This is a genomic window from Fructilactobacillus sp. X8R1C1 (assembly GCF_059900945.1).
In genome coordinates this window covers 57,672-160,843 of sequence record NZ_JBWXVH010000006.1, presented here as the reverse complement: position 1 = coordinate 160,843, position 103,172 = coordinate 57,672, and the positions used below count along the sequence as shown (strand labels likewise).

General features: G+C 41.8%; 93 protein-coding genes, 1 riboswitch and 2 other annotated features (1 of these 96 only partly in view). Of the genes, 53 read left to right on the top strand and 40 right to left on the bottom strand.

Annotated features, from left to right (window positions below; genetic code table 11):
- Positions 1–66: 66 nt before the first annotated feature.
- Positions 67–4,794: an LPXTG cell wall anchor domain-containing protein gene (locus AC6UD1_RS06955; protein WP_500707690.1), complete on the top strand. Its 4,728-nt coding sequence runs from the start codon at positions 67–69 to the stop codon at positions 4,792–4,794.
- A gap of 150 nt (positions 4,795–4,944) precedes the next feature.
- Here the strand turns inward: AC6UD1_RS06955 and AC6UD1_RS06950 are convergent, their stop codons facing one another.
- Positions 4,945–5,490: a folate family ECF transporter S component gene (locus AC6UD1_RS06950; protein WP_500696001.1), complete on the bottom strand. Its 546-nt coding sequence runs from the start codon at positions 5,488–5,490 to the stop codon at positions 4,945–4,947.
- 47 nt (positions 5,491–5,537) lie between these two features.
- Positions 5,538–5,635: riboswitch (THF riboswitch) on the bottom strand.
- A 553-nt stretch (positions 5,636–6,188) separates the two neighbouring features.
- Positions 6,189–6,785: a hypothetical protein gene (locus AC6UD1_RS06945; RefSeq protein ID WP_500694593.1), complete on the bottom strand. Its 597-nt coding sequence runs from the start codon at positions 6,783–6,785 to the stop codon at positions 6,189–6,191.
- A gap of 276 nt (positions 6,786–7,061) precedes the next feature.
- On the opposite strand from AC6UD1_RS06945, the gene AC6UD1_RS06940 reads away from it, so the two are divergent.
- The 6 genes from AC6UD1_RS06940 (at position 7,062) to AC6UD1_RS06915 (ending at position 11,164) form a co-directional block, all read left to right on the top strand.
- Positions 7,062–7,985 carry a prenyltransferase gene (locus AC6UD1_RS06940; protein WP_500707689.1) on the top strand — a complete coding sequence of 308 codons (924 nt, stop codon included), beginning with the start codon at positions 7,062–7,064 and terminating at the stop codon, positions 7,983–7,985.
- Positions 7,986–8,174: 189 nt separating this feature from the next.
- A complete protein-coding gene (locus AC6UD1_RS06935; protein WP_500707688.1) occupies positions 8,175–8,690 on the top strand; it encodes a sigma-70 family RNA polymerase sigma factor in 516 nt (171 codons plus the stop codon).
- Positions 8,691–8,758: 68 nt separating this feature from the next.
- Positions 8,759–8,962 carry a DUF1659 domain-containing protein gene (locus tag AC6UD1_RS06930; protein ID WP_500694590.1) on the top strand — a complete coding sequence of 68 codons (204 nt, stop codon included), beginning with the start codon at positions 8,759–8,761 and terminating at the stop codon, positions 8,960–8,962.
- 15 nt (positions 8,963–8,977) lie between these two features.
- Positions 8,978–9,217, top strand: coding sequence for a DUF2922 domain-containing protein (locus AC6UD1_RS06925; RefSeq protein WP_500696311.1), 240 nt, complete (start codon positions 8,978–8,980; stop codon positions 9,215–9,217).
- 97 nt (positions 9,218–9,314) lie between these two features.
- Positions 9,315–10,463: a glycerate kinase gene (locus AC6UD1_RS06920; protein WP_500707686.1), complete on the top strand. Its 1,149-nt coding sequence runs from the start codon at positions 9,315–9,317 to the stop codon at positions 10,461–10,463.
- A gap of 71 nt (positions 10,464–10,534) precedes the next feature.
- Complete coding sequence (locus AC6UD1_RS06915; RefSeq protein ID WP_500707685.1) at positions 10,535–11,164, top strand: class A sortase; 630 nt, start codon at positions 10,535–10,537, stop codon at positions 11,162–11,164.
- 71 nt (positions 11,165–11,235) lie between these two features.
- Here AC6UD1_RS06915 and AC6UD1_RS06910 read toward each other — a convergent pair whose 3' ends face one another.
- Positions 11,236–11,769 carry a hypothetical protein gene (locus AC6UD1_RS06910; RefSeq protein WP_500694586.1) on the bottom strand — a complete coding sequence of 178 codons (534 nt, stop codon included), beginning with the start codon at positions 11,767–11,769 and terminating at the stop codon, positions 11,236–11,238.
- A 659-nt stretch (positions 11,770–12,428) separates the two neighbouring features.
- Between AC6UD1_RS06910 and AC6UD1_RS06905 the strand changes: the two genes are divergently transcribed.
- The 3 genes from AC6UD1_RS06905 (at position 12,429) to AC6UD1_RS06895 (ending at position 21,112) form a co-directional block, all read left to right on the top strand.
- The gene (locus AC6UD1_RS06905; RefSeq protein ID WP_500707684.1) at positions 12,429–13,220 is read left to right on the top strand and encodes a KxYKxGKxW signal peptide domain-containing protein; all 792 of its coding nucleotides are present in this window, start codon (positions 12,429–12,431) and stop codon (positions 13,218–13,220) included.
- Between the two features lie 336 nt (positions 13,221–13,556).
- Complete coding sequence (locus AC6UD1_RS06900) at positions 13,557–17,582, top strand: mucin-binding protein (protein WP_500707683.1); 4,026 nt, start codon at positions 13,557–13,559, stop codon at positions 17,580–17,582.
- A 572-nt stretch (positions 17,583–18,154) separates the two neighbouring features.
- Entirely contained in the window at positions 18,155–21,112 is a 2,958-nt protein-coding gene (locus AC6UD1_RS06895; protein WP_500707682.1) for a KxYKxGKxW signal peptide domain-containing protein, read from the top strand.
- Positions 21,113–21,212: 100 nt separating this feature from the next.
- Here the strand turns inward: AC6UD1_RS06895 and AC6UD1_RS06890 are convergent, their stop codons facing one another.
- Both AC6UD1_RS06890 and AC6UD1_RS06885 read right to left on the bottom strand, forming a co-directional pair.
- Positions 21,213–21,902, bottom strand: coding sequence for a hypothetical protein (locus tag AC6UD1_RS06890; protein WP_500707680.1), 690 nt, complete (start codon positions 21,900–21,902; stop codon positions 21,213–21,215).
- A complete protein-coding gene (locus AC6UD1_RS06885; protein ID WP_500707677.1) occupies positions 21,895–22,524 on the bottom strand; it encodes a hypothetical protein in 630 nt (209 codons plus the stop codon). Before AC6UD1_RS06885 ends, AC6UD1_RS06890 begins: the two co-directional genes overlap by 8 nt.
- Before the next feature lie 178 nt (positions 22,525–22,702).
- On the opposite strand from AC6UD1_RS06885, the gene AC6UD1_RS06880 reads away from it, so the two are divergent.
- On the top strand, positions 22,703–23,209 hold the full coding sequence (locus AC6UD1_RS06880; protein WP_500695500.1) for a type 1 glutamine amidotransferase domain-containing protein: 507 nt from the start codon (positions 22,703–22,705) through the stop codon (positions 23,207–23,209).
- A gap of 54 nt (positions 23,210–23,263) precedes the next feature.
- Here the strand turns inward: AC6UD1_RS06880 and pyrC are convergent, their stop codons facing one another.
- Positions 23,264–24,538: a dihydroorotase gene (pyrC, locus tag AC6UD1_RS06875; protein ID WP_500707676.1), complete on the bottom strand. Its 1,275-nt coding sequence runs from the start codon at positions 24,536–24,538 to the stop codon at positions 23,264–23,266.
- Positions 24,535–25,485 (bottom strand): aspartate carbamoyltransferase catalytic subunit, encoded by a 951-nt coding sequence (locus tag AC6UD1_RS06870; protein ID WP_500707675.1) that lies wholly within the window; start codon positions 25,483–25,485, stop codon positions 24,535–24,537. The genes pyrC and AC6UD1_RS06870 overlap by 4 nt, the downstream gene beginning before the upstream one ends.
- 378 nt (positions 25,486–25,863) lie before the next feature.
- On the opposite strand from AC6UD1_RS06870, the gene AC6UD1_RS06865 reads away from it, so the two are divergent.
- Positions 25,864–26,805, top strand: a complete 942-nt coding sequence (locus AC6UD1_RS06865; RefSeq protein WP_500707674.1) for a dihydroorotate oxidase — start codon at positions 25,864–25,866, stop codon at positions 26,803–26,805.
- A gap of 87 nt (positions 26,806–26,892) precedes the next feature.
- Here the strand turns inward: AC6UD1_RS06865 and AC6UD1_RS06860 are convergent, their stop codons facing one another.
- Positions 26,893–27,015 carry a hypothetical protein gene (locus AC6UD1_RS06860; RefSeq protein WP_500693256.1) on the bottom strand — a complete coding sequence of 41 codons (123 nt, stop codon included), beginning with the start codon at positions 27,013–27,015 and terminating at the stop codon, positions 26,893–26,895.
- 10 nt (positions 27,016–27,025) lie between these two features.
- A complete protein-coding gene (locus AC6UD1_RS06855) occupies positions 27,026–27,601 on the bottom strand; it encodes a hypothetical protein (protein ID WP_500693257.1) in 576 nt (191 codons plus the stop codon).
- Positions 27,602–27,723: 122 nt separating this feature from the next.
- On the opposite strand from AC6UD1_RS06855, the gene AC6UD1_RS06850 reads away from it, so the two are divergent.
- A complete protein-coding gene (locus tag AC6UD1_RS06850) occupies positions 27,724–28,572 on the top strand; it encodes a hypothetical protein (protein WP_500707672.1) in 849 nt (282 codons plus the stop codon).
- A 62-nt stretch (positions 28,573–28,634) separates the two neighbouring features.
- Here AC6UD1_RS06850 and AC6UD1_RS06845 read toward each other — a convergent pair whose 3' ends face one another.
- The gene (locus tag AC6UD1_RS06845) at positions 28,635–28,787 is read right to left on the bottom strand and encodes a hypothetical protein (RefSeq protein ID WP_500698854.1); all 153 of its coding nucleotides are present in this window, start codon (positions 28,785–28,787) and stop codon (positions 28,635–28,637) included.
- Between the two features lie 27 nt (positions 28,788–28,814).
- Positions 28,815–29,342: a DUF308 domain-containing protein gene (locus AC6UD1_RS06840; RefSeq protein ID WP_500695492.1), complete on the bottom strand. Its 528-nt coding sequence runs from the start codon at positions 29,340–29,342 to the stop codon at positions 28,815–28,817.
- A gap of 247 nt (positions 29,343–29,589) precedes the next feature.
- Between AC6UD1_RS06840 and AC6UD1_RS06835 the strand changes: the two genes are divergently transcribed.
- Genes AC6UD1_RS06835 through AC6UD1_RS06820 form a run of 4 tightly spaced genes read left to right on the top strand, consistent with a single transcriptional unit; the run spans position 29,590 to position 32,412 of the window.
- Positions 29,590–29,967 carry a helix-turn-helix transcriptional regulator gene (locus AC6UD1_RS06835; RefSeq protein ID WP_500698855.1) on the top strand — a complete coding sequence of 126 codons (378 nt, stop codon included), beginning with the start codon at positions 29,590–29,592 and terminating at the stop codon, positions 29,965–29,967.
- Positions 29,968–29,987: 20 nt separating this feature from the next.
- Positions 29,988–30,863: an ABC transporter ATP-binding protein gene (locus AC6UD1_RS06830; RefSeq protein ID WP_500707671.1), complete on the top strand. Its 876-nt coding sequence runs from the start codon at positions 29,988–29,990 to the stop codon at positions 30,861–30,863.
- A gap of 1 nt (position 30,864) precedes the next feature.
- A complete protein-coding gene (locus AC6UD1_RS06825; protein WP_500707670.1) occupies positions 30,865–31,623 on the top strand; it encodes an ABC transporter permease in 759 nt (252 codons plus the stop codon).
- Positions 31,624–31,641: 18 nt separating this feature from the next.
- The gene (locus tag AC6UD1_RS06820; RefSeq protein ID WP_500707669.1) at positions 31,642–32,412 is read left to right on the top strand and encodes an ABC transporter permease; all 771 of its coding nucleotides are present in this window, start codon (positions 31,642–31,644) and stop codon (positions 32,410–32,412) included.
- A gap of 82 nt (positions 32,413–32,494) precedes the next feature.
- Here the strand turns inward: AC6UD1_RS06820 and AC6UD1_RS06815 are convergent, their stop codons facing one another.
- On the bottom strand, positions 32,495–33,136 hold the full coding sequence (locus tag AC6UD1_RS06815; protein WP_500707668.1) for an NAD(P)H-binding protein: 642 nt from the start codon (positions 33,134–33,136) through the stop codon (positions 32,495–32,497).
- Positions 33,137–33,153: 17 nt separating this feature from the next.
- A complete protein-coding gene (locus tag AC6UD1_RS06810; RefSeq protein WP_500707667.1) occupies positions 33,154–34,353 on the bottom strand; it encodes an MFS transporter in 1,200 nt (399 codons plus the stop codon).
- Positions 34,354–34,580: 227 nt separating this feature from the next.
- On the opposite strand from AC6UD1_RS06810, the gene AC6UD1_RS06805 reads away from it, so the two are divergent.
- Positions 34,581–35,816 carry an aminopeptidase gene (locus AC6UD1_RS06805; protein ID WP_500707666.1) on the top strand — a complete coding sequence of 412 codons (1,236 nt, stop codon included), beginning with the start codon at positions 34,581–34,583 and terminating at the stop codon, positions 35,814–35,816.
- Complete coding sequence (locus tag AC6UD1_RS06800; RefSeq protein WP_500707665.1) at positions 35,816–36,697, top strand: glycosyltransferase family 8 protein; 882 nt, start codon at positions 35,816–35,818, stop codon at positions 36,695–36,697. Before AC6UD1_RS06805 ends, AC6UD1_RS06800 begins: the two co-directional genes overlap by 1 nt.
- A 69-nt stretch (positions 36,698–36,766) precedes the next feature.
- Here AC6UD1_RS06800 and AC6UD1_RS06795 read toward each other — a convergent pair whose 3' ends face one another.
- On the bottom strand, positions 36,767–37,687 hold the full coding sequence (locus tag AC6UD1_RS06795) for a prenyltransferase (protein WP_500707664.1): 921 nt from the start codon (positions 37,685–37,687) through the stop codon (positions 36,767–36,769).
- Positions 37,688–37,710: 23 nt separating this feature from the next.
- Positions 37,711–38,625, bottom strand: a complete 915-nt coding sequence (locus tag AC6UD1_RS06790; protein WP_500707663.1) for a prenyltransferase — start codon at positions 38,623–38,625, stop codon at positions 37,711–37,713.
- Positions 38,626–38,730: 105 nt separating this feature from the next.
- On the opposite strand from AC6UD1_RS06790, the gene AC6UD1_RS06785 reads away from it, so the two are divergent.
- Entirely contained in the window at positions 38,731–39,708 is a 978-nt protein-coding gene (locus AC6UD1_RS06785) for a polyprenyl synthetase family protein (protein WP_500707662.1), read from the top strand.
- Between the two features lie 8 nt (positions 39,709–39,716).
- Here AC6UD1_RS06785 and cydC read toward each other — a convergent pair whose 3' ends face one another.
- The 5 genes from cydC to AC6UD1_RS06760 are packed head-to-tail and all read right to left on the bottom strand — an operon-like array spanning position 39,717 to position 46,878.
- A complete protein-coding gene (gene cydC, locus AC6UD1_RS06780) occupies positions 39,717–41,456 on the bottom strand; it encodes a thiol reductant ABC exporter subunit CydC (RefSeq protein WP_500707661.1) in 1,740 nt (579 codons plus the stop codon).
- Entirely contained in the window at positions 41,449–43,191 is a 1,743-nt protein-coding gene (cydD, locus tag AC6UD1_RS06775) for a thiol reductant ABC exporter subunit CydD (RefSeq protein ID WP_500707660.1), read from the bottom strand. Before cydD ends, cydC begins: the two co-directional genes overlap by 8 nt.
- A 20-nt stretch (positions 43,192–43,211) precedes the next feature.
- Complete coding sequence (cydB, locus tag AC6UD1_RS06770) at positions 43,212–44,237, bottom strand: cytochrome d ubiquinol oxidase subunit II (protein WP_500693274.1); 1,026 nt, start codon at positions 44,235–44,237, stop codon at positions 43,212–43,214.
- A complete protein-coding gene (locus AC6UD1_RS06765) occupies positions 44,234–45,673 on the bottom strand; it encodes a cytochrome ubiquinol oxidase subunit I (RefSeq protein WP_500707659.1) in 1,440 nt (479 codons plus the stop codon). Before AC6UD1_RS06765 ends, cydB begins: the two co-directional genes overlap by 4 nt.
- 26 nt (positions 45,674–45,699) lie before the next feature.
- The gene (locus AC6UD1_RS06760; protein WP_500707658.1) at positions 45,700–46,878 is read right to left on the bottom strand and encodes an NAD(P)/FAD-dependent oxidoreductase; all 1,179 of its coding nucleotides are present in this window, start codon (positions 46,876–46,878) and stop codon (positions 45,700–45,702) included.
- Positions 46,879–47,139: 261 nt separating this feature from the next.
- On the opposite strand from AC6UD1_RS06760, the gene hdcA reads away from it, so the two are divergent.
- Complete coding sequence (gene hdcA / locus AC6UD1_RS06755) at positions 47,140–48,075, top strand: histidine decarboxylase, pyruvoyl type (protein ID WP_500707657.1); 936 nt, start codon at positions 47,140–47,142, stop codon at positions 48,073–48,075.
- Positions 48,076–48,083: 8 nt separating this feature from the next.
- Here hdcA and AC6UD1_RS06750 read toward each other — a convergent pair whose 3' ends face one another.
- Positions 48,084–48,752: an MmcQ protein gene (locus AC6UD1_RS06750; protein WP_500707656.1), complete on the bottom strand. Its 669-nt coding sequence runs from the start codon at positions 48,750–48,752 to the stop codon at positions 48,084–48,086.
- A gap of 111 nt (positions 48,753–48,863) precedes the next feature.
- Between AC6UD1_RS06750 and hdcB the strand changes: the two genes are divergently transcribed.
- The 3 genes from hdcB (at position 48,864) to AC6UD1_RS06735 (ending at position 51,269) form a co-directional block, all read left to right on the top strand.
- A complete protein-coding gene (gene hdcB, locus AC6UD1_RS06745; RefSeq protein WP_500707655.1) occupies positions 48,864–49,385 on the top strand; it encodes a histidine decarboxylase maturation protein HdcB in 522 nt (173 codons plus the stop codon).
- Between the two features lie 12 nt (positions 49,386–49,397).
- Positions 49,398–49,943, top strand: a complete 546-nt coding sequence (locus AC6UD1_RS06740; RefSeq protein ID WP_500707654.1) for a GNAT family N-acetyltransferase — start codon at positions 49,398–49,400, stop codon at positions 49,941–49,943.
- A gap of 141 nt (positions 49,944–50,084) precedes the next feature.
- Positions 50,085–51,269, top strand: a complete 1,185-nt coding sequence (locus tag AC6UD1_RS06735) for an aminotransferase-like domain-containing protein (RefSeq protein WP_500707653.1) — start codon at positions 50,085–50,087, stop codon at positions 51,267–51,269.
- 43 nt (positions 51,270–51,312) lie between these two features.
- On the opposite strand, the gene AC6UD1_RS06730 is transcribed toward AC6UD1_RS06735, so the two are convergent.
- Positions 51,313–53,361 (bottom strand): LTA synthase family protein, encoded by a 2,049-nt coding sequence (locus AC6UD1_RS06730; RefSeq protein WP_500707652.1) that lies wholly within the window; start codon positions 53,359–53,361, stop codon positions 51,313–51,315.
- 134 nt (positions 53,362–53,495) lie between these two features.
- Positions 53,496–54,443, bottom strand: a complete 948-nt coding sequence (locus AC6UD1_RS06725) for an NAD(P)H-dependent flavin oxidoreductase (RefSeq protein ID WP_500707651.1) — start codon at positions 54,441–54,443, stop codon at positions 53,496–53,498.
- Positions 54,444–54,668: 225 nt separating this feature from the next.
- On the opposite strand from AC6UD1_RS06725, the gene AC6UD1_RS06720 reads away from it, so the two are divergent.
- Positions 54,669–55,580: an alpha/beta hydrolase gene (locus tag AC6UD1_RS06720; RefSeq protein ID WP_500707650.1), complete on the top strand. Its 912-nt coding sequence runs from the start codon at positions 54,669–54,671 to the stop codon at positions 55,578–55,580.
- Between the two features lie 878 nt (positions 55,581–56,458).
- On the opposite strand, the gene AC6UD1_RS06715 is transcribed toward AC6UD1_RS06720, so the two are convergent.
- From AC6UD1_RS06715 to AC6UD1_RS06700, 4 genes are all read right to left on the bottom strand, one after another.
- Positions 56,459–57,457, bottom strand: a complete 999-nt coding sequence (locus AC6UD1_RS06715; RefSeq protein ID WP_500693285.1) for a LacI family DNA-binding transcriptional regulator — start codon at positions 57,455–57,457, stop codon at positions 56,459–56,461.
- 1,129 nt (positions 57,458–58,586) lie between these two features.
- A complete protein-coding gene (locus tag AC6UD1_RS06710) occupies positions 58,587–60,461 on the bottom strand; it encodes an acyltransferase family protein (protein ID WP_500707649.1) in 1,875 nt (624 codons plus the stop codon).
- A gap of 115 nt (positions 60,462–60,576) precedes the next feature.
- Positions 60,577–61,359 carry a hypothetical protein gene (locus AC6UD1_RS06705; RefSeq protein WP_500707648.1) on the bottom strand — a complete coding sequence of 261 codons (783 nt, stop codon included), beginning with the start codon at positions 61,357–61,359 and terminating at the stop codon, positions 60,577–60,579.
- A 144-nt stretch (positions 61,360–61,503) separates the two neighbouring features.
- Positions 61,504–61,818, bottom strand: a complete 315-nt coding sequence (locus AC6UD1_RS06700) for a TetR/AcrR family transcriptional regulator C-terminal domain-containing protein (protein ID WP_500706157.1) — start codon at positions 61,816–61,818, stop codon at positions 61,504–61,506.
- 658 nt (positions 61,819–62,476) lie between these two features.
- Here AC6UD1_RS06700 and AC6UD1_RS06695 point away from each other — a divergent pair.
- The 6 genes from AC6UD1_RS06695 to AC6UD1_RS06670 all read left to right on the top strand — a co-directional run bounded on the left by AC6UD1_RS06695 (position 62,477) and on the right by AC6UD1_RS06670 (position 66,542).
- Complete coding sequence (locus AC6UD1_RS06695) at positions 62,477–63,739, top strand: LysM peptidoglycan-binding domain-containing protein (protein ID WP_500707647.1); 1,263 nt, start codon at positions 62,477–62,479, stop codon at positions 63,737–63,739.
- 68 nt (positions 63,740–63,807) lie between these two features.
- Entirely contained in the window at positions 63,808–64,365 is a 558-nt protein-coding gene (locus AC6UD1_RS06690) for a hypothetical protein (protein ID WP_500707646.1), read from the top strand.
- Complete coding sequence (locus AC6UD1_RS06685) at positions 64,355–64,708, top strand: hypothetical protein (RefSeq protein ID WP_500707645.1); 354 nt, start codon at positions 64,355–64,357, stop codon at positions 64,706–64,708. Before AC6UD1_RS06690 ends, AC6UD1_RS06685 begins: the two co-directional genes overlap by 11 nt.
- Positions 64,701–65,159: a zinc-ribbon domain-containing protein gene (locus AC6UD1_RS06680; protein ID WP_500707644.1), complete on the top strand. Its 459-nt coding sequence runs from the start codon at positions 64,701–64,703 to the stop codon at positions 65,157–65,159. Before AC6UD1_RS06685 ends, AC6UD1_RS06680 begins: the two co-directional genes overlap by 8 nt.
- Positions 65,149–65,772, top strand: coding sequence for a hypothetical protein (locus AC6UD1_RS06675; protein WP_500707643.1), 624 nt, complete (start codon positions 65,149–65,151; stop codon positions 65,770–65,772). Before AC6UD1_RS06680 ends, AC6UD1_RS06675 begins: the two co-directional genes overlap by 11 nt.
- 11 nt (positions 65,773–65,783) lie before the next feature.
- Entirely contained in the window at positions 65,784–66,542 is a 759-nt protein-coding gene (locus tag AC6UD1_RS06670) for a hypothetical protein (RefSeq protein ID WP_500698894.1), read from the top strand.
- A 52-nt stretch (positions 66,543–66,594) separates the two neighbouring features.
- Here the strand turns inward: AC6UD1_RS06670 and guaA are convergent, their stop codons facing one another.
- Entirely contained in the window at positions 66,595–68,154 is a 1,560-nt protein-coding gene (gene guaA, locus AC6UD1_RS06665; RefSeq protein ID WP_500707642.1) for a glutamine-hydrolyzing GMP synthase, read from the bottom strand.
- 10 nt (positions 68,155–68,164) lie between these two features.
- Positions 68,165–69,307 carry an IMP dehydrogenase gene (gene guaB / locus AC6UD1_RS06660; RefSeq protein ID WP_500693290.1) on the bottom strand — a complete coding sequence of 381 codons (1,143 nt, stop codon included), beginning with the start codon at positions 69,305–69,307 and terminating at the stop codon, positions 68,165–68,167.
- 234 nt (positions 69,308–69,541) lie between these two features.
- Between guaB and hisS the strand changes: the two genes are divergently transcribed.
- From hisS to AC6UD1_RS06645, 3 genes are all read left to right on the top strand, one after another.
- On the top strand, positions 69,542–70,732 hold the full coding sequence (hisS, locus tag AC6UD1_RS06655; RefSeq protein WP_500696356.1) for a histidine--tRNA ligase: 1,191 nt from the start codon (positions 69,542–69,544) through the stop codon (positions 70,730–70,732).
- Between the two features lie 64 nt (positions 70,733–70,796).
- Positions 70,797–72,257 carry an amino acid permease gene (locus tag AC6UD1_RS06650; RefSeq protein WP_500707641.1) on the top strand — a complete coding sequence of 487 codons (1,461 nt, stop codon included), beginning with the start codon at positions 70,797–70,799 and terminating at the stop codon, positions 72,255–72,257.
- A gap of 170 nt (positions 72,258–72,427) precedes the next feature.
- Complete coding sequence (locus AC6UD1_RS06645) at positions 72,428–73,081, top strand: VTT domain-containing protein (protein WP_500707640.1); 654 nt, start codon at positions 72,428–72,430, stop codon at positions 73,079–73,081.
- 28 nt (positions 73,082–73,109) lie between these two features.
- Here AC6UD1_RS06645 and xylB read toward each other — a convergent pair whose 3' ends face one another.
- Positions 73,110–74,606, bottom strand: coding sequence for a xylulokinase (xylB, locus tag AC6UD1_RS06640; protein WP_500707698.1), 1,497 nt, complete (start codon positions 74,604–74,606; stop codon positions 73,110–73,112).
- Positions 74,607–74,775: 169 nt separating this feature from the next.
- Between xylB and AC6UD1_RS06635 the strand changes: the two genes are divergently transcribed.
- Positions 74,776–76,095 carry an AbiH family protein gene (locus AC6UD1_RS06635; protein ID WP_500707639.1) on the top strand — a complete coding sequence of 440 codons (1,320 nt, stop codon included), beginning with the start codon at positions 74,776–74,778 and terminating at the stop codon, positions 76,093–76,095.
- 43 nt (positions 76,096–76,138) lie between these two features.
- Here AC6UD1_RS06635 and AC6UD1_RS06630 read toward each other — a convergent pair whose 3' ends face one another.
- Positions 76,139–77,695: a ClC family H(+)/Cl(-) exchange transporter gene (locus AC6UD1_RS06630; RefSeq protein ID WP_500707697.1), complete on the bottom strand. Its 1,557-nt coding sequence runs from the start codon at positions 77,693–77,695 to the stop codon at positions 76,139–76,141.
- Positions 77,696–77,798: 103 nt separating this feature from the next.
- On the opposite strand from AC6UD1_RS06630, the gene AC6UD1_RS06625 reads away from it, so the two are divergent.
- The 3 genes from AC6UD1_RS06625 (at position 77,799) to AC6UD1_RS06615 (ending at position 79,634) form a co-directional block, all read left to right on the top strand.
- On the top strand, positions 77,799–78,269 hold the full coding sequence (locus tag AC6UD1_RS06625; RefSeq protein WP_500707638.1) for a hypothetical protein: 471 nt from the start codon (positions 77,799–77,801) through the stop codon (positions 78,267–78,269).
- 199 nt (positions 78,270–78,468) lie between these two features.
- Positions 78,469–79,386, top strand: coding sequence for an alpha/beta hydrolase (locus tag AC6UD1_RS06620; RefSeq protein WP_500707637.1), 918 nt, complete (start codon positions 78,469–78,471; stop codon positions 79,384–79,386).
- A 107-nt stretch (positions 79,387–79,493) separates the two neighbouring features.
- Positions 79,494–79,634 carry a hypothetical protein gene (locus tag AC6UD1_RS06615; protein ID WP_500696363.1) on the top strand — a complete coding sequence of 47 codons (141 nt, stop codon included), beginning with the start codon at positions 79,494–79,496 and terminating at the stop codon, positions 79,632–79,634.
- Positions 79,635–79,684: 50 nt separating this feature from the next.
- On the opposite strand, the gene AC6UD1_RS06610 is transcribed toward AC6UD1_RS06615, so the two are convergent.
- Positions 79,685–80,470 (bottom strand): glucose 1-dehydrogenase, encoded by a 786-nt coding sequence (locus AC6UD1_RS06610; protein ID WP_500707695.1) that lies wholly within the window; start codon positions 80,468–80,470, stop codon positions 79,685–79,687.
- A gap of 226 nt (positions 80,471–80,696) precedes the next feature.
- Here AC6UD1_RS06610 and AC6UD1_RS06605 point away from each other — a divergent pair, with 226 nt between their 5' ends.
- Positions 80,697–81,047 carry an iron-sulfur cluster biosynthesis family protein gene (locus AC6UD1_RS06605; protein ID WP_500693299.1) on the top strand — a complete coding sequence of 117 codons (351 nt, stop codon included), beginning with the start codon at positions 80,697–80,699 and terminating at the stop codon, positions 81,045–81,047.
- Positions 81,048–81,143: 96 nt separating this feature from the next.
- Here AC6UD1_RS06605 and AC6UD1_RS06600 read toward each other — a convergent pair whose 3' ends face one another.
- Positions 81,144–82,769 carry a 6-pyruvoyl-tetrahydropterin synthase-related protein gene (locus AC6UD1_RS06600; protein WP_500707636.1) on the bottom strand — a complete coding sequence of 542 codons (1,626 nt, stop codon included), beginning with the start codon at positions 82,767–82,769 and terminating at the stop codon, positions 81,144–81,146.
- Between the two features lie 168 nt (positions 82,770–82,937).
- Positions 82,938–83,171 (top strand) — a binding site (T-box leader).
- 47 nt (positions 83,172–83,218) lie between these two features.
- Between AC6UD1_RS06600 and AC6UD1_RS06595 the strand changes: the two genes are divergently transcribed.
- The 12 genes from AC6UD1_RS06595 (at position 83,219) to AC6UD1_RS06540 (ending at position 93,919) form a co-directional block, all read left to right on the top strand.
- Positions 83,219–84,061, top strand: coding sequence for a MetQ/NlpA family ABC transporter substrate-binding protein (locus tag AC6UD1_RS06595; protein ID WP_500707635.1), 843 nt, complete (start codon positions 83,219–83,221; stop codon positions 84,059–84,061).
- 99 nt (positions 84,062–84,160) lie between these two features.
- On the top strand, positions 84,161–85,141 hold the full coding sequence (locus tag AC6UD1_RS06590) for a LacI family DNA-binding transcriptional regulator (protein WP_500707634.1): 981 nt from the start codon (positions 84,161–84,163) through the stop codon (positions 85,139–85,141).
- A gap of 166 nt (positions 85,142–85,307) precedes the next feature.
- A complete protein-coding gene (locus tag AC6UD1_RS06585) occupies positions 85,308–86,054 on the top strand; it encodes a sugar phosphate isomerase/epimerase family protein (protein WP_500707633.1) in 747 nt (248 codons plus the stop codon).
- A complete protein-coding gene (locus AC6UD1_RS06580; RefSeq protein WP_500707694.1) occupies positions 86,055–87,341 on the top strand; it encodes a Na+/H+ antiporter NhaC family protein in 1,287 nt (428 codons plus the stop codon).
- Between the two features lie 23 nt (positions 87,342–87,364).
- Positions 87,365–88,330, top strand: coding sequence for a sugar kinase (locus AC6UD1_RS06575; RefSeq protein WP_500707632.1), 966 nt, complete (start codon positions 87,365–87,367; stop codon positions 88,328–88,330).
- 19 nt (positions 88,331–88,349) lie between these two features.
- A complete protein-coding gene (locus AC6UD1_RS06570) occupies positions 88,350–89,285 on the top strand; it encodes a phosphoglycerate dehydrogenase (protein WP_500707631.1) in 936 nt (311 codons plus the stop codon).
- 132 nt (positions 89,286–89,417) lie between these two features.
- On the top strand, positions 89,418–90,821 hold the full coding sequence (locus AC6UD1_RS06565; protein ID WP_500707630.1) for an APC family permease: 1,404 nt from the start codon (positions 89,418–89,420) through the stop codon (positions 90,819–90,821).
- Positions 90,822–90,928: 107 nt separating this feature from the next.
- Entirely contained in the window at positions 90,929–91,075 is a 147-nt protein-coding gene (locus AC6UD1_RS06560) for a hypothetical protein (RefSeq protein WP_500707629.1), read from the top strand.
- Positions 91,076–91,114: 39 nt separating this feature from the next.
- A complete protein-coding gene (locus AC6UD1_RS06555) occupies positions 91,115–91,768 on the top strand; it encodes a glycosyltransferase family 8 protein (RefSeq protein WP_500707628.1) in 654 nt (217 codons plus the stop codon).
- Positions 91,769–91,949: 181 nt separating this feature from the next.
- Positions 91,950–92,723 (top strand): (S)-acetoin forming diacetyl reductase, encoded by a 774-nt coding sequence (locus tag AC6UD1_RS06550; RefSeq protein ID WP_500707627.1) that lies wholly within the window; start codon positions 91,950–91,952, stop codon positions 92,721–92,723.
- Between the two features lie 61 nt (positions 92,724–92,784).
- On the top strand, positions 92,785–93,234 hold the full coding sequence (locus AC6UD1_RS06545; protein WP_500707626.1) for a zinc-ribbon domain-containing protein: 450 nt from the start codon (positions 92,785–92,787) through the stop codon (positions 93,232–93,234).
- Positions 93,235–93,286: 52 nt separating this feature from the next.
- Positions 93,287–93,919, top strand: a complete 633-nt coding sequence (locus AC6UD1_RS06540; RefSeq protein WP_500707625.1) for a DUF805 domain-containing protein — start codon at positions 93,287–93,289, stop codon at positions 93,917–93,919.
- A 48-nt stretch (positions 93,920–93,967) separates the two neighbouring features.
- Here the strand turns inward: AC6UD1_RS06540 and AC6UD1_RS06535 are convergent, their stop codons facing one another.
- The 7 genes from AC6UD1_RS06535 to AC6UD1_RS06505 form a co-directional block, all read right to left on the bottom strand.
- Entirely contained in the window at positions 93,968–94,627 is a 660-nt protein-coding gene (locus AC6UD1_RS06535) for a zinc ribbon domain-containing protein (RefSeq protein WP_500707624.1), read from the bottom strand.
- 17 nt (positions 94,628–94,644) lie between these two features.
- Positions 94,645–95,037 carry a zinc-ribbon domain-containing protein gene (locus AC6UD1_RS06530; RefSeq protein WP_500707623.1) on the bottom strand — a complete coding sequence of 131 codons (393 nt, stop codon included), beginning with the start codon at positions 95,035–95,037 and terminating at the stop codon, positions 94,645–94,647.
- Between the two features lie 144 nt (positions 95,038–95,181).
- The gene (locus tag AC6UD1_RS06525) at positions 95,182–96,096 is read right to left on the bottom strand and encodes an ABC transporter ATP-binding protein (protein ID WP_500696373.1); all 915 of its coding nucleotides are present in this window, start codon (positions 96,094–96,096) and stop codon (positions 95,182–95,184) included.
- Positions 96,089–97,138: an ABC transporter ATP-binding protein gene (locus tag AC6UD1_RS06520; protein ID WP_500695433.1), complete on the bottom strand. Its 1,050-nt coding sequence runs from the start codon at positions 97,136–97,138 to the stop codon at positions 96,089–96,091. Before AC6UD1_RS06520 ends, AC6UD1_RS06525 begins: the two co-directional genes overlap by 8 nt.
- A gap of 14 nt (positions 97,139–97,152) precedes the next feature.
- Positions 97,153–98,181, bottom strand: a complete 1,029-nt coding sequence (locus tag AC6UD1_RS06515) for an ABC transporter permease (protein ID WP_500693317.1) — start codon at positions 98,179–98,181, stop codon at positions 97,153–97,155.
- The gene (gene opp3b, locus AC6UD1_RS06510) at positions 98,181–99,113 is read right to left on the bottom strand and encodes an oligopeptide ABC transporter permease (protein ID WP_500707622.1); all 933 of its coding nucleotides are present in this window, start codon (positions 99,111–99,113) and stop codon (positions 98,181–98,183) included. The genes AC6UD1_RS06515 and opp3b overlap by 1 nt, the downstream gene beginning before the upstream one ends.
- Before the next feature lie 16 nt (positions 99,114–99,129).
- Positions 99,130–100,770 (bottom strand): peptide ABC transporter substrate-binding protein, encoded by a 1,641-nt coding sequence (locus tag AC6UD1_RS06505; protein ID WP_500707693.1) that lies wholly within the window; start codon positions 100,768–100,770, stop codon positions 99,130–99,132.
- 366 nt (positions 100,771–101,136) lie between these two features.
- Between AC6UD1_RS06505 and AC6UD1_RS06500 the strand changes: the two genes are divergently transcribed.
- Positions 101,137–102,486, top strand: a complete 1,350-nt coding sequence (locus AC6UD1_RS06500; RefSeq protein ID WP_500707621.1) for a C1 family peptidase — start codon at positions 101,137–101,139, stop codon at positions 102,484–102,486.
- 57 nt (positions 102,487–102,543) lie between these two features.
- Positions 102,544–102,800, top strand: a binding site (T-box leader).
- 74 nt (positions 102,801–102,874) lie between these two features.
- Positions 102,875–103,172, top strand: the beginning of a protein-coding gene (locus AC6UD1_RS06495; RefSeq protein WP_500696375.1) for a MetQ/NlpA family ABC transporter substrate-binding protein. 542 nt of this gene lie beyond the right edge of the window; 298 of the gene's 840 nt are visible here — the first part of the coding sequence; it begins with the start codon at positions 102,875–102,877; the stop codon falls past the right edge of the window.

Sequence of the window (103,172 nt, the reverse complement as noted above, 5' to 3'; positions counted from 1 at the left end):
TTAAGCGAATCTACTAGCAAGAGTGGCAGTACTTCATTAAGCGGTAGCGAATCAAATAGCACTTCAATGAGCGAAAGTAACTCCACCAAGAGCGATTCATTAAGTACAAGCGACAGCCAGAGCACTTCTACAAGCAAGAGTGGCAGCACTTCATTAAGTGACAGTGAATCAACTAGTACTTCAGTGAGTGAAAGCGACTCAACCAAGAGTGATTCCGTAAGTACTAGCGATAGCTTGAGTAACTCGACAAGCAAGAGTAACTCTGTTTCATTAAGTGGCAGTGAGTCAACTAGCACCTCAATGAGCGAAAGCGATTCAACCAAGAGTGACTCATTAAGCACGAGTGAAAGCTTAAGTAACTCGACAAGTAAGAGTGATTCTGTTTCGTTGAGTGGTAGCGAATCAAATAGCACTTCAATGAGTGAAAGTAATTCAACCAAGAGTGACTCACTGAGTACCAGTGATAGCCTGAGAAACTCCATGAGTACTAGTGCATCACTAAGCACTAGCGACAGTTTGAGCGACTCTACTAGTCAGAGTGGTAGTACTTCGCTGAGTGGCAGTCAGAGTATCTCCACAAGCAACAGCGATAGTGCTTCGTTGAGTACAAGTGATAGTCAAAGCATTTCCACAAGCAATAGTAACAGTGCTTCTGTAAGTACGAGTGACAGTCAGAGTATCTCTACAAGCAATAGTGATAGTGCATCATTGAGTACTAGCGACAGTCAAAGCGTTTCGACAAGCAATAGTAACAGCACTTCATTAAGTGACAGTGGATCAACTAGCACCTCAATTAGTGAAAGTAACTCAACCAAGAGTGAATCAGTAAGTACCAGTGATAGTTTAAGTCAATCTACTAGCGATAAAAATTCAATTAGCGATAGTGATTCCGTAAGTACTAGTGATAGCTTGAGTGACTCAACTAGTAAGAGTAACAGCACTTCATTAAGTGGCAGTGAGTCAACTAGCACCTCAATTAGTGAAAGCAACTCGACTAAGAGCGATTCACTAAGTACTAGTGATAGTTCCTCAGTAAGTGGTAGTACTTCTACCAGTGATAGCCTGAGAAACTCTATGAGTGGTAGTGCCTCATTGAGTACCAGTGGCAGTCAAAGCGTTTCAACAAGTAACAGTGATAGTGCTTCATTGAGTACTAGTGACAGCCAAAACATTTCCACTAGCAATAGCGACAGTGCTTCTGTAAGTACTAGTGACAGCCAAAGCGTTTCAACAAGTAACAGTGATAGTGCTTCTGTAAGTACTAGTGACAGCCAAAGCATCTCCACTAGCAATAGTGGCAGTGCATCATTGAGTACTAGTGATAGCCAGAGTATCTCTACTAGCAATAGTAATAGCGCATCTGTAAGTACAAGTGACAGTCAGAGCGTTTCAACTAGCAACAGTGGTAGTGCATCATTGAGTACAAGCGACAGTCAAAGTACTTCTACTAGCAATAGTTCCTCAGTAAGTGGTAGTGAATCAACCAGTGATAGCCTGAGAAACTCGATGAGTACAAGCGCTTCGTTGAGTGGTAGTGAATCCACTAGTACTTCGATGAGTAACAGTACTGCAAATAGTATTAGCGATAGTGCCTCTGTAAGTACTAGCAATAGTCAAAGTGTTTCAACTAGTGACAGCAACAGCACATCATTGAGTACCAGTGATAGCCAAAGCGTCTCCACTAGCAACAGTGGTAGTGCATCGTTAAGTACTAGTGATAGTCAAAGTATCTCTACTAGCAATAGTGGCAGTGCCTCATTGAGTACAAGCGACAGTCAAAGCATCTCCACTAGCAACAGTGATAGTGCATCGTTGAGTACAAGTGACAGTCAAAGCATCTCTACTAGCAACAGTGGTAGTGCATCATTAAGTACTAGTGGAAGTCAAAATATCTCTACTAGCAACAGCGCCAGCGCATCATTGAGTACTAGCAATAGTCAAAGTATCTCCACTAGCAATAGTCAAAGCGTTTCAACTAGTGATAGCGATAGCGCATCATTAAGTACCAGTGACAGTCAAAGCATTTCCACTAGCGACAGCAACAGCGCATCATTGAGTACCAGTGATAGCCAAAGCGTCTCCGCAAGCGACAGCAACAGCGCATCATTGAGTACCAGTGATAGTCAGAGTATTTCAATTAGCGATAGCGCCAGCACATCATTGAGTACAAGTGACAGTCAAAGTATCTCCACGAGCAACAGTGATAGTGCTTCTGTAAGTACTAGTGATAGTCAGAGTATTTCCACGAGCGATAGCGATAGCGCATCTGTAAGTACTAGTGACAGTCAGAGTATTTCCACGAGCGATAGCGCCAGCACATCATTGAGTACCAGCAATAGTCAAAGTATCTCCACAAGCAATAGTGGGAGTGCCTCATTAAGTACTAGCAATAGTCAAAGCGTCTCAACTAGTGATAGCGCCAGCGCATCGTTGAGTACTAGTGATAGCCAAAGTATTTCAACTAGCAACAGTACCAGTGCTTCGTTGAGCACTAGTGATAGCTTAAGTACTTCTACAAGTGATAGTATCAGTGCTTCATTGAGTACGAGTGACAGTCAAAGCGTTTCAACTAGCGACAGCAACAGCGCATCATTAAGTACCAGTGAAAGCCAAAGTATCTCAACTAGCAATAGCAATAGCGCATCATTGAGTACCAGTGATAGTCAGAGTATTTCCACAAGTAACAGTACTAGCTCTTTATTGAGTACGAGTGACAGTCAGAGTATCTCCACTAGCAATAGTGGTAGTGCTTCATTGAGTACTAGCGACAGCCAGAGCATCTCAACAAGTAACAGTGGTAGTTCATCATTAAGTACAAGCGACAGTCAAAGTATTTCAACAAGCAACAGTACCAGTGCATCATTGAGTACTAGTGGTAGTCAGAGCGTTTCAACAAGTAACAGTGATAGCGCATCATTGAGTACTAGTGATAGTCAGAGTACTTCAACAAGCAATAGTGATAGTGCTTCTGTAAGTACGAGTGACAGTCAAAGCGTTTCTACCAGTAACAGTACTAGCGCTTCATTGAGTACGAGTGACAGTCAGAGTATTTCCACAAGCAATAGTGATAGTGCATCATTGAGTACTAGTGATAGTCAAAGCATTTCAACTAGCAACAGTGATAGTGCTTCTGTAAGTACTAGCGACAGTGAATCAATTAGTACCAGTAACAGTTCCTCAGTAAGTGGTAGTGAATCTACCAGTGATAGCCTGAGAAACTCGATGAGTACAAGCGCTTCGTTGAGTATGAGTGATAGCTTAAGTAACTCTATTAGCAAGAGTAACTCTACTTCATTGAGTGACAGTGAATCTACTAGCACGTCAATGAGCAACAGTACTTCAAATAGTATTAGCGACAGCGCTTCAGTAAGTACTAGTGATAGTCAGAGTACTTCAACAAGCAATAGTGATAGTGCTTCGACAAGTACGAGCGATAGTCAAAGTATCTCTACAAGCAATAGTGATAGTGCTTCGACAAGTACGAGCGATAGTCAAAGCATTTCTACAAGCAATAGTGATAGTGCTTCGACAAGTACGAGTGACAGTCAAAGTATTTCAACAAGCAATAGTGATAGTGCTTCTGTAAGTACAAGTGACAGTCAGAGTATTTCCACTAGCAATAGTACTAGTGCCTCATTGAGTACAAGCGACAGTCAAAGTACTTCTACTAGTGATAGTTCCTCAGTAAGTGGCAGTGAATCTACCAGTGATAGCCTGAGAAACTCCATGAGTACAAGTGGATCAACTAGCGACAGCCTATCTACTAGTGCCAGTGGCTCAACAAGTACTTCAATGAGCACAAATCATTCCGAAAGTACCAGCGCCAGTGCTTCAATGAGCGGTAGTCAATCGACGAGCGATAGCCTATCAACTAGTGCCAGCGGCTCAACTAGTACTTCAATGAGCACAAATCATTCTGAAAGTACCAGCGCCAGTGCCTCAATGAGCGGTAGTCAATCGACGAGCGATAGCCTATCAACCAGTGCAAGTGGTTCAACTAGTACCTCAATGAGCGACAACCATTCTGAAAGTACCAGCGCCAGCGCATCAATGAGCGGCAGTCAATCCACCAGTGATAGCTTATCAACCAGTGCAAGTGGTTCAACTAGTACCTCAATGAGCGACAACCATTCTACAAGTACGAGTGCTAGTTCTTCGGTAAGTGGCAGTGCTTCCACAAGTGGTAGCTTAAGCAATTCCACAAGTGTAAGTGGCTCAACCAGTACTAGTGATAGTATTTCTACTAGTGCAAGTGACTCACTAAGTACCAGCACGAGTGGTTCAATCAGTACTTCAATGAATGACAATCATTCCGCAAGTACGAGTGCCAGTGCTTCATTGAGTAGCAGTCAATCCACCAGCGATAGCTTATCGACAAGCGCTAGTGGCTCGATGAGCACTTCAATGAGTACAAATCATTCGGCAAGCACGAGTGCCAGTGAATCAACTAGCACTTCGATGAGTGATGTCAACTCGGCAAGTACCAGTGCAAGTTCCTCATTAAGTGGTTCTCAATCGACGAGCGATAGTCTGTCTATAAACACTAACGGTTCAACCAGCACTTCGATGAGTGACAACCATTCAACGAATACCTCAGAAGACAACGGTAATGCTACTAATAATCACGGTAACAAGGGTGAAAATACTGCGAAGAAGAATAATAAAGCAGACAAATTACCTCAAACCGGACAAAGTAACAATGACCTAGTAACTGCTGCAGGTGTCATTGAACTCGCAATGGTTGGACTTTGGGGAATTCTTAACGGACTTAAGAGACGCAAGAAGAACCAATAAGCAATTTAACTAGATGTTAAAACCATAAAAAGGGTTTTAGTATCTGTTAACATTAAGCGATCAAATTCGAAATGAATTTGGTCGCTTTTTGTGTATGTCGTAAGACTAAAAAGGGTCCTTGAAGTTTTTAACTTCAAGGACCCTTTTTAATTATTTACTTTTGAAAACGTTTGGTTTCATATGCTGAATGACTCTGTTATTCATTAACACGTACAGGATTACGATTTGAATCGGGGTTGCGATGATGTTTTTGACAATCCGGATTGGCAGGTAATAGAAAAACGACGTGTTGGACATGATTGAGATCCAGAGGGTGTTGAAAAAGACGTTAATCACTAACGTGACAATTACCATCGTGATCGTCAAGCGCACCCAACCAATTTTTTGGTGGTGATAAAAAGCAAAACTATATATCAGGGCGGCTAACACGGCGGTAAAAGTGTAACCAATGAAAAAGCCGTACCCATTAATAAATGATTGCAGAATATCTAAAATCACTGCCGAGATGGAGGCCCAGAACGGGCCAAACCACCATGCGATAAATACAGCGGCAATAAAGCCAAATCCAATCTCCAGATAACTAGTCTGAAACTGAATCTTACCTAAAACAATCTTGATGGCCATCAAGACCGCTAGATAGGTTAATCCCTTGGTGCTTAGGGGGAGCATCCCCCAATGTTCTAATTCTTTCTTCATACTGACATCTCCTTAGTGGAGCTGCCACCAAAATTGGCATAAATTAAAGTGGCGAATGCGGACCAAGCACCGCAAACTGTTAGTTTTTCGTTCAGCGTTCACATTCCGTTCCGCCGACACTTAACGCGCAAGGTCCTACTCCTAAATTTTTAGAACATTCTAAGTATACTCCTTTTAAGATAATTGTTTTGTTAAATATGGTCAGTCTGGGAATCGAACCCAGATTAACGAAGCCATCGCTGACCTACCATGACTAAGGTAAGAGAAAAAATAAGAAAATTGGTTTGATTAATAAGTAAGTATTAATCAAAGGTCCCTTTCTGATTAGTTCTCTTTGGAATTAACTACCTATGTATGATTTCTATTTATAAAAGCCCCGCCAGAGGAATGTACAAATCATATATATTAAAGATCGTAATTAAACTTTTAAAATTTAAACATAATAAGTAGTTAAGTGCAGAGGGAAGAATCGAACTCCCGTTGTTAAAAGTTACCAGACTCCGCAATAATTTACTCATCTAAGATACTAACAGGAACCAATTATTAATTGAGATCATATGTAAAAATAATACATTATTTTAAAAGAAAATTAAACGTATTTTTAGTTCATAATGAGGTACTATGAACCGTAAGAAAAAGACCAGTGCCCGTCTGTGGGCGCTAGTCTCTGGAAATTAAATTGTGATTACAAAATTAAATTATTGAAAACTGATGATTTTAAAATCGTCGTCATCGGCAAAAATTTCAAAGTTAAAGACCTGACCTAAGTCGTAGTGTTCGACGTGATAGGCAACGTTGTCGTCAATGGCGTTTTCAAGTTTGGAAAGATTAAGCGCGGAGATAAAACTGAGCGCATACTCTACTAACATGATTGGGTTGTCGATTAGGTCGTGGAACTGGCTCTCGTCGTCTGAGACCGTGGTGATGTTTCCTGAAAACTCGTCACCGATGGTGTTGACTCCGTTGTAGCACTTCTGTTTGAAGAATTGGTTGCGGATAAATCCTAGTCGGTTGGCCTCATCACGGTCTTTGACTTGGTCGGTTTGGACCTGAAAGTTATCATCTGTTTTGTTTAGTTGACTGTGATTTGGCACAAAGTCCCAAATTGAGCGTTTGTCTTTGAAGTTTGGGGTGACGTTGTATGGATTTAAGCGGATGATTTCATGATCGTTAAGTTCGCATACTGGAAGCGATGAGTACAGGCTTTCTTTTTGTTGCTTCTTGATATAGGCATCCTGATACATCAAGACGAGATCGATCACGTACTGGGCGTCTCTTAGCTCGTTTAGTTTCATGGTATTCCTCCTTTCTGTGCCCCTCAATATAGCAGGATTAGAGCGTGAAAGTCTAATATGTTGTTTATAAATTAACATGAAGTGGAGCTGAAATGTTTTATGTAAATATGATGATAAAGTGCTATTATAATAGTATTTATTAGAAAAGATGATTTGGCAAAGCAAAAGCTATTTTTATTAAATAGTTAATATTTGTTACTAAATTCACTATGTTACATCTTTTCTTAACCAATTAATTTTTGCGGGATTCTTTAACGAATCCAGCCGGAGGTTAAAATGAATATTCATAAATTAATTGCCCTAACGGAACCGAGTTCACTTGTGTCAACCGTGATTCCCTTTTTATTGGGATTAATGTTTGTCAGCTATGATTACGGGGAAGTCGACGTTTTTAATTCTATTATTTTGTTACTAGCGTGTCTTTTAATCCAGCTGATGGCCAACTCGTTGGATAATCTGGCTGATTATAACTCCGCCCTTAAGACTTCGAAAAAGGCAGCCAGGAAGTTTCGGGAGCAGACCAATTCACTAGGGGTCAACAAGATTTCATTTAAGGCGGCAGTGATTACGACCATGATCTTTGCGTTTCTAACTGCCATCTTGGGCATTTATTTGCTCATTGCGACCACGATGTGGTTACTAGTGATTGGTGTAATTGGCTTTATTATTAGTTATTTGTATGCTAGCGGACCACTGCCAATCTCTCACACGCCCTTTGGTGAAATGGCATGTTCGCTAACGATGGGAGTGGGGATTACTTACACCGTCATCATGGTAAACGTGCCGGTAGTACAATTTAGTTGGCAACTGTTTTTAAATGGCCTTTTGGTGTCCACGCTCGCTCTGTTTCCACTCGCTAGTATCATGCTTGCCAATAACCTCTGTGACGTAAAAGAAGACATCCAGTTAAACCGTCATACCCTAGCGTCTTTCATCGGGAAAAAGTGGTCGTTAGTGGTTTTTACTGGCAATTATGTTGTGACTTACATCATGGTAATTGTAACCGTCTGGTTGCGGCTACTTCCGGTTAGTACGTTACTGGTATTGTTCACGATTCCAGTAATTTATCAGCATGTGCGTAAATTTATCCATGTTCAGGACAAAAAACGGACGTTCATTCTTTCCGTAAAGAGTAGTTTTGCGATTTTACTAGCGCTGATTTTGGCAGCACTGTGCCAGTTATTAATAGCTCTTTTTTAAATTAATCTCTATAAGGTGGAAAATGGATTCCACCTTTAAATTTGATGTCTTGGCGTTAGCCTCGCTAGCATCTTTTTTTTGCGGCAAAATTCCGCCATTTATCGGGATGGTGCTGATTCTTTTTCCACCTTATGCTAGTTCCTGATACAAAGGCCTTTGGATCAAACTACTTTAGGGAGATTCAATTTTATGAATAACGAGCAAACGGCATTTCGATTTTTAATGGAAGATGACCACGAGGTTGTGATTTTTGGCGTACTGAAACGTTTAGGAATCAAACCATTTCACGATCAATATCAGGACCTGGTATCAGAGGGACGCCTGGCATTTGTGAGTGCGTATCAACGCTATCTGGGTGATCCGACCGACGAAAAAAGTCGGTTAAACTTTATCTATCAGGGAGTTTACTGGCACATCTTGGATTTATTAAAGAAGGAAACCAGGCAGGCTTCCAGAATTGACGTTGAAAATAGTACCGACCTGGATGTTATTTCCGATGGCGGCGAAGATGTCGAAACGCGCATCATGTTTGAAGAAGTCTTGAACCGATTGAACGAAAGGGAGCGCCAGCTGGTAATACGACGGTATCGCGGCCAGTCGATGACGGCAATTGCGAAAGAACTTCACGTTTCACGGAAGACCCTCTACCAGTGGCGCAGGCACATTATCAAAAAAGTCAATCTAGGTAACACATTGACTAGTTGATTCGTTTCTAGTAGGTGTAAGGGGTTGGCCAACTGCCTTAACAAAATAAACTGAAGAGGATGGAAAAAATGAAAAGAAATTGGATGAAGACTAGCGCAACATACACACTTGCAGGAGAGGGTCATGCTGACGCCAAACACACCTTTAACAACCTGGTGCAGAACGTTTCAGAGGACCAAATCAAGCAGTTCGGTGTGATTTTAGCGGAATTATCCGGTGACTCATTTAAGAAGGCAACGTTGAGTTCCACTGATACTTTGGATGCTGAATAATTTAGGAGGATGAACATGAGAAATTTAGAATTAGTTTTTAAGTCAGATCAAAACAAGGTCAAGACCATTAAGTTGAGTTACGCTTCAAGTACTCTAGGTGAAGAAGTGGTCAAGAACGCCATGGACCGCATCGCCAAACTCGAGATGTTTCAAAAGGACGGCGTGAACTTGTACAACACACCGGTTTGTGCTCGTTACGTGGAAATTAAGAAATATCCGATCTACCAGGCACCGGTGGTCCCAGCTACCAAGTAAATTATGAGCTCAGAAAAGCGCTTCATTGTATATGAAGTGCTTTTTTTGTGCGTTATAATCGGTTTAATGGATGAACAAGTTCGAAAGGAGGAAGAGCATGAGTTTACGGTTTGTTTTAGCGCCAGATTCATTTAAGGACAGTATGTCAGCCAAACAAGTGGCAGGCGCAATGGCGGCGGGCATCATCAACGTTGATCCGTCGGCCCACATTGATAAAGTTCCAATGGCTGACGGTGGCGAAGGGACCGTTGACACGCTGGTTGATGCCACTCATGGAAGGAAGATTGACGTCACGGTTGATGGTCCGATTCCTGGTCAGAAGGTGGATTCATTCTTTGGAATACTCGGTGACGGCAAGACCGCGGTCATCGAGATGGCGAAGGCCAGTGGACTGGAGTTAATTCCTGAAAACCGTCGTAATCCGATGGTCACAACCACGCTTGGGACTGGTGAGTTGATTAGAGCTGCCTTGGATTTTGGCGCCCAAAAAATCATCATCGGAATCGGTGGCAGTGCGACTGTTGACGGTGGAGCCGGGATGGCAACGGCCCTTGGAGTCAAGTTCATGGACGAAAACGGAAAGGTCATTATTCCAAACGGATCCTCAATCGGTCGCATCTCCGACATTTCGGTGGCGGGACTCGATCATCGGATCGCCGAGACCGAATTCGTGGTTGCTTCGGACGTAACTAACCCACTGGTTGGAAAGAACGGAGCGGCGCCGGTGTTTGGTCCGCAAAAAGGTGCCAATTCCAGTCAGGTCGTGCAACTGGATAATAATTTAAGAAGTTATGCGCACGTGATTAACGATAAATTAGGGATGGACGTTACAAGCGTTCCTGGCAGCGGTGCCGCTGGTGGTGTTGGTGCCGGACTGATGGTCTTTTTAAAGGCCAAGTTGCGTCCCGGCATTGAGATTGTGGAACAGACGGTCGGACTAGAAGAAAAGATTAAGCATGCCGACTGCGTTTTCACTGGTGAGGGCAGTATTGACGCTCAGACCAAGTTCGGTAAGGTGCCCTTTGGAGTCGCCAAGTTGGCCAAGAAATATCATAAACCGGTCTTCGTTGAGACGGGTCACATCGGTGAAGGAATTAGTGACCTGTACGATGCTGGAGTGTCGTCGGTGATTGACATCTTAGGCGGAGTGGCGTCAATGGAAGAGGCCCTTAAAAGGGGACCCGAAAACATCGAACGTACCACCGAGAATATTATAAGAATTATCAAAGCCAGTTCGAAACTTTAGATTTTAAATAGAAATAAGGTAGAATAAGCGTATGTAGTAGTGGAGTACGTTTACGAAATGGCGGTAGGAAAATGAAAAAATTTTTTTGGAACCTTCTAATTGTGGCCCTGGTCGTTGTCGGACTTGGTCTGGTCTTTAATTCTCAGATTACTTCATGGTGGGTTGGATACCAAGGCGGACAGAAGGCTAACAGTATCACCAAGCAGGAGGCTAAGCGTGGTAATCAACGTAAGGGCGATTATGATTTTAGTAACGTGAAGGCGGTCGACGAGAACGCCATTATGAAGAGTCAAAAGGCCAAACAGTCGCCCGCAATTGGCCGCATCAAGATTCCAGACTTAAACATTGATTTACCCATCTTTAAGGGGCTAAACGACGATGATCTAACGATTGGAGCCGGAACGATGAAGATGGACGAAAAGATGGGGGAGAAAAACTACGTCCTGGCGGGTCATCACATGAAGGACCCAAACGTGTTGTTTTCGCCGCTATCAAAAGCAAAGGTCGGACAGAAAATCTACCTTTCCAATCCTAGTAAGAAGTATACCTACAAGGTTACCAGTAAAAAGATTGTCTCTGAAGATGACATCTCGGTGATTAATGATAATGGCAACCAAAAAGAAATCACGCTAGTCACGTGTGCTTCTGGGAATCCGGGTGAAACCAAACGGTTGATTGTGTCCGGTAAATTAATTAAATAGTTCAAAATAAAATACCGTGTCGTTATTAATCTAATAACGACACGGTATTTTTGTGTCGTGAGTTGATAATATCAGTTGTCTTGAAAGTACTCGCGAAGTTTCTTTTCAAAAGATTGGGGTGCCTCTGGGACTGGACTGGTAATCCACATCTCCAAAATAAAGAAAAAGGCCTGAGCCTGCAGATTCATAATCATATTTTTGGGAATCTTTTGCTTAACGTGAAAGTTGGGTGAGTTGTTCATAATGTTACTTTTATACTTTTTCAGTAAAAAAGCCATGAAAATCCCCTTGAGGCTTGGTTTGAGTAGGACACGAATCTGATCGCGATACTTATACACAAGCTCCGGTAGGCAATTAATCAAATTATTGACGTAGGTGTCGTCTGGATCGCTTTCCTTATTAAACTCTTCATCAATTTGATTGCATAATGTGGTTTGAATGTAAGTGATTAAATCATCAATGCTTTCGAAATTATTATAAAAGGACTTTCTTGATACGCCAGCCGAGTCTGTTAGTGATTTCACGTTGATATCAAAGATGCTTTTGTGACTAGCTTGAATTAGAAATTCGTTTGCGATTAAGTCCTTGGTTACATTGGTTGCCATATTTTTCTCCAGAATTTTGATATAAATCATTCTAAGAGAGTTACTCACTAGCGAGAGTTGTTCTAACTCTTTTGGATAATTAAGGCTTTTTACACATTAAGCGACCATTGAATGTGAATTATATTATAGTGATTACAATATGATGTCCTTTATAGTTCTCCTGCATGAGTACCAATGTAAGCCTTGTAGATCAGTTTTTTTACGCATCACAAGAAACCATTTCGATCTTTTTAAATGATTCCTGATAATAAATTAATTTTGGAGTGTTTTCACATGCCTATTCTGACAGCGTTTAGCTGGTTATCTGATCTACTAGTTACGTTGGTGCTAGTTGTGGTTTGGATGACACAAAAATACCTATGTACTTTTTAACTTACTTCATAGAATGAAAGCGAGTTACATTACAGTTTCTAAATATATAGTATTAATGTTACAAAAATATTACATTTTTTGGTGATTATTTACACATAATGAGTAGTATGTGGGACCAAATCCGGGATATTCGACCAAATAAAAGCCTATCGTGACGTTGTTTTACACACATTGTGTAAAATACAATTGTGTTCAATTCAATTTCAGTTTGTGCAATAATTACTTCAGGCTTAGTTAGCTGGTAAGTATAGATTAATTTGAAATTAGAAGGGCAGGTTTTTATTTATATGTTTAATCGTGATAGCAAAACACATTATAAGATGTATAAAGCTGGTAAACGATGGCTGTTCAGTGCCATTACAGTCACGATGTTTTCAGCCGGGATTTCAGGCGGAATCCTTATGTCTAACCAACATAATGTGAAAGCGGATGTTACTAACAACACTCAGATGAATTCACAAAATAGTGATTCGTCTGATAAACAAGTTGTAGCACCGCAAAATCAGACTACCAATGATACGGCAGCTGATCAGAACGTCACCAAGAGCGATGACACGGCAAACGCACAAGCTGCCAGTGCTCAGGACACTACCAAAAATGATGACGCTTCAGCTAAGCAGTCCGACTCATCACAAAATCAGACAACTGATCAAAGTGCGACTAAGAGTGATGATGCGGCTAGTCAAAAAGCCGATTCAACCAATTCTGATCAAAACATAGCAAAAAACAATGACACCACATCAGATAAGCAGGCTGACGCTGATGCCACTAAAAATGACAACGATACAAGTCAAAAGGCCGATTCAGCAAAAGACCAAGCAACTAACAAACAGACTGACCAAGACGCCACTAAGAGTGACGATGCTTCAAACCAGAAGAATGATTCCGAACAGAACCAGGCTTCTGACAAGAAAGCTCCAGCAGCTAAGCCAGCTAAAAAGTCTGAAAAGAAGACAACGTTACCACAAACTGGTCAAAGTTCTGATAACTTCTTAAGCATTATCGGAACCATGCTTCTGTCACTTCTCAGTTTCTTTGGGTTAGGAAAATGGTTTAAAGACAAAAAAGAAACCAAGTAAGTAAGTTTGTGATTTAAAAAATATGCGAGATTAATAAGTTTAAAGGCTAACATCCATTTTGGGTGTTAGCCTTTTTTTATAGATTTTTAATAATTAAAAAATTCAGCAATTTATTAAGAAATGAATAAATTGCTGAAAACGTGTTGGCACTAGCTTAGTGAGATTTAGATTTAAAAATTCACAACTTGAATTACCTAATTAATTGATAAGTTTGATAAACAGGATGATTGAGTTATCGTATTTTTTGTGTATAATAAGTTTCCGTAATAATGAATAATAAGTATAGTTTGTGATTTATTATTTTGTAACCGCCAGGGTACTAAGGAGTGTTTATTTATGTTTAGGGATTCAAAGAAACGTTTTAAGATGTATAAGTCTGGGAAACGTTGGATGGTTGCTGCCCTTGTCACCACTTTCACAATTGGTGGAATGACGCTTGGGGCAAGTGCTGACACCACTGCCACTCAGGCCAATGCAGGAGTCGTTCCGTCTGAACAAAAAGCAGATCAGACGAGTGCGACGACACAACCGGGGACCACATCATCTAATCAAAATGATGCAAACCCAAGTAGTTCAGACCAAGCTGTCAGTGCAACAGATGGTCAGATAAAGGATAACCAGAGCCAAACAGCTGATTCGCAAAAGCAGGCGGATCAACCAACTCAACCAGCGACTGATTCACAAACTCAGGCGCAAAATGACCAGTCAAAACAGGATGATAGTAAACAAGAATCACAATCATCCACGAATAATTATAATCAAGCAACTCAGGACCAAAAAACTGAGCAATCATCACAAAATAGTAAAACTGATCAATCAAAGACTGACCAGTCCAGTGATGTAAAGAAGCAGGATGATAATCAATCAAGCGCTACTTCTGATAATCAAAATCAGACTCAGGATTCATCAAACCAAAATGATGCAACAGCTAAATCTGATTCACAAACTGATCAGACAAAAACTGATGACCAGAATAATCAAGGAATTGATACCCAAACCAAACCGGATGATACTAAGCAGGCTAAAAACGATGACGCCAAAAAGTCTAATCAGCCTAATCCTGATGTTGTAAGAAGTAATCAACAAATGAACGCTGATACTACTAGTGACAGTAGTACTTTACCAAATGGTATCGATATTACTAGTAATCCAGTTCCTGCCAACACTAACTTTAATCAATTTGGAACCATGTCAGTGAGAAATGACATTTCGGTGACTGACGCGGATGCTACGATCAATGCTGGTGACAGAATTGTCTTTAACATCGCCAATAGTACTGATCCTGGTAGTGATGACTTAATGAAGCAAGTTATCAATTGGAATAATATTTCAATGACCGGTGGTTCAGAATATGGCCACTTAGACATTGATGCCGCAAATGGTCGAGCTTACTATATCTTTGATAAGACCATTGAATTCACAACCGGTTCATTCTCATTTACTTTAAACATTCCGTTTCAAGCAAATACAAAAGTTAGTCTAGCTGGAGTTTATTTCACTTCAGAGTTTCAACATGGTAATTCAACTTATCTATTAAATACTTTTTATTATGGGTACACACCTGATAGCAACCAACCATCACCTGACCGAGTTCAAGCTCCTAACTTAGGATCTGGATTGGGAGGAGATGGTTACGCAGGTGTTGGTCCAAATTATGAGGGACCAAACGCCAACAACCCAATCTCAGGTACTTATTGGGATTCTGTATATGATCCAGCCAAGGGTGACAAACCTAGTTTCGCTAATGTGCTTTATCCTAATGCTAATCCAGACCAGGCCTTAAATAATTTAACTGGTAGAACCTGGACCGTTGAGATTCAAGGAAATGGTGCTTCATTTGATATGAGTGGACTGCGTTTTGGAATTCCAGAAGCTGGAACTCCATATACACCTAAGTGGGCTGGTCAATATGCTGGTCAGTGGATTACATTAGACCAGTTGAGACAGGTTTTGCCAGGTGTACAAGTTCGGATGGAACAGATCAATGCGAATGACGCTAAGTTATACATTACTTTCCCAGATGGAGTAACCATTCAATACTTACAGTTTACTGGTAATGTCATTGCTCCTGATCTTGGTGGAAAATATTCAGTTAATTTTGGATATTACGACGATCAAGGAACCTCATTAGATCCGCAAGGTAATCCAATAAATAAGAGTATTACCAAGTATTTCACTTACCAAAACAATGACCAACAGGGATTCTTCCCATCCATCACGGCCAGTGATAAGTCATTAAATGCTGACACCTTCAACATTGACAACTTAGACAGCTACTTGTTAGATGGTGTAAGTTCAAATGATGTTCAAGACGGGACCAGTGATAAAGTTGAAATCTCCGATGATGCCGCTTTAAGAGAAGCCATTGCTAACAAGCAAGCTGGCGTTTATAACGTGACCTATAAGACAACCAATTCGAAGGGATTGACGAGTTATAAGACGGTGAGTGTCACAGTCGTTCTTAGTCAAGTAGTTACAGACTCAACCACTGGAACGTTTACCATTCATTACGTTGATCAAAATGGTAATACCCTCCAACCAGATAAGGTCATCACCGCGCACTTCACCCGGACTGGTCAAAGAGATCCATTGACAAATAAGGTTATTAGCTGGGATAAGTGGACAAGTACCGATAACACTTATGACATTCCATCACCAAGTGTTCCTAACAGAACTCCTAGTCAGGATTCAGTCAGTGGAATCATCAATCCTGACGAAAATGGTTCAACAAAAGTGATTTACACTGATAATACTGAAGATTTAAAGGATGAAGCCAATGGGCAAGTAACCATTAACTATGTTGATCAAAATGGCAATCAGGTTGCCCCATCGAAGACAGTTGTTGCCCACTTTACTCGGACTGGAACTAAGGATTTGGTAACTGGTAAAGTTACTTGGAACGATTGGATAAGTACTGACAACACTTACGACGTGACATCGCCAAATGTTCCTAACAGAACTCCTAGTCAGAAATCAGTCAGCGGAACGATTAACCCAAATGATAACAGTGAAATAAATATTACTTATGCTGACGACACTACGGAAGTAAGTGAGCAAGCTACTGGTCAAACAACCATCAATTACATTGACAAAACTGGTGGCAACCAAGTGGCACCATCAAAGGTTATTACTGGTCATTTCACCCGGACTGGGACTAAGAATTTAGTAACGAATGATGTTACTTGGAATGATTGGACGAGTGATGATGCTCATTACAATGTTGATTCACCTAAGGTTTACAACATGGTACCCGATAAATATCAAGTTATTGGAAACGTTGTTCGTGGGGAAAATAATACAATTAATGTTTACTACACCCATGACACGGCTTCAGTAACTGGTAATGCAATTGGTCAAAGAACCATTCACTATGTTGATCAAAATGGTAACCAAGTGGCACCTTCAAAGACTATTTCCGTTAACTTCACTCGAAATGGGACGAAGGACTTTGCAACGGGTGAACTTACCTGGGGACCATGGATGAGCGATGGCAGTGATACTTACAACGTTGCCTCACCAGAAATTGCTAACATGACTCCTGATAAGGACTCAGTTAGCGGAACTATTACTCCAAATGAGTATGATTCAGTAAATGTTGTTTACACGCATAACACTGAAGCAGTATCAGATCATACAACTGGTCAGGTTACCATTCACTATGTTGATAAGGATGGTAACCAAGTAGCACCATCAAAGACGATTACGGCTCACTTCACTCGAACTGGAACCAAAGATTTGGCAACGGGTGAAGTCACATGGAACGATTGGACGAGTGATGACAATACTTATAGTGTTAAATCACCAAGTGTTGCTGACATGACTCCCGATCAAGCGGTCGTCAATGGAACCATCGGTCCAGATGAGATGGGAACAGAAAAAGTTATCTATTCTCAAGAACAGACAGGTGAAACTAACCCAACACCAAATCATCCGGAGGACCACAATGGTGGAAACCCAACGGAACCAGAGAATCCAACTAATGGAAACAATGGTGAAAGTGGGAACAACGTTGAACCAAACACACCAAACAACAATGGTGGAAATGGTATAATGACACCAAATGATCACAATGGCAATGCGGTTCCTGAAAGTAATGGAAGTTCAAGTAAGAATAACTCGAATTCTTCAGAAACAACCACACCGAAATCTTCTACTTCAGAAAATAATCCCCATGTTAAGTCACAAAAACATGAGACTAATGAAGCTAAGGAAAATGCAACCAACACTAATAAGAAGGGTGAGTTGCCACAAACTGGTCAAGAAGATAACAGTTTCCTAAGTGTCATTGGAATTATGTTACTTTCAATTCTTGGTATCTTTGGATTAGGGAAATGGTTTAAAGATAAAAAAGAAACCAAATAAGCTTTAAATTGAATGGTCGACATCTATGAAATGGATGTTGACCATTTTTTTGTGGCTAATTTATGGAAAGCTATTTAACAAAAGCCGGGTTTAATCAAACTTTTAAAATTAATTTGGTGCGGGAATAAAAAAATTTTTGCAAATATTTTTGTGAATTTTACTCCCACAAAATCGGTCAAAAAAAGAATTGACAGTAGATAAATTGTGAACGATTGGATAAGACTCGTGTTATTTTAATCAATTAATGAAATAAGAAACGTTTTTTGGCAAGATTAGCTATAATTACTGGCAAATCAATGATAAATTGACTAATCATTCGTAAGAGGAAATTTAAATATCGGAAATTCGATAAAAATTACGGGTTGCTAGATTTCGTACGCTATTTTTACGTAGTAATTATTATTTTATAACCCCTCTCTGCTAGTACGTTTTACAAACATTGTGAAGCATATTAAAAGGTTGATTGCTGACATCGTCGTGTTTACAATGTCAATTGTGAATATATAAACAGCAGTTTTACTATATATTCTGATAATTCACAAGATGTATTTTAGAACGAGAGGGGAAACCTTATGCAGAACAATACCAAGAAACATTACAAGATGTATAAAGCCGGAAAGCGGTGGATGGTCGCAGCCATTGTGACCGTCGCTACCGTCGGAGGATTGACGGTTGGCGCAAGCGCCGATACTAACGGTCAATCTAATAATAATAATCATAATATACAAATTATTAAAAAAGCAGCGTCCAATCAACCAGTAAAGGGTGACCTAGTCACGACGTCTGCTAAATCGCAACCAGAAAATCAAAGTAAGTCGAATCCAGCCGTAACTCAAACGCAGGATAATGCGGCTCAAGCTAATACTAATCAGACCACTGGGACAGCTCCAATGGTCAGTGCTCAACCAGGACAAACTGATTCATCTAAACCGACGACTAACACTGCGCAGGTGGACCAATCGTCATCAAAGAATGGTAACGGTCAAACCGAAAGAGCAGCTCAAACAAATTCACAACCGACTAACAACCAAGCCACTGCTAGTCAGAACAATGCGCAAAGCAAAAATCAATCGACTCAACCAGAGCCAAATAACGGCCAACAAAACGCAACTGACCAAAAGACTGCCCCAGCACCCGCTAATCAAGCTAGTCAAAAAACTGATAATCAAGGTGCCAATTTTAATAAACAAGTAGTTGCGCCAGAAAAGCAGACACCGAAAACCACTAATAACGTTCAGACTAACCAACCAGCGGTAATTAATCAGCAAGCAAAACAGGTTAAAGATGACATTCAAGCTGATCATATAATTTCTAATTCGATTGCGGTTAAAGTCGGTGATCCAGTTCCTGATGATCCAAGTTCGTATGGAATTATTGCAACTGATGATCAGGGTAATCCTCTAAAAGTTACGTCTATTGATATTTCAGGAGTTAATAATCAGGTGCCCGGACGTTACTACGTCCCATTTACTCTTTCTGATGGCACGACTTCTCAAACATTTGTAGATATTGTTAGTTTTACAGCCAAAAATATTTCCATTTTTACAGGTAATCCTACTAATATCGATTTAGGAGATCCTGATAGTTATGATGCTCAAATGACGAATGGCACTATTCCATTTGCAGTTTATGGAGTTAATTATAATAGTGTTAACCTTAATAAACCTGGAAAATATGCAGTTGTAATCTACGGTCCTCTTGATACTTTATCAGGTCCAACCTTGATTGCTTATGTAACCGTTGTTCCCATTCCCGCTGATGCGGTTACCGGTCACGATATCAGCATTCGAATTGGGCAAGCCGTTCCAGACGACGCTAAATCCTATGGTGCGACCGCTCTGAACCCAGATGGCAGTCCGGCAACAATTACTGGGATTGACACTTCCAAAGTCAATAACACTAAGGCGGGAGATTATCCGGTTGTCATCAGTGCGTCAAACGGTTTAACCAAGACGGTTTACGTTCACGTGCTCTTTAACCACACTAGTTTGAGTGCGCATAACCTGACCATCTACACTGGCGACCAGGTTTCAACTGACCCAGCTGCGTATGACGCTAAGGCAACCGATTATGATGGTAATCCGGCTAAAATCACTAAGATTGATGTGTCGAAGGTAAATAATCACGTCCCTGGAGTATATCCAGTTTGGATTCACGCTGACAATGGTGAGACACTAGGTGTCACCGTCACGGTCGTTAAGAGTCGGATTAGCATTGCCGCTCATGGAACCAGCATCAGAATTGGGAGACAGGTTCCAACGTGGCCAAGTGCATACGGTGCTAAAGCAACCTACAAAAACGGTAAGCCCGCTAAGATTACCAAGATTGACGTTTCAAAGGTTAATAACCAAATCCCTGGTGATTATCCAGTCACCATCACTTCAGATAATGGCGAAAGTATCACTGTCACGGTTACTGTTTTAAAGAATCACACGCGCTTAAGTGCTAACAACATCAAGATTTACGTTGGTCAAAAAGTTCCAACCGACCCGGCAGCTTACGATGCTCAAGCAACTGATTACGACGGCAATCCAGCCCAGATCACAAACATTGACGTATCCAAAGTAAACAATGAGGTTCCTGGCGTTTATCCGGTAACGATTACCGCCAACAATGGTGAAAAACTGGGTGTCACGGTTACAGTGCTCCCTGACGAAGCAACTTTAGTTGGACACGGATTGACCATTTACGTTGGCGACCAGGTCCCAACTGACCCACAAGCTTATGGTGCCAGTTCCACTAACACGGACGGTACAGAAGCAAGTATCACTAACGTCGACACTTCCAAGGTTAATAATAAGGTGCCGGGTCAATATCCAGTCACCATTACTTCATCAAATGGCAAGAAACTAGTAGTAACGGTGACCGTCTTAGCGGATAAGACGAGTCTTGAAGGTCACGGAATTACCATTCACGTTGGTGATCTAGTTCCTACCAATGCCGCTGCCTACGGTGCTAGAGCAACTAATGCTGATGGTACAGAAGCAACGATCACAAGCATTGACACTTCCAAAGTAAATAATGAAGTTCCTGGTCAATACAAGGTCATCATCACCGCCTCAAACGGGGACACATTGGTTGTTACTGTCACGGTTTTGGCTAAGAATGTACCAACTCCGAACCACCCAAGCAATAATGGTGGCAACGGCACTAACCCGATTACACCAAGTCATAACGGTGGCAACGGTAATGGTGGCAGTTCGGTAACTCCAAACCAACCAAGTGGCAACTCTGTCATGCCCGGTCAACCAACTAACAATGGTGGCTCTACAGCAACTCCAAATAATGGCAGTCAGACCGGTACACCAGAAGCTTCAACAAAGCAGAACGGTAGTCTGGTAGTTGAACCGCAAATTACGCAAGCCATTCACCAGGCTTTCAATTCTTCAGAAAAGAATGCTAAGCAGAATTCCAAGAACTTGCCACAAACTGGTGAGAACGACTCGTTAATTCTCGAGTTAATCGGTCTTGGCTTTATTGCTTCAGCAATGGCTTTGGCACTTCATGATTTAAAACATCGGGTCAAATAACTCGGTATCATGGTTAAATACGAGAAGTTTGAAAAATTTGTTTAATTAAGTTAAATTAGTTCAAAAAAATAGCCTTCAGGAAATTTCCTGAAGGCTATTTTCATTGGTCCCACTTCGTCACTAATGAGTGGCCCACGGTCACGATTGGTTGATAGCTCAGCACTTGATTGGTCTTGGTGTTGTATAGCACGTCACCCAGCTTGTCGACGTTATCACCGCCGTTTTGGTTGTACTTGGTTGCGTACGTGACGATGACGCGAATCTTTTTAATCGTTTCGGGACTGTTGGGATTGTCGTACATCTGTAGCCCGACCATTTTACTCTTGATGCCCATGCTTTTGACCTTATCCTTGGTCTGCTTGTTTCCTTGTTTGCCAAAGACCTTTTGGTTGCTAGCGTAGTTTGGTCCGATGAGTCCAGCGTCTTTTAGGACTTGAGGACGTGCTAGGAATTGGTCGTCATTATCGTAGGTGTAGAAAATCTGGAAGAATTCGTTTAGGTTCTTGTAGGTCGTGTCGGCCATGTGTTGGTTTTGCAGAATACTGCCGACCTTTTGATTATCGGTGTTTAAAAGGCGATTCTTATAACGCTTGTTTAGGGAGTTAAACCGTTGGTTGTACGTTTTCTGCTCAGCAGAAAGGGTGGCCCGATTGGTTTTAACCTGGGTGTTAATGGTGTCATTATGAATCATCAGGGTGAAGATAGCGAGGAGCAAGACGACAATGATTACGAACATGATTGCTAGAACACTGACGTTTTTATTGAGGTGAAATTTGTTGTTTTTAGCCATTGATTTCTTGACCTCCTAACGCCACGAACGTGCTGGTCCATGAAGTCCCAACGAGGGTCGTCTTTCGTTTCTTAACGTTGTAGTTAACGACGTAATTCAAGACGTTTGGCTTCTTATTATTCCTTGAGGCAAAGGTAATGGTGATCATCGAGTTGTAGGATTGAGACTGGCTGTCGTAACGAGCGTTGTTGACGGAGACGTCCTCAATCTTTTGGTTTAGGTATTTTTTATTGTGTCCCTTGGTACTTAGAACCGTTTTAGTAAAGGCTGGATCGAAACGATCCTTTTTAAACTGCTTACTAACGGCTTGACGCTGTTTGCTTGATTTGGCCATGTATGCCATCTTCATGGCCTTTTGGTAGACCTGGTCGTTATTTTTCTGAATGGATGTGATGTCGACTCCGGTCTGGTGCTGCTTTTGAACTTTTTGCGTGGTCTTTTTGGCGTTTAACGTATTGGTTTCCTGCCGGGTTGTCCTAATCTTAGTCATAAGTTGTTGGTTTTTAGCCTTGGCGTGATGAGTTGAGACTAACAGGCATCCCATAAGGATCACTAAGACGAAGATGATGCAGGATGCGACCGTCACGCAAACTAGGTTGACGTCATGTTTGGACTTGTTCATAAAATACCCTCGAATTCTGGAAAATGTAGTTACGTTAATTATAGCGGCTTTCCGTGAGAAGTGTAAATCAAATTTCCGTTAAGTTTCATTGGTTCTAAAATTGTGATAAATTGTTAAGCAAAATATTTTCCCTGAAATTTCATTCCATGTAAAATTATAGGTAAGGAAGTGATAAGAAATGGCTAAAGTAGCTGTACTTGTAACTAATGACGTTGAAGATGTTGAATTGACTTCACCAGTCGAAGCATTGAAAAAAGCTGGTCACGATATTACGATCATCGATAAGAAGGCTGGCGAAGAGATCACTGGTAAACACGGACACAAGACCAAGGTTGACGCTGGAATTGCCGATGTTATGCCGGAAAGCTTTGATGCTTTGCTAGTTCCCGGTGGCTTTTCACCAGATCAACTGCGGGGTGACCCACGGTTTGTTAAATTTGCGAGAAGTTTCTTGTTAGCTGACAAGCCAACGTTTGCGATCTGCCATGGTCCCCAATTGTTCATGCAGACGGGACTGGTTAAAGGTCGCACGATGACCGCTTATAAGACGGTTCAAACTGATATTTACTACGCTGGTGCCATTGTGAAAGATGAACCGGTTGTAAAGGATCATCACTTGATTACGAGTCGAACTCCGGATGATTTGGATCAGTTCAACGCTGCCATTGTTGAAGACTTAATTTAAACTAGCAATAGTAAAAATGCTTTACGTATTTAATTACGTAAAGCATTTTTTTAATTATGAGTGATAAACGATTTGGCCGTTAACAAAGGTCATGAGGTTTTGTGCATCGACTTGCTTGCCAATAAACGGCGAATTAATTCCCTTTGATTTCATGTTTTTGGTTGTAATTTGATGCGGCGCATTTAGATTCCAGACTGAGAAATTGGCGTGATTACCAACCTTGATTTGGTTTTCTTTTGAGAGATTGAAGGAGGCGGTTGGCTTGCTACTCATCCATTCCATCAATTGACTGAGAGTGACTCGCCCAGTTTCAACCAGTCTGGTGTACAGCAGTGGAAAGGCTGTTTCGATGCCGGTGATCCCGAAAGCCGCATCGTTAAAAGAATTCCCCTTGTCAGAGACGGTGTGTGGAGCGTGGTCGGTCGCAATCATGTCGATGGTGCCGTCCAATAATCCATCTAGTAACGCTTGCCGGTCTTTTTTGGTTCTCAGTGGCGGATTCATCTTGTACATGGGGTCGTCACTGGTAATCATGGAATCGTCTAATAACAGGTGATGCGGGGAAACCTCAGCGGTGACGTGCACGCCATCCGCTTTAGCCCGTCGAATCAGTTCCACGCTGCGCGCCGTTGAGACGTGACAGACGTGGTAATGAACACCGCTCATCCGTGCTAGTTCGAGGTCGCGAGCTAGTTGGCTGGTTTCCGTCACTTCAGGAATACCCGTTAGGCCTAGTTTTTTAGCTGTTAATCCTTCATTAATGACGCCGCCGTTCATTAACGAGCGGTCTTCGACGTGGGCGGCCAGAGGCAATCCAGTTTGAGCGATCTTTTTCATGGCCTCGTACATGGTCTGGGCGCTCTGAATCCCAATCCCATCGTTACTGAAGGCTACGGCTCCAGCCTGTTTCATTGCGGCGAAGTTTACGAGTTGGTCACTACGTTCGTTGTAGGTCACGGGGGCGAACTGTTTCACGTTGACAACGCCCTGTTGCAGGTTATGTTCAATCATCGTCTTTAGTTTATCCGGAGTGTTGGGGACGGGTGTGACGTTTGGCATGGCACAAACGGTCGTGTAACCACCGTGAGCGGACGCTTCACTACCGGTTTTGACAGTTTCTTTATCCGTTTGACCGGGGTCTCTGAAATGAACGTGGACATCCACCAAACCGGGTAGCACCACCTTATTCTTGGCGTCAATGACCCTGTCGGCCTGCGTCGGCTCAATTTGAGGTTTAATTTGTTTAATAACACCATCATCTAACAGTAAATCACACCGTTTGAGCGCTTGATTTTGAAAAAGTTGCCCGTTTTGAATTAAAATTTTCATCGTTCGTCAATTCCCTCAATATCTGCTTTATTCACAATGCCCTTATTAACGAGGACGTCGGTCAAAATGGCCATGCGCATGTACATCCCGTTCGTCATCTGTTTAAAGATTCGGGACTTGTCGGCTTCGACGAGATCAGAATCAATCTCAATCCCACGGTTGACGGGAGCGGGGTGCATGATGATGGCGTTATCCCTCATCGTTTGGTAGCGCTCCTTAGTTAAGCCAAATTGTTCGTGGTAACTTTCAGCGTCAAAGTCCGCCAGTTCTTTTCCGAGGCGTTCTTTTTGCACCCTGAGTAACATCACAATGTCAGAGTTGTGGGCCAGTTCGTCAACGGTTAAATGTTTACCGTACTCCTCAAATTTCGGGTCGTACCACTGGTCGGGACCCGCAAACGACACGTGCGCTCCGAGTTTAGTTAAAAGTTCCATGTTGGAACGGGCCACTCGGGAGTGGTTTAAGTCGCCAATGATCCCGACGTTTAAATCCTTGAAGGTGCCAAATTCCTGGTAGATGGTCATCATGTCAAGAAGTGATTGGGATGGGTGCTGGCCACTTCCGTCACCACCGTTGACCACACTAATTTTCAGGTTGTCGTCCAGTAGTTGTCGGTAGTACTCGTTTTCGGGATGCCGAATGACTGCGATGTCAACGCCAATCGCCTGAAGCGTTTTGATGGTGTCGGAGAGGGTCTCACCCTTGGTGACTGAACTAGTGTTGGCGTTAAACTGAAGGACCTGGATTCCGAGTCTGCGTTCCGCCATCTCAAAGCTGGTGTGCGTTCTGGTACTGTTTTCAAAGAAGAGGTTCATTGCGTAGGTGGGGCGGTTTAGGTGCACCGACTTGCCCTCTTTGAAGAGTTGCGCCAATTTAATCTTATGTAAAACTTGTTTCTCGTCCATGTCAGAGACCGTCACTAAGTCATGCTTGTATGAATATGCCATTTGATCCTCCTAGATTTTCACTTGGTTGAATTGCATAAATAAAGGGCCTACTACAAATTAACGTAGTACGCCCACTTTTTGACATGACCAGTTAACTTTTCAATCTCTCTGGATTGAATTAAAGTAGTCTCAATTTATTTGATAAATACTCTAACTAAATTGACGCCGAAAGTCAATTATTTTTAGTTAGGTTTTCTCAGTTGACAATTATAGGTGGGGGTCGTTATGATAATGATAATCAATCTTTAATTGGTTCAGAGAATCCAAAAGATTATTCATCCTAATTAAACTAATCGCGGTCGCAACTATGACAAATGGGAACTTCTCTGAATGCCCACTAGTAGTTGTGACTTTTTATATACCAAAGGAGTTATTACAATGGATCACATTTCAATTGCAGCACAGATCGGTAACGAGACGTTTGCCCATCCCTTTTTAAATGCCGCTGGAGTCTTTGACGAAACCGCCGAAGAGATGAATCAAATCTTGAACTCAGAGGCGGGAGGGGTAACGACTAAGAGTGCCACGTTAGAGCCACGTGAGGGAAATCCCAAGCCGCGCTATGCTGAAACAGAATTTGGCAGTATCAATTCCATGGGACTGCCAAACAAGGGACTGACATACTATCTTGATTACATTGAACAGAATCAGATTAACAAACCAGTCGATTTATCGATCTCGGGAACCTCCCTTGGTGACAACATCACGGCTCTAAGAAAAATTCAAGACAGTAGCTTTACCGGTCTCTGTGAACTCAACTTGTCGTGTCCGAATGTGATTGGCAAGCCCCAGATTGGTTACGACTTTGCGGCCGTTCACGCGGCCATGGAAGCCATTTTTAGTTTTTACACCAAGCCACTGGGTCTTAAACTACCACCGTATTTTGACTTACAACAATACGACGCCATAAGTAAGATTTTAAACCAGTACCCTTTGACCTACATCAACACCATTAACAGTGTTGGTAACGGCTTAATTGTGGACGCTGACACCGAATCAGCAGTCATTTCCCCCAAGGGTGGTTTTGGCGGCATCGGTGGTTCATACGTCAAGCCCGTGGCACTGGCAAACGTACGAGCCTTCAGAAAGCGTTTGAAGCCAGAAATCAAGATTATCGGAACTGGTGGCGTTAGCACCGGAAAGGATGCCTTTGAGTTAATCCTGTGCGGTGCTGATGTGGTTGAGGTCGGAACGGCCCTTTCAAAGGAAGGTCCTGAAATCTTTTCACGTTTGGATTCTGAACTGACAGATATCATGCTTCACAAGGGCTACCATCAGTTGTCTGATTTTCGGGGGAAACTCAAGGAGCGGCAGGACTAGTTTGGTCCTAGAATGATTTTAAATACTGTTATTAACGAAAGGGTGACCACACGATCGAATTGCGTGATCACCTTTTTAGTTTGAACCTTAAACTGCGTTTGAAATTTCACCAATTGGACCGGGAATTAACAGTACTAACGCCATGCAGACGAGTAGTACGATTACAAGTACAACAGCGATGGCAATAATAATCTTAGTTGACTTGGACATAAATCTCCTCCTAATCATTTTTGATTAGATCAGTCAAAAAGATGAGCTCCCATGAATTGAAACACACAATCTCGATCTTTTTGAGTTTGATCTTGTGTTCCTCATTTAAAATGGGGTCAAACGGATCGTCAACGGCTCGTGAAATCAGTGAGAAATTGGACGGTTCTCGATTTTTCATGTAGCCGATGCGGTCTTTTTTCTGGTTCTTCTTGTTAATTGTGACGACTTCAAAATTCACTTCACTCCGTGACAGATAATCAAGGACCTCCTGAAGTGGATTTTTAAAAGGAAGGTCTTCAATTGTTTTAATTTGTGGTGTATCCTTAAGCCCATATTCAGTCGCAAGGGTCCGATACTCGATCATCTGTTTTAAGTACGGAGTTCCCGTGTTAAAAACCGGAACTTCTTTCGTCAGATCGATTAATTCGTAGTTATCAAGACGACCTTCGAGGTCAATGGTCCTCATCAGCGCATACTTGTCGTTATGTTTTAAAATGTAACCAACGTCGAATTTGTTTTTCCGTTCATTTTCAAAGTATTCCACCATCGTGGTGGGATTGAGTTCATCAATATCAATGTCTTCCATTTTATTCACCTCCTGGGCTCAATTTCATCATACCCAAACGCTCACGATAGTACAAACATTTAGAAAATTGAGTTTAATTGGGTGTAAAATAGATACCAGAAGAACTAATAAAGGGGAATTTCATGTTAAAAAAACTTGTCAAGACGCGTCAATTCAAAACGTTATCGCTGGAGTTCGTGGCGTATGCTTTCGTCATTTTAGACTTACTTTATTATGAAGCTTTTCACCTGTCGGCTGAGATTGGTCTAATCTTCATTTTTATGGCGGTTCCAATGGCTTTCTTTGAGTCAAAGGGGAAGGGTTATCAGTGGTCGTGGCTCGCGGCTTCGACCTTGATTTGTGGAGCAGCCGCTTCGGTGATGAATCGACCGTACTTTGTGTTAGCCGTGCTGTTCTTCACTGCCGTCTACGCCTTCATGATTTATCACCCGATTAGTCTGTATCCTAAGTTTTGGATGATGTTGATCTACTGGATGGTGTTCATCTTGGGATGCGACATCATCACGTGGACGGGACGCAAGATTAACATTGTGACCGAGAGTCATAAGCAACTTTTGAGCGCTAATCTTGAAATTATTGGAATTACCCTGTTAGTGATGGTGATTTTGACGGGAATCGGCTACTTCTTGATTCATGGACAATTAGAACCTTTGCTCATTAAAAACAGCATCATGTTCTGGATTAACGTGGTGTTGAGCGTTCTGTTGGTCATTCAGTCGGCGGTCGTGGTTTTCTGGCTGAAATTTGGACCGTTTCACCTTCACCTTGGTCCGCATTCCGTCATTGGTGGTTTCACAATGGTCGGCGGTAGTTTGATTGCCCTGCTAATTTACATCGAACTGGTCTTTATTATCATTAATTCGATTTGGTCAAGTCATACAATGGGCAAGTGGCAGGTCTTAAGTAGCTTCGTTTACTTGGACCTAGTGCTCGTGTTTATCATGCTGCTTTTGGGAAACTCATTAATTTAAATAAAATTGACAAAATAAAATGACCTCACGTATTTGAGTACGTGAGGCCATTTTTGGTTTGCTTAACCTTTGAGATACCAATCAATTAGTGATTGGTCATCTGAATCGGGATCGATAATAATTTGACCCATATCATTAGTTTTAGTTTTTTGAGCCAGATTTTTATTCAACAGATTATTCCAAAAATGTTGGATTTTTTTATCATTATTTTCCATATGAATCCCTTTTAATTAATACCTAATTTAAAATGCCATTACCAATAACTTAATTCCTTCAACGATGAAGTAGATGCCGATGAAGATAATAACAACGGCGTTTGAAAGGTATGGGGTAAACAAAAGGATAATTCCAATGATAATTCCGATGATACCAGCCGTTACGATTAACCAGTAGTAACGTTTGGCTGACTTCTGTTGTGCTTTGGTTGCCGAGTAGATACTTAGACCAGAGTCAACGATGAACCAGATCGCAAAGGCGATGGCGATGAGGTAGAAGCCAAATGAACGGCTGAATAACAGGATCAGACCAATGATGATATCGATAATTCCATTGATGATAATCAAGTATCCCGAAACATCAAAGTTCTTTTGCAGTTGATGATGAAGCACCAAGTGATACAGGCCAATGCAGAGTGCCACGATTCCTAAAATAACGGCTAGTGCCTGCAGTGTGGCAAATGGTTTGATGAAGACAAAGAGTCCAGCGGCAACAAAGATAATTCCCGCAATTAGGGCCCATCCATCAAAACCTTTTTCTTTTTCATTAAACATATAAAACGCTCCCTTTATTTAAAGCTATTACGTGGTCAATTATAACGTAGTTTGTGGGGAATGGTGAAAATAAAAAACTGATAAGTGCACGTGGATAGTGTGTGGTTTGGGAACAGTTATGCACCTAACTATGCAAACATTAATTAACATAATTCCACTTTAGAAGTGCTATTCCTTATAAAGGAGTGCTTTATTATTCTTCTGTCTACGGTATATTTAAATTAATAAAACTTAAAGGAGTACATAAATGAAAATTATTTTTGCTCAGCAATTACAAAAATTACGAAAAGAAAAGGGAATTTCTCAAGAAGAGTTGGCAAATGATTTGTACGTGACCCGTCAAACAGTTTCGAAATGGGAACTTGGCGAAACTACTCCAAATTTAAATACAATTGAGAAAATTGCCAAAATTTTTCAAATTCCGGTAGAGGTGTTGTTATTTGGAGATAAACCAGATAATAATTCATCTAATCAAAATGGATACGATTCTCCTCAAAACGTTAACGAAAGATATCATCCGATTAATAATGTGTGGGAATTCTTAGCTAGATATTGGTGGATTGTTTTAATTTTGATTTTAGTAACTGGATTTGTGTTTACTGTCGCAGAAATGTTCCATAGTTAGGTTTATAGAGAGGAATTGGTATGCTTTCAGTAAAAGATATTAGTGTTTCTTTTGGAAAAAATCATGTTTTGAAAAATGTTTCGTTTGAAGTTAAATCTGGTGAAATTGTAGGTTTAATCGGTCCCAATGGAGCTGGTAAAAGTACGATTATGAAAACAATTTTAGGTCTTCTAAAGTTTAAAGGATCAGTTTCTTTAAATGGTCAAAGTGTCACCACCACTAACCATATTGCACTGAAAAAAGTGGGAGCGTTGGTTGAAAATCCAGCTATTTATCCATTTTTAACAGGGCTGGAGAACCTTAAATTATATAGTAAAGATTCAACGGATATGCATCATATTGTTTCGTTATTAGAGATGGATTCATACATTGACCAAAGATCTAAAAATTATTCTATTGGAATGAAACAAAAATTGGGGATTTCAATTGCTTTATTAAATAAACCTGATTTAGTTATTTTGGATGAGCCAATGAACGGTTTAGACATTGAAGCTACCATTGGCGTTAGAAAGATCATTAGGGAATATGCCCAAAATGGTACTGCCTTTTTAATTTCTAGTCATATCTTATCAGAATTACAAAAAGTCATGACGGATATTTTAATTTTAAAAAATGGCAAAATAATTTTAAGTAAGTCATTGCAAGAAATTTTTGAAACTAATGATCAAAAATACCGATTAATTACACGAAATATGAATAAGACAAAAGATATCTTAAAGAAATTCAAAATTGATTTTATTGATGAGAATGATTTTTATGTAATTAATCGAAACAATTTGGATAAAATTCAAGAAATTTTGGCTGATAATAGTATTTATCTTGAAGAGTTGACCCCTGATAATGGTAATTTGGAAAAAATTGTAGTCCAAATTCTGGAGAAAGAAGGGGTTCAATAGAATGATTGCCAGTTTACGACATGAATTTTATAAATTCATTCACCAAAGGTTACCTTTATATGGAATTGCGGTTTTGTTTGTTTTAATGCTTTACAGTGCCATAACGAGAAATAATGACAATTTAGTGGTTACGCAAGGTTTCGGTATGGGGCAATGGTCCATCGTGATTTTAATTGCGGTTGCGTCTGATTTTATTGCCATTGAATACCGTAACCATACTATTAGTACTCTGTTTTATAAAACTTCTAATAAATTCAAGATTTATTTATCTAAGTTTATGATTGTGATGTTTTATGGAATAACTTTATTAGGACTTGGTTCCTTGTTAACTTTGATATTTACGTTCTTTTTAGCTAATCAAGAATTTTCCTGGTTTTCGCTTGTTAATGATCAACATACTGTTTTAATTTCCCTCTTATTGAATGTCGTTGGTTATCTATTGTATATGATTTTTGTGATTGCACTTGCTTTTCTTCTTATTGTTTTAACTCAAAATGAATCGTTTGTAATTGCGATGGGATTATTAATCGTGTTTTTAGGATCGAATATCTCAACCGCCATCATGAAAAGCATTCCGACTTCAGTCAATTTTATAAAATGGAATCCGTTGAATATGATTTATGTAATTAATCAATTATCTAATAAAAAGTACTTTCTATTTTCAAATTTAAGTAATGTTCAACTAATAATAGGCACACTTATTTATGGACTAGGATTTTTCGTTGTTGGATATTTTATTTTTAAGCATCGACGGATTTAAATTGGAGGGGATCTAGTTATGATACGTTGTTTACATCAGGAACTTTATAAAAGTATTCATCGAAAAATTGTTTATATTGCACCATTTTTAATTCCCGTTTATATGCTCATTGTTAAGATGGCTTCTGGTAATCAACAAAATAATTTGTTAGCTATGACAAATGACGATTCTAATCAGATTATTCCTTTAGTGTTAATCATAGTTTGTTCGACACTTTTTACGATGGAATATCAGAATAATGCGATTTTAACGATCCTTTATAAAGCTCCGCAAAAAGCTGACGTTTATTTTGCTAAAGTACTGATTGCATGTAGTTATGCGATAATATTACATTTATTTTCAATAATTTGCTTTTTTATTTTCCAGTTAGTTCCGTTTACTTCTTTGTCGATAAATTGGTTAGATTTATATCAATATCACAGTCCGTTAATTATAAATATGATTATTTTTAATTTAGTGGATTTGGTTGCATCTTTATTGATAATTAGTTTGGTATTTATTGCATCGTGCATTATTAATTCAAATGCGGTAGTTATTACAACTAATATTCTCATCGTTTTGATTGGTCAATTCGTCTCAGGCAATTTAGTAGATAAAAGTAATTCATTTTCTAATATATTAAAATGGAATCCCTTTAATATGCTGAACTTGACTAATCAATACTATAACTACGGAACTTATCATTTAACAACTCTTTTGAGCAATGGTCAATTAGTGATTGGAACATTGGGATGGTCACTCACATTTTTAGTGTTAGGGTACATAATTTTTCAGAGAAAAAGTTTTTGATTAATATTTTTTATAAATAACGAAAAATACCTTTAGATTGGATTGATAAAATCTATCTAAAGGTATTTATATTGTTTAACTTTTAATAAAATGAAGGCTTTGAGAGGTCTTCTGAGCCTGGTTCAACCACGCCAATGTCTTCACGTTGGTATTTACTTGGGTCTTCAATGATGCTGACAATTAACTTGGCAATGGCTTCCCGGGTGACTTGCGCACCCTTAAACGGTTTACCAGCGGGGATAACTTCGTATTTTTCGTTGTTCTTGTCGTTATAAAGCCAGGTCATCTTCAAATAGGTGTAGTCAATGTCGGAATCAAGTAGTTCCTTATAGGCTTTCTTGGGATTAGCGTAGGTACTGCCAATCATCTCGTTGTTCCACTTTTTAAATGGTCCAACGACCGTATCGTCAACGTCCAATAGACCAGCCACGATTAAACGTTTAACGTCTGCCTGGTCCATGGTCTTAATAACGGAACTCATTGCCTTAGCGTGTGGGACATCCGAAAAGACGATGTCTTGACCTTTCATGACGTCTTTCAGGATTTCATCATCATTGATGTCGCCGTCAACGACAGTTTCTCGTTTGGGGTCACTGACAGTTAGACGACTTTTAGCGTTACGAGCTAATAAGGTCATGTCAACGTCGGTGTCCTTTAGTAATTTTTGAATTACGATGCTAGGAATTTGTCCCGCGGCACCTAAGATTAGTACTTTTTTTGTCATATGCAATTCCTCCGTTTCTATTCATCACTTTTCACGCCCTTAGTGTGACGCATTTCGTAACTAACTACAAATGTTATGAACGCCGAAAACAGCAAAATAATTGCGACAATCGTGTAGGGATAGTGCGGGTTAATGTCCATTAGAACCCCGGAAAAGATGGGTCCGATGATGTTACCAACACTGGTTAGTGACATGTTTAAGCCGTTGATTAATCCCTGATTATTCTTGCCAAAACGAGTCAGCAGTGTTGTAATGGCAGGTCTTAACACGTCAAAAGCACAGAAGACCACTAGGGTGGCAATGATGACTTCGATTTTGCTGTGAGCAAACAGAATCCAGACGATACAGATGGAACTGAGGATGAAACAGTCACGGATGAGACCAAGTTCACCGCGCATTCGGACCAAGCGGTCGAAGAAGACGACCTGAAGGACGAGAGAAATCATCCCGTTGATGATTAGTACGACGGCAATGTTATCAAGGGTAAAGTGAAAGACCTGGTTCACATAGATCGTGTAGATGCTTTCAAATCCTTGCAGGCCAAATGATGAGATTAAAATCATGGCGAAGAGGGCAATCATGGCCCCGTTTAAGATGGACTTCAGGCCCTTTTCGGTGATGTGGACTTCCTCCATGACGGGATTTTTTTGATTGGTCTGTTTGATGTGCTTGGGAAGTCCTACGACAAAGAAGATGACGGCGATGATGCCAAGGACGCCCGCAAACCAGAACGGCATCTTGTACCCAAACTTGGCGAGTGCACCACCAATCCCGGGACCGATGATTAAGCCACCACTAAAAGCGGCTGAGAGCAGGCCAATGACCTTGGCCCGTTGTTCTGAAGACGACAGGTCAGCGGCCATTGCCATGGACGTTGGCACCACCATGGCGGCTGAAATTCCACCAATTAGTCGGGAAATATCGAATAACAGCAGCGTGTTAGAGGCCGCAAACATCATTTCCGAGACGGAATAAAGGATTAGACCTCCAGCCAGAATTGGTGCTCGTCCAATCTTGTCTGAAATCCGGCCCACAAACGGCGATCCGATGAACTGAGCTAAGGCGTATAGTGAAGTCATGGTTCCCATCTGAGCGGTGGTTAGATGATATTCGTTTTTAATGAAGGGTTCGACTGGAATTACCAGACTCATCCCTAAACAAATGATAAAGTTCGCAATAATCAGGATGAAAATTGCTCGTTTGGCAGCTTTTGACACGTCGATCCCTCCCGTTTCGTTAAGTAATATCATCCATTTTAGCACGGTATCACGCGCTTGCTCCAGTCCCTTTCTGAGAAATTGTGAAGTCAGATAAGTTGAAAAGCCGTGGCTTCGGACTTACATTCCGTAAGTTAAATTTTGATTGCAAAGCGTTACACTTATTAATTGTAATTGAAAATAAAAATCAATAGAATGGATGCAACGAGAGAAGAAGGGATGATTACATGAAGAAGGAAGAATTAGATCGTAATTTAAAAAAGTATGCGGAATTGATTGTCAAGGTCGGAGTAAACGTCCAACCGGGCCAGACGGTCGTTCTGTATATCTCTGATCATCACCAGGACTTGGCCCACATGATTGTGAAGGAAGCCTATAAAGCTGGGGCCGCCGATGTGATGGTTAAGTGGGACGATACCTTTGTGTCCCAACAATTTTTAGAACATGCCAGTGACGACCGGTTGGAAAACATTCCCCAATACATGATTGATGAGGCCAACTACATCGTTGATAAACATGCCGCTCGAATCTCAGTTTTGTCGGAGGACCCGGCTGCTTTTGCCCAAATTGATCCCAAACGAGTGGCCAAGAACACGGCGGCCATGGGAAAGGCCACGAACGCGGTCCGGGTTGCTACGCAGAATAACGACTTAACCTGGACGGTCGTAGGTGCCGCTGACACAGCCTGGGCGAAACAGGTTTTCCCTGACTTACCGGATGACGAAGCCGTTGACAAGTTGTGGCGCGAGATTTTCAAAACGGCTCGAGTTGATAACGACGACCCCATTCAGGCTTGGAAGGACCACAAAGACCAACTCCAAGAAAAAGCAGCTTGGTTAAATGAGGAACAGTTTGACACGTTGCAGTACCATTCCCCACGAACTGACATGGAGGTCGGATTGCCCAAGCACCACGTCTGGGTCGGGGCTGGCAGTACCAGTGTTGATGGCATTAAGTTCATGCCCAACATGCCAACCGAAGAGGTCTTCACGGCTCCTGACAAACGCCGTATTAACGGTCACGTCACTTCAACGAAACCGTTAAGCTATTCTGGCACTGTGATTGAAGACATGGAGTTCACTTTTAAGGACGGACAGGTTGTAAAGGCTACTGCCAAGAAGGGGCAAAAGACACTTGACCACCTCCTTGCCACTGATCCAGGAGTTCGTTCGCTCGGCGAAGTTTCACTAGTGCCAGATCCTAGTCCAATTTCACAATCAGGCATCATTTTCTACAACACCCTGTACGACGAAAATGCCAGTGATCACATGGCCCTGGGTGCTGCTTATCCATTCAGTGTTGTTGGTGGGACCGAGATGAGTCCGGAAGAACAAGACCAGGCTGGCTTAAATAGCAGTCAAGAACACGTTGATTTCATGATGGGTTCTGACGACATGAACATTGACGGCGTTAAAGCTGATGGGACGGTCGTTCCCGTCTTTCGTAACGGAGACTGGGCCTAGTGAAAAAACCAACTGAAGTAGCTCATCCGCTCACGGTTGCGTCCACCACTGACAACAACATGGCACTGCCGCTGGCGATTAATTACACTTCCATCCTTTTAAACAATCCTGACGCGGACTTTGAGTTTTTTGTCGTCAATGATCATTTAAGTCCCCAAAATCAGAACTTAATTGCCACGCTCCCGAAGCTTTTTATAAACTGTCTAACGGTGAAATTTTTAAAACCCCACGAGGACCGTTACCAGAAGGCCAACACGGATGCTCCGAACAGCATCATCAAACGCAATACTTACTACCGCATTGATATTCCAGAAGAAATTGACCGTCCCAGGATTCTCTATCTTGACGCTGATATGATTTGTGTGGGAAACATTGATGAACTTTATCACGTTGATTTAAATGGGAAAGTAATTGGGGCCGTTGAAAATGCGGGGTACTTGGACCGCTTGCGTGAGATGGGGGTCAGTGAGAAAACTGGTCATTACTTTAACGCCGGCTTGTTACTAATTGATACCAAGAAATGGCGTAGCGCTGGTATTTCACAAAAAGCACGCGGACTTGCGAATGACCATCCGGAAATGTTGCGGTTTCAGGACCAGGATGCCTTAAATGCCATTTTTAACGGTGATTGGCAGTCGTTACCCTCCAAGTACAACGTGCAAAGTAACCTTATTAAGGGCAAGTACCGCAAAAGTGAGACGACGGACGGTCAGCGTTCTCAAGTAGCGGCGTTGGATCATCCCGTCATTGTGCACTACACAAACTTCGATAAGCCGTGGATTGTCAAGGTGGATCATCTGCATCCCTTGAGAAGTCTGTATGATGAGTACCAAAATAAATTACTGGATCAACTAGCGTGGTACGTTAGTAATCATCATTAGTTTTAGATCTAAAAAGCACTTCAGAAAATTCTGAAGTGCTTTTAGTTTATTTAAAGAAATGCTTTTGGTTTATTTAAATAGGTAGATGATAATGGTACCAATCATGTAGGTCAAAATGTATAACATAACGATCAGGGAAGTGTTTTTAACGATGACGTTATAAATTTCTCCCTTGTTTTGATTGAAGTTGAACACTTTGACTTTGGTCCAAACGTAAGGATAAATTAGAATGGTCAGTAGGGCAAAGTAAGGAACGATGCCGACTGCCAAAGAAAGAATCGGAATTACGATGATTGAGAGCCAGTAGACCAAGTCAAACACCTTAATGGCGTTCTTTTTCCCGATGTAGTCGACTAACGTATGACGGTTATTTCCAATGTCTTGTTCGAGGTCACACGTGTCGTTTGCGAGTTGGATGATAAAGAAGAGGATAAACGGTAATAGTGTCACCAAAAAGGCGTCCAGCACACTCATAAGGGTGAAGTTCCATCGGTGGATGCTCCCCATGTACATGTAAATCAGCGGAACAAAGAACGGAATTAACGTGGCGACCGCTAACTCACAGAATGGGGTGGCGTCTAAGGGCTTTGGTCCTGCCGAGTACGCCAGTCCCAATAGAAAACCAATTACACCGATCACTAAGGTAGGCCATCCGGTAAAGTAACTCAGGATCAAACCGGCGATGATAATAAAAGCCGCAAAACCGTATAACCAGTGGCGAATCATCGTGAGACTCAGATGATTACTCCCGATGGTGCTCGTACTGTGCTTGTAGTCCGTCTTGTCGGTGGCGTGTTCGTAGTCTTCGAGGTTATTCTGCATGTTTAAAAAGAGATGCAGGGCGATGACAATCACGAAGGCACAGATGGCGTACAGCCAGTTAAACGAGCCGTAGTAATAATAAGAAAAACTAGCCGCAAGGATGAGCCAGGTCACGTCCAGCGGTGTTGTGTAAATCTCAGTTAGTTGATAAAAATACTTCCAGGTCATGATTTACCTCCAGTGTAAATGAATTAAAGAAAGATTTTGATGATGGTTCCGATCATGTAAGTAATGATATACAACCCCATTAACATTGTCACCCCACCAACGATTTGATGATAGACTTCTTGCTTGTTCTGGTTGGTTTGAAAAACTTTAACTTTCTTCCAGGCCAGCGGATAAGCCAAAATAATTAAATTTGAAATGATTGGGACGTATCCAAAGAAGGATAAAATTGGTATGATTAAGATTGTCAACCAGAAAACAATTGTAAATAATTTAATTGCGTCTGATGGTCCGATGTAATACACCAGGGTGTAACGGTGATTTCCGATGTCTTCTCTTAGGTCACAGGTATTGTTAGCGAGTTGGGTGATGTAGGCAAGCACAAACAGGAACATGGTGACCAAGAAGACGTCAACGATACTGTCCCAGGAGAAGCGAAAGCGATTAATGCTTCCTAGATAGACGTAAACCAGCGGGTCAAAAAACATGATTAGCATTCCGGTTGCGAGTTCACAAAATGGGGTGGAGTCCACTGGTCTTGGACCCGCCGAGTAGGCTAATCCGAGGCCAAAGCCGATGATGCCAATGATTAACGTGGGCCATCCAGTCAAGTATGCGAGCGTGAGTCCAAGGACGGCGACAATTATCCCCATTATTACGACCCATTTCCAGATCATCCGGGTACTTAGGTGGTACTTACCAATGATACTGGTGGCGTGTTTGTAGTCGGTCACGTCGGTTGCGTGTTCGTAGTCTTCCAGGTTGTTATGTAGGTTTAAAAACAGATGCATCAAGAACACGATGAAGAAGGCCCAGGTGGCATACAGCCAGTTAAAGGAACCGTAAAAGTAGTACGAAAAGCTGGCACAGAACAGTAGGATTAAGACGTCGACTGGGGTGGTGTACATCTCGGTTAGTTGATAAAAGTATTTCCACTTCATTGTTTTGCCTCCGAAAGTCATTGTTAATGTTATTATTATTAAGGATAATGCTGTTATTATAGTACCATGAAAATATCGTAAGGTTACCATAAAAAAGGAAAAGACATGAAAACAACCATTTGGAATAAATTTCCTGAAATTGAATCTGAACTGGTTCAAGTTCAATCACTCATAAGTAAAGAGATTCAGGTTCCTGAGGCCGAGTTTAAACGGGGAATCGAAGAACTAATTAACGGAAATGGCAAGATGCTAAGGGCGGCGCTCCTGTTAATCGCGGGTAACTTTGGCACAGAAGCAGTTGAGCGAGAGAAACTCCTCCAGGCCGCCGCTTCAATTGAGGTCATTCATTTGGCTTCTTTGGTCCACGATGACGTCATTGACCAATCGGACCTAAGACGGGGAGAAGATACGTTAAACGCTCAATTTGGCCAGCGCGAAGCGATCTACTTGGGTGATTACCTGTTCACGAAATACTTTGAAATGCTTTTGGACTATGCCCCGAGTTTTGATAATTTGCGTTACAACGTTGAAAGCATGAAGGACGTCCTATTTGGCGAGTTGGCCCAAGACGAAAGTAAGTATGATTTAGACCGAAGTGAACAGGACTACTTTGATTCGATTCAGGGAAAGACGGCGGAGCTTTTCAAAGTGGCAATGGGGGAGGGTGCCATCCTTTCAATGGCTGACAATAACACCGTCCAGATTGCTGAGCAGATTGGTTTGAACTTTGGGATGGCATTTCAGATTCGAGACGACCTCCTAGACTTTGAGCCAGACGTTGAAACCGAAAAGCCCACCCTGCACGATGCCAGTGAGGGCGTGTATACCTTGCCCGTCATTGAAACTTTCGAGACCGCTGACGGTCCGAAGTTAAAAAAAATCCTAAAAAAAGACCAGCTTAAAAAAACTGATCTAAAAGAAATTGCTAAAATTGTGAGTGACAGTGGCGGAATGCAAGCGGCACGTCAGATTTATACTCAGTACTTAGACGACGCTTTTGACCTAATTGCGCAGTTACCACAATCTGAGAGTACCGCTGTCCTTAAAACCATCATTTCGGAATTGTTTCAGTATTCTAAATAACCGAATAATTACTTACCAACGTCCATTGCGTACAGTCTACGATAACGGGCGTTATTTTTATACAATGCTTGCGGGTTTCCTTCCATCTTGATGACACCGTTTTCAAGGAAGATGACCTCATTCATTTCGTCTAAGCCCTGAAGGTGATGGGTAACCCAAATCATGGTTTTGTCTTTTAGAACCCTACTGATGGTGTTAATCAGATTATTTTCGGTAATCGGATCCAGTCCCACCGTGGGTTCATCGAGTAGGACAATTGGATTGTCCTGCAAGAGGATGCGGGCGAGCGCAATTCGTTGCCGTTGTCCGCCAGAGAATCTGATTCCGTTTTCCTTGACGTTCGTTTCATAGCCGTCTGGTAGTGATTCAATGTAATCGGACAATCCTACGGCTTTGATGGCTTTTTTGACGTCTTCGTCAGTAGCGGTTTCGTTTCCGATTCGGACGTTGTTTAAAACCGACGTGTCAAATAGAAACGGACTCTGATCCAGCACACTGAACCACTTGTAACTGTCAGACTCAAACTTGTAGGCATCGATGTTGTTGATTAAGACGTGTCCAGTAGTTGGCGTAAGTGCTCCGGTTAAAAGCTGCAAGAGGGTCGTCTTTCCAACTCCGCTGGGTCCGATGATTGCTAACTTGTGGTGTTTATCAATCTTAAACGAGACGTCTTTGATGATGTCACTTGGATCATCTTGGTAGTGAAAAGTCACGTGATCGAGTTTAATGGAATTAAAGTCAGATGGGGCGGGCAGCTTTTTGTCTGAGACGTAAGGTTTCCTCTCTTCGTCTGAAAGTTGATTCAAGTGGACCACCGAATCACTGTACATTGGCCACTCTTCTAAGGCTTGAGAGACCGGGACGAAGGCGTCCATAAGCGGGAAGATTCCCATGACGAAGGCGGCCGCGTAGTTAACGAGTTCCTGTGACCCCTTGAAGTACAGGTTAGACCAAAGCAGGGTCCCGATGATGACGATGGCGAAGACTACTTTAATGAGAAATTCACGATTCCACTCAAATAAGTGGGTCTGATCGTTAGATTTGGCAATCTTCGGGTCGTTTTTTCTGACGTGATTAAGAAAGCCCTTTTCTCGACCGGAAATCATCCAGTCCGCGATTCCAAGGGTTGAATCCGTCAGATTTTCATAAGACTGGTGGAGAAGCGACTTCTGGTATTCCTTAGAAGCCCCCCGCATGGCCTCAGAGGCAAGTGGAACAAAGAACAAGATGATGGTAAACGCAACGAACATGAAGATGGCGTAGGGCCAACTAATGATGCCTAAGGCCACAATGATGATGATACCCGTGATGTAGGCCACAAGGGTTGGAAATATGGTTCTCAGGTACAGGTTTTCAAGGTGGTCAATGTCGTCGGCTAGGACACCCAGTAAATCACCGGTCTGAAATTTCTCACTCAAAAAAAGGGCGGATGATTCCAGGGTAGTGTAGAGCCGTTTTCGAAGGGCAGACGTTACCTTTAAGACCCAGTTATGACTGTTTAGTCGCTCTAAGTACTTAAAGACCGGTCGGCCAATTCCGAAAGCCCGCGTTAAGATGACCGGGACGTAAACGATCAGGATGTTGTAGGGATGAGTGGCCGAACGACTAATTAAGTAGCCGGCAACGAACATCAATCCAATCCCACACCCAAAGGTCAAGACGCCGAGAAAGAAGACCCAGAATAACAGGACCTTGTACTTGGTCAGGTACGGTTTAATCCACGTATCGTTTTTAAGTAGTTTACGCATTGTTTCCACCTCGAATCTCACTAATCAATTGCTTGTAGGCTCCGTTTTGGTTGGATAATTCAGTTTGAGTTCCCTGTTCAACGATTTTGCCGTCTTCCATGACTAGAATGTAGTCCATTTCGTTCATCCAATGAAGTCTGTGGGTCGCAAAGATGACGAGGTGGTCTTTGAAGATCGGAACCATGGTTTGTTTCAGTTGATATTCGGTTTCAATGTCCAAATGGGCGGTTGGTTCATCTAACAGGAGAATGGTTCGCTCGGTATCAAGCAAGGTTCGAGCCAGGGCAATCCGTTGGGCCTGACCACCACTAATTCCCCTTCCACCTTCACCAATCTTGGTGTTCGCCTTATCTGGGAGACTGGCAACAAACTTGGATAGTCCCGCTTTTTCGATGGCCGAGTTAATGGCGTAAGCCTTAGCATCGGGTTTATAAAAGGCGACGTTTTGGGCAATGCTTCCGGCAAAGATGTATGGATCCTGGGGGATGTAACTGATGTGCTTCTGCCATTCTGATTGAGCGAGACTGTCAATTGCTTGACCGTCAACGTTGAATGGGAGATGACCGTTTTCGTTGGTTGGAGACAGCCAGCCTCCAAGGAGGTTTAAAAGCGTGGACTTCCCTGAACCAGACCGACCCACGATTCCGATGTTAACGAATCCGTTCAGATTGAAATTGGCATCAGCGATATTGTCCTCCTTTTGGTCGTAACTGAAGTTTAAGTCACTGACCTTTAAGGTACTGTCCTTAGTCCAGTTGTGAAAGTTGGTTAGTTTAATTTTGCTGGTTGGACTTGGTAAATCCAGAATCTTGTTAATGTCAATCAGGGCATTTTTGCCGTCCAAAGTGGCATGGTAGTCATTTCCGTAATCTCTGACCGGTAGGAAGTAGTCCGGGCAGAGAATTAGGATGATTAGGGCTGGAAGCAAGGTCACCGTTCCATTAATTAATTTCACACCTAATAAGACGGCCACGATGGCAATTGACATGGTCGTAAAGAAGTCGAGGGCAAACGTCGATAGTAAAGCGACTCTTAACACGCTCATCGTGCTCTTTCGGTAATTTTCACTAACCCGATAGATGTTATCTCCGTAGGATTTACTGAGGCCAAAGAGTTTGAGGGTCTTAAGTCCCCGCATGCTGTCGATGAAGTTATTGGACATCTCTTTAAAGCCAGAATACTGTCGGTCAGATTTAGCCTGAGCGGCGAGTCCTAGAATAATCATGAACAAGATGATTACCGGAAAGACCAGTAGCATCACGACCGCTGAGAGCCAGTTAACGAAGAAACAGTACAAAAGGATGATCCATGGAATGATCGCCAGGTTAATGGTCTTCTGCAAGATGAGGTTAAGGTAGTTTTCGACCTTATCAATCCCTTCAAGTGCTAGGGTTACCATGTGACCTGATCCGATGTTTGAGACCATGGCGGGTCCTAGTTCGAATTCTTTTTGTAGGAGTTGTTCTTTTAACTGACTACTAGCCTGACTGGCAAATTTATCGGTAATTTGATTTTCAATTCTTGTGATCAGGTATCTTAATGCGAAAGCAACAAAAAAAGATAGCACAGGTATGGTTAACGCTGCTATCTTTTTTTGTTCCCAAGTAAGCACCATTGCCTGTGAGAGAAAAAGGGCTTCTAGAATGATAGCGACCGATTGAACGACTGCTAGAATACTTAGCTTGGCAATTAATTTTTTGACCCCAGGAATTGATAGAAGTTGTTTATCAAACATGTTTTATCAATCCTTAATTTTTAATATCCAGAATTGGCATCTTCCATATCTTTAAGCGAAATGCGATGCCATTGTGAGACGTAACTCCAGGTAAAGTAGATCGCGATGAGCGGTAGGAGGATACATGCCACGATGGTCATTACAACTAACGTATATGGTGATGAAGAAGCGTTTGCGATTGAAATCGTGTGAACTGGATCATTGGCACCCAATACGTTAGGGAATAAACCAATAAAGATCAGGATTACTAGTAAGGCGAGGGTACTGGTACTTGCAAGATAAGCTTGTACTTCATGACCAGAGCCACTAGCAATTTGACCCCAAATAGTTGTAGCAACGATTAATGCTAATACTACTACAGTTGAGACCAAATGTGTCTCGAAAAAGTTGGTTTGGAAATATAAGGCAATCACAACTAGAATTTCCACTGGGTATGCCAACCAGTACAGGTTGGATGCCATTGCTGAGGCGTGGTATCGAATTAAGCCCGCCGTGTGCAAGGAAATGTAGTGAAGGCCTTGGTAGAGACATAATGCAGTTACCGTGATTCCACCAAGGATTGAAAGTGGGTTAACAACGTCGAAGAAGGTGACGTAGATGTTACCCTGACCATCCATTGGCAAACTTTGAATCATGTCGGTAAAGAGCATTCCGAACAGGAAGGGGATGAAGACACTTCCGAAGAAGTTGGCCCACATCCATCGGTTTCGGCCCTTTTTGGTCTCTGCGTTTTCGGAGAATTCAAACGAGACACCCCGAAAAATTAGAGCCACCAGGATAAAGAACAGCAGGAGATAGAATCCGGAGAACAACGAGGCGTACCACATTGGCATCGCCGCAAACATTGAACCACCAGCGGCAACCAAGAAGACTTCGTTTCCACTCCAGTGGGGTCCAATCGTTCGAAGTACCAAAGCTGCTTCGTCGTAATTACTAGCCAGAAGTCTTGTTGACATTCCGGCCCCAAAATCAGCTCCATCGAGAATTAAGAACAGTGCAAACAGTAATCCGATTAAGAAATACCATAAAAGTTGTAATAAACTCATTTCTCAAAAGCCTCCTTTGAAAATGGATCTTCGGTATCGTAGCTCTCGTGATCGCCGACACCTTCAGGCCCCTTGTAAAGTGATTTTCGTGCGTAAATAAACATGAAGACACCCAAAGTGGCAAATAAGAAGAAGTAAATAATAATGGTAAAGAGCACGGAAGCCGCCGTCGTACTTGGCGAAACCGCTTTGGCAATTGGCAGTAATCCGTAGACAACCCATGGGTCACGACCTCTTTCAGTAACCAGCCAACCACAGGTGTTAATAATGAACGGTCCAAATGTTCCAACCGTCAGCAGTAGCGTCAACCACCACTGCTTCCCAATCGTATTCTTCTTTTTCCTTGAGAACCACAGTCCACAGATGGCTAAGAAAGCTAGTGTCATTGCACCAAATACCATGATTCTAAATGAGTAGAACAAGGTGTTTACTGGTGGGTAGTAGTTCATATCTTTGCCAAAATGACTATTCCACTTCTTGTGGAGCTTAGCGTTGGTTTCATTCATACCGGTAACTGATCCACTTAGCTTGTGGTAGGTCAAGATGTCCATCATGTATGGAATCTCAATCTTGAAACTAGCACGGTGTTCGTTAGTATGAGCGAATTCAACGGCCGTCCAAGCAGCTGGACTTTTAACGTTTTCAAATTCACCTTCAGCGGCGGCAAATTTCATTGGTTGTTGATGGCTTAAGTAAAGCATCTGTTGGTCTCCACTAAGGAAACTACCGCAGACAGCAATCAAACCAACGACTAAACCAATTCGCATTGATTTTCTGAAGAAGTCAGGCCACTTCTTTCTAAAGATCATCCAAGCCGATGCACCAGCGACGATGAAGCCACCGGTAACACAGGCTCCGAAGATCACGTGGGGAAATTCGTACCAGAGTTGTTGGTTGGTCAGAATGGCGCTAAAACTAGTCATTAAAGCGTGACCGGTCTTAGGGTCAATCCGGTAACCAACTGGATGTTGCATAAAACTGTTGGCTGATAGAATCCAAAGTGCTGAAATGGCTGACCCAAAGAAGACCAACCAAATCATCAGGGCGTGCCAAGCAGGTTTTAATTTGTCCCAGGTGAACATCCAAACCCCGATAAACGTTGATTCCAAGAAGAAGGCTAACAGAGCTTCGATGGCTAACGGCGCCCCGAAGATGTCACCCATAAATCTTGAGTAATCAGACCAGTTCATCCCGAACTGGAATTCTTGAATCAAACCAGTTACAACTCCGACCGCGAAACTAAGTAAGAAAATCTTACCCCAAAATCTCGTCATCGTCTTATAGACTGGTTTTTTGGTCACCGCATAGAAGGTTTCCATGATTGCAACGATCAATGCCAATCCAATTGACATTGGGACGAAGAAGAAATGGAAAATCGTGGTTTCAGCGAACTGAATCCGCGCTAGCGGCAAAACACTTAAACCTAAATTAAGCATTGTGAATAGTTCCTCCTTAAATCAATTTAACTTTCTAACATGGTCCGAATGTTTCCGAGTTCAAGTCCGTTCTTCTTAAAGATCATGTTCTTAAAGATTGGGACAATCCATCCCTTTAACTTAAAGGTCATGCCGAACATGTAAATTTCGGCAATTCCACTGTATGGGCCAAGTGAACAAACGGTTCCCATTGATTTGTAGTCGAACTTAATGGCGGGTTTACCATTTAGTTTGTTTAAGAAATCATTGACAGCAACGTCCGCTTCGTAGATGGAAATCTGACCAGTCGTTGGAAACATCCGACCGGACTTGTCATCTTTAACGGCTGAGACGTCACCAATGATGTACTGGTTAGGAAAGTCGTCTAAGCTCATGTTCGTGTTAACGGCGACCCGGTTTCGTTTTTCGTTTGGATACTGTGAATCGGGAATAACGTCAGATCCCTTTACTCCAGCGGTCCAGAAGACTAAGTGAGATGGGATGAATTTATCATCTTTACCATAGTAAGCACCATCTTCCGTAATCTTTGACACCGTGTCACCCATGATGAACTTAACGCCCTTCTTTTCAAGGAAGTGTTGCGCGTAGTCACCGAGTTTTTTGTTAAACATTGGCAAAAAGCCCGGAGCGATACAGGTAATTTTGAACTCTTCTTTTTTGAAACCATACTTTTTGGCCCATTTTGGCACCATGTGCACGAGATCCCCTAAAAGTTCGATGCCAGTAAAACCACCGCCGACCACCACGATGTTCAAGAGCTTAGCATCCTTAAACTCATCGTAGGCATCCAAGGTGGTTTGAATCTTCTTGTAGTCAGCGACTGAGTTATCAATGTCACTGATCTGAAGCCCAAACTCGTCTGCACCCGGGGTGCCAAACGTTTCGGGTTCAAATCCAAGCGCATTGAACAGGTAGTCGTAACTTAAATCACCGTTGTTTTTCGTTTGGACCGTGTTATCTTTACCATTTACTTTAATAACTTCATCCTCTATGAAATGAATCTTAGGATTGATCATGTCGGTAATTCTAAACATGAGTCGTTCTGGTGCTTCATCTCCTGATGCGACCTTGTAGAGGCCAGTCGAGTCATAATGATAAGCATTTTTATTAACCAAGGTAATGTCTAGATTGGCCTTACTCTTAGCTAAAAGCTTGCAAGCCCTTAATCCAGCGAATCCACCGCCTAGTATTAAGACTTTTTTCATTATTAGGATCTCCTTTCAATACACACCTATTATTGTGTAAATCTTAACATTATTTTAACGCTAATGCTGACATTGTGTCACTCTTTTTATGAGGAAATTTTAATAAAATATTTATTGATTGATAAGAAAGAGAGATAAAATCGTTTTAGTACCGTCATTTAGGCATTAATAAGTGATGTTCCTTGCAAGTGATTTTGAGTTAGGCGATTATGAACGTAGTCTCAAAAGCAAAGTAAATTTTCCGCTTATAGGAGGCAAAAAATGGCTAAAATTGACAAAATTTTAAATCAAGAGGGGATTGACCGCATTGCGATTAGTCCCTATCAAAAATATTCACGGGGTTACATGGAGCCAGGAAATCTCGGAACTGGCTATGTTACTGGCCTAAAAGTTGACGCCGGGACCCGCGAAAAGACGAACGATGGCGTCTTGGATGGAATCGTGTCTTACGACCGAGCCGAGTGTAAGAACGCCTACATTGGCCAGATTAACATGATGACGGCGTCCAGCTTTACGGGCGTTCAGGGCCACATTCTGGGATATGATCTCCTGAGAAATCCAGAAGTCGATCGGGCACAACCGTTGTTTAAGGTGACCCAGTGGGATGGTTCGAAACTACCAATTTACGATGGGAAACCACTGCAGGATTCGCTGGTAGAATTCTTTGGAACGGCTGACAATCGTCGGCACTATCCAGCTCCGGGGAGTTTCATTATTTGTGCTAACAAGGGCGTGACTGCCGAACGACCAATTGAAGACCGACCGCTAAAACCGGGTGAAAGTTACGGCGTTTGGTCCGCCATTGCCATTTCAATTGCGAAGGATCCCGTTCATAATTCCTCCATGTTCATTGAGGATGCTGGAACCTGGAATACGCCCAACGAGGACGATCTCGGCGAATTCTTGGCCAGAAGAAGAGAGGCCATCGCGCGCTCGATTGCCCAGTGTGGTCAAGATGCGGGCACTTCGTTTGCCAGTTCGTGGATTGGCTTTGCCCACGTCATGATGAAACCGGGTGAGATTGGCAACGCGATTACCGTTGGACCCTACTTTTCGATTCCAGTTGATGCGGTTCCTGGCGGTTCGATTTTGACTCCAGACGTTGACATGAACATCATGGAGAACCTGAGTTTACCAAAATGGCTTGAAAAGATGAATTACCAGTCAATTGTGGAAGACCAAAATATTCAGTATTAATGTTGCGGTTATTTGAGAATCCGACTTAAAGATTGAGGAACGTGGCGCGGACCTCTGACGGCTTTGACACCGTGCTTTTTTAGGACGGCCACGTTAAATTCATTGGGATTAAATCTGCTAAGTAAATGAAGTAACATAACGTAGTGCATGGTGATGTTTTCATCGTGGTAGTAGTGCGGTTGATTCACCTTGATGGCCACACATTTATACGTGATGGCGGCAACTGGTGCCGTCACGTAGATGTAAACTAAATCATCAACATGAATGTGAGTGGTTTGTTTCCACATGATGGTGCCGTTTTTGGCGAAGTCTTTTTCTAAGTCAAAGTATTTCGGATTGGCTGGGATGAGCCACTTTGTTTCCGTGTTGTCTGGAACGTAGTTGAAACATTGCTGCGCAATGTTTTTCAAGATGGCAGTGTATCTCTGCTTGATGGTGCTGGCAAAGCCACCCGCTGGGTTGTCAACCCGAAAGTTAGTGTATTCGGCGTGGTAATCATCGTCGATTACTTTGCCACTTACTTCGCCATTTTGCTTAACGGTAATGGTGACCGAAAAGTTGATTTGTGGGATGTTAGTAGAGTATTTAAAGCGATTATTTTCATGTTTAAAACCAAAATTAATCAGTTTGGCAAAATCAGGTTTCAGGTTAGTAAAAATTTGTTCTTCGATGCTCATTACTGACTCCTTAACATTCTTTTTAATGGAACTGGTTTTATTGTACCCAAAATATGAGTGAAGAAACGTTATAACATAATTACAACTAACTAAGAGGAAAGGTGAAGCAAAATGCATGCCAAGTTAGGTAAATTTCATGGGCTACCAAAAGTGATTGGGGCTGAGTTCGATCAATATTTAAGTAACCATTTACCCAAGGAAAAAGTAAGGGAATTGTTGGTTAACGCGATTGGCCGACAAAGAACGGTGCTGATGATCACCAAAAACGAACTACTTGTTTTTCATGATGAAGGCGGTGATGATTCCGTCATCCACTATCCCCAAAACGAGATTGACTCAATGACCTTTGTGCGCGGTGTTCCACACGGTGCCATCAAGTTTCAGGTTAATGGTCAGCAATTTAATTATCAAAACATTGTTTATGGTCGGGTTTATGACTTTACTCAGTCAGTGTTAAAACGCCAATTAACGGATGCTAAGTACGATAACACCGTTCGTGGTGAAAATAATTACATTACGAATGCCGATCATGGTGCAGAGGTTGATCGACTACGATTAGCCATGCAAAAGGGAAAAATGAGTCGCTATGAATACGATGATATGAATGGTTCGGTTTCAAAAGCCGGAAAGTAGGGAAGTGATGAAATGAGGACGGAACGTGTTGACAGTGAGATTGAGTTGCGTCTTCCTGACCATCCAGAAGACGCAAAATTGGTCTATCAGTTAGTAAAAGACTCACGTACAACCCTTTCAAAGTGGTTGCCATGGGCGGATGCGATGCAATCAGTTGCACATGAGCAGCAATTTTTACACCAAACTTTAACTCATTATCGGTTAGGAAAGTCAGTTAACTTATTAATTATTTATCAGGATCAAATTGCTGGGATGATCAGTTTTAATTCGTTTGATCATGACCAAAAAAGCACGGAGATTGGCTATTGGCTGGGTAACCAATTTACCGAGAAGGGAATCGTTTACCGGGCGCTTAACTTCATGATTGGCTTAGGTTTTCGTGATTATCAGTTGAATCAGATCCATGTTAAAGTGGCCGTTGATAATAAGCGGAGTAATGCTGTTGCAAAACGTGCTGGATTTCGGCTGGAACGAGTCATTACCAATGGAATTGTCATTAATGGCGTAGGCCATGACGAAAATGATTGGGTGAAAAATCGCAACGAATCTAAAGTTTGAGACACCGCACGCATTAGGTCATTTAGATACGTGATAGCGACGCATTCAAGCTGAATGTACTATACTAATAGTGTAATGCTTTAATTACAGTGAACTTTTAAATAATAACTACCAAGTGTTTAGTACGGTGAGGCGATTAAAATGGAATTTAGATACGCAAGCGGTGTGCCAGCTCATGTTAGTACGGTAACTTCAGATCTTTTTAAAGCGGCTTCTGATCCCAAGGTGATTTCATTAGGTGGTGGAATGCCAGCTCCCGAGTTGTTTCCGGTTTCAGAGATCCAAAAGGCCGCAAACCAGGTTTTTGAACAGTATGGGCAAACGGTTCTGCAGTACTCGCAGTCGCTTGGTTACGAAAAACTAAGACAGCAGATTGTGGCCATTATGAAAGAACGCCACGTTAATACGACGGTTGCTAACGTTGGGATCGTGACGGGGTCGGAACAGGCCATTGACATTGTTTCCAGGATGTTGATTAATCCGGGTGACGTGGTTTTGACCGAGGATCCAACCTACCTCTCAGCCATCGACGTTTTTAAGTCCTATGGTGCCAAAATCGTTGGCATTCCCATGAACGAGGACGGGATGGAGACAGATGCCTTAGAACGGTTAATCAAAAAATACCCGCAGGCCAAGTTTATCTACACGATTCCCAATTTCCAGAATCCAACCGGACGGACCATGACGGAAGAACGGCGAAAAAAATTAGTTCAGATTGGTAAAGAGGCGGGGATTCCAATCCTAGAAGACGACCCGTATGGTGCCATTCGTTACGCAGGGAAGTACTTACCACCACTCAAACACTTTGACCACGACGGTGGTGTAATCTATCTGAGCTCTTTTTCCAAGATTTTAGCACCAGGACTCCGTTTAGGGTGGATTGATGCAGCGTTAAACTTTATGGACAAGTTTATCCTGTTTAAACAAAATGCCGATTTACATACGGATAACTTAACCCAGTACATCGTGTCCCAGTACTTAGATGACGTGGATATTAACGACCACATCAAGAAGATTACCGATACCTATGAGCATCGGGCTAATCTGATGATGGACTGCATTGATAAGTACTTCCCAAAGAACGTGCGCCACAGTCATCCTGAAGGTGGGATGTTCATCTGGGTTGAAGTTCCCGGAGTGAACACGGAGGAACTGTATCAGACTTGTTTAAAAAACAACGTGGTGTTTGTTCCTGGGTCCTCCTTTTACGCGGGTAAGGTGAAACCAGGAACCTTCCGCTTAAATTTCTCCAACATGAATGACGATGAGATCGATGAAGGAATTAAACGGATGGCAACGGCCATTTCACAGGTATTAAATAAATAAAAGACTAAAATAGCACCTAACTCATGTGAGTTAAGTGCTATTTTTATTTGTCCAGGGAAGCTAGACTCGTTGACTTTTGGCCCAACTGCTTCTCAAGTTGTTTTTCCCGGTTCAATTCATGATTATAGTGGTAATCTTTTGGATTAACTGGCTTAAAGCCCTTGGGATGATAGAAACGCAACAGGTTATCCTTGTTCAACTTGTCCGACAGTTCCAGTTCGTGGTTGACCTGGTGCTGATTCTGATTGATTTGGTTTTGTTGCTTCTGACTTGGATGAAGCTGACGTTTGGTCTGATTATCATAAACCGTGCCGTTCGTGGAGGTGAACTGTGGTGAGACCCAGTCACGGTTTCTAAAGGCAACCACCTGGTCGTGTTGCTTGGAGAAGAGGTCGGTTCCAAACTGAACGTATGGTTTGGAATTAATTCCGAGAAGATGGAGAACCGTTGGTAACACGTCGATCTCACCGCCGTACGTGTGGTGGACTTTCCCACCGGTGGTTCCTGGCATGTTGATCATAAACGGAACTTTTTGGATTTGGCTGTGGTCAAAAGCGTTCCAATCGTTTGGTTTGACGCCTAAAAGCGGTGCCAGACTGCGTTCATCCTGGTCCATTAAGCCGTAGTGGTCACCGTAGATGATAATCATTGAGTTCTTGTCGAGTCCCGTCTGATGCAGGTAGTCGTAAAATTCTTTGACGGACTGGTCGAGGTAGTGGGCGGTGACAAAGTAGTTATTGACCTCGGGATTGTCAGTGTTGGTGGTCTTAAAGTGCATCTGTTTTTGGTCTTTTTGGTCCAGAACGTATGGCAAATGATTAGTGACCGTCAAGTACTTGACGTAGAAGGGTTGTTGAAGGTTCTCTAAGTACTTGTTGGAATCTTGAAACAGATATTTGTCCTTTAAGCCCATGCCTTCGGTTCGGTCACCCTTCATGTTGTAATCTTTGGAACTGAAGAAGTACTGGAAACCGAGCCGTTTATAGGTGTTGTTACGGTTGTAGAAATTGGCGTCGTTACCGTGGAAAACGGCGGACGTGTAGTTTCGCTGTTGCTTTAAAATGGCGGGAGCCGCCTGAAAGGTATTGTCGTTTCCGTACTGAGAGAACAAGGAGCCCTCCGGCAGACCGTACGTGCTGGTTTCAAGCATGTTTTCGGCATCGGCCGTTCGTCCCTGTCCCACTTGGTGATAGAAGTTGTCAAACGAGTTGGTCGACTGACTATGGTAAATTTTATTCAGAAAAGGCGTTACCTCCTTGCCGTTAACCTTTTTGTCGATCAAGAACTGTTGAAAACTTTCTAGGTGAATGACGATCACGTTTTTACCGCGAGCTTTCCCGTACATTTCGGGATTTGGGGCAGCATAGTGTTTTTTCGTAAAGCCTAAAATGTCATTTAGATCTGATTTCTTAGCGGTCGAACGCGCGATGTTGGTCTGAATGGACTTGGTCCAGTCGTAGACGGTGTAGTTGTCGATTCCGATGTATTTCACGATGTCATTCTGCTTGCTTTGCGTACTTGACTGGGCGAACAGGTTGGGATTATCGATGTGGGTAAGAAAAAGGTTGAGAAACAAAAAGATAATCCCGACCAGGGTGGTTAGTAAGCTAAACCTAAGCTTTAAAGGCTTTTTGTCGATTTTAATAACGCGAAATGCCAGTAACAGAATAATCACGATCAGGTCTATCCAGTATAAGGCGTCCCATTTGTTGATAAGGGCGGTCGCACTGGTAATTAACCCACCGTTTAAATTGGAATGACCGGTCGTCATCGTGTCCGCAGTCATAAAGCCCAGAAATCCCCGGAAGTAGACGATGTTTATGTACAGTAAGACGGTGTTTAAGAAGTCAATGAAGATGATAAAGGGATAAAAGAGCTTCGCGGGCTTGAAATACAGTGCCAGACTCAACGTAATGATGGTTGCGGCCAGCGGATTTATCAGTAAGATGATGTGTTGCATGCGACTCGCTGGGATGAGGTAAAAGACGTGGTAGTAAGCGTATACGGTTTTGAACCAGAACAGGATCACTAACAGGAAAAAGAAGCCCATTCTGGTATTAAAAAGGTTGAGAATTTTCTTAATGATTTTCAAATTGAACGTTCCTTTGTAAGAATTTATGTAATTTATCACATAGGAAACATCTTATCACATTAAGAATTAGCAAAGCAGAATAAAAAAGCTTCAAATGGCTGATAGACACGCCACTTGAAGCTTTTTATTAAGATTTATTTTTGAAAATCCTGCATCATTTCGTCCACTACTGCTTGAACACTCTTGATGTCATGAATGTTATCAATACCAACGTCAATTGAAATGACACCGTCATCAAGTTTGCCGTCAAGCATGGCGGGACGAACACCACCGGCCTTGCGGGTTTGTTCGTAGGTGTTTTTGATGCCATTTTGAAACTCCCTGGCCCACTTATCAGCTAGCGGATTCTTGATTGAACGTTGGTTAGGAGATACTAATACTACGTCATCGACTGTCGAGTTGATGATTTTTTGTTTAGCAGCGTCTGAAGTCCGGTTTTCGTCAGTCACAATGAACCGAGTTCCAACGTAGACTCCCTGAGCACCCAGTGCAAAAGCAGCGCGTACACCACGAACGTCCGTGATACCACCAGCGCCAACGACTGGAATGGAGACGGCATCCACAATGCGTGGAATGGTGGTAAACGTCCCAAGGCCAGTCGTTGGAATGATCCCACCTTCATCGTAACCAGTGGCAATCAAGATGTCGACGCCTAATTCTTCAGCTCTTTGAGCGCCCTTAACGGACGGATTAAGTTCGCGAAAGATTAGGGTACTACCGGAGTCCTTGATTTCTTTAAAAAGTTTTGGATTGATGACACCAGAAATGATGAAGATGTTAACCCCAGCGTCAAAAGCAGCTCTAAAGGTCTTATCTGGGTAATCAAACTCATCTTCACTTCCGACAATCATGTTGACAGCAAAGGGTTTGTCGGTGAGCTGTTTGGCCTCTTTAATCTGCCTTTTCAGCGTTTCCGTGGCATCTTGAGTGGGACTAGTCTTGCCAGCGTTTGGGCCAAACGTCCCGAGACCACCAGCATTTGAGACCGCGGCGACAAACTTAGCGTCAGTTAGCCAGTTGAGTGACGCCTGAATGATTGGATACTTAATTCCAAGCGTTTTAGTTATTGGACTTGTTTTCAATTTAATTACTCCCTACTTATTATTAGTTAGTTATATCTTACATTTTAGTTGAAAGTTAGCTTGAAGCAAACTAAAACGATTTGTGATTAATATAATGACATTCAAATTAATCTGTAACTCGTCTGAAGCTAGCTAGTTACCGGTGCCACGCGACGCTTAAAAATTAATCATGATTTGAATCGCTCTACCCGTATAATGGCAAGTGTTGCAAAAAGGAGCGAAATTATGAAAAAAAGAAAGCTGAAGCGCTGGCACAAAGTTACAATTGCCATCGTAATTACCGTGATTATTTTAATCTTTGTGGGAACCTACTTCCTGTTTAACTTCGCGTTTAAGCGGGGTGGATACAGCACGCAAGTCGGCGAAAAGGTTAACACCACTTGGATTAAAGAACAAAAGCCCCAGATTTGGCACCAAACGAACAAGGGTGGCCTAAAACTCACGGCTTACTACTTACCAGCTAATCAAGCGACGAATAAGACCGTGATCGTAATCCACGGTTACGGAAGTACCGGGCACAAAATGAATAACTACATTAGAATGTTTCATGACGATGGTTATAACGTTCTCGCACCCGATGACGAATCATTTGGGAACAGTCAGGGTGAGTACGCTGGTTACGGGTGGAAAGACCGGTCTGACATTGTGACATGGATGAACATTATTAACCAGAAAATACCGAATGGACGACTTGGCATGTTTGGGATCAGTATGGGAGCGGCGGCCGTTCTGTTTACCCTGCCAAAGGTCCCGCACAACGTTGACTTTGCGATTACCGACTGTGGTTATAACAGTATCTATGATGAGTTGAAATATGAACTGGGAACGTTGTTTCACCTGCCGACCTTCCCAATCTTACCCATTGCCCGCATCTACGGTGATATTTTTGCCAAGTACGACTTCTACGATGCCGACACGAAGCAGACGTTAGCGCATAATCAAATTCCACTATTCATCATTCATGGCAATGCTGATAAGTTTGTTCCCGTAAAAGACGCCTATATCAATTATAAAAACGACCACGGTCCTAAGAAATTGTGGATTGTGAACCACGCGACACACGCCGATTCTTTGAACAAAGAGGGACAGGTCTACGTTAATAAGACGAGGGCGTTCGCTGAAGAGTATTTTAAATAAACAAAAAAACTAGCAAATTATATTTATAAATAATTTGCTAGTTTTGATTCAGAAGCTAATGGCATAGTATTAATGACTAATAATTTAATGCCTTTTTTCATGATTCTCTTTCGCTCTATTTAAGAACCTATTTAGTTTTATTCCTAGGCGGATACACAAGTATAGTACTAAGATAACTAGTAAAATTAGAAGTACTGTTAACAACAAAGTACCAATCATAAAGAATAAATCAAACCAATTTATCATCTTTTTCCCTCCCTTAAATAGAATAATCTAAGTATTACCAAGAATCCAAAAGAAAAAACCCTGGCTTCGCTGAAGAAGTCAGAGCAATTAGGAAGATTCGGCTAGTCAAGTTGACAGTATAGTAGTTTGTGGATGCCTGACGCTTGTGAGTTATCGAGGTTTAAAAAGTATCTATATTAGTTAGGGAGTCCGATAAAAATGTTTCTTAACTAGTCGATGAGAGGAGTATATCACCAAAATAATAAAAAGAGACTAATTATGATTTTAAAATAATCATTAAACAAGAGTTAGGACAGCTGAAGTGATTGGCGCAGATGAGCTTGGCGCTGGTCTAAAGTTTTTTTGAGCCAAAATTAGGCTTAAGATAAGTTTCGTAAACGATTAACTAAACGTGATGGGTGGCGTTTTGGCAGTAAATCTTTCATTATTACTTTGAGTGGGGTTTAAACGACCTATGGTAAGGCATTTTACCGTGTTATTCTTTAGTCGCTCCAAAAAAGATACTTTCACAATGCTTCCTACTTCTGGAGCACACATAGCTTCAAACTCCAAAAAATGCTGCTTCTCAGAAGTGGCACTTTTTATTTATTAGACAAAAACCGGCTCAGCATGGACTTAGTCGGTTACAGATATTATTCAAATTTGGCGTGGACCATGTAGCGTTTTTTACTTGGGTCCACTTTTTTGTTTAAGATGTCGTACATGAGTTGCGCGGCGTATTTTCCCATGGTGTATGCGTCTGTCCTGATACACTTCGTTTTTGGCTGAATTAGGTTAACGATGTTGGAACTCACAAATCCAGTGATGTTTGGAATCTTGTCGCGGTCAATAATGTTGTTACGCAACAACCGGGGCAAAAAGCTTAACAACCACTTTTCCGTTAGGCAGAAAATCAAACTGTTGGGTTGCTTTTTTAATTGGCGAACGATTTCATGATAGGCACGATGAAGTGACGTTTTGGAATAACCGGGCTTGACAATTGTAATATCAGGTTCGGGGTAGACGTATTTAATCCCGGCAACGCGCTCTCTGACGACCTTCATCTCGCTCTCAGCGTTAGTAACCAAGATTAACTTGGAAAGCCCCAGGTTATTTTTAAAGTAGGCGGCGGCTTTCTGAGAAATCGCAAAGTTGTTGATGACGATGTTATAAAAAAAGCCATCGTTAATGGATTTATCGGTCAAAATAACGGGGAAACGCGGTTTTAAAAGTTCGGCAATGTCCTTGATGTGACTGTTGACCGGATGAATGATGGCGCCCCTGATGAGGCTAGTATCTAAGGCTAGAAAGAGGTCGCGTTCGTTTTTGTACTTACTGGCGGAATTAATCAGCAAGGGGATGTACTTGTAAATGGACAGTTGGTCCTGGATTCCTTCAAACATCCTGATTGAAAAGGGATCCTCGATGTCTGACACTCCTACAGCAATGATGCTCCCACTGTCATTTTGGCGGCTTAAGCCACGTGCCATTGAGTTAGGAACGTACCCGAGGTGTTTTATTGATCGTTTAATGCGATTCGCCGTGTTCTTGGACATCGAGTTAAGATGGTTGTTTAAGAACCGTGACACGGTGGCCGTTGAAACTTTGGCGTGTTTGGCAACTTCTCTAATGGTGACTCGTTTTTTGTTCATTTCTCATTTCCTCAAATTTTATTTCATAACTGCTAACTGCATGAAATTATCATATCTAATAAAATTATAAAAAGCAAAACGATCTCAATTAAGATTGAAATTAAGGTTATTGTTGTTATAAAATTGAGAAAACGGTTAACCGGGCATGCCTGCATGAGGATTAATGAGAAATATGTTTATTTTAAAAAATAAACATGAAATCAATTGAAGCGTTGGTATGACGGGCAACGCGACCATTATTTTTGACCATTCTTAAAGATTAGTGGGATTGTTTACAGTTTGAATAACGTGTATCGCTTGTAGAAGGGGTCAAGGAGTTTGAGTGACTTTAGCTGTAATTGACCAACTTAATTTAAACAATTTGCGCAAACGCTTAACCACTTAGTCAATCAGATTTTTACGTCATAAAAGGCCGTTATTTATGAAATAACTTGTGGAATTAAAGATTGAGAAGGTGGTTTCATCTCTATAATTAAAGATAAATCAAGTTTCGTTTGCGGGAGTTTTGAATGTGAGAAAAGTATTTCATATTAATCAAAAATAACTAATAACAACAACTTAGATTGTCGTATGTATACATGTCAGGCCACAAGTATTGAGGGATATAAACATAAATAAATACTAAACACATAATGATAAAAAGATCCTGGCGGTTTCTTTAATATCAAATGAGTTAATTTTCGGGTGGGCCATTTCGGAATTAATACTTGTGGAAGATGTGTATCAATCACCGACAATTGGGCATTTATGGCCTGATTGTTTTAATAGTAGGATTGCTGTCACTGATTAGTTTGTTAGCGATTATTGGAGTTTTTTCGTTTTGCGCGGGGGTGGTGGGATGTATTTTTTTAAAGCAGGTCTCACGGCCAATAACACTCCCAGTAACAAGTGGGATCTGCGAGACATTTGAGCGAATTGACAGGTTAGTCAATGGTGCTGGTATGCAAAAGAAGAAACGAAGGTAGTCAGAAGCAAATTAAGTCACGATTACGTAGTTCTACTGAATAGTGGTATCTAACGAAATAAGTCGAAAACTAATAAGTCACATTATATGTAAGACACTCTAACGTTAGGTATCCAAAAAGGGACTCCCAAGTCAAAAGATTTGGGGGTTCCTTTTTAGTTATATTTATTTTATGGCGTTTTTTAAAACATTTTGAGCCACAAAAGTTGCGTATTTTGGGGCTCCTTGATTATTTGGATGGGCTTGATCGGAGTATAACCAGTTCGAATGCTTATTGATATAATCATTCCAATCAATGATGTACAAGTTTTTATACTTCTTTTGCGAGTCTTTCAGCATGGCATTCACGGAATTTTGCCAAGTTTCAGTTGGAATGTGGACGTTAATCCAGAAAACGTGACGCTTAGGACCAGCAATCTCCATAATTTGTTTCATCGTTTCCGGTGAAATGTTACCGTTTGTCCCCAGTCCAATGACAACGTTTTTGCCTAGTAGTCCTTGATTGGCTAAACTTTTAATATTAGGGACGGCAGCGGCTGGTTGGCGTGAAACTTGGGCATCAATGTAGAAACGCGGGAAAATCTTCTGTAAATCGTCATGACCAGCTAACATAACTGAGTCACCCACTGCAGTTCCGGACAGATTTTGAGCTTCTTTTACCTGGGCGGCAGTTAAGCCATTTTTTTCTAATTGGCTTTGGTCTTTGGTAGATCGTTTAACCTTTTTACCACTCTTGATTTCTTTAGCGAGATTTTTGTTATTTTCTTTTTCGGTTTTGGCGTTCTTTTGAATTTTATTGGCAAGCTGAGTGTGATTAGCCTGTTTAGGATTAATGGTAGTGGATTGAAGAATACCAATTCCACCGATTATTGCAAGTACACTGAGAATGATTTCACGTATTTTGGTGTGACTCATGAATTCAATTAGTTTACTAAAAAGGATTTTGTAGTCATATTTGCCAAATGGAACTTCAACAAAGCGATACGATATCTCGGAAATACCAATAATCAATAGAACTTCAATAATGGCATATAACAACTGATGATTGGCAACATTCTTGAATTTATCCTCGAAAAAGATAAAGACAGGTAGCTGATAGACATAAATTTCATAACTTCTGGAACCAATCCAATCAAAAACGGGATTGGTCATCAGCCAGTTCCAATGACTAATGTTTGAGAGAATGGCCCACATAATCAGAACGGTAAATAGTGAGAACAGTACCATTCCACCATGATATAAAAATGTGGATTGAGCTCCTACCGTAAATATCAACCATACCATTCCAATGACACCGATTAGTCCAACGACGTCAAAGAAGGTCCTTTGGCCTTGATCGGATTTTCTAACGATTCGATTACTGGGCCACACAATTGCTAAGGCAGCTCCCAATAAGATTGAGAACATCCGGGTATCGGTCCCGTAGTAAACTCGGCTTGGATCAGTGCCAGGCTTAAATAAGATGGCCATCAGGACTGCTGATAAAACGGATAAGCCAATGGCAACAAAGAAAATGCTCTTCTTGTTTAAAAAACCGTGTTTGTTTCTGTTGAAAAGATACAGCAACAAAACGACAATTAAAGGCCAAATTAGGTAGAATTGACCTTCAATCGCAAGGGTCCACAAGTGGGTAAAGGGTGATTCAGATCCAGCAAAATTTTGAAAGTATGATTGACCGTTAGCAATTTCATACCAGTTGTAGACGTACGTTAAATTGGTAACGACGCTTTGCCATAAATTGGCTAGTAAATTTCGTTGGAATAGTGTGATATAAGTTGCTGTAGCAAATAACATCACAATCAGGGTTGGATATAAACGTTTTAGTCTTTTATACCAGAAGTGACCATACCGAAAATGTCCAGTTGATTCATATTCGTTAATTAAATGGTCGGTAACTAGGTATCCTGAAAGAGTCAAGAATACAGGAACTCCTAAGTAGCCACCACTAAAGATATTTTGATTGAGATGGTAGAGAATAACACAAATAACTGCTAGTGCTCTAAGTCCTGTGAAGCCAGTGATAAAACGATTTTTTGCCATATTTGTTTCCATTATTAAAATTCCCTACTAATTCAATGCTTACTAATTCCGACTTAAAAAGACTGTCAAACAACATTATTTGACAGTCTTTTCACCTACAATTGATTAAGTTAATTTAGTGTCTAAAATGATGTGCTTTTCTTGCGCGATACCAGACAAAAGCTCCAATTCCGACAATTAGAATGACAATAATACCACCGATCATCCATTCGGTATGGTCTTTTTTGGCTGATTTGTGGTTCCGCTTGTCTCTTTTATCCTTTTGGTTCTTGTCATTATGATGCTTGTTCTTCTGCTTTTGTTGGTCTTTCTTGGTTTTATTTTGATTATTGCGATTTTTAGTCGTTTGTTCTTTATTTTGTTGCTTGGTTTTATTTTCTTGATTGGGTTCGTTACTACCAGCGGTTTGTCCTTGGTTATTATTTGCTTGAGAATTACCGTTTTTATTTATCGCTGCGTTTCCGCCACTTGAACCGTTGTTCTGTCCGTTTGCCGTTGTTCCGTTTGAAGGAGACGTTGCGTTTCCACCCTGATAATTTCCACTCTGTTGTGGCTTATTGAGTGGTTGGTACGCAATGGTGACCGTCATTGACTGACCAGCAGCTGGATAGGTGTTACCACCGTTATCAGCTCGGTTACTTCCGGCAACGTAGCCAGGAATGTTGGGAACGTCGTTTGATAGGTCAAGCATGCTGTTAGGCGCACCGTAGATAACTTTACTGGCACGAATTGGTTGACCAGTTAAGGCATTGACGTACTGGACGACAACTTGACCTTGTGCTGTACCGGCCGCGACATTTGAGTCAGCGTGGACCACGTTTGGATGGGTTACAAACAGTCCACCGGCAAACATGGTAGTACCGACTAGCAGTGAAAGAGCGATTTTCTTGATATTCATAATAACCATCCTCGTTATGTATTTGATATAAAATCCAAGGATAAGTATACATCAAAATAGGGGGGGTAACTAGTACAGTGAAAAAAGAATCATTTCCAATGTTATTGAAAATGGTTCTTTTTTAGTCATAAGCTACTTACCTTTTTAAATCATTAAGGTTATCGGGGTATTCACAAAGAAAAGAAAGGTCACTTTAAAATGCTCTGGGTCTTCTGGAATGGGTTGGGTCATCCAAATTTCAATGATGGAGAGATACATATTGACGCAAAATTCACACGAAAGATTGGTAGAAATATTTTTGTTGTTTGATGACGATTTGTTAAAAATATTTTTCATTGCCCATTCCTTGTAACGCTTTTTTAAAAATTCAGTCCAATGACCACGTAGATTGGGATTATAGAGAATTTTTAAAATCTCTCTTTTATCGTATAAGGCAGGTAGTAAATAATCGGCAATCAACTCAAATGGAGAACGCTCGGTATTGCTGGGGGGGGGGGGTAGCCATGGCCTTTAGGCCACTGATAATAGGATTATCTACTTCACGTTCGATATAAACCAAGATGTCGTCGATACTATTGAAATTATTATAGAAAGTTCCTCTAGACAAGTCTGCCTTTTGGATTACATCGGTGATTCTGATTTCATAAAGTGGCTTTGTGACAGATAACTCTAGAAATGCTTGTGCAATTAAGTGTTTCGTGTTTAAAGCAATCACGGTACCGACTCCTCAAATATTAAGATTTAGTTAAGAATATTATTGTTAAATAATATACATTATGTCTAAATGATAATCACTTTTATGACGAATGTTCAACCCTAAAAGCCGATTATGACAATACTTAGACACCTTGTTCAAAAATTGGGAGTTTGTAAATAATAAAACAAATTGTTAATTTTTAATAAAGCCACTCGTGCTTTTTGTAATTATTTTTTCTAAAACAGAGTGGGAGGTACAAGAGGGGGATGTTTTATGTTGATTAACAATTCTAATTTTGACGTAAAGGTAGATGGTGAAAAGTTAATGGGATAGAAGCTTGCTTCCCTGTTGTATTTAAATAAGCGAATCACTTAAAAGTTGCTTTATGGTTAGAGATAAGTTTTGAAAGGAAGATTAACGATGGAATTTAATAAAAAGAACGTTCTTAAAGGACTATTACTTAGTTCATTAGCACTAGGAGTATTTGTAACAGCTAACACCGCTTCAACGAATGCCTCAACCACGACTGACAATCAAGTTAGTTCGTCAAAAGTTAGTAACAAAAAGGTTATTACCATTCAATGGGGAGATACGGTATCTGGTTACGCTCAAGAGTACAACAGTACTGTAAAGGACATTGCCGACGCCAACCATTTACAAAATGCTAACCTGATTTACGCTGGGTCAAAGATTGTGATTCCAGTAAACTCCCGTAAACCTGGCGAAAGCATTTATTCCGGTTGGAACAACCTCCAAAATGGGGCTGGAAACGTCCAAGCTCGACCAGTTGTCGGAGCTAGTCAGAAAGCCGGAGTTAATGGCCAAAATTCAGCGGCAACTACTAAAACTCCAGCCAAAAATGCTGGTCAAACCACTGGTAACGGAGCAGCAGTTAGTTCAAAAACAGCTGGCAAAACGGTTTCTAACGCACAAATTCCAACTCAATCACAAAAGAATAACGGAACAAGTCAAAGTACCTCCGCCACTCCAACTTACAACGGTGGTTCAGTAACACCATCACAAAATAGCGAAAGTACTAGTAATGGTAATCAAAATACTCCCTCAAATAACAGTGGACAGGTAGCACCATCAAAGGGCGCGAACACTAATCCAGTTCCATCTACTAATAATGGTGGAACAACTACACCGTCACAAAACGGAGGTTCCACAAGTAATGGTGGTTCGACCAGCAATGGTGGAAGCACAACTCCATCCAATCCAGTTAATAACGGTGGAAACACTAACAACGGCGGCCAAGTGACTCCACCTGCTAACAACAACGGTAGTGGAAGTACTGGCAATGGCGGTTCAACTACGCCTACTAATCCATCTAACAACGGTGGCTCAACAAATAATGGAAGCAATACACCAACACCAGCTTTCACTCCTGATGAAGCTGGTGTCAGAGCTGCTTTACAAGCTAAGGTAGCTTCATTTGGTAAGCCACAAGTTGATAATGATTTTGAATCTACTCACGGAACAATTCACGGTAGTGTCGATGGTTCATTATCAATGATTACTTCTGATCAACAATTAGCTGATTTGATGTGGGAAAATAGTAATGCTTCTTTGATTCAAAACACCTTAAGTCGTATTACTGGTCTTACATTGCAAGGTGTTTCGGTTTCTAGCTCGGATGGACAGGTACATGCCGAATTCACACTCGAATATGAAGCTAAATAGTAATTAATTTAATTAAAAAAGACTAACTGACGTTAGCCCTTTTTACTGATTGGGAGTTTAAAAATATTATGGAAAATCACAATCATTTTTGCCCGTATTGTGGCAAACCCATTGAGGGTGACCCTGACTTTTGTCCGCACTGTGGACGTAAACTGATGGGTCCGACTAATTCCAATAATCAGGGGAATCAAACTAAGGGAGAACATACCTTTCAGAATGCTTCTCAGTCAGTTAATCATGCCTTTGAAAATGTTTCTAAAAAGATGAGTCAAAAAACGGGGCACGAGATTAAAGCTAGTTGGGTTAGTATTGCTGCCATCGTTGCTGTGGTTGTCGTGATATTTGGTGTTGGATTTGGAATCTACCACGATCAACGGACTCATCTTAGCGGAACTTATACACATAATACCAATCTCTTAATTACGAACGTGAAGAGTAGAGTTACCTTTAAAGGCAACGGTTTTACTGAAGATGACGGCAAAAAGGGAACTTATAAGATTGATGGTAATAATATTGAGTTGACCGAAAAGAATAATGGCAAAAACAGTACGGTTGAGGGAAAGTTATCTGATAATCGGAAGTCGTTAGATGTGATGGGGATGAAATATACCAAAGATGAAAAATGATAAAAAACAAGCTAATCATCACAGTTGGTTGACTTGGATTGTGATGTCGATTTTAGTGCTGCTGTTACTTGGAATTGGAGTTTATACCAATTATCGAAATCATATTGATGGCACATATTCTGCTGATGGTAAAAGTGTACCGGCCAAAATGAAGCTGAGTTTTACGTTTAAAGGAAATTACTTTACCCAAATGGGCGATAAAAAAGGTTCCTATGAAATTAAGGACAACCAAATTAAGTTGACCGAAGAAAATGGGAAGCACAAAGCTAAAACGGCTGGACAAATATCACATGATAGAAAGTCATTTAAGTTGATGGGAGTTCAATATACCAAAGATGAATAATGATAAAAGATTTTGTCCCAATTGTGGTAAGCCGATTAGTGGTGATGCTGAGTTCTGTCCTAACTGTGGCTATCGGTTAGCCAATTCGACCAGTAGTGGTGCTACTTCTGAAAATCATAAGGGAAAAACAAACGGAAAGAAGTTTAATTGGATTATTTCGGCATTATTATTAGTTGGAATAGTTGGATTTGCCATCTATTCTTCTTATGTAACTCAGCTTAGTGGGACTTATACGGATCGTAATAATAATTTGGCTGTTAAAGTTAGACCGCGATTTACGTTTAAAGGAACCAATTTTACTGAACAAAATGGTCGAACTGGAACCTACACTATTGATGGGAATAAGATTAAATTTTCTGAAAATGATGGTACTACTGGAACTGGAAGACTTTTCAACAATAAAAAATCAATTAAAGTTTCGGGGGAGACGTATATAAAAGATGAAAACTAAAAAAATTATGTTAATGGGCATCACCGCCTTGAGTGTTCTAACCCTTGCTGGATGTGGCGCTTCTAAAAATAACAGTCCTAAAAAGGAATCGTCGAGTTCTTCCAGCGTGGTTAAACACAAGAAAGAGAGTGCGCCTAAAAGGGCAACGACCAGTAAGTCTGATACTAAGACTGCAGCCCCTAAAGTGGCGGCAATGAACCTTAGTCAGATTCAGTCCGGTGATTACAGTAGCATTGCCGGTCAGTGGAAAGAAGTCGGTCACATTGAAAATAATGTGGGTGGCTCTGGTACTCAAGGTCCAACTGTTCAACCTGGTGGAACGGACAACTTGAGTGTTACTAAAGATGAAATTTCAAACAGTGACATCAAGATGAACGCTAATTCGTTAACCGACAATAGTGGGTCACATTCATTAACTTATAAGGAAAATAACGGTTCATTAGTGGCTTCGCTTCAAGACGAAGACACACCAATTAACTGGTCGGTCAGTTTCTTTCCAAAGGGAACCACAACTTCTTACACGTCTAACGGCAAACCAAATGACACTGATATGATTGTGGTTTGGACTAGTAATAACAATCACACGGTGGTTTATGGACGGAGTGGCAACTAAGGAAGAGAGAAATGAACAATAAAATAAAAATACCCGGCAAATATAAATTATTTGAATTCACCGGACTTCCAGATTTTGCGCATTCTGAAAAGGGCGAGGAAATTACTAGGAATTATGTTCAAACTGAATCACAAGACGGCACTTACTTGGTGCTTTTAAACTTCGGTAAATGGATAATGATTGTTTTAGGTTTCTTCTTTTTGGTGGCAGATGGTTTGGGAATTCTGTTCTGGATTCTAGCTTTTTTGATGCGTAAAAAAGGGCTTTTTCCTAACATGGTTAGAAAAAACTTAGCCAATGCTAGAAAGACTTATTTGGATTATTACTATCAATATATGGATAAATTGATTAATAATTTAGTGGATCAATTAGGATTGAATGACAGTTTTTGGCGTAGCTTTAAAACTGATAATCAGGCCATTATTTATTACGATAAGGGATTTATGTATTTTGAATTGGATAAAGACCTGCTAGTAATCTATAACAAAGATAACATCAAAGAAGTCAGCCGTGAACGGGTTCATACTGGTTCGCAGACCACTTCTAACTCTGGCACGGTTGGTGGAGCAATCCCACTACAAATTAAAAATATTAACTTTGCGGTCGGAGGTGCTAGTACGACCACCAATGGAACGACGAGTGATGTCTATGAATGGCACTTTGATATTTTGACTAATTTTGCATTTTATCCGAAAGTTTCATTTGTATTGCCAGATTCTCAAGCAATTGAAGACTTCATTGGCAAGGCGTATGCGGTGTTGAGACCGTAATCAGTAAAAAAGATCCTCACTTTTAGTGAGGATCTTTTTTGTATATTTATTTTTATTGATACTCAATGGTTGCCGGTGGCTTCCCGGTAATGTCGTAGAGTACACGGTTAATCCCGGGCACTTCATCGACGATTCGTGATGAAACCTTACTCAAAACGTCCCACGGAATTTCGGCAAATTCAGCGGTCATCCCATCAACCGAATTAACGGCTCGGATGTTGATGGCTTCATCGTAGGTTCGTTCGTCACCCATGACACCAACGGTCCGAATCCCAGGAAGGGCAGTGAAATACTGCCAAACCTTCTTGTCCAGACCGGCCTTTTTGAACTCGTCGCGTAGAATGGCGTCAGAATCTCTGACCTTCTTTAATCGTTCGGGAGTCACGTCACCGATAATGCGAATGGCAAGACCGGGACCGGGGAAGGGTTGCCGCCAAACCATCTCGTCTGGCATTCCCAGTTTTTCACCGATTTCTCTGACCTCATCCTTGAAGAGTTTGTTTAATGGTTCAATTAACTTGAACTTGAGGTCTTTAGGTAGTCCACCAACGTTATGGTGAGACTTAATCGTTTGGGCGGTATCCGTTCCGGATTCAATCACATCAGTGTATAAAGTACCCTGTGCCAAGAAATCAACGTCCTTGAATTTGCGGGCTTCCTTTGAGAAGGTGTCGACGAATTCTTTCCCGATGATTTTACGTTTCTTTTCGGGATCGGTGACGCCTTTTAGTTTGGATAAGAATTCGTCACTAGCATCGACAAAGTCAATGTTTAAGCCAAATTCATCGCCCAAAGTGTGTAAGACCTGTTGGGCTTCATTCTTTCGCAACAGACCGTGGTCAACGAAGACGGAGATGAGTTGGTCCCCAATTGCCCGGTGTAAGAGAACGGCGACCACACTGGAATCAACTCCGCCAGAGAGACCCAGTAAGACGCGTTTGTCGCCAACTTCTTCCTTGATGTTTGTAATGGCATCTTCAATGAAGTCGTCCATTGACCAGTTATCCTTAGCGTGGGCAATATCAAAGACGAAGTTGTGTAGCATTTGGTTCCCCTGTTTTGTGAGGTTAACTTCGGGATGAAATTGGACGGCATAGATGTCTTTGTCAGGGTTTTCCATGGCAGAAATGGCACACTGTTCACTAGTGGCAGTTACTTTGAAACCGTCTGGCACTTTGGTCACAAAGTCTCCGTGACTCATTAAAACGGTTTGATCGGGGTCCAGTCCTTTAAAGGTACCGGAGTCATTACTTGTGACCTTGATTTGAGCGGGACCGTACTGACTGTCGTCAGCGGTGGTGGTTTGACCACCCTTTAGGTCGTGGGCCAATAGTTGCATGCCGTAACAGATTCCCAGAATCGGAATGCCCATGTTTAAAATCTCGGGGTCGACGTCTAAAGCGTCTTTGCCGTTGACACTGTTGGGACCGCCAGAAAAGATGATGCCCTTAGGGGCGATCGCTTTTATTTCTTTGGCAGTGATGGTGTGTGGTTTTAGTTCTGAATAAACGCCCATGTCACGAATACGACGGGTGATTAATTGGTTGTATTGACTCCCAAAGTCGAGAACTAAAATCTCATCATAATCACGTTTTTTTGTACCAGTTGCCATCAAATTCCTCCTATTTATCGATTGAATAGTTTGGTGCGGATTTGGTGATTTGCACATCGTGGGGATGTGATTCGCGTAGTCCTGCATTAGTAATTCTAACAAATTGAGCGTTATTAATTAAGTCGGAAATGGTATGAGAGCCAGTGTAACCCATTCCAGAACGAAGGCCACCCGCAATCTGAAAGAGAACGGTTGAGACGTCACCCTTGTAAGGGGTTTGACCCTCAATTCCTTCTGGGACGAGTTTCTTTTCTTCTTTGACCTTACCTTGAAAGTATCGGTCAGAAGAACCATTTTCCATGGCTGCCAGTGAGCCCATGCCACGGTATGCTTTGTACTTCTTGCCGTCAGCACCCGTATAAACGTCTCCAGGGGCCTCCGTTGTACCTGCCAGCATACTTCCTAGCATGACGGCACTTCCACCCGCTGCGAGCGCCTTAACGATGTCTCCGGTGTACTGCATCCCACCGTCAACGATGATTTGCTTGCCGTAATCGGCGGCCACCTGGGCGGCATCGAAGGCAGCGGTAATTTGGGGAACTCCCACACCGGCCACGATCCGGGTGGTACAAATTGAACCGGGACCAATGCCGACTTTGGCAATGTCAACACCAGCGTCAAAGAGAGCTTTAGCACCAGCACCGGTCGCAATGTTTCCGGCAATCAAAGTCTTGTCTGGAAACTTGTTTCTGATTTCAGCGATTTTTTCTAATACACCCTTGGAGTGACCGTGGGCGGTATCGATGATGACGGCGTCTGCCCCGGCATCAAATAATAATTGAGTTCGATCGAAGGTATCGTTAGTTACCCCAACGGCCCCCGCTACTAATAAATGACCATTGTCATCAACTGCAGCGTTGGCACCGGTAACTTCAGCATTTTTAACCGTTTTAACTTCAGCTGCTTGCTTTTTGGCGCTCATGTTTTTGTGAACTACGCCGAGTCCACCGTTTTGAGCCATCGCAATCGCTAAAGGTGCCTCTGTGACAGTGTCCATACTTGCGCTTAGAACGGGTAAGTTTAACTTTAAGTTCTTACCTAAGGTTGTTCTTAAGTCAACTTGGTTTGGTAACACGTCACTTGCTGCAGGAATTAAGAGAACATCGTCAAATGTTAATCCTTGTTTCCCGAATTTATAATTCCAATCCTTCATCGTACTCCTCCTATTGTTCAGTTTTATATAAATTGTTAATAGAATACCATAAAAAACGTTGCAACATCAATGACAACTCGAACAATTTTTCTTTGGTTAACTTTAATCATATGTAGTTGGCGCTTGACTGATTTATAAAGACGGACAAGACAGAGTAATTCAATAATGGTAAAATCTACGTATATCTATTTGACAGAATTTTAATTAAACAATTAATAGAAAGATGGGAATATTATGGATGACAAATTTAAGAAAGTGCGAGGGATGTCAGACATTTTGCCTGATGAGACCAGTGTTTGGCAACGAATCGAAGATACGGCGCGGGACGTTTTCGCTCGATACGACTTTCATGAGATGCGCACTCCGCTAGTTGAGAAAACCCCTGTCTTTACCAGAACCTCTGGTGATAGTTCGGATATCGTCACCAAGCAGATGTACAGTTTCCAGGACAAAAGTGGGCGAGACATCTCACTCCGACCGGAAGGAACGGCTGGAGTAGTCCGTTCCTTCGTTGAAAACAAGCTCTTTGGACCAGAACATCCCAAGCCCGTTAAGGTTTTCTACATGGGGGCGATGTTTAGATACGAACGTCCGGGTGCTACTCATAACCGGGAGTTCCATCAGATTGGGTGTGAATCAATCGGAGCTACCAGTCCCCAGATTGACGCTGAAACGATTGCGTTAGCCCTGGACATCTTCAAGGGCGTTGACATTAACGACTTAAAGGTTGAAATTAACACGTTAGGTGATGAAGAGAGTCGGAAACGTTACCATGACGTTCTAGTAGCCTACTTCTCAAAGTATGAGGACCAATTAAGTGAAGACTCCAAACGGCGCTTAAAACAGAATCCGCTCCGGATTTTAGACAGTAAGGATAAGGGGGACCAGCAGTTGGTCGCTGACGCTCCGAAATTAGAAGACAGTTTAACGGATGAATCCAAGCAGTACTTTAATGATGTTTTATCGGCCCTTGATGCTTTAGACATTCCGTACACCGTTGATGATCGGCTGGTTCGCGGACTTGATTACTACACTGATACGGTGTTTGAAATCATGGCCAAGGATCCGAGCTTCGGAGACGATTACACCACGATCTGTGCCGGTGGCCGATACAATCACATGGTGGAAGAGTTCGGGGGACCTGAAAATACCGGAGGCGTTGGCTTTGCCTTTGGTGAGGAACGGTTGGCAACCATCGTGAACTCTAACGATGACAGTGATTCGATTGACTACTTCATTGCGACCGACGTGAAAGATAAGGAAGCTGACGTTAAGAATCAGATTCTTGATAAGGCCCTAAAAACCGCTGAAGACTTGCGTAACGACGGGAATTCCGTTGAAGTCAACTTTCAGAGTCGAAGCATGAAGAGTCAGATTAAAGAAGCCAAGAAATTAAATAGTAAAAACATTATGCGAATGGATTAATTATCAAGAGGAGGGCGAATAATATCGCCTTTTTCTTTTAATTCAAGATGAAAGAAGTGAGGATTTGAGTAGTAAAAAAGAAAAGGTCGGAACCATTGGTTTGACCGCATTTGTACTATCGGCGATGGTTGGTGGTGGAATCTATGATTTACCGCAAAACATGGCACTCCATGCCGGCGCAATTGCCCAAATCATCGCTTGGGTGCTATCGGGATTAATTATCTGGTTTATTGTGCGTTCGTTTATGACCCTATCGGAGGTTCGACCACAGTACACCACAGGTTTGTATCATTATGCCCACGCTGGCTTTGGCAACTTTACCGCCTTCTTTGTAAGTTGGGGGTACTGGATCTGTCAGTCGTTTGCCGTTGCCGCGTATTCGGTCCTCTTGATGTCGACGTTAAACGCGTTTTGGCCTGGGACGTTTACTGGTGGCAATAACTGGATTTCAATTATTGGGGGAACCATCGTGTTATGGCTGATGACCTACCTAATTTTAAAGGGAATCCGGGTTACCAGCCACGTCGATATTTTTGGGACGATTTGTATGCTGACAATTGTGGCCATCTTCATCATTACCATGATTGTGGTGTTTAACTGGCACGCTTTTTCCACTAACATGTTTGCGTCTCAGACGTTACCAAAGGTTAATGACAAGGCCATGGGGAGTTTGTTTTCCCAAGTCCGAAATGCCATGATGACCACAATGTGGGTCTTTTCTGGGGTTGAAGGAGCCGTGGTACTGTCAAGTAACGCCAAGAGTCAAAAGGACGTGCGTCAGGCCACTAAATATGGCTTCTTAATTTGTTTGGTACTGTATGCGCTGGTTTCAATTTTGCCACTAGGCTTACGCAGTTACGGTCAATTAGCAAACCTGCAAAGTCCGTCAACTGGGGCCTTGATGCAAATTGTTTTGGGACCACTGGGACGCTTAATCATCACCTTTGGTGTCATCGTGGCCGTCTTATCCAGTTGGTTGACGTGGGTCTTAGTTCTGTCTGAGATGCCCCGAGCTGCCTCCATGGACGGGACCTTCCCGAAGTTTTTTAGAAAGATGGGTAAGAACAACGTTCCGATTCACTCGCTGTTCATGACGGTTATCGTCATTCAATTAATCATTATCTTTACCCATTTTGCGGGGCGGGCCTTTAATTTCACGCTGACGATCGTGGGAACGATGACGGTGCCACCGTACCTGATTTCGATGATGTACCTGTTCAAGATTAGTCGCAATGAGAAAACGTTCAATCCTGAAGGGCACAAGCTATCCGTTTCTAGAAAGAGTGCCTATTTGGTTTCAGTGCTCGCAATTTTAGGAACCATCTTCATGGGATACGCCGCCGGATTGGAATACCTGACGATTGCCTTCGTGATTTATGCCTTAGGGATTCCACTGTTTATGTACGCTCGAAAACAGTACGCACCGGGTCAACCAATCTTTGGTAAGTACGAACGCTACTTTGCCATTGCCATCTTGGTGGTAGCGGTCATCGGGGTCATCTTACTGATTCAACCGAAATTGTAATTAAATTTGGAAAAATTAAAAGACGATTGAACTTTCAGATAGTTCAGTCGTCTTTTTGATATTCATTAATTTTAGTTTAAATAGAAGCCGATAGGTGCTCCGTGGCTATCCTTACTAGCGGCATTTTGGTAAAATTATAAAATAACTAAATTTAAGTGGGGATTAATTATATGAGTTTTTTAGTCGATTTTGTGCTTCACATTGACCACCACCTAGTCACACTCGTCAACATGTTTGGCAATTGGACCTATCTGATCCTGTTTGCGGTTATCTTCATCGAAACCGGCGCCGTGATCATGCCATTTCTGCCGGGTGATTCACTGTTGTTTGCGGCCGCTGCCCTGGCCGCCGCTAGTACCAATGATTTAAACATCTGGATTTTTGTGATTTTGTTCTTTCTGGCGTCTGCTTTGGGGGACTCACTGGATTTCTTCTTGGGAAGAAAAGTTGGCCTAGCCATCACTGACAATAAGTATTTGAGTCGGTTCATTAAGCCCAAGGATTTTGAAAAAGCCCATCAGTTCTTTGATAAGTATGGCTCGTGGGCCATCCTACTTGGTCGCTTCATGCCAATTGTGCGGACGTTTGTCCCGTTTGTCGCTGCCAGTAGTGACTACTGTTACCAAAAATTCGTGAAGTATGACGTTACCGCATGCGTGGCATGGGTCGTCCTGTGCTGTGGTGGCGGATACTTCTTTGGCAACATCCCGTTCGTTAAAGAACATTTCTCGGCCGTGATTTTATCAATTATCTTGATTACCTTACTTCCGGCTCTGATCGGATTAATTAAAACGCGTTTCACTAGCAAAAAGGATGAAGCTTAGGCTTCGTCCTTTTATTTTGGCGTCGTAGTTAACGTAAATCCTGTAACTCGTGACTAATCTTTTTCGTTTGGGGATAAATTTGTTGATAAATTTTAAAAATTTTGGCGTATTTATCGGCGTTAGCGGCAATTGGTTCGTAGGTCTTACCGAACTTGATGAACTGATCGGCACAAGCCGGAAAACCGGTAAACCAACCAAGCCCGACGGCGGCAATCATAGCCGCTCCAATGCCAGGTCCCTGTTCGTTTGCGAGGGTGATGACGGGTTTGTCGAAGATGTCCGCCTGCATTTGGGTCCAGACGGAACTCTTAGCGCCGCCACCAATTGAAGTTACGTGGTCGATGGTAGCTCCCATTTCGGCGTAAATGGTAAGGATATCTTGGAGACTGAAGGTGATCCCTTCCATCACGGCTCTAGTGAAGTCGCGTCGGACCTGGGTGCGGTCAATGCCAATGAAGCTCCCACGAATTTGCGAATCAGCGTGAGGCATTCGTTCCCCAGCAATGTACGGAGTGAATAAGAGACCGTTGGCTCCAATCGGAGATTTACCGGCTTCATTAGTCATCTCGGTAAAGTCTTCGTCCTTGACGAAAGTGTTCTTGTACCATGTTAATGAATCACCCGCGGCCAGCGTGACACCCATTGAATAGTAGGTATCAGGAATGGAATGGTCTTCCATTTGCAGGCGGCCACCATAGTCGGTTGAGAGATCGACCTCGTGATGGAGGACTACGCCCGAGGTTCCGACACTGACTAGCGCGTTATTGGGTGACATGATGCCCGCTCCAACCGCGCCAGCGGAGTTGTCGGCGGCTCCACCATAGACCTTGGTAATGGTTGACATATCGGCTTGATCGGCGAAGTCGGGAATGACGTTTCCAGCGTAGTCAATGGACTGAATTAGTGGCGGCAGGATTTTCTCGGGAATACCTAAGGCCTTACAGATTTCAAGGCTCCACTTGTTATCGTGAATGTCTAAGAGGGTGGTTCCGGTGGCGTCAGAGAAGTCGACTGCGATGTTACCAGTCATCTTGAAGCGCAGGTAGTCCTTTGGTAGGAGGAAGGTTTTTACTTTCGCCCAGTTCTCCGGTTCGTTTTCTTTGACCCAGAGGAGCTTGGTGATGGTAAAGCCCTCCAGTGGTTGATTACCGGTGATTTCAACGAATCGCTTCCCTAGTTTATCCTCAATCTCTTTGCGTTGTTTTGTGGTTCTGGTGTCGTTCCACAAGATGGCTGGTCTGATGACCTGATTATCTTTGTCCAACAAGACTAGTCCATGCATTTGGCCCGAGAAACTAGCTCCACTAATGGACTCTGGATCAACATTATCATCATTGACTAGTTTTCTGATGGCCGCAATCGTACCATTCACCCAGTCATTGGGATTTTGTTCACTCCAACCTGGTTTGGGATGCGGATTCGGATACTCCGTTGATTCTTGTCCCACAATGTCACCCAGCTTATTGACAGCCGTGACCTTAACCGAACCCGTACCGAGGTCGATTCCTAAAACGTTCTTTTCCATGTGTGCACCAACTTTCATAAATGTTCCTTGTAGTTACAACTCTTAATTTAAGGTTAGCAGGTTATGTAATCGTTTTCAATGTATGCATATTAATTTGCTTATTCTAAATCGGACTATGGTTTTAATTAAGATTAAGTTATAATATTCACATTATGATAGGAGTGAAATTATGATAGGATTTGGGGAACCAGCAAAGGATTTACTAATTGTTGGAAATGGATTTGATTTGGCATGTGGATTATCTACTGGCTTTGTAGATTATTTTAGTTGGATTGAAAATAAAAAAATAAATGTCAATGAACTTAATGTTAGCCAATTCTGTGATAACTTAACAAAGGGAATAAAAGATTTAAATATTTTTGTATTAAAAAATAAAGATCCAGATTTTATATTTGATAATATTTTGAATAAGTGTGTTGGCGATTCTTCTATTTACAAACATGCTGAGGGAGGAATAGATACTCAAATAAATGATGATACTTATTTACCATCTTTATTTGATATTTATTTTAAATGTAATCAAATATTGCATAAAGAATCAATTAATGACAATAAGTGGGCAGATGTTGAATCTAATTTAGATGAATTATTGAATGATAGTAATTATATGGGATCTATTTCTAATATTATGATGATATTGAAGAAATCAAAAGAATATCTAAATAATGAAACCAAAGAAAAAAAGGAAATTATTAAACAAGAAATATTAAATATGATTCCCACTGGTGACAGCAATGTTATTGGAAACAATCTAATATTATTGTTTTTAGTAGTCTATACTTATAATTTTGAAGTTGAAAACTACACAATAAATAATTTTGTAGACTTTTTATTTAATCAATTAAATCATTTTGAAAAAAGTTTAGGAAAATATATTGAATCTATCGAAAATGAGCCATATAAACAGAAAGCAATAAGTTTATTAAAAAGAATAGAGAAAAATATTTCACATAATAGAAAATTTAATATTTTAGATTTTAATTATACAAATCCATTTCCTGAAGATTCAACGGTAGATAATATTCATGGAGATACGTCACAACCGATTATTGGAGTCGATGCTAACTCAATAAAAAATGATGACAATTTTTATAAGTTCAGTAAAACATATCGTATTATGACTAGATCTACGAATAATAAAGAACTGATTTTGCCAGATGATCCTGAAAATATTTATTTTTATGGGCATTCATTATCTCCTGCTGATTATTCATATTTTCAAACAATTTTTGATCATTATGATATTTATAATAGTTCAATTAAATTAGTATTTTGTTATTCAATTTATGATGAACGTAAAGAAGATGAAATTAAATCTAATTATTTTGAAGAAGTATATAAACTTATAAACACTTATGGTAAATCAACAGGAACCCAAAAGGGACGGAATATACTTCATAAAATGATTCTTGAAGGGCGCCTTGTTTTAAAAGAAATTGACACAACTGATTTAAAAGCTATTGAACCTGAAGAAGTTAAAACTAAGTAATAAAAAACACGCATTACATATTTATTTACGTAATGCTTATTTTTTATTCGTCAATTTCCATCGCCATTTTCACCAGCTGCTTCTTAACTGGTCCGATGTTATCACGATGGGCGAGGACGATCAGCGTGTCACCGGCTTTAATCTTAGTGTTTCCATTAGGGATGATGTGGAGATTACCCCGACTAATTGTGATTAGAATGGAGTGGTTCGGCCAGTGGATGTTTTTGACTAATTTGTTTTCAATTGAACTGAATTCGTAGACCGGGACCTGAATCTTGTCCGTCTTGCTGTCAGCGTTGAAATACGTCTTAATGGCTGTCAATCGTTCCGCTAAGGCTTGATAGATTGGTTGGCCACCCAGCATGTCGACCACGACGTACGAGATAAGGACCACGAGCGCTAACGCCATGAAGTTCTTGGTGTTACCGACCAGTTCGGTGATTAACATGATGGAGGTGAAAGGCGCCTTACTAACGGCCGCAAAGTATCCGGCCATCCCGAAAATCAGCAAGTTATTGACGTACCCGGAACCAAGTAGTCCAGTCTGTGACATAAAGCCACCGTAAGCGGCACCAATCAGTGATCCAACTGCTAAGACCGGCATGAAGAAGCCACCTGGAATTCCAGCACCATACGTAATTAATCCGAAGACAAACCGGACGATTAAGAAGACAAAGATGGCGGTTAAGGGCACGTTGTGGGTAGCAACGGTCATGATGACCCGACTACCACTTCCGATGGTGGTCGGAAAGAACATTCCAACGGGAATAACCAGTAAAATCGGAATCGCACACATAAAGTACCATGGAATAATTTTAATCTTAGCGAACCACTTTGGCAGGTCCAGTAGACCTAGGTTATAGACGTAGCCTAGGACACCCAGAATAATACCTAGGATAATCAGTTGCCAGTAGTTCTGCAGTTGAAAAATGTGACTGTAGAAAATGGGCAGAATGGGTTTTAAGCCGAAAACTTTTAAGGAAACAAAGTTTGCACAGATTGACCCCGTGAGTGACGAAAGCCAGACGGCAGGGGAGAAATTGCGATAAACGCCCTCCATGACGAAGAACGTCCCCGCCAGTGGTGCACTAAAGGTGGCCGACAGTCCAGAGGCTGCTCCGGTCGCAATCATCAATCGCCGCTCAGAACCGTCTTCTTTAAATCCCTGGGCAATTCCTTGACCAATGGCACCACCTAACTGAACGGAGGGTCCTTCTCGTCCAACGAAAATTCCGGTTCCAACGGTTAGGACACCAGTGACAAATTTCCGCCATAAGACAGAGACCCAATTAGTTTCAATGTTGCCCGCAAGTTGAGCTTCAACCTGTGGAATCCCGGAGCCTTTAACGTCAGGATCGCCCTTCATGATAAGACCGGTCACGATTGAGATGAGTAAGAAAGTGGGAATTACCAACCACAGAAGATTGAGATTGTGGTCAAGTCCATGATAAATTGTAAGCGACCACTTTAAAGCGACCTGGATTAGGTAACGAAAGGACGCAATTACGGCACCCGTCAACGTTCCAATAATGGTTGCAAAGAGAACGTATCGAATGTCTGAAAAATCAATGTGGTGTGTGCGTTTCGGCAAGTTGTTCATCTCCATTAAGCAATTACACCAATTGTATCACGATTAATTTCCCCAAATGAATTCGATTTTAGGGTAAAATAATAATATAGAAAAGATTTAATTGGAGGAATTTATGAAGAAATCAGATATTGTTCAAAAGTTAGACTTCTTGTATGTTCTAACCCTAGTAATTTCAATTATTGAAACGGTTTTGTTGTTCCCAATTCTTGGCGGGATCATCATTGTTAGCATGCTTTGGGTTCCACTACTGGTGCTATTAGGTCTCTACATTACTTGTTTCATCATCAGTTCGCAGATGGTGAGCTCACTCAGTGATGGTAAAGTTAAGGCTGAGATGAATAACATCAAACCAAGATTTATCGTTGGGATTGTCTTGTCAATAATCGCAGTCATTCCAATTGTGGGATGGATTTCACACATTGTAATGGCCATTATCATGTGGCAGGTATTTACTAACATTAGTACGCTTAAGACGAACTTGATTAACGATGATGGAGCTAAAGGTGATTGGAAGGACGTTACCCCAGACTCTGAGAAGCAGGATTCGAGCCAGCAGGGTTCAGATAGCAATTCTAATAAATAAACATATTAGCTAATTAATAATTTTATCCTTATACAAGCACAAATACACCTATGGTTTTCATAGGTGTATTTTATTTTCATTAATTTTTCACTAAACTGAACCTTTTTTGTGTCATTGTGTCTGACCTCCACTAAGATAGTACATAGACTTATTAAAATCATTTTTAAAAGTGAAAATCAATTAGAAAGGAGCAAGGCCAATGAAAAGAATACTGAAATGGACTGGAGTGACGGCTTTCTTCTTTGTCATTTTCGCAATCATCCTTGATTTGGCGGTTGGCTATCTCCTGTTTAACTTTGCATTTGGGAAGACGGGACTAGCCAGCTTGTACAACGAAAATGCTGGGACGCCCGATACCGAGTGGTTTAGTGATAATCACGCACAGGTTCTACACGAAAAGGCGAGTGATGGGACCAATCTAGTTGCTAGATACGTCCCATCGGAAAAACCAACCAACAAGACGATGATTGTCGTTCACGGTTACGGTAGTAATAGTGAAGAGATGGAATCCTTTATAAAAATCTTTCATGAGGCTGGTTATAACGTTCTCGCACCCGATAACCAGTCATTTGGTGGAAGTGGTGGTAAGTACATTGGTTACGGTGTCAAAGACGCTACTAATCTAGAAAAGTGGGCTCGAGTGCTCAATTATGACCACCCTGATGGTGAATTAGGTCTGTTTGGGACAAGCATGGGGGCGTCGGCCGTCATGTACTCTTTACCGAAAATGCCAAGCAACGTGAAATTTGCGATTGAAGACAGTGGTTATGCCAGTGTCGAAGGGGAGTTGGGTGGCCAATTGAAGCGGCTATTTAACATTCCGAGTTTCCCACTGGTTCCGACCGTTAATCTCTATGTAAGAATGTTTGCGAAGTATAACATGAACGATGGGAATACGAAGAAGACCCTGAAGCACAACCAGATCCCGTTGTTTATCATTCACGGCGACGTCGACAAGTTTGTCCCCGTTAAAAATGCCTATGAGAACTACAAGAACGATGCTGGTCCAAAACAAATCTGGATCATTAAGGGTGCTGGCCACATTGAAGGTCGGAGTCAGGATCCAGATACGTATACGCAAAAAGTCGTCAACTTTTCTCAGCAGTATTTTAAGTAGTTGAATTTGGTGAAATGATTGGTAAAATTGAAACAGGAATGCTGAGGAGATGAAGACCAATTAAAGCCAAAATTAGACTAACAGTTGCGTGTTTACTTGTAATCGGGGTGATTGCTGCATATTTTATCCTGGATCAAAGAGAACGGTTGGTCCTCTTTTTTGAAGGAGTTGGATTAGTTGCTGCATGCGTCCTGTTTGGATGGCACGGAATTAATGAGTTAATCAAAAGAATTTTAAAGGTATTTTAGACCAAAAAAAGACTACGAATTTGAATTCGTAGTCTTTTTGGTTGGTAATTTTAACCGTTACCATTTTGAAATGATGGGTATAAGGTCATTCCACCATCAACGTAAAGTGAGATTCCAGTAACGTAGCTAGCTTGGTCAGAAGCTAACCAAACGGCAGCAGCTGCAACTTCGGAAGGTTTACCAATCCGGTGCATTGGAACCATGTTAACAGTTGATTCGTAAGTCTTTGGATCAGCAAACTTCTTAGCGTTGATTGGGGTGTTAATGGCACCAGGACAAATCGAGTTAATTCGAATGTTTTGTTGAGCAAATTCCATTGCGGCAGTTTCGGTGAATAATTTAACGCCACCCTTACTTGCAGCGTAACTTGCAAATGTCGGCCATGGAATTTGTTGGTGAACTGATGAAGTTTGAACGATACTACCCTTCTTGTTGTGCTTTAAGAAGTAGTTTAAAGCAGCTTTAGTACCCAAGAAAGTACCAGTCAAATCAACGTTAACGACTGCTTCCCATTCTTCAAGGGTAACTTCGTTTGTAGGGGTCTTCTTTTCCATCCCAGCGTTGTTGAACCAAACGTCCAAATCACCAAAGGAATCAACGGCGGCTTGTACTAATGATTCAGCACCAGCATCATCGCCAATGTCGCCTTGCTTAGTAACGGCGTGGCCACCGTTTTTTTCAACGATTTCAACAACTTGGTTAGCTGCATCTTCGTTTTTGTGGTAGTTAATAACCACGTTCATGTGTTCTTGACCCAAACGTTCAGCAATGGCAGCACCAATCCCTGAGTCTCCTCCAGTGATTACGGCCGTCTTGCCTTCAAGATCTTTATACATAACCATATAATATACACCTCTACATTTCTAATCCTGTTAAGCGGATTGGACTTGTTTCTGACACTATAATAACCCATTAAGAGACTAATATAAAGGGGAAAGAACTGATTGACCCTTTAAAATTAAGTTGTGTACATTTTACTTGCGTTATGGTGAATTCCTGCTATCATAAATAGTGAAGATTTGAAGAGGTTCATTTCTGAATCACTTATAGGAGGTTATAAATATGAAACTAACAATTACTGATGACGCAATGGCCTACATGAAGAAAAGATTAGCAGGTGCTAACGCATACCTGTTGGCCGCAAATGACGGATCAAATAACTTCTCTGAAGGTGCTGGTGGTGCCTGCACCGTTGGAGATGCCTTTCAAGTTGTTGGTGTTTCAAAAGCACCATCAGACTATGATGTTAAACTTGAAAACAATCAAGGTGCTGACGTTTTAACCAGCAAGAATGATATGACTTTCTTCGGACCAGGTCTAAAACTTGATTTCAAGAATAACTTCTTACAGTTAAAAGATGACGGTGAAATGATTGATGGTCAAGTTACGACCAACAATCAAGTTGAAAAATAGAATAAGAGATTAATAAGCCAGGGAAGAACCGGAGTAATTGCTTCGGTTCTTTTTTATTAAAAAATGGGATTCACGTCACGTGAGTCCCATTTTCGTTTATTTAAAATGTTTTTTGTAAAATGCCAGCCCAAGGTATACCAGTAAAAGTAACCAAGAAATAACGCTGATCCAAATCCCAATGATGTGAACGCGGGTGCGGTGATACGTCAATTTGATGGTGTTTGCTCCCTTTTTGACGGGAATGTGGATGGCACGCTTTTGGTCTACTTTAATTGGAACGGCCTGATTGTTAACGGTCACTACGTAGCCAGGGAAGTAAACATTTGGCAAACGAACCCTGGTGGCACTTTCAGCGTCTAACTGGTACTTAATTTGATTGTACGAGGTAGTCCGTTGCTTTTGCTTTAACCCTTTCTGACCTGGATTCATTTTTAAAATAGAGTGTTCTTTGAGTAGCGGTTCTAGTGAATCGGAAGCATGAGGGAGGTAGTCCCAATAAACGGCCGATTTTCCCACCTTTTCAAATTCCTGTGGTGAAGAAGCCTGAGGTTCCCACGATTTGAGCTGCAAATTGGTGGCAAGTGACGAACAGAGACTAAGTCCTAAAACGCCTAAAAGCAGGAGAGCTCCCGTAGAATTGTTTTTGGCAAAAATCTTGGTGATAATTTCTCCGCCTAAAAACGCTAGTAGAACGGTGGTGATGATCAGAAAACGGAATGGGAATTGGATCATTCCCACCCGTTTTTGCAAAAGGTCCCACGGAAAGAGATTGGAACTAAAAAGCAGAAAGAGTAGTGAGAGGACCGTCATTGATTTGGAGAACAGGTCAAGTCGATGCCAGAAGACGAACAGCAAAATGATGATCATTAGTCCGACAATGCCAATACCAGCTCCATACTGCCACGGTCCGTTTGGAGTGGGGCCGAAAAACAGATTGGAGGCCGGGATGCTCATGTCTTGGAGCCTACACTTCATGATTGAAATTTCTTGGTCGTAGTGGTAATTCTGAATTAATGGCAGTAAAAAGAAAGCTGACAGAAAAAAGGTTCCGACGGCAGCGGCGATTAGCGCTAGGCCTCGCTTCACCTTAAGTTTCAATGAATCATGGGTTAACACGATAATAATGATCGTCATGGCAGAAAAGGCACCGGCAATCAAAAACGACAGTAGGTGGGTTAATACCAGCAGGGTTAATCCAACACTTAAGACCCACCACTGGCGATAGTTTTTGATACATACCTGATAAATGCCGTAGAGAACAACTGGCAGAAAGACAAACGCCATTCCCTCAGCCACATCAAAGCGCACAAAGAGGTCGAACGTTAGATACGTCGATAAACCATAGATGATGGCGGATGCGAGCCCAGTCACTTTCCGATTGGTAATTTTCCAGGTTGCTAGGTACATGGAGATAAATACCAGAAAGTTGATTAGGATTAGGTAAAGTAAGTAGGATGTGTACGGATTCTTAATGGCCAGATGAATCATGGCCTCAGGTAAGACGGCAAAAATCGGATAGAACCCGTTTAGCGGATAGCCAACTTTGACAAAAGTTTTCGTCATCATTCCTGGAATCATATGTAAGAAGCCACCGTGTTGAACTTGGATGTAACTCTCGTACGTCCGGGCCAGATGAAACTGCATGTCTTCGCGTGGTAGGATTGGATTGCCAAAGAAATACGGACTGATGATTGCCACACTTAGAATTAAAAATAAAATCATTGAAAATAGCGTAAAATGTTTATGTATGAACTTCGAGATGGTAATTCCCCCTTGTGAGTTAATATCGTTATTATAGAATAACTTTAAAAGTTATTCTATTTTTTCTCAAAAATGATTGACATTGAGTTTTAAAGCATGTAAAGTAACGACCATTAAAAACAATAAATTAACTAAACGGAAAAGTTGAGTAGGCAGAAGAAACTCAAAGAGAGTCTCAGGTTGGTGCGATGAGATGAGTTGGCGCTGTTGAAGATGGACTTGGAGTTTTCACCAGTAAATCGTGAGCTGGTGACGGGATGCCGCCGATATCATGGCCCGGTTATTTTTACAAGTAACCGTTGAGGTAGTCGTTGTGAGACGGCTATGAACTAAGGTGGTACCGCGAAAGCATTCGTCCTTTTTACAGGATGGATGCTTTTTTGTTTGGTTAATAAATGGGAGGAACGCAGATGAGAAGATGGGTTAAATACTTAATTTGGATTGGAATTATATTGTTTATTGGAATCACCGGATACTTCAGCTTTTTCCACCAATCAGAAGCTGAAGCGAACACCATTACCGTTGGCATCATGGCCGGATCCAAACAGGAACAGGCCATCTGGAACGAAGTGGCTAAAGACGCCAAGGATAAGTACGGCCTAAACGTTCAGTTTCAGACGTTTACCGATTATTCACAGCCTAACAACGCTCTGACTAACGGAGACATCGACGTGAATGCCTACCAAAACTACCCATTTTTGGACAATTGGAATGAAGTTCACCACACGGACATCGTGCCGGTGGGGGATACCGTGATTGAGCCAATGAGAATCTACTCCAATCAGTTTAAGTCGGTTAATGAAATTTCCAGTGGAACTTCCATTGCGGTGCCAAACGACACTAACAACGAGTCCCGGTCTTTACACGTCCTTCAGAGTGCGGGGTTGATTAAGTTAAATCCGAAAAAGGCGTTCACCACCGTCAAGGACATTACTAGTAATCCGAAGAACCTGAAGATTAAGGAAGTTGACGCCTCGCAAACGCCACGATTACTGAATTCAGCGGGAGCTTCCGTTGTGAACGGGAACTTTGCTGAAAGTTCGAACCTGAGTCCGAAGAAGGCCATTTATACGGCACCATTTACCAAGGATTCGCATAAGTGGGTCAACTTCATTGCCGCAAAGAAGCGCGACGAACATAGCAAGAAAATCAAGGAATTAGTGAAAGCCTATCAGACCGAGAAGACCGCTAAACTGATTAAGAAAGAGTCCGGGATTAATCAACAAGCGGCTTGGAACCTTAAATTTAAGTAACGCAATAAGAATTCATCAATTAATTGATGAATTCTTTTATTGGTCTGAAACAATGGTTTAATAAATGGTAGAATGAAAAAAACGATGGGAGGGGTCCAAATGAGTTCAGTAGCTACGATTAGAGACGTTGCGTCAGAAGCAGGAGTGTCAACTGCCACCATCTCACGCTACTTAAACGGAAAGACCAACCACATGTCCGATGCTACTGCGAAGCGGGTTACCGAAGCGATCAAGAAGTTGAACTACGTGCCAAACGAATCCGCCAGACAGCTCATTACCAAGCAAAGTCGATTGGTGGCGGTCATTGCGGCGGATGTTGATGATTACTTTTCCACGGAGATTTTTAAGGGTGTTAATTCGGTTTTAAAAAAGAACAACTTCATCGCGGTTTTAATGGATTCCGATAGTGATGAGCAACGAGAACTTGGAACCTTGGCTTCACTTAACCAACAAATGTTTGGTGGCGTCTTGATTCAGCCGTTAAGTAACGACCTGGACGCCTTTCAAAGCTCAATTCCCGTAAACGTGCCGGTGGTCATGTTAGATCGGCAGATTAAGGGCAGTCCGTGGCCGAGTGTGGTTACCAATAACTATGAAGTCAGTAAGAAAGCGGCGCGATACTTTAAAGACCAGGGATTAAGCCACGTCTTTGTGATTACAAATAATGTAAAAAACGTTTCCACCCGAGAACAACGACTGAACGGGATTAAAGCAGTCTATGGGAACCACGTCACGATCATTCAACCGGGAAACGATGAGGCTTCATTTCGTCAGGCATACGCCAAACTGAAAAATGACATCAAAGAAACAAATGGGGGTCTGATTTTTGCTTTAAAGGAACGGTGGCTCTTGAAGTTTTTGCCTAAGTTAATTCGGGATGGAGTCATCCGGAAGTCCGATGGGGTGCACATGACGGGATTTTCCGACACATCACTGGTAGATAATATTGATCCAGGAATCAAGGTTATTAATCAGGATCCGTTTCAGATTGGGGTTAGTGCAGCTCAGATCCTGATTGAAGGGATTGAGAGTGATTCCCAACCGATTGCGAAAAAAATTGAGATTCCAGCCCAATTTTAAGTATCAAGGCTAGCCTAGTGAGGCTGGTCTTTTTTTATGGCTTTATGGAAAACGATTACATTATTTTATAAAAATATTATGAAATAGTATTGACTACTTTTATGTAAACGTTTACCATAAATATCAATATGAAAGCGTTATCAAATAGACAAAGGAGTGGATACTGATGCGATTATTTTTAAACACATGGATCTTTGTAAATGACATCGAGGCCGGTACGAGTCAGGCAGCGTTATTCCCGCGCGTGAAACAAATGAACGTTGACGGAATTGAAGTTCGACGAGAATACATCAAGGATTTTTCAAAGGAACTGGATGAGATTGATAATGCCAGATTGAGAACGGGATTACTGGTGAATTACAGTGTCCCCGATGAGCTGTTTTTAAAGGACGGTTCAGTTAATCCCAAGTTGAGGCAATACTTTGATGAGGGTCAACAAATGGGAATTACCAAAATCAAGTTTAACGTGGGAAACTTTCGGGCGTTTGACGGTGATTTGTCCCATGCTTTTGACGGTTTACCACTCGATCAGATTCAAATGAACGTGGAAAACGATCAAACCGAGGTTAGTGGCAAAATGGCTAATGTTAAACACTTTTTAAACCAAGCGAAAAAGAATGGGCTGCCCATTAAGTACGTGTACGACCTTGGCAACTGGGCGTTTACCCATCAAAGTGCGGACTATGCGGCTGATTCTTTGTACCAGTATACCGATTACATTCATCTAAAGAACGTCAACCAGTTTGACGAAGATGACTTACAGACCGCGGACAATCTAAACGACGGCATGTTTGATTGGAAAAACATCCTGAACGAGTTACCGAAAACGGCGGATTTGGCGCTTGAATTTCCGATGGAAGACGACGAACACGTTGAACGTCAGGTCAAGTTGCTGAGAGATGAGGTGATGTAGCTGATGAATACCATTATCGCAATTCTGTTACTGATTACCTTTGCTGGCTTTATCTTTTACATTGTTAAAGGTGGGGACCTGACCATTGGGTTCTTCTTCATGGCAATTCTTTGGACCGTCATTGGTCTAATCCCATATCACATCGCTTTAACGGCGGTCTTTTCAACGCCCGCTTTGAAGTATGGTTCGACAATTATCTACATCGTCTTTGGTTCGTGGTTTGGACGAGTACTGGTTGACAGTGGCATTGCGCCATCGATTTCGCAGAAAACGAATAAGGTTGGAAAATCGCATCCCTTACTGGCAGCTATCCTAATTGTCTTAGTTACGGCCCTGCTGTTTGTCAGTTCCTACGGAGTGGGTTCGGTCATTGCCATCGGTGTCATTTTGTTACCAATCCTTTTATCGTTGGGGATTCCACGAGACGTGGCCCTAACGACGTTTGCCTTGTCGATTGGTTCGGCCATGTACGTCAACGTCGTGCTCTTTAATCAGATTAAGGCGTTCTTCCCCAAGGCTCAATACAATCTGCATTACCTTGAATTTGGGTGGGCGGCCATGGCGGTGCAACTAATTGCGGTCATCTTGTTCCTGGTGATGAAACGCCACACGTTCAATCCAAAGAATGCCGAGGCCAACCTGAAGAAAATCGGGGCAACTGACCCGGGAGACGTCGACAAGATTCCGTACATTGCGTACGCTATCCCAGTTGTTCCCGTTATTTTGAACATGGCGCTCGGCTGGGATGCCATTCCAGCCTTGATCCTTTCTAGTATCCTAGCGATGCTTGTGACTGGTAAGATGAACGGCTACAAAAAATTCAAAGAATTTCTTAATACCACGATTAAACAGTCCATTAACGACATTTCGGGCTTAATCATGTTCTTGATGGCACTGGTTATGTTTGCCGGTGCGGCTCAGTTAAACGCTGGTCGTTTCAAGGGAATCTTCAGTGCCATCCTACCAAACAGTCATTTACTCCTAGCACTTGGAATCGGGGTTCTTGCTCCCTTAGCATTGTTTAGAGGACCACTTCAGGTCTGGGGTGCAGGAGCTGCGACGGCTGCCGTACTTTCCGCTACTGGAATGTTTAACGACATGTTCTTGTTACCGTTAATGTACGTTCCAACTCTGATGGCGGTTTCAACTGACATCACTCAGTCATGGAACGTCTGGGGTCTTGACTACATGAAGGTTCGTCCCCAGCAACTACTGAAACTGGGAGTTCCGGTCATGTGGATTGTCTCCATTTTAAACGAAATATTAGTGTACTTATTCTTCGGATAGATGATTAAAGAAAGGTGAAAATTATGAGTGAATTTCTGACAATTGGTGAACCAGTGGTGACGTTCGCCTCAACCGATCCTGACGCTACTTTAGCTGATTCGACCCACTATCTAAAAATCCTTGGGGGAGCGGAACTAAACGTGGCCATTGGTGCTAAACGACTGGGACATTCCGCCGAGTACGTGTCTCAAGTAGGAACCGATCCGCTGGGTAAATATGCCAAAGACGTGATTATCGACCACGGTGTTGGCATTGACTACGTTAAAGACGATCCCGATCACTGGACGGGTCATCAATTAAAACAGATGGTGACACATGGTGATCCCCAGACGTTCAACTATCGCACGGGATCGGCCGCTTCGCATTTAAAACGGGGAGTCATTGACGAGATTAATCTTGACGACGTCAAAATGGCTCATCTAACGGGGATCTTCCCGGCTTTGTCATCTGAAGCGGAAGACTCATATCGTGCATTAATGGACCGATTGATTAATAATGAAATCAAGATAACGTTTGATCCAAACCTGCGTCCCGGACTGTGGGGTGATCATGATCGAATGATTAAGACGATTAACGAATTGGCTAAAAACGCTGACATTGTGATGCCAGGTGTAAACGAGGGCAAGGTTCTCATGGGAAATGATGACCCAGAAAAAATCGCTGACTTTTATCTCCAAAATGGCGAACGCACGAACGCGGTGCTCATTAAGTTGGGCCCTGATGGTGCGTATGTGAAGACCAAGGATGGTGATTCATACACGGTCTCCGGTTTTAAGGTCGATCACGCCGTTGACACGGTTGGTGCCGGTGATGGGTTTGCACTCGGGGTAATTACCGCACTACTAGAGGGCAAAAATCTAAAGAGTGCGGTCATGCGGGGAAATGCCGTTGGGGCGCTCCAAGTTCAGACGCCCGGTGATAACGACGGCTATCCTACTCCAAGTGAATTAAATGAATTTTATAAAAAAGAACACGTTAGTGAATCGTAAGTAGATGGGAGAGATTATGATGGCTAAAAAAGTTGCAGTACAAGCAAGTTTGGCTCCAGATGGAAAACAGCTACTGAAAGACAGTGGCTTTGATGTTGTGGAATTACCTGACAAGAAGATTTCAACGTTGCTTGACATGGCCGCCGATGCTTATGGCATCCTGATTGGCACGACCCCGTTTCCAAATGACACCATTGAAAAGATGCCGAACTTAAAAATCATTGCTAGAAACGGTGTGGGTTATGACAACATCGATGTTCCCTTTATGTTACAACATGGCATATATGTAACAATTACGCCGCTCGCCAATGCCTCAACGGTTGCGGAGACGACGTTAGCCGAAATCTTTGACGTATCAAAGAACGTTACCAATGATTCGCACGAGATGCGTAAGGGGAACTGGAACTACAAGAAAGATCATATGGGTTTTGATTTAGAAGGCAAGGTCCTCGGAATTCTCGGTTATGGCCGAATCGGCAAGATGGTCGCTAAGAAGGTGAGTGGACTGGGGATGAATGTCATCTACAATTCACCCCATGCTGAAGACTCTGAATACGGTAAAGCGGTTAATCGCGATGCCATCTTTACTGATTCAGATATCGTCACTTTACACATGCCAGTGCTACCCTCTACTAAACAAAGCGTTGGTAAACGTGAATTTGAGATGATGGACAACTCGGCGGTTCTCATTAATTTGGCTCGTGGAGCACTCATTAATACGAATGATCTAATCGACGCTTTAAAGAGTCACGAAATTAAGGCCGCTGCCCTGGATGTGTTTGATTCTGAACCACTACCAATGGACAGTCCACTCTACAAGCTGGATAACGTCTTGTTGACACCGCACATTGCCTCTAACACGGTGGAATGCATGAACCGGATGGCGCATGACGCTGCCAGTGAAATTGTAAAAGTCCTAAAGGGTGAACAACCACAGTGGGCGGTTAAAAAGTAAAAAAATTAATTAAGAACTGGGATGCAAGGGTCTCAGTTCTTTTTTATTTAAGAAAATCTTTAAAAAGTAATTGTCATCATCTTTTTTTCACGGTACAATTCAATGCAATACAAATGAAAAGGAGTGATGCATATGCATAATATGTTCAAGAGAGAATCGGTTGCTAGTTTCGTCAAAGCCGATGCCGGCTTAAAGCGAACACTGACCGCTAAAGATCTAATCGGTCTGGGCGTCGGAGCCGTTGTCGGAACTGGGATCTTTATTCTTCCAGGACACGAAGCAGCTTTACACGCAGGACCAGCAGTCGCACTGGCATTCTTGCTTGCTGCCATCTTAGCTGGGGTCGTGGGCATGGCGTATGCCGAGTTTTCGTCGGCAATGCCCGTTGCTGGTTCAGCATACTCCTTTGGAAGCGTCGTTTACGGCGAGATTATCGGGTGGATTCTTGGTTGGGGACTAATCCTAGAGTACTTCTTGGCAGTCTCCGCTGAGGCCACTGGATTTGCTTCGTACTTTAATAACAATATTTTAGCCGCCATTGGGATTAACATTCCGAAGTTTCTTCAAAGTGGGCCGATGGAGGGTGGTATCGTCAACATCAGTGCCGTTGTCATTACCCTGTTAGTTGGATTACTCGCTTTAATGGGAACTAATTTTTCCAAGAAGATTGAAAATGTTGCCGTGCTGGTCAAGATTGGCATCATTGTTTTGTTTATCGTTGTGGGTGTTTTTTACATCAAGTCAAGCAACTACGTTCCGTTTTACCCGAAACAATTTCACACCCCTCCGTTTGGTTTAGGGGGAATCTCAACCGCCGCTGCCACCGTCTTTTTTGCTTTCATGGGCTTTGACGCGTTGGCATCGAACTCCGCTGAAACCATTAATCCTAATAAGAATATGGCCAAAGGAATTCTGGGAACCGTTCTAATTGCGGCCGTCCTATACGTCGGGTTCTCTTTGGTCCTGACCGGAATGGTTCATTACTCACTACTAAACGTTGACGATCCAGCCGCTTTGGCATTCTCCATGGTGCACCTGAACTTTATGAACAAGTCCATCACGATTGGAGCGCTGTTTGGGATTTTCACCGCCATGGTCACCATGGTCATCGGGAGTTCCCGACTGGTTTATTCACTTGGACGTGACGGACTGATTTCTAAGAAAATGGGAAAGATTAACCACAAGACCGGAATTCCGACTTATGCGGTTTGGTTAGCCGTCATCATTCAGGCCATCTTTGCCGGGGTTGTTCCTTTGACCCAACTAGTTTCATTGATTAACGCTGGAACTTTGGTTGCGTTTGCCTTTATCTCATTTGGGATCATTCCATTGAGACGAAGAAAGGACATCAAGAATACTGGTTACAAGATGCCACTTTACCCATACCTGCCAATTCTAGCCGGACTGATGAGTATCTACTTCATTATCATGTTACCGAACGTGACCAAGATTGCGGTAATTGGTTGGTTAGCACTGGGAATTGTGATCTACTTTGTTTACGGGATTCATCATTCTCGATTGCAAAATGAAGAATAATTGATAAATGGGAAGCCGTGAGATGGCTTCCCATTATTTATACATAATTGTTGAGAAATATATTCAAATGTGGTGAAATAATATCAAATAAATTATGGGAGTAAAATATGACTACAAAACAACCAATTGAAATTCTTGTAACTATCAATCAAGGGTACATTAATCCATTAAAAATTATGTTATATTCACTTAGACTTAACAATCCAGATGTTAATTTTAGAATTTGGGTTTTACAAGCTGATTTTACACCATAAAATAATCAACAACTTATTAATTATGCTGGTGAACTGCATATGGAACTTCAATCAATCCAAACGGGTCAAAATTTAAAAATTCCAGATTCTTTTTTAAGTGTTTATCATTATCCAAAAGAAATGTATTTTAGATTATTATGTGGTAATGTTCTACCAAAAGATTTAAAAAAAGTAATTTATTTGGATCCTGATCTTTTAGCTATTAACGACATTCAACCTCTTTGGAATCTCCCCCTAGATGGAAAAATGTTTGCGGCTGCAGTTCATAAAGGGCTTACTGACATTATGAGATCTATTAATAATCTACGTCTTGATACCGATGGGGGTTATTATAATTCAGGAGTTATGGTAATGGATTTGGATCAAATGCGTAAAAAAATTAGGCTTCAAGACATTATTGATACTATTAAAAAGTACAATGATTATCTAATTTTACCAGATCAAGATATTCTAAATTATTTATATGGCAATGATACCAAGGAAATCTCTGAAGATATCTGGAATTTTGATGCGCGTCAATCCTTAAATTATTTAACTCGTAGTGGGGGAAAAGAAGACCTTGATTGGGTTATGAAAAATACGGTTATAATTCATTTCTGTGGTAAACCCAAACCATGGCAGCTTAATAGTAATTCTCCATATACAGCACTTTGGCTTAATTACCAACAAATTGTTACCAATCAATTAAATTAAAATACAAAATATATAGATTATATACTGGTTAATCATGATTTATTTTTGAACTGGCATTTAAATTAAATAAGTAAGAATGGAAAACTAAGAATAGTTTTCCGTTTTTTATATCTTAGAAGCATTTAGCTGTGATAAAATTAACATAAAGATTGATTATTATAGTAAGTGAGGAAATTGAACGATGGATAAGAAAGTGGCTCTAGTGACAGGTGCTGGACAAGGAATCGGAGAGGCTATTACCAAACGATTGAGTAAAGATGGCTTTTCCGTGGCACTGGTTGGTCGTCATTTGGATAAGGTGGAAGAGGTTGCTAAAGAGATTCAAAGTGACAATGGGGACGCCATTGCCATTAAAACCGATGTTGCCAATCGTGACGAAGTTTTTGCAGCCGTTGAAAAGGCCGCTAAACACTTTGGTGACTTCAACGTGATTGTGAACAACGCTGGAATTGCGCCAACCACACCAATCCAGGCCGTTACTCCAGAGGTCCTGGAACAAGCCGAAAAAATTAACGTGGGTGGTACTATTTGGGGAATCCAGGCTGCCGCTAAGAAGTTCAAAGAACTTGGGCATGGCGGTAAGATTATTAATGCTTCATCTCAAGCTGGGATGACCGGTAATGAGAACTTGACCGTTTATGGTTCAACTAAGTTCGCTATCAGAGGAATTACTGAAACAACCGCCAAGGAACTTGCCGATGACGGGATTACCGTTAATGCATACTGCCCTGGCATCGTGGTCACTCCCATGATGAATGATATTGCCCAAAATGTGGCTGATGAAGCCGGGAAACCATTTGAATGGGGAATGGAACAGTTTGCAAAAAACATTGCCTTGAAACGACTTTCAAAACCTGAAGACGTTGCTGGCTGTGTTTCATTTTTAGCTGGTCCTGACTCTAACTACATGACTGGTCAGTCACTTTTGATTGATGGTGGAATGGTATTTAACTAAATAATGGGACTCTGGCAAGGTGTCAGAGTTCTTTTAGTACATATTAAAAGGAGAGATTAAAATGACTTTAAAAACAAGATTTTGTCCTAACTGTGGAGCTGAAATTCCAGTTGACGTGAAGTTCTGTACGAAATGTGGGTACAAACAACCTACTATTGATGAGTTGGAAGAAATGAATCAGGAAGAGGAGACAACTACGGTTGAAGTTGGCTCAAATGAAAAACAAGACGATGGTCAACTTAAAATTGTGATTCCTGTTTCAGTTGGTGCAATTCCTGATGGATATGAATTCAAGCAAAACGGGTCAGTGGCGTTAAGTGACCACTATATTCCAGATGATGATCAGATTTTGCGTGAATTTCAACAGGAAGCTTTTAATAAAATTAGAGATATTGTGAAAGAAAATAATTGTGATGGTGCCTTTAACTTGGCAATTCAGACTCAAATTGACGGAGATAGTTCAAAAATGTTCACTTTCGCCTATTTTGACATGGCAAATAGTGTAAAATAAAAGTAGATGTTACATTAGCATCGATTTAAATACATACTATGGAGGTTTTACGATGGATGACACCAAGCACTGTCCCAATTGTGGCAAGTTGTTAAAGGCGGATGTTAAATTCTGTCCTTATTGCGGTCAAGCTCAACCCGAGATGGCTGATGCCCAAAGTAATCAAAGCACTGATAATCAACAGGCTAATTATGGTTATCAAGAAACTAATAATGAACAGCAGACTTATCGGCCAGAATCCAATAATAGAGCGGATATTCGCTCGAAATATTCATCACCTAACATGATTACATCGTTTAAGGATTTATTTGGGAACATGTTTCATATTTCTGGAAGGATGAGCAGGGCGTCGTATTGGTGGTCATACTTAGATGTATGTTTAATTACAGTTGCTTTTTATTTCTTGATGTTTGTGTTCGGTAGTATAGATTCTTCGGTGGCATACGCGATTACAATATTGATTGGAATTGCATTTCTTGTTTTTGGTGTTGCCGCGGGTATTGCACAAATCACTTCTACGTGTCGTAGATTTCATGACATCAATTATTCAGCTGGTTTCTGGTGGTTACAACTGATTCCATTTGTTGGAAGTATCATCGTTTTCATTTTCATGCTGTTTAGCTCTGTGGACGAAGGCAATCGCTTTGGCGGACCAGATGTTAGCTATTTGAAGAAATTAAAATAGTTAGTAAAAAAACACTGCTTAATGGGCAGTGTTTTTTTATACAGATTATTATTGTTGTGGACCCATAATAAAGTGTTTTCCTGATTTCATATTATCTCCCCAATTTATATTAATAGCGGTTTTAGTTAGGTGGAAAGTATCAGTGAGACTACTAGCTAATTGTAAGGGGAGTTTTTTAGGATCTTCGTTAGAATCGTCATTGTTTAGAACTTTATACATGTAAAATGACTGATTTTGGTGTGGTAATTTGGCCTTGATCAAGTAGAAGCTACCATAATTTGCATTCTTTTTATCGTTTGGATGCTTTATGTAAAATTTATATGATTTGTCTTTCGTATTATACATTAACGTGGCATGTGCTTCATTAAGTTCATCACTTAATGAAGCTCCATTAGGTGCATCATTATCAGGACGTGCTGTATGATTAATCGACTTAATCACGCTACTAGCATTCGTATCCTGATTAGGGAAAACATGGCGCGCCCTAAAGTAGAAATTCAAACCGAAAATAACGGCAAGAACGACCGTTCCAATCCCACCTAGCAGTTTCTTCAAGTTACTTTTATTGTTTTGGGGATGATTCTCAGTCGGACTGGTTTTGGTTTGTTGCTTGGTTGTCTGAGGTTGCTCAGCTCCACAATACGGACAAAAGCTCGCGTCTTTTTTGATCTTTTTACCACAGTTGACACAAAACTTTGTATTATTCATTAGATTTCATCCTACTTTCAAAATACTTGTGAACCCATGACCATCCCGAAAATAATTCCAATGATCATCAAAACGACTGACGCAATTATCAAAATAATTCCAGCATTTTGGTGGTATTTGAGTTCGATTGCGCCAAGCACAATTCCAATAATTCCAAACACGATGGGGACAAAGAGGGTCGACAAAACGGCGGAAATCCAACCGAACACCAGTAGAAGGGTACTGATGGTTTTGGGATTGCCCTGATTGCTAGTAGTCTGGGGTTGCATACTTGCTGGACTTGGTTGTGACTCATTATGCGGGGTCGAATTGATTTCTGGCTGTTTGGCACCACAATATTGACAAAACTTCGTTTCTTTGGGAATCTTCTTGCCGCATTTAACGCAGAATTTTTCGTTAGTGTTATTCATTGAGATAAACCTCCATCTTGTGATTGAATTAATTATTCACATTAATAATACCATTCCCTTGTTACTCCCGCAATTGAAGGCTGAATTAAGAGAAATAAAAAACGTTCGACTGAATTTATTTTCAATCGAACGTTTTTGAAACGGCTATTTGTATTGTTGGGCTTCCTCATCACTACAGTAGAGCCAGTGACCAGGACGGACTTCCTGAAGGTATTGGTCTTCTTTAAATGGTTGACTGTGGTCGAACTTGATAATCTTGTGCTGTTTCTCTGAGTGTGGGTCAGGAACTGGTACTGCTGACAACAAGCTCTGGGTGTATTTATGAAGGGGATGGTTGTATAACTCATCGGTATCAGCCATTTCCACGATTTTACCAGCATACATGACGGCGATTCGGTCACTAATGTACTTTACCATTGAAAGGTCATGAGCGATAAATAGGTAGGTCAGACCTTCTTTTTCTTGAATGTCCTGCATTAGGTTTACGACCTGAGCCTGAACGGAAACGTCAAGGGCGGAAATTGGTTCATCAGCGATGATGAACTTCGGTTTAACTGCTAGGGCTCTAGCGATTCCAATTCGTTGTCGTTGACCACCAGAGAACTCGTAGGGGTAACGACTGGCATGTTCTTCGTTTAGGTTAACGAGGTGAAGGAGCTCTCGAACTCGGTTATCTCGTTCATCAGAATCTTTAACCAGGTGATTGATATCAAGGCCTTCGGCGATGATGTCCTCCACTTTCATTCGGGGGTTCAGTGAGGCATACGGATCCTGAAAGATCATCTGCATCTGACTACGCAGGTTTTTCATCTGTTTTCGTTTTAGCTTCGAGATGTTTTGCCCCTCAAAGTCAATTTCACCATCAGTGGGGTCGTATAAACGAATGATGTCTCTTCCGGTCGTACTTTTACCAGAACCAGATTCACCAACCAGTCCCAGCGTTTCACCAGGATAAATGTTGAATGAGATGTCGTCAACGGCCTTAACTTCATCGGGCTTTCCGACGTTAAAGTATTGTTTTAAATGTTTAACTGAAACAATGGGATCTTTTTTAGTCATGGTCGTTTTCACCTCGTTTCTTAAATTCAGCCTGGCGCTTTTGAATTGATTCCGGTGGGGTAACCTTTGGAGCTCGCTTATCTAACAACCAGGTGGCGGCGTAGTGGCTGTCACTGACCTTGAAGAAGGGTGGTTGTTGTTCATGGTCGATCTTTAAAGCGTACTTGTTACGGGCATAGAAAGCGTCACCCTTTGGTGGGTTAATCAAGTTTGGCGGGGTCCCTGGAATCGTGTTTAAGCGGTCACTCTTCATTGAGAGGGTCGGCATGGAATCAAGGAGTCCCCACGTGTAGGGATGTTGTGGATTGTAGAAAATGTCGTCAACGGTTCCATACTCGACAATCTTACCGGCGTACATGACTGCTACTCGATCGGCGATGTTGGCAACCACTCCTAAGTCATGAGTGATAAAGATAATCGACGTTCCAATTCTGTCCTTTAACTCTCTTAGTAGCTTAATGATTTGAGCTTGAACCGTAACGTCCAATGCGGTAGTCGGTTCGTCGGCGATTAGAACATCAGGATGGTCAATAATAGCCATCGCAATCACGATTCTTTGTCTTTGACCACCAGAAAATTGGTGGGGATAGTCGCGCATCCGTTCTCTCGCGTTGGGAATGCCGACTTCTTCTAGTACCTCAGCCGCCCGCTTTAAGGCTTTTCCTTTGGACATTCCCTCGTGAACTCGGAGTGGTTCAGCCACTTGATTACCGATGTTCATGGTGGGGTCCAGTGAGGTCATGGGATCCTGAGAAATCATGGCAATCTTGCCACCACGAATCTTGTCCATTTGTTTTTTGGATTCTTTTAAAATATCTTTGCCTTCAAAATCAATTGTACCGTTGGTGATGGTTTCGTTATCAGCTAGAAGACGCATGATCGTTCTCACGGTGATTGATTTCCCTGAACCAGATTCACCAACAAGGGCGAGCGTTTCTCCTTTGTCAAGGTGGAAGCTAACGTCACGAATGGCCTTCACGGTTCCGTTTAGGGTAGCAAAATCAATTGACAGGTTTTTAACGTCTAAAACTTTTTGAGCCATCTTATCTGTCTCCTTTACTTAGATTTTGGATCGAACGCATCTCTTAATCCATCTCCAAGCAGGTTGGTCGTAATCATAATGACAGACAGTACGATTGCTGGAACCCACATTTGATATGGTAAGAAATGAAAGGCCTTCTGACCATCGTTTAGAAGTGTACCAAGGGATGCGTTTGGTGCTGGGATCCCAATTCCAATGAAACTTAGGAAGGCTTCAAAGAAGATGGCCGATGGAATAGTGAACATGGTTTGAATAATGATAGTAGAACTGAGGTTTGGAATCAGGTGTTTCATCGCAATCTTGAATGGTGATTCACCAAGAGTTCTGGCGGCTAAGACGTATTCGGATTCCTTTAGTTTAAAGGTCTGAGCACGAACTAAACGTGACATGGTGATCCATCCGGTAAAGGCGATGGCGATAATGATTGAAGTGATTCCGGGTTTTAGGATTAGTAGTAATAAAACAACGACGATTAGGTTAGGAATTGATGAGAGGATTTCAACGATTCTCTGCATGAAGGTGTCAACGGCACCGCCAACCCAACCGGAGATTAAACCGTATGGAACACCAACAAGAAGGTCAACGGCTGTCGCAACAACCGCGATAAACAGTGATAACCGGGTCCCGTACAGAATTCTTGAGAAGAGGTCACGACCAAGGTAGTCGGTCCCCATGATGTAGTAGGTTCCCTTTGGAACGTGTTCTGCTTGATATGCGTTGACCATGTGGCCACCGGCTTCGTGAATCCCATTTAGACCGGGGATGTTAAGTGAACCCCACTTTGGTGGTAAGTTCGCATACAGGACGTTTTGAGCGTTTGGATCGTGTGGTGAGAGGATCGGGGCGAAGATTGCGACTAGGGCGATAATGACTAAGAGAATCAAAGAAGTCATGGCAACTTTATTTCGAACTAGTCTTCGTTTAACGTCTTGAAAGTACGTTAAAGATGGGGTGTTAATTGATTCCGATTCAGTGTCCAAGTTTGAAAGATCGTCACTTGCGAACTGGAACTGATCTTCAAGTGGTGGTAAGTTTTCGGCCATTATTCTTTACCTCCGTTTCCTAGTCTGATTCGTGGATCGATGATTCCATAGAGAATATCGACAACTAAGATAATGACAACTAATAAGAATGAGTAGAAGATTGTCAGTCCCATGATGGTAGGGTAATCGTTCGTCAGAATGGACTGAACGAATTGATTACCAATTCCAGGAATTGAGAAGATGTTTTCAACCACCAGTGAACCGGTCATGATTGAAACGGCCATGGGACCAACGATGGTGATAACGGGAATCAGTGAGTTTCTAAGCGCATGATGCGTAATCGTCTTTCTTTCCGAATCACCCTTGGCTTTCGCCAGTTCAATGTAGTCACTATCTAAGACATCAACCATTTCAGTTCTCATGAACCGGGCGACGTTTGCAAGTGGAAAGGCCGCAAGCGCTAACGTCGGTAGGATACTAGAACTAAAGTTCTGCCAGAGGGCAACTGGGAACCATTGCAGTTTGTAGCCGAAGTAGTACTGAAGCAGAACGGCTAAAACGAAACTTGGAATTGAGATTCCAAGGATTGAGATGAAGGTGGCACTTGAATCAACCCAGGTATTTTTCTTGATGGCGGCAACGGCACCAAGGATGATGCCAAGAACCGAACCAACGACCATGGCTTGGGTACCAATCTGCATTGAAGGACCAATGTCATGGGCAATCAATTGAGTAACTGGTTGGTTGTTAAATTGAAATGAAGTACCTAGATTTCCGTGGAGTAAATTTCCCATGTAGATTAAGTACTGATCCCAAAGTGATTTGTTTAATCCGTACTTTTGGTTCATTATTGCGATTTGACTTGGCTGGAGTTTTGCCTGGTTTGAGTAAGGCGTACCGGGTAAAAATTTCATCAGGAAGAAGGTAACCGAAGCAACAATGAATAAAGTGAGGATTAGGTAGAAAATTCGACGGATGATGTATTTAGTCATTTTAATTTACCTCTCTTTATTTCTTGTAGGTAGCCGCGAGATTGAAATTCCCGTTTGGTGACAGGTTGTAATTGTGAACGTCGCTTCTGGTAAGAGCAGCGGTGTTTTGCTGGTAAAGTGGAACGACTCCCTCTTGCTTAGTCAAGATGGTCTGAGCGTTCAGGAGGTTCTGCCAACGGGCTTGATAGTTGCCGGCGTTTTTATCAGATGCTTGTTTGATCTGTTGGTCGAACGCTTTATTGGACCAGTGACCATCGTTCATAGCGCCACCGGTTTCAAAGAGGTTCAAGAAGGTTACTGGATCTGGGAAGTCGGCGTTCCAAGCTGAGACAACCATGTCAAAGTCCCCACTAGATGAACGTTGAAGTCGGTTCTTAAACGGCACGTTTGAAAGGGTGACCTTCAATCCAGGTAGTTTCTGTAGTTCAGCTTGCAAGAACTCGGATTGCTTTAGGGACGAATCGGTATCGTCACCCAACAAGGTTAAGTTGAGGTTTTTCTTTCCGGTCTCCTTTAGACCCTCAGTCCAAAGCTTTTTAGCTAACTTGGGATTGTAGTCGTTATAACTTGCGTCCTGTTTGCTTTGGCTTTCGTTTTTGAAATCAACTCCAGTTTGTTTGTTCCAACTCATCTTAGCTGGAACGACACTTGAATCTGGTGTGGCGGTTTTACCTAACACTTGGTTAGAAAGGAGCTGACGATTGATGGAATGACCAATGGCTTGTCTAATCTTGGTGTTCTTGAAGAACGGATCCTTCTTCTCGTTCATCTCAATGTAGAAAGTACTTGAAGTTGGTTTCGTTGAGAAGTCTTTTTCGTTTTTCAGTTGGTTAGCTGAATCACCGGTTAGGCCGTTGTACTGGTCAATTACGTGACTAGAGTACAGGTTCAAGCCGGTGTTAGGATCTTTAACAACGTAGTACTTAACGGCGTTCAATCTAATGTTCTTTTGGTTCCAGTACGAGTTATTCTTGCTCTCAGTCCAGGCGGTGTTTCCGACCTGCCATTTATCTAACTTGAATGGTCCATCGAATACCATGTCCTTACTGTTTAATCCATATTGACTTCCAGCCTTTTCAACCACTTTTTGGTTGAGTGGCAAGTATGACGCACCAGTTAAGAGAGAATTGAAGTAGGGAATTGGTTGCGACAGGTTAACTTGTAACTTATGGGGACCAATGGCCTTAACGCCTAAGGTCTTTGGTGAAGCCTTCCCGTTGGTAATCTTGTCAGCGTTTTTAACTCCCTCAAAAATGTAGGAGTATTGAGAAGCCGTCTTTGGATCAACGATTCTTCTCCATGCGTAGACAAAGTCATACGCGGTCACGGGGTCTCCATTTGACCATTTAGCGTTTCTCAGATCGAAATTATACTGAGTTCCACCTTTGGTTGGGGTAACGATTTTGGTCGCAATGCCAGGTTCAATCTTGCGGTTATTGTAGCGATAAAGACCTTCCATCGTGTTGTTTAGGTTTTGCGCTCCAATACTATCCGTTACCATACTTGAGTCCATCGTAGAAATAATATCGCTGGAGTTGACTGCCATGTCCTTACTCCCCGATTTACTACTTCCAGAAGAACAACCAGTAAGCATTAGCGCTAAAGCGGCACCAATGAATGCTACTGAAAATATCTTCTTATGGTTCAAATGAAACACCTCCATGTTTGCTGTTTTGCTTTTTGTCGAATATACGCGCGTGTTTCACAAAAGTAAATACGTTTTTTATATTTTTCTTAAGAATCTTAATAAATCTTTAAAGCAAGTGACGTTATATCAACGTTTTTGCTTGACGTTACAAAACTTGTGACATGAGTAAGGGGAGCTAAATAATGAAAATGATACACATCTTTGATTATGTAACTTTTAGCGGATGAGAATCCCTTTGTGATGGGGTTTAGTTATGCAAGTTTTTGATTAACGATTGAAATTGAGGTTTGATTAGGATTGGTCAAGTTAAAAGTGTCTCAAACGAGAGGACAAGTGATACAATACTGACAAGAAAAATATTAAGGAGTGATCATTTTGGATAAGAAAGCAATTAATCCGCAAGACCTGGAATGGTATGAAAAAAGTTATGAAGACAAAGACGACAGTCTGGTCTTAGAACGGGCCGTTTCTCATAATGGAATTAACAATAGTGCTGCTGATTACAAGGCTGATGAAAAAATGAAACGAGTTTTCTCGGTCGAAGTTCCCGAACAACACGTTGCTGATCAGAAGCAAAGTGGAAGGTGCTGGATGTTTTCAGCACTTAACACCATGCGTTTTAAGATTGCCGAAAACTACAAGGTTTCACCAAAATTTGAATTATCACAGAACTACGTTAACTTCTGGGATAAGTTTGAAAAATCAAACTACTTCTTAGAAAACGTGATTAAAACCGCTGATCAACCATTAGGTTCACGCAAGATCGACTTCTTAATGGAAACCCCACAACAAGACGGGGGCCAATGGGACATGTTGTGCGCCATCATTGAAAAGTACGGAGTTGTTCCAAGTTCAACCATGGTTGAAACTTACAATAGTAATCGCTCTGATGAATTGAATCAGACTTTAAACCTGAAATTACGGCGGGATGCGGAAGAATTGCGTAAAATGGTGAAGGACGGTGCGACGGAAGGAAAGCTTGAATCAACTAAGAGTGAGATGCTAAACGATGTTTACCGCATTTTGGCATACTCGCTGGGTCGCCCAACGAAGCGCTTTGATTTTGAATACCGTGATACTGACAATAAGTACCACATTGATAAGGACCTGACTCCGAAAGAATTCTTTGATAAGTACGTCAACATCAACCTGGAAGACTACGTTTCATTGATTAACTCACCAACTGGTGACAAGCCCTTTGATCAGACCTACACGATTGAAATGTTAGGCAACGTGGTTGGTGGCAGACAGGTTAAGCATTTAAACCTGAAGATTGATGAATTGAAAGACTTAGCTATTAAGCAATTAAAAAACGGTGAAGCGGTTTGGTTCGGCTGTGACGTTGTCCAAGATTCTGACCGTAAAAAGGGCATCATGGATACGCACTTGTACCACAAGGATGCTTTGTTCAGCACTGACCTGAAGATGAGTAAGGGTGCAAGACTTGACTACAAGGAAAGCATGATGACCCACGCCATGGTAATTACTGGCGTTGACCTAGTTGATGATCAACCAACCAAGTGGAAGGTTGAAAACAGCTGGGGTGAAAAGGTCGGTGAAAAAGGTTACTTCGTCATGAGTGACGACTGGTTCAACGAATTTGTTTACCAGACCGTTATCAACAAGAAGTACATGTCTGACAAGCAACTTGAGGAACAAAAACAGGCACCTAAGATGCTTGAACCTTGGGACCCAATGGGTTCACTAGCTAGTTTTAAAAAATAATTAAAATTTTTGTTGACAGATATTGGTCGACGGATTAGTATACTTACAACAAATTAAATAAACGAGATGGAAAAGCTGAGTACCCGTTGAATTTTCTAAGAGAGTCTCTGGTCGGTGTGAAGGGATGAGATGAATTCGGGGAATATGGACTTTTAATCATTTACTGGCAAGAATTTCGAACCAGCGACGGGGTTGCTACCGATATCATCGCAAGGCTCTTCTAGTTCAGACGTCGACTAGAGTAGTCTTTGAGGCAGTTACTTGAAAGGGTAACTGTAAACTAAGGTGGTAACACGAAAGCATTCGTCCTTTTTAATTAAAGGGCGGATGCTTTTTTTATTTAATTTAATGAATTAAGCAATCAAATAAAAATTAGGAAGTGGACATCATGAGGAGAAGTACTAAGTGGATTATTGGAATTATCATTGTGGTTGTGATCGTTGGGTTAGGTTGGTTTAGTTTTGCCAGACACTCGGCTGAGAGTAAAAAGACCGTTAACGTCGGTCTAATGAGCGGCTCTAAATCAGACGATGAGATTTGGAAGTCAGTCGCTGAGACTGCCAAGAAGAAGTATGGGGTTAACATTAAGTTCACCCACTTTACTGATTACACGCAACCCAACAAGGCTTTGACTCAACACGAGATTGATTTGAACTCATTTCAACATTATGCCTTCTTAGATAACT

What these genes read in the sequence shown, in the direction of transcription:
- AC6UD1_RS06525 (WP_500696373.1), bottom strand. Translation starts at nt 96,096, where the DNA reads ATGACTAAAAAAGATCCCATTGTTTCAGTTAAACATTTAAAACAATAC.
- guaA (WP_500707642.1), bottom strand. Translation starts at nt 68,154, where the DNA reads ATGGCAACTGGTACAAAAAAACGTGATTATGATGAGATTTTAGTTCTC.
- xylB (WP_500707698.1), bottom strand. Translation starts at nt 74,606, where the DNA reads ATGGAAAAGAACGTTTTAGGAATCGACCTCGGTACGGGTTCGGTTAAG.
- hisS (WP_500696356.1), top strand. Translation starts at nt 69,542, where the DNA reads ATGGATGACAAATTTAAGAAAGTGCGAGGGATGTCAGACATTTTGCCT.
- AC6UD1_RS06555 (WP_500707628.1), top strand. Translation starts at nt 91,115, where the DNA reads ATGGAACTTCAATCAATCCAAACGGGTCAAAATTTAAAAATTCCAGAT.
- AC6UD1_RS06710 (WP_500707649.1), bottom strand. Translation starts at nt 60,461, where the DNA reads ATGGCAAAAAATCGTTTTATCACTGGCTTCACAGGACTTAGAGCACTA.
- AC6UD1_RS06740 (WP_500707654.1), top strand. Translation starts at nt 49,398, where the DNA reads ATGAGGACGGAACGTGTTGACAGTGAGATTGAGTTGCGTCTTCCTGAC.
- AC6UD1_RS06835 (WP_500698855.1), top strand. Translation starts at nt 29,590, where the DNA reads ATGAAAATTATTTTTGCTCAGCAATTACAAAAATTACGAAAAGAAAAG.
- AC6UD1_RS06715 (WP_500693285.1), bottom strand. Translation starts at nt 57,457, where the DNA reads ATGAACAAAAAACGAGTCACCATTAGAGAAGTTGCCAAACACGCCAAA.
- AC6UD1_RS06565 (WP_500707630.1), top strand. Translation starts at nt 89,418, where the DNA reads ATGCATAATATGTTCAAGAGAGAATCGGTTGCTAGTTTCGTCAAAGCC.
- AC6UD1_RS06860 (WP_500693256.1), bottom strand. Translation starts at nt 27,015, where the DNA reads ATGTCCAAGTCAACTAAGATTATTATTGCCATCGCTGTTGTACTTGTA.
- opp3b (WP_500707622.1), bottom strand. Translation starts at nt 99,113, where the DNA reads ATGACTAAATACATCATCCGTCGAATTTTCTACCTAATCCTCACTTTA.
- AC6UD1_RS06545 (WP_500707626.1), top strand. Translation starts at nt 92,785, where the DNA reads ATGACTTTAAAAACAAGATTTTGTCCTAACTGTGGAGCTGAAATTCCA.
- AC6UD1_RS06955 (WP_500707690.1), top strand. Translation starts at nt 67, where the DNA reads ATGAGCGAAAGTAACTCCACCAAGAGCGATTCATTAAGTACAAGCGAC.
- AC6UD1_RS06585 (WP_500707633.1), top strand. Translation starts at nt 85,308, where the DNA reads ATGCGATTATTTTTAAACACATGGATCTTTGTAAATGACATCGAGGCC.
- AC6UD1_RS06635 (WP_500707639.1), top strand. Translation starts at nt 74,776, where the DNA reads ATGATAGGATTTGGGGAACCAGCAAAGGATTTACTAATTGTTGGAAAT.
- AC6UD1_RS06570 (WP_500707631.1), top strand. Translation starts at nt 88,350, where the DNA reads ATGGCTAAAAAAGTTGCAGTACAAGCAAGTTTGGCTCCAGATGGAAAA.
- AC6UD1_RS06600 (WP_500707636.1), bottom strand. Translation starts at nt 82,769, where the DNA reads ATGATTTTATTTTTAATTCTAAGTGTGGCAATCATCAGTCCGTATTTC.
- AC6UD1_RS06720 (WP_500707650.1), top strand. Translation starts at nt 54,669, where the DNA reads ATGAAAAAAAGAAAGCTGAAGCGCTGGCACAAAGTTACAATTGCCATC.
- AC6UD1_RS06950 (WP_500696001.1), bottom strand. Translation starts at nt 5,490, where the DNA reads ATGAAGAAAGAATTAGAACATTGGGGGATGCTCCCCCTAAGCACCAAG.
- AC6UD1_RS06750 (WP_500707656.1), bottom strand. Translation starts at nt 48,752, where the DNA reads ATGAGCATCGAAGAACAAATTTTTACTAACCTGAAACCTGATTTTGCC.
- AC6UD1_RS06935 (WP_500707688.1), top strand. Translation starts at nt 8,175, where the DNA reads ATGAATAACGAGCAAACGGCATTTCGATTTTTAATGGAAGATGACCAC.
- hdcB (WP_500707655.1), top strand. Translation starts at nt 48,864, where the DNA reads ATGCATGCCAAGTTAGGTAAATTTCATGGGCTACCAAAAGTGATTGGG.
- AC6UD1_RS06850 (WP_500707672.1), top strand. Translation starts at nt 27,724, where the DNA reads ATGTTAAAAAAACTTGTCAAGACGCGTCAATTCAAAACGTTATCGCTG.
- AC6UD1_RS06605 (WP_500693299.1), top strand. Translation starts at nt 80,697, where the DNA reads ATGAAACTAACAATTACTGATGACGCAATGGCCTACATGAAGAAAAGA.
- AC6UD1_RS06785 (WP_500707662.1), top strand. Translation starts at nt 38,731, where the DNA reads ATGAAAACAACCATTTGGAATAAATTTCCTGAAATTGAATCTGAACTG.
- AC6UD1_RS06625 (WP_500707638.1), top strand. Translation starts at nt 77,799, where the DNA reads ATGAAGAAATCAGATATTGTTCAAAAGTTAGACTTCTTGTATGTTCTA.
- AC6UD1_RS06945 (WP_500694593.1), bottom strand. Translation starts at nt 6,785, where the DNA reads ATGAAACTAAACGAGCTAAGAGACGCCCAGTACGTGATCGATCTCGTC.
- AC6UD1_RS06530 (WP_500707623.1), bottom strand. Translation starts at nt 95,037, where the DNA reads ATGAATAACACTAACGAAAAATTCTGCGTTAAATGCGGCAAGAAGATT.
- AC6UD1_RS06560 (WP_500707629.1), top strand. Translation starts at nt 90,929, where the DNA reads ATGACTACAAAACAACCAATTGAAATTCTTGTAACTATCAATCAAGGG.
- cydB (WP_500693274.1), bottom strand. Translation starts at nt 44,237, where the DNA reads ATGAGTTTATTACAACTTTTATGGTATTTCTTAATCGGATTACTGTTT.
- AC6UD1_RS06895 (WP_500707682.1), top strand. Translation starts at nt 18,155, where the DNA reads ATGCAGAACAATACCAAGAAACATTACAAGATGTATAAAGCCGGAAAG.
- AC6UD1_RS06880 (WP_500695500.1), top strand. Translation starts at nt 22,703, where the DNA reads ATGGCTAAAGTAGCTGTACTTGTAACTAATGACGTTGAAGATGTTGAA.
- AC6UD1_RS06870 (WP_500707675.1), bottom strand. Translation starts at nt 25,485, where the DNA reads ATGGCATATTCATACAAGCATGACTTAGTGACGGTCTCTGACATGGAC.
- AC6UD1_RS06520 (WP_500695433.1), bottom strand. Translation starts at nt 97,138, where the DNA reads ATGGCTCAAAAAGTTTTAGACGTTAAAAACCTGTCAATTGATTTTGCT.
- AC6UD1_RS06825 (WP_500707670.1), top strand. Translation starts at nt 30,865, where the DNA reads ATGATTGCCAGTTTACGACATGAATTTTATAAATTCATTCACCAAAGG.
- guaB (WP_500693290.1), bottom strand. Translation starts at nt 69,307, where the DNA reads ATGAAGGATTGGAATTATAAATTCGGGAAACAAGGATTAACATTTGAC.
- AC6UD1_RS06690 (WP_500707646.1), top strand. Translation starts at nt 63,808, where the DNA reads ATGGAAAATCACAATCATTTTTGCCCGTATTGTGGCAAACCCATTGAG.
- AC6UD1_RS06930 (WP_500694590.1), top strand. Translation starts at nt 8,759, where the DNA reads ATGAAAAGAAATTGGATGAAGACTAGCGCAACATACACACTTGCAGGA.
- AC6UD1_RS06940 (WP_500707689.1), top strand. Translation starts at nt 7,062, where the DNA reads ATGAATATTCATAAATTAATTGCCCTAACGGAACCGAGTTCACTTGTG.
- AC6UD1_RS06920 (WP_500707686.1), top strand. Translation starts at nt 9,315, where the DNA reads ATGAGTTTACGGTTTGTTTTAGCGCCAGATTCATTTAAGGACAGTATG.
- AC6UD1_RS06820 (WP_500707669.1), top strand. Translation starts at nt 31,642, where the DNA reads ATGATACGTTGTTTACATCAGGAACTTTATAAAAGTATTCATCGAAAA.
- AC6UD1_RS06910 (WP_500694586.1), bottom strand. Translation starts at nt 11,769, where the DNA reads ATGGCAACCAATGTAACCAAGGACTTAATCGCAAACGAATTTCTAATT.
- AC6UD1_RS06675 (WP_500707643.1), top strand. Translation starts at nt 65,149, where the DNA reads ATGAAAACTAAAAAAATTATGTTAATGGGCATCACCGCCTTGAGTGTT.
- AC6UD1_RS06865 (WP_500707674.1), top strand. Translation starts at nt 25,864, where the DNA reads ATGGATCACATTTCAATTGCAGCACAGATCGGTAACGAGACGTTTGCC.
- AC6UD1_RS06915 (WP_500707685.1), top strand. Translation starts at nt 10,535, where the DNA reads ATGAAAAAATTTTTTTGGAACCTTCTAATTGTGGCCCTGGTCGTTGTC.
- AC6UD1_RS06845 (WP_500698854.1), bottom strand. Translation starts at nt 28,787, where the DNA reads ATGGAAAATAATGATAAAAAAATCCAACATTTTTGGAATAATCTGTTG.
- AC6UD1_RS06550 (WP_500707627.1), top strand. Translation starts at nt 91,950, where the DNA reads ATGGATAAGAAAGTGGCTCTAGTGACAGGTGCTGGACAAGGAATCGGA.
- AC6UD1_RS06840 (WP_500695492.1), bottom strand. Translation starts at nt 29,342, where the DNA reads ATGTTTAATGAAAAAGAAAAAGGTTTTGATGGATGGGCCCTAATTGCG.
- AC6UD1_RS06575 (WP_500707632.1), top strand. Translation starts at nt 87,365, where the DNA reads ATGAGTGAATTTCTGACAATTGGTGAACCAGTGGTGACGTTCGCCTCA.
- AC6UD1_RS06630 (WP_500707697.1), bottom strand. Translation starts at nt 77,695, where the DNA reads ATGAACAACTTGCCGAAACGCACACACCACATTGATTTTTCAGACATT.
- AC6UD1_RS06900 (WP_500707683.1), top strand. Translation starts at nt 13,557, where the DNA reads ATGTTTAGGGATTCAAAGAAACGTTTTAAGATGTATAAGTCTGGGAAA.
- AC6UD1_RS06885 (WP_500707677.1), bottom strand. Translation starts at nt 22,524, where the DNA reads ATGAACAAGTCCAAACATGACGTCAACCTAGTTTGCGTGACGGTCGCA.
- AC6UD1_RS06735 (WP_500707653.1), top strand. Translation starts at nt 50,085, where the DNA reads ATGGAATTTAGATACGCAAGCGGTGTGCCAGCTCATGTTAGTACGGTA.
- AC6UD1_RS06670 (WP_500698894.1), top strand. Translation starts at nt 65,784, where the DNA reads ATGAACAATAAAATAAAAATACCCGGCAAATATAAATTATTTGAATTC.
- AC6UD1_RS06805 (WP_500707666.1), top strand. Translation starts at nt 34,581, where the DNA reads ATGAAGAAGGAAGAATTAGATCGTAATTTAAAAAAGTATGCGGAATTG.
- AC6UD1_RS06540 (WP_500707625.1), top strand. Translation starts at nt 93,287, where the DNA reads ATGGATGACACCAAGCACTGTCCCAATTGTGGCAAGTTGTTAAAGGCG.
- AC6UD1_RS06855 (WP_500693257.1), bottom strand. Translation starts at nt 27,601, where the DNA reads ATGGAAGACATTGATATTGATGAACTCAATCCCACCACGATGGTGGAA.
- cydD (WP_500707660.1), bottom strand. Translation starts at nt 43,191, where the DNA reads ATGTTTGATAAACAACTTCTATCAATTCCTGGGGTCAAAAAATTAATT.
- AC6UD1_RS06610 (WP_500707695.1), bottom strand. Translation starts at nt 80,470, where the DNA reads ATGTATAAAGATCTTGAAGGCAAGACGGCCGTAATCACTGGAGGAGAC.
- AC6UD1_RS06905 (WP_500707684.1), top strand. Translation starts at nt 12,429, where the DNA reads ATGTTTAATCGTGATAGCAAAACACATTATAAGATGTATAAAGCTGGT.
- AC6UD1_RS06925 (WP_500696311.1), top strand. Translation starts at nt 8,978, where the DNA reads ATGAGAAATTTAGAATTAGTTTTTAAGTCAGATCAAAACAAGGTCAAG.
- hdcA (WP_500707657.1), top strand. Translation starts at nt 47,140, where the DNA reads ATGGCTAAAATTGACAAAATTTTAAATCAAGAGGGGATTGACCGCATT.
- AC6UD1_RS06685 (WP_500707645.1), top strand. Translation starts at nt 64,355, where the DNA reads ATGAAAAATGATAAAAAACAAGCTAATCATCACAGTTGGTTGACTTGG.
- AC6UD1_RS06515 (WP_500693317.1), bottom strand. Translation starts at nt 98,181, where the DNA reads ATGGCCGAAAACTTACCACCACTTGAAGATCAGTTCCAGTTCGCAAGT.
- AC6UD1_RS06790 (WP_500707663.1), bottom strand. Translation starts at nt 38,625, where the DNA reads ATGAAGTGGAAATACTTTTATCAACTAACCGAGATGTACACCACCCCA.
- AC6UD1_RS06705 (WP_500707648.1), bottom strand. Translation starts at nt 61,359, where the DNA reads ATGAATATCAAGAAAATCGCTCTTTCACTGCTAGTCGGTACTACCATG.
- AC6UD1_RS06620 (WP_500707637.1), top strand. Translation starts at nt 78,469, where the DNA reads ATGAAAAGAATACTGAAATGGACTGGAGTGACGGCTTTCTTCTTTGTC.
- AC6UD1_RS06645 (WP_500707640.1), top strand. Translation starts at nt 72,428, where the DNA reads ATGAGTTTTTTAGTCGATTTTGTGCTTCACATTGACCACCACCTAGTC.
- pyrC (WP_500707676.1), bottom strand. Translation starts at nt 24,538, where the DNA reads ATGAAAATTTTAATTCAAAACGGGCAACTTTTTCAAAATCAAGCGCTC.
- AC6UD1_RS06830 (WP_500707671.1), top strand. Translation starts at nt 29,988, where the DNA reads ATGCTTTCAGTAAAAGATATTAGTGTTTCTTTTGGAAAAAATCATGTT.
- cydC (WP_500707661.1), bottom strand. Translation starts at nt 41,456, where the DNA reads ATGCGTAAACTACTTAAAAACGATACGTGGATTAAACCGTACCTGACC.
- AC6UD1_RS06815 (WP_500707668.1), bottom strand. Translation starts at nt 33,136, where the DNA reads ATGACAAAAAAAGTACTAATCTTAGGTGCCGCGGGACAAATTCCTAGC.
- AC6UD1_RS06760 (WP_500707658.1), bottom strand. Translation starts at nt 46,878, where the DNA reads ATGAAAAAAGTCTTAATACTAGGCGGTGGATTCGCTGGATTAAGGGCT.
- AC6UD1_RS06795 (WP_500707664.1), bottom strand. Translation starts at nt 37,687, where the DNA reads ATGACCTGGAAGTATTTTTATCAACTAACTGAGATTTACACAACACCG.
- AC6UD1_RS06595 (WP_500707635.1), top strand. Translation starts at nt 83,219, where the DNA reads ATGAGAAGATGGGTTAAATACTTAATTTGGATTGGAATTATATTGTTT.
- AC6UD1_RS06765 (WP_500707659.1), bottom strand. Translation starts at nt 45,673, where the DNA reads ATGCTTAATTTAGGTTTAAGTGTTTTGCCGCTAGCGCGGATTCAGTTC.
- AC6UD1_RS06535 (WP_500707624.1), bottom strand. Translation starts at nt 94,627, where the DNA reads ATGAATAATACAAAGTTTTGTGTCAACTGTGGTAAAAAGATCAAAAAA.
- AC6UD1_RS06590 (WP_500707634.1), top strand. Translation starts at nt 84,161, where the DNA reads ATGAGTTCAGTAGCTACGATTAGAGACGTTGCGTCAGAAGCAGGAGTG.
- AC6UD1_RS06695 (WP_500707647.1), top strand. Translation starts at nt 62,477, where the DNA reads ATGGAATTTAATAAAAAGAACGTTCTTAAAGGACTATTACTTAGTTCA.
- AC6UD1_RS06890 (WP_500707680.1), bottom strand. Translation starts at nt 21,902, where the DNA reads ATGGCTAAAAACAACAAATTTCACCTCAATAAAAACGTCAGTGTTCTA.
- AC6UD1_RS06680 (WP_500707644.1), top strand. Translation starts at nt 64,701, where the DNA reads ATGAATAATGATAAAAGATTTTGTCCCAATTGTGGTAAGCCGATTAGT.